This is a genomic window from Microbacterium sp. sgz311019 (assembly GCF_056135325.1).
The window spans coordinates 281,012-393,218 of the sequence record NZ_JBWAXO010000002.1 but is presented as its reverse complement, the minus strand read 5'-3'; the positions used below and the strand labels follow the sequence as shown (position 1 = coordinate 393,218).

At 69.6% G+C, this 112,207-nt stretch carries 103 protein-coding genes, 1 tRNA gene and 1 pseudogene; 55 read left to right on the top strand and 50 right to left on the bottom strand.

Features of this window, described 5'->3' with window-relative positions:
• Positions 1–75 precede the first annotated feature (75 nt).
• The 3 genes from AC0NZN_RS04695 to AC0NZN_RS04685 all read left to right on the top strand — a co-directional run bounded on the left by AC0NZN_RS04695 (position 76) and on the right by AC0NZN_RS04685 (position 3,281).
• Entirely contained in the window at positions 76–1,143 is a 1,068-nt protein-coding gene (locus AC0NZN_RS04695) for a sugar ABC transporter substrate-binding protein (RefSeq protein WP_474591103.1), read from the top strand.
• 84 nt (positions 1,144–1,227) lie between these two features.
• The gene (locus AC0NZN_RS04690; protein ID WP_474591102.1) at positions 1,228–2,016 is read left to right on the top strand and encodes an ATP-binding cassette domain-containing protein; all 789 of its coding nucleotides are present in this window, start codon (positions 1,228–1,230) and stop codon (positions 2,014–2,016) included.
• Positions 2,013–3,281 (top strand): sugar ABC transporter permease, encoded by a 1,269-nt coding sequence (locus tag AC0NZN_RS04685; RefSeq protein WP_474591101.1) that lies wholly within the window; start codon positions 2,013–2,015, stop codon positions 3,279–3,281. The genes AC0NZN_RS04690 and AC0NZN_RS04685 overlap by 4 nt, the downstream gene beginning before the upstream one ends.
• An 82-nt stretch (positions 3,282–3,363) precedes the next feature.
• On the opposite strand, the gene AC0NZN_RS04680 is transcribed toward AC0NZN_RS04685, so the two are convergent.
• The 3 genes from AC0NZN_RS04680 to AC0NZN_RS04670 are packed head-to-tail and all read right to left on the bottom strand — an operon-like array spanning position 3,364 to position 6,588.
• Positions 3,364–4,887 carry an ATP-dependent DNA ligase gene (locus tag AC0NZN_RS04680; RefSeq protein WP_474591100.1) on the bottom strand — a complete coding sequence of 508 codons (1,524 nt, stop codon included), beginning with the start codon at positions 4,885–4,887 and terminating at the stop codon, positions 3,364–3,366.
• 38 nt (positions 4,888–4,925) lie between these two features.
• Positions 4,926–5,783, bottom strand: a complete 858-nt coding sequence (locus AC0NZN_RS04675; protein ID WP_474591099.1) for an LLM class flavin-dependent oxidoreductase — start codon at positions 5,781–5,783, stop codon at positions 4,926–4,928.
• Positions 5,784–5,817: 34 nt separating this feature from the next.
• Positions 5,818–6,588, bottom strand: a complete 771-nt coding sequence (locus AC0NZN_RS04670; protein WP_474591098.1) for an LLM class flavin-dependent oxidoreductase — start codon at positions 6,586–6,588, stop codon at positions 5,818–5,820.
• A gap of 71 nt (positions 6,589–6,659) precedes the next feature.
• Between AC0NZN_RS04670 and AC0NZN_RS04665 the strand changes: the two genes are divergently transcribed.
• On the top strand, positions 6,660–7,382 hold the full coding sequence (locus tag AC0NZN_RS04665) for a DUF72 domain-containing protein (RefSeq protein ID WP_474591097.1): 723 nt from the start codon (positions 6,660–6,662) through the stop codon (positions 7,380–7,382).
• Between the two features lie 45 nt (positions 7,383–7,427).
• On the opposite strand, the gene AC0NZN_RS04660 is transcribed toward AC0NZN_RS04665, so the two are convergent.
• On the bottom strand, positions 7,428–9,956 hold the full coding sequence (locus AC0NZN_RS04660; protein ID WP_474591096.1) for an ATP-dependent Clp protease ATP-binding subunit: 2,529 nt from the start codon (positions 9,954–9,956) through the stop codon (positions 7,428–7,430).
• Positions 9,957–10,073: 117 nt separating this feature from the next.
• Here AC0NZN_RS04660 and AC0NZN_RS04655 point away from each other — a divergent pair, with 117 nt between their 5' ends.
• Both AC0NZN_RS04655 and AC0NZN_RS04650 read left to right on the top strand, forming a co-directional pair.
• On the top strand, positions 10,074–10,442 hold the full coding sequence (locus AC0NZN_RS04655) for a VOC family protein (protein ID WP_474591265.1): 369 nt from the start codon (positions 10,074–10,076) through the stop codon (positions 10,440–10,442).
• Positions 10,443–10,511: 69 nt separating this feature from the next.
• Complete coding sequence (locus AC0NZN_RS04650; RefSeq protein WP_474591095.1) at positions 10,512–10,709, top strand: hypothetical protein; 198 nt, start codon at positions 10,512–10,514, stop codon at positions 10,707–10,709.
• Positions 10,710–10,725: 16 nt separating this feature from the next.
• Here AC0NZN_RS04650 and nhaA read toward each other — a convergent pair whose 3' ends face one another.
• Positions 10,726–12,516, bottom strand: coding sequence for a Na+/H+ antiporter NhaA (gene nhaA, locus AC0NZN_RS04645; RefSeq protein WP_474591094.1), 1,791 nt, complete (start codon positions 12,514–12,516; stop codon positions 10,726–10,728).
• Between the two features lie 24 nt (positions 12,517–12,540).
• Between nhaA and AC0NZN_RS04640 the strand changes: the two genes are divergently transcribed.
• Positions 12,541–15,381, top strand: a complete 2,841-nt coding sequence (locus AC0NZN_RS04640) for an aminotransferase (RefSeq protein ID WP_474591093.1) — start codon at positions 12,541–12,543, stop codon at positions 15,379–15,381.
• On the opposite strand, the gene AC0NZN_RS04635 is transcribed toward AC0NZN_RS04640, so the two are convergent.
• Together AC0NZN_RS04635 and AC0NZN_RS04630 are read right to left on the bottom strand one after the other, a co-directional pair.
• Entirely contained in the window at positions 15,382–15,846 is a 465-nt protein-coding gene (locus AC0NZN_RS04635; protein ID WP_474591092.1) for a DUF3817 domain-containing protein, read from the bottom strand. It lies immediately after the preceding gene.
• A gap of 62 nt (positions 15,847–15,908) precedes the next feature.
• On the bottom strand, positions 15,909–16,325 hold the full coding sequence (locus AC0NZN_RS04630; RefSeq protein ID WP_474591091.1) for a MarR family winged helix-turn-helix transcriptional regulator: 417 nt from the start codon (positions 16,323–16,325) through the stop codon (positions 15,909–15,911).
• A 33-nt stretch (positions 16,326–16,358) separates the two neighbouring features.
• Here AC0NZN_RS04630 and AC0NZN_RS04625 point away from each other — a divergent pair, with 33 nt between their 5' ends.
• Together AC0NZN_RS04625 and AC0NZN_RS04620 are read left to right on the top strand one after the other, a co-directional pair.
• Positions 16,359–17,471, top strand: a complete 1,113-nt coding sequence (locus tag AC0NZN_RS04625) for a class I SAM-dependent methyltransferase (protein WP_474591090.1) — start codon at positions 16,359–16,361, stop codon at positions 17,469–17,471.
• A 122-nt stretch (positions 17,472–17,593) separates the two neighbouring features.
• Positions 17,594–18,970, top strand: coding sequence for an HNH endonuclease signature motif containing protein (locus AC0NZN_RS04620; RefSeq protein WP_474591089.1), 1,377 nt, complete (start codon positions 17,594–17,596; stop codon positions 18,968–18,970).
• An 8-nt stretch (positions 18,971–18,978) separates the two neighbouring features.
• Here AC0NZN_RS04620 and AC0NZN_RS04615 read toward each other — a convergent pair whose 3' ends face one another.
• On the bottom strand, positions 18,979–19,512 hold the full coding sequence (locus AC0NZN_RS04615) for a PKD domain-containing protein (protein WP_474591088.1): 534 nt from the start codon (positions 19,510–19,512) through the stop codon (positions 18,979–18,981).
• 230 nt (positions 19,513–19,742) lie between these two features.
• Positions 19,743–20,285 (bottom strand): hypothetical protein, encoded by a 543-nt coding sequence (locus AC0NZN_RS04610; RefSeq protein WP_474591087.1) that lies wholly within the window; start codon positions 20,283–20,285, stop codon positions 19,743–19,745.
• Between the two features lie 506 nt (positions 20,286–20,791).
• Between AC0NZN_RS04610 and AC0NZN_RS04605 the strand changes: the two genes are divergently transcribed.
• The 3 genes from AC0NZN_RS04605 (at position 20,792) to AC0NZN_RS04595 (ending at position 24,977) form a co-directional block, all read left to right on the top strand.
• Entirely contained in the window at positions 20,792–22,348 is a 1,557-nt protein-coding gene (locus AC0NZN_RS04605) for an outer membrane protein assembly factor BamB family protein (protein ID WP_474591086.1), read from the top strand.
• A 122-nt stretch (positions 22,349–22,470) separates the two neighbouring features.
• Positions 22,471–23,760: a cation:proton antiporter gene (locus AC0NZN_RS04600; protein ID WP_474591085.1), complete on the top strand. Its 1,290-nt coding sequence runs from the start codon at positions 22,471–22,473 to the stop codon at positions 23,758–23,760.
• Positions 23,761–23,897: 137 nt separating this feature from the next.
• A complete protein-coding gene (locus tag AC0NZN_RS04595; RefSeq protein WP_474591084.1) occupies positions 23,898–24,977 on the top strand; it encodes a DUF998 domain-containing protein in 1,080 nt (359 codons plus the stop codon).
• Positions 24,978–25,007: 30 nt separating this feature from the next.
• Here the strand turns inward: AC0NZN_RS04595 and AC0NZN_RS04590 are convergent, their stop codons facing one another.
• Both AC0NZN_RS04590 and AC0NZN_RS04585 read right to left on the bottom strand, forming a co-directional pair.
• Positions 25,008–26,066 (bottom strand): aldo/keto reductase, encoded by a 1,059-nt coding sequence (locus AC0NZN_RS04590; protein ID WP_474591083.1) that lies wholly within the window; start codon positions 26,064–26,066, stop codon positions 25,008–25,010.
• Positions 26,063–26,920: an aldo/keto reductase gene (locus AC0NZN_RS04585; protein ID WP_474591082.1), complete on the bottom strand. Its 858-nt coding sequence runs from the start codon at positions 26,918–26,920 to the stop codon at positions 26,063–26,065. Before AC0NZN_RS04585 ends, AC0NZN_RS04590 begins: the two co-directional genes overlap by 4 nt.
• Before the next feature lie 122 nt (positions 26,921–27,042).
• Between AC0NZN_RS04585 and AC0NZN_RS04580 the strand changes: the two genes are divergently transcribed.
• The 3 genes from AC0NZN_RS04580 to AC0NZN_RS04570 are packed head-to-tail and all read left to right on the top strand — an operon-like array spanning position 27,043 to position 31,386.
• Positions 27,043–27,945 carry a LysR family transcriptional regulator gene (locus tag AC0NZN_RS04580; protein ID WP_474591081.1) on the top strand — a complete coding sequence of 301 codons (903 nt, stop codon included), beginning with the start codon at positions 27,043–27,045 and terminating at the stop codon, positions 27,943–27,945.
• Between the two features lie 32 nt (positions 27,946–27,977).
• On the top strand, positions 27,978–29,330 hold the full coding sequence (locus tag AC0NZN_RS04575) for a cryptochrome/photolyase family protein (protein ID WP_474591080.1): 1,353 nt from the start codon (positions 27,978–27,980) through the stop codon (positions 29,328–29,330).
• A gap of 49 nt (positions 29,331–29,379) precedes the next feature.
• Positions 29,380–31,386, top strand: a complete 2,007-nt coding sequence (locus AC0NZN_RS04570) for an ATP-dependent helicase (RefSeq protein WP_474591079.1) — start codon at positions 29,380–29,382, stop codon at positions 31,384–31,386.
• Between the two features lie 117 nt (positions 31,387–31,503).
• Here AC0NZN_RS04570 and nrdF read toward each other — a convergent pair whose 3' ends face one another.
• From nrdF to nrdH, 4 genes are read right to left on the bottom strand one after another with little or no spacing between them, the layout of a single operon-like run.
• Positions 31,504–32,478 carry a class 1b ribonucleoside-diphosphate reductase subunit beta gene (gene nrdF, locus AC0NZN_RS04565; RefSeq protein WP_474591078.1) on the bottom strand — a complete coding sequence of 325 codons (975 nt, stop codon included), beginning with the start codon at positions 32,476–32,478 and terminating at the stop codon, positions 31,504–31,506.
• Between the two features lie 11 nt (positions 32,479–32,489).
• Positions 32,490–34,664 (bottom strand): class 1b ribonucleoside-diphosphate reductase subunit alpha, encoded by a 2,175-nt coding sequence (gene nrdE / locus AC0NZN_RS04560; RefSeq protein WP_474591077.1) that lies wholly within the window; start codon positions 34,662–34,664, stop codon positions 32,490–32,492.
• Positions 34,646–35,092 (bottom strand): class Ib ribonucleoside-diphosphate reductase assembly flavoprotein NrdI, encoded by a 447-nt coding sequence (gene nrdI, locus AC0NZN_RS04555; RefSeq protein WP_474591076.1) that lies wholly within the window; start codon positions 35,090–35,092, stop codon positions 34,646–34,648. The genes nrdE and nrdI overlap by 19 nt, the downstream gene beginning before the upstream one ends.
• Position 35,093: 1 nt before the next feature.
• Positions 35,094–35,327 (bottom strand): glutaredoxin-like protein NrdH, encoded by a 234-nt coding sequence (gene nrdH / locus AC0NZN_RS04550; protein WP_474591075.1) that lies wholly within the window; start codon positions 35,325–35,327, stop codon positions 35,094–35,096.
• Between the two features lie 390 nt (positions 35,328–35,717).
• Here nrdH and AC0NZN_RS04545 point away from each other — a divergent pair, with 390 nt between their 5' ends.
• Genes AC0NZN_RS04545 through AC0NZN_RS04535 form a run of 3 tightly spaced genes read left to right on the top strand, consistent with a single transcriptional unit; the run spans position 35,718 to position 38,851 of the window.
• A complete protein-coding gene (locus AC0NZN_RS04545; RefSeq protein WP_474591074.1) occupies positions 35,718–36,935 on the top strand; it encodes an MFS transporter in 1,218 nt (405 codons plus the stop codon).
• A 9-nt stretch (positions 36,936–36,944) separates the two neighbouring features.
• On the top strand, positions 36,945–37,700 hold the full coding sequence (locus AC0NZN_RS04540) for an alpha/beta fold hydrolase (RefSeq protein WP_474591073.1): 756 nt from the start codon (positions 36,945–36,947) through the stop codon (positions 37,698–37,700).
• Complete coding sequence (locus AC0NZN_RS04535) at positions 37,697–38,851, top strand: acyl-CoA dehydrogenase family protein (protein ID WP_474591072.1); 1,155 nt, start codon at positions 37,697–37,699, stop codon at positions 38,849–38,851. The genes AC0NZN_RS04540 and AC0NZN_RS04535 overlap by 4 nt, the downstream gene beginning before the upstream one ends.
• On the opposite strand, the gene AC0NZN_RS04530 is transcribed toward AC0NZN_RS04535, so the two are convergent.
• Positions 38,848–39,987, bottom strand: a complete 1,140-nt coding sequence (locus AC0NZN_RS04530; RefSeq protein ID WP_474591071.1) for an aminotransferase class V-fold PLP-dependent enzyme — start codon at positions 39,985–39,987, stop codon at positions 38,848–38,850. The genes AC0NZN_RS04535 and AC0NZN_RS04530 overlap by 4 nt on opposite strands.
• Positions 39,988–40,020: 33 nt before the next feature.
• On the opposite strand from AC0NZN_RS04530, the gene AC0NZN_RS04525 reads away from it, so the two are divergent.
• Complete coding sequence (locus AC0NZN_RS04525) at positions 40,021–42,096, top strand: S9 family peptidase (protein ID WP_474591070.1); 2,076 nt, start codon at positions 40,021–40,023, stop codon at positions 42,094–42,096.
• Positions 42,097–42,099: 3 nt separating this feature from the next.
• Here AC0NZN_RS04525 and AC0NZN_RS04520 read toward each other — a convergent pair whose 3' ends face one another.
• Positions 42,100–42,375: a metal-sensitive transcriptional regulator gene (locus AC0NZN_RS04520; RefSeq protein WP_474591069.1), complete on the bottom strand. Its 276-nt coding sequence runs from the start codon at positions 42,373–42,375 to the stop codon at positions 42,100–42,102.
• Between the two features lie 41 nt (positions 42,376–42,416).
• Here AC0NZN_RS04520 and AC0NZN_RS04515 point away from each other — a divergent pair, with 41 nt between their 5' ends.
• The 3 genes from AC0NZN_RS04515 to AC0NZN_RS04505 are packed head-to-tail and all read left to right on the top strand — an operon-like array spanning position 42,417 to position 44,547.
• On the top strand, positions 42,417–43,697 hold the full coding sequence (locus AC0NZN_RS04515; protein WP_474591068.1) for a DUF445 domain-containing protein: 1,281 nt from the start codon (positions 42,417–42,419) through the stop codon (positions 43,695–43,697).
• A gap of 20 nt (positions 43,698–43,717) precedes the next feature.
• Positions 43,718–44,065 carry a gamma-glutamylcyclotransferase family protein gene (locus AC0NZN_RS04510; RefSeq protein WP_474591067.1) on the top strand — a complete coding sequence of 116 codons (348 nt, stop codon included), beginning with the start codon at positions 43,718–43,720 and terminating at the stop codon, positions 44,063–44,065.
• Positions 44,062–44,547 (top strand): SixA phosphatase family protein, encoded by a 486-nt coding sequence (locus AC0NZN_RS04505; protein WP_474591066.1) that lies wholly within the window; start codon positions 44,062–44,064, stop codon positions 44,545–44,547. The genes AC0NZN_RS04510 and AC0NZN_RS04505 overlap by 4 nt, the downstream gene beginning before the upstream one ends.
• Here the strand turns inward: AC0NZN_RS04505 and hutI are convergent.
• From hutI to hutH, 5 genes are read right to left on the bottom strand one after another with little or no spacing between them, the layout of a single operon-like run.
• Complete coding sequence (gene hutI, locus AC0NZN_RS04500) at positions 44,544–45,719, bottom strand: imidazolonepropionase (protein WP_474591065.1); 1,176 nt, start codon at positions 45,717–45,719, stop codon at positions 44,544–44,546. The two genes, AC0NZN_RS04505 and hutI, sit on opposite strands and share 4 nt — an antisense overlap.
• Position 45,720: 1 nt before the next feature.
• Entirely contained in the window at positions 45,721–46,950 is a 1,230-nt protein-coding gene (locus tag AC0NZN_RS04495) for a formimidoylglutamate deiminase (RefSeq protein WP_474591064.1), read from the bottom strand.
• Positions 46,947–48,149 (bottom strand): allantoate amidohydrolase, encoded by a 1,203-nt coding sequence (locus tag AC0NZN_RS04490; RefSeq protein ID WP_474591063.1) that lies wholly within the window; start codon positions 48,147–48,149, stop codon positions 46,947–46,949. Before AC0NZN_RS04490 ends, AC0NZN_RS04495 begins: the two co-directional genes overlap by 4 nt.
• 1 nt (position 48,150) lies before the next feature.
• Positions 48,151–49,809 (bottom strand): urocanate hydratase, encoded by a 1,659-nt coding sequence (gene hutU, locus AC0NZN_RS04485; protein WP_474591062.1) that lies wholly within the window; start codon positions 49,807–49,809, stop codon positions 48,151–48,153.
• A 5-nt stretch (positions 49,810–49,814) separates the two neighbouring features.
• Positions 49,815–51,368: a histidine ammonia-lyase gene (gene hutH / locus AC0NZN_RS04480; RefSeq protein WP_474591061.1), complete on the bottom strand. Its 1,554-nt coding sequence runs from the start codon at positions 51,366–51,368 to the stop codon at positions 49,815–49,817.
• A gap of 61 nt (positions 51,369–51,429) precedes the next feature.
• Here hutH and AC0NZN_RS04475 point away from each other — a divergent pair, with 61 nt between their 5' ends.
• The 4 genes from AC0NZN_RS04475 (at position 51,430) to AC0NZN_RS04460 (ending at position 54,772) form a co-directional block, all read left to right on the top strand.
• Complete coding sequence (locus tag AC0NZN_RS04475) at positions 51,430–52,251, top strand: IclR family transcriptional regulator (protein WP_474591060.1); 822 nt, start codon at positions 51,430–51,432, stop codon at positions 52,249–52,251.
• Between the two features lie 103 nt (positions 52,252–52,354).
• Positions 52,355–52,780, top strand: a complete 426-nt coding sequence (locus tag AC0NZN_RS04470; RefSeq protein ID WP_474591059.1) for a MarR family winged helix-turn-helix transcriptional regulator — start codon at positions 52,355–52,357, stop codon at positions 52,778–52,780.
• A 94-nt stretch (positions 52,781–52,874) separates the two neighbouring features.
• Positions 52,875–53,477 (top strand): winged helix-turn-helix domain-containing protein, encoded by a 603-nt coding sequence (locus AC0NZN_RS04465; RefSeq protein ID WP_474591058.1) that lies wholly within the window; start codon positions 52,875–52,877, stop codon positions 53,475–53,477.
• Positions 53,474–54,772: an MFS transporter gene (locus AC0NZN_RS04460; RefSeq protein ID WP_474591057.1), complete on the top strand. Its 1,299-nt coding sequence runs from the start codon at positions 53,474–53,476 to the stop codon at positions 54,770–54,772. The genes AC0NZN_RS04465 and AC0NZN_RS04460 overlap by 4 nt, the downstream gene beginning before the upstream one ends.
• Here the strand turns inward: AC0NZN_RS04460 and AC0NZN_RS04455 are convergent.
• Positions 54,693–55,703 (bottom strand): LacI family DNA-binding transcriptional regulator, encoded by a 1,011-nt coding sequence (locus AC0NZN_RS04455; RefSeq protein WP_474591264.1) that lies wholly within the window; start codon positions 55,701–55,703, stop codon positions 54,693–54,695. The genes AC0NZN_RS04460 and AC0NZN_RS04455 overlap by 80 nt on opposite strands.
• Before the next feature lie 137 nt (positions 55,704–55,840).
• Between AC0NZN_RS04455 and AC0NZN_RS04450 the strand changes: the two genes are divergently transcribed.
• The 4 genes from AC0NZN_RS04450 to AC0NZN_RS04435 are packed head-to-tail and all read left to right on the top strand — an operon-like array spanning position 55,841 to position 60,983.
• Entirely contained in the window at positions 55,841–57,094 is a 1,254-nt protein-coding gene (locus AC0NZN_RS04450; protein WP_474591056.1) for a sugar ABC transporter substrate-binding protein, read from the top strand.
• Between the two features lie 4 nt (positions 57,095–57,098).
• Entirely contained in the window at positions 57,099–58,202 is a 1,104-nt protein-coding gene (locus AC0NZN_RS04445) for a carbohydrate ABC transporter permease (RefSeq protein ID WP_474591055.1), read from the top strand.
• Positions 58,195–59,121 carry a carbohydrate ABC transporter permease gene (locus AC0NZN_RS04440; protein ID WP_474591054.1) on the top strand — a complete coding sequence of 309 codons (927 nt, stop codon included), beginning with the start codon at positions 58,195–58,197 and terminating at the stop codon, positions 59,119–59,121. The genes AC0NZN_RS04445 and AC0NZN_RS04440 overlap by 8 nt, the downstream gene beginning before the upstream one ends.
• Positions 59,118–60,983: a glycogen debranching N-terminal domain-containing protein gene (locus AC0NZN_RS04435; RefSeq protein ID WP_474591053.1), complete on the top strand. Its 1,866-nt coding sequence runs from the start codon at positions 59,118–59,120 to the stop codon at positions 60,981–60,983. The genes AC0NZN_RS04440 and AC0NZN_RS04435 overlap by 4 nt, the downstream gene beginning before the upstream one ends.
• Positions 60,984–61,007: 24 nt before the next feature.
• Here the strand turns inward: AC0NZN_RS04435 and AC0NZN_RS04430 are convergent, their stop codons facing one another.
• Positions 61,008–62,117 (bottom strand): DUF8189 domain-containing protein, encoded by a 1,110-nt coding sequence (locus AC0NZN_RS04430; protein WP_474591052.1) that lies wholly within the window; start codon positions 62,115–62,117, stop codon positions 61,008–61,010.
• A 108-nt stretch (positions 62,118–62,225) separates the two neighbouring features.
• Entirely contained in the window at positions 62,226–63,089 is an 864-nt protein-coding gene (locus AC0NZN_RS04425; RefSeq protein WP_474591051.1) for an SDR family oxidoreductase, read from the bottom strand.
• A gap of 190 nt (positions 63,090–63,279) precedes the next feature.
• Between AC0NZN_RS04425 and AC0NZN_RS04420 the strand changes: the two genes are divergently transcribed.
• Entirely contained in the window at positions 63,280–63,885 is a 606-nt protein-coding gene (locus AC0NZN_RS04420) for an SOUL family heme-binding protein (protein ID WP_474591050.1), read from the top strand.
• A gap of 17 nt (positions 63,886–63,902) precedes the next feature.
• On the opposite strand, the gene AC0NZN_RS04415 is transcribed toward AC0NZN_RS04420, so the two are convergent.
• Complete coding sequence (locus AC0NZN_RS04415; RefSeq protein WP_474591049.1) at positions 63,903–64,379, bottom strand: YbaK/EbsC family protein; 477 nt, start codon at positions 64,377–64,379, stop codon at positions 63,903–63,905.
• A gap of 31 nt (positions 64,380–64,410) precedes the next feature.
• On the opposite strand from AC0NZN_RS04415, the gene AC0NZN_RS04410 reads away from it, so the two are divergent.
• Positions 64,411–66,300: a heavy metal translocating P-type ATPase gene (locus AC0NZN_RS04410; protein WP_474591048.1), complete on the top strand. Its 1,890-nt coding sequence runs from the start codon at positions 64,411–64,413 to the stop codon at positions 66,298–66,300.
• On the opposite strand, the gene AC0NZN_RS04405 is transcribed toward AC0NZN_RS04410, so the two are convergent.
• Positions 66,284–67,081 carry a methyltransferase domain-containing protein gene (locus AC0NZN_RS04405; protein WP_474591047.1) on the bottom strand — a complete coding sequence of 266 codons (798 nt, stop codon included), beginning with the start codon at positions 67,079–67,081 and terminating at the stop codon, positions 66,284–66,286. The two genes, AC0NZN_RS04410 and AC0NZN_RS04405, sit on opposite strands and share 17 nt — an antisense overlap.
• Before the next feature lie 113 nt (positions 67,082–67,194).
• Between AC0NZN_RS04405 and AC0NZN_RS04400 the strand changes: the two genes are divergently transcribed.
• Together AC0NZN_RS04400 and AC0NZN_RS04395 are read left to right on the top strand one after the other, a co-directional pair.
• Complete coding sequence (locus tag AC0NZN_RS04400; protein ID WP_474591046.1) at positions 67,195–68,787, top strand: AMP-binding protein; 1,593 nt, start codon at positions 67,195–67,197, stop codon at positions 68,785–68,787.
• A gap of 25 nt (positions 68,788–68,812) precedes the next feature.
• A complete protein-coding gene (locus tag AC0NZN_RS04395; RefSeq protein ID WP_474591045.1) occupies positions 68,813–69,679 on the top strand; it encodes an LLM class F420-dependent oxidoreductase in 867 nt (288 codons plus the stop codon).
• Positions 69,680–69,683: 4 nt separating this feature from the next.
• Here the strand turns inward: AC0NZN_RS04395 and AC0NZN_RS04390 are convergent, their stop codons facing one another.
• From AC0NZN_RS04390 to galU, 9 genes are all read right to left on the bottom strand, one after another.
• Positions 69,684–70,910, bottom strand: a complete 1,227-nt coding sequence (locus tag AC0NZN_RS04390) for an MFS transporter (protein WP_474591044.1) — start codon at positions 70,908–70,910, stop codon at positions 69,684–69,686.
• Positions 70,907–71,530, bottom strand: coding sequence for an ArsR/SmtB family transcription factor (locus tag AC0NZN_RS04385; protein WP_474591043.1), 624 nt, complete (start codon positions 71,528–71,530; stop codon positions 70,907–70,909). The genes AC0NZN_RS04390 and AC0NZN_RS04385 overlap by 4 nt, the downstream gene beginning before the upstream one ends.
• Before the next feature lie 43 nt (positions 71,531–71,573).
• Positions 71,574–72,725, bottom strand: coding sequence for a cation:proton antiporter (locus tag AC0NZN_RS04380; protein WP_474591042.1), 1,152 nt, complete (start codon positions 72,723–72,725; stop codon positions 71,574–71,576).
• 77 nt (positions 72,726–72,802) lie between these two features.
• Complete coding sequence (locus tag AC0NZN_RS04375; protein ID WP_474591041.1) at positions 72,803–74,269, bottom strand: APC family permease; 1,467 nt, start codon at positions 74,267–74,269, stop codon at positions 72,803–72,805.
• A gap of 156 nt (positions 74,270–74,425) precedes the next feature.
• Entirely contained in the window at positions 74,426–76,321 is a 1,896-nt protein-coding gene (locus AC0NZN_RS04370; RefSeq protein ID WP_474591263.1) for an APC family permease, read from the bottom strand.
• 220 nt (positions 76,322–76,541) lie between these two features.
• A tRNA-Ala gene (locus tag AC0NZN_RS04365) sits at positions 76,542–76,614 on the bottom strand.
• Positions 76,615–76,677: 63 nt separating this feature from the next.
• Positions 76,678–77,562 carry a large exoprotein gene (locus AC0NZN_RS04360; protein ID WP_474591040.1) on the bottom strand — a complete coding sequence of 295 codons (885 nt, stop codon included), beginning with the start codon at positions 77,560–77,562 and terminating at the stop codon, positions 76,678–76,680.
• A 78-nt stretch (positions 77,563–77,640) separates the two neighbouring features.
• Positions 77,641–78,285 carry a GNAT family N-acetyltransferase gene (locus AC0NZN_RS04355; RefSeq protein WP_474591039.1) on the bottom strand — a complete coding sequence of 215 codons (645 nt, stop codon included), beginning with the start codon at positions 78,283–78,285 and terminating at the stop codon, positions 77,641–77,643.
• Positions 78,286–78,289: 4 nt separating this feature from the next.
• Complete coding sequence (galU, locus tag AC0NZN_RS04350; protein ID WP_474591038.1) at positions 78,290–79,174, bottom strand: UTP--glucose-1-phosphate uridylyltransferase GalU; 885 nt, start codon at positions 79,172–79,174, stop codon at positions 78,290–78,292.
• A 60-nt stretch (positions 79,175–79,234) separates the two neighbouring features.
• Between galU and AC0NZN_RS04345 the strand changes: the two genes are divergently transcribed.
• From AC0NZN_RS04345 to mscL, 3 genes are read left to right on the top strand one after another with little or no spacing between them, the layout of a single operon-like run.
• On the top strand, positions 79,235–79,831 hold the full coding sequence (locus AC0NZN_RS04345) for a 5-formyltetrahydrofolate cyclo-ligase (protein ID WP_474591037.1): 597 nt from the start codon (positions 79,235–79,237) through the stop codon (positions 79,829–79,831).
• Between the two features lie 15 nt (positions 79,832–79,846).
• Complete coding sequence (locus AC0NZN_RS04340) at positions 79,847–80,104, top strand: FmdB family zinc ribbon protein (RefSeq protein WP_474591036.1); 258 nt, start codon at positions 79,847–79,849, stop codon at positions 80,102–80,104.
• A gap of 35 nt (positions 80,105–80,139) precedes the next feature.
• A complete protein-coding gene (gene mscL, locus AC0NZN_RS04335) occupies positions 80,140–80,571 on the top strand; it encodes a large conductance mechanosensitive channel protein MscL (RefSeq protein ID WP_474591035.1) in 432 nt (143 codons plus the stop codon).
• Here the strand turns inward: mscL and AC0NZN_RS04330 are convergent.
• On the bottom strand, positions 80,565–80,732 hold the full coding sequence (locus AC0NZN_RS04330; RefSeq protein WP_474591034.1) for a hypothetical protein: 168 nt from the start codon (positions 80,730–80,732) through the stop codon (positions 80,565–80,567). The two genes, mscL and AC0NZN_RS04330, sit on opposite strands and share 7 nt — an antisense overlap.
• Positions 80,733–80,757: 25 nt before the next feature.
• Positions 80,758–84,480: an AAA family ATPase gene (locus tag AC0NZN_RS04325; RefSeq protein WP_474591033.1), complete on the bottom strand. Its 3,723-nt coding sequence runs from the start codon at positions 84,478–84,480 to the stop codon at positions 80,758–80,760.
• A gap of 147 nt (positions 84,481–84,627) precedes the next feature.
• On the opposite strand from AC0NZN_RS04325, the gene AC0NZN_RS04320 reads away from it, so the two are divergent.
• The 4 genes from AC0NZN_RS04320 (at position 84,628) to AC0NZN_RS04305 (ending at position 87,176) form a co-directional block, all read left to right on the top strand.
• Positions 84,628–85,137 carry a methylated-DNA--[protein]-cysteine S-methyltransferase gene (locus tag AC0NZN_RS04320; protein WP_474591032.1) on the top strand — a complete coding sequence of 170 codons (510 nt, stop codon included), beginning with the start codon at positions 84,628–84,630 and terminating at the stop codon, positions 85,135–85,137.
• 139 nt (positions 85,138–85,276) lie between these two features.
• Entirely contained in the window at positions 85,277–86,128 is an 852-nt protein-coding gene (locus AC0NZN_RS04315) for a LuxR C-terminal-related transcriptional regulator (RefSeq protein WP_474591031.1), read from the top strand.
• A 76-nt stretch (positions 86,129–86,204) separates the two neighbouring features.
• Positions 86,205–86,558: a histone-like nucleoid-structuring protein Lsr2 gene (locus AC0NZN_RS04310; RefSeq protein ID WP_474591030.1), complete on the top strand. Its 354-nt coding sequence runs from the start codon at positions 86,205–86,207 to the stop codon at positions 86,556–86,558.
• An 84-nt stretch (positions 86,559–86,642) separates the two neighbouring features.
• Complete coding sequence (locus tag AC0NZN_RS04305) at positions 86,643–87,176, top strand: MarR family winged helix-turn-helix transcriptional regulator (RefSeq protein WP_474591029.1); 534 nt, start codon at positions 86,643–86,645, stop codon at positions 87,174–87,176.
• A gap of 20 nt (positions 87,177–87,196) precedes the next feature.
• On the opposite strand, the gene mmsB is transcribed toward AC0NZN_RS04305, so the two are convergent.
• The 3 genes from mmsB to AC0NZN_RS04290 are packed head-to-tail and all read right to left on the bottom strand — an operon-like array spanning position 87,197 to position 90,746.
• Positions 87,197–88,096 carry a 3-hydroxyisobutyrate dehydrogenase gene (gene mmsB / locus AC0NZN_RS04300; RefSeq protein ID WP_474591028.1) on the bottom strand — a complete coding sequence of 300 codons (900 nt, stop codon included), beginning with the start codon at positions 88,094–88,096 and terminating at the stop codon, positions 87,197–87,199.
• A complete protein-coding gene (locus AC0NZN_RS04295; RefSeq protein ID WP_474591027.1) occupies positions 88,093–89,250 on the bottom strand; it encodes an acyl-CoA dehydrogenase family protein in 1,158 nt (385 codons plus the stop codon). Before AC0NZN_RS04295 ends, mmsB begins: the two co-directional genes overlap by 4 nt.
• Positions 89,250–90,746 carry a CoA-acylating methylmalonate-semialdehyde dehydrogenase gene (locus AC0NZN_RS04290; protein ID WP_474591026.1) on the bottom strand — a complete coding sequence of 499 codons (1,497 nt, stop codon included), beginning with the start codon at positions 90,744–90,746 and terminating at the stop codon, positions 89,250–89,252. Before AC0NZN_RS04290 ends, AC0NZN_RS04295 begins: the two co-directional genes overlap by 1 nt.
• A gap of 198 nt (positions 90,747–90,944) precedes the next feature.
• On the opposite strand from AC0NZN_RS04290, the gene AC0NZN_RS04285 reads away from it, so the two are divergent.
• Entirely contained in the window at positions 90,945–91,880 is a 936-nt protein-coding gene (locus AC0NZN_RS04285) for a S1C family serine protease (protein WP_474591025.1), read from the top strand.
• Between the two features lie 4 nt (positions 91,881–91,884).
• On the opposite strand, the gene AC0NZN_RS04280 is transcribed toward AC0NZN_RS04285, so the two are convergent.
• The 3 genes from AC0NZN_RS04280 to AC0NZN_RS04270 form a co-directional block, all read right to left on the bottom strand.
• The gene (locus AC0NZN_RS04280; RefSeq protein WP_474591024.1) at positions 91,885–92,319 is read right to left on the bottom strand and encodes a cupin domain-containing protein; all 435 of its coding nucleotides are present in this window, start codon (positions 92,317–92,319) and stop codon (positions 91,885–91,887) included.
• A gap of 44 nt (positions 92,320–92,363) precedes the next feature.
• Complete coding sequence (locus AC0NZN_RS04275) at positions 92,364–93,350, bottom strand: aldo/keto reductase (protein WP_474591023.1); 987 nt, start codon at positions 93,348–93,350, stop codon at positions 92,364–92,366.
• A gap of 92 nt (positions 93,351–93,442) precedes the next feature.
• Positions 93,443–94,075 carry an NAD(P)H-hydrate epimerase gene (locus tag AC0NZN_RS04270; protein ID WP_474591022.1) on the bottom strand — a complete coding sequence of 211 codons (633 nt, stop codon included), beginning with the start codon at positions 94,073–94,075 and terminating at the stop codon, positions 93,443–93,445.
• Between the two features lie 135 nt (positions 94,076–94,210).
• Between AC0NZN_RS04270 and AC0NZN_RS04265 the strand changes: the two genes are divergently transcribed.
• From AC0NZN_RS04265 to AC0NZN_RS04240, 6 genes are all read left to right on the top strand, one after another.
• Entirely contained in the window at positions 94,211–94,984 is a 774-nt protein-coding gene (locus AC0NZN_RS04265) for a G1 family glutamic endopeptidase (protein ID WP_474591021.1), read from the top strand.
• Between the two features lie 123 nt (positions 94,985–95,107).
• The gene (locus tag AC0NZN_RS04260) at positions 95,108–95,812 is read left to right on the top strand and encodes a hypothetical protein (protein ID WP_474591020.1); all 705 of its coding nucleotides are present in this window, start codon (positions 95,108–95,110) and stop codon (positions 95,810–95,812) included.
• 231 nt (positions 95,813–96,043) lie between these two features.
• Positions 96,044–97,183, top strand: a complete 1,140-nt coding sequence (locus AC0NZN_RS04255; protein ID WP_474591019.1) for a glycosyltransferase — start codon at positions 96,044–96,046, stop codon at positions 97,181–97,183.
• 173 nt (positions 97,184–97,356) lie between these two features.
• Entirely contained in the window at positions 97,357–98,460 is a 1,104-nt protein-coding gene (locus tag AC0NZN_RS04250; protein ID WP_474591018.1) for a fatty acid desaturase family protein, read from the top strand.
• A gap of 79 nt (positions 98,461–98,539) precedes the next feature.
• Positions 98,540–99,187, top strand: coding sequence for a GAF and ANTAR domain-containing protein (locus AC0NZN_RS04245; RefSeq protein ID WP_474591017.1), 648 nt, complete (start codon positions 98,540–98,542; stop codon positions 99,185–99,187).
• 26 nt (positions 99,188–99,213) lie between these two features.
• A complete protein-coding gene (locus AC0NZN_RS04240; RefSeq protein ID WP_474591016.1) occupies positions 99,214–99,930 on the top strand; it encodes an ANTAR domain-containing protein in 717 nt (238 codons plus the stop codon).
• Between the two features lie 9 nt (positions 99,931–99,939).
• On the opposite strand, the gene AC0NZN_RS04235 is transcribed toward AC0NZN_RS04240, so the two are convergent.
• Positions 99,940–100,110 carry a hypothetical protein gene (locus AC0NZN_RS04235; RefSeq protein WP_474591015.1) on the bottom strand — a complete coding sequence of 57 codons (171 nt, stop codon included), beginning with the start codon at positions 100,108–100,110 and terminating at the stop codon, positions 99,940–99,942.
• A 467-nt stretch (positions 100,111–100,577) separates the two neighbouring features.
• Here AC0NZN_RS04235 and AC0NZN_RS04230 point away from each other — a divergent pair, with 467 nt between their 5' ends.
• From AC0NZN_RS04230 to AC0NZN_RS04215, 4 genes are all read left to right on the top strand, one after another.
• Entirely contained in the window at positions 100,578–101,348 is a 771-nt protein-coding gene (locus AC0NZN_RS04230; protein ID WP_474591014.1) for a DUF4386 family protein, read from the top strand.
• Between the two features lie 77 nt (positions 101,349–101,425).
• The gene (locus AC0NZN_RS04225; protein ID WP_474591013.1) at positions 101,426–102,148 is read left to right on the top strand and encodes a 2-oxo acid dehydrogenase subunit E2; all 723 of its coding nucleotides are present in this window, start codon (positions 101,426–101,428) and stop codon (positions 102,146–102,148) included.
• Positions 102,145–102,531: an amidase family protein gene (locus AC0NZN_RS04220; RefSeq protein WP_474591012.1), complete on the top strand. Its 387-nt coding sequence runs from the start codon at positions 102,145–102,147 to the stop codon at positions 102,529–102,531. The genes AC0NZN_RS04225 and AC0NZN_RS04220 overlap by 4 nt, the downstream gene beginning before the upstream one ends.
• An 85-nt stretch (positions 102,532–102,616) precedes the next feature.
• Entirely contained in the window at positions 102,617–103,804 is a 1,188-nt protein-coding gene (locus AC0NZN_RS04215) for an IS110 family RNA-guided transposase (protein ID WP_474591011.1), read from the top strand.
• 2 nt (positions 103,805–103,806) lie between these two features.
• Here the strand turns inward: AC0NZN_RS04215 and AC0NZN_RS04210 are convergent.
• The 5 genes and pseudogenes from AC0NZN_RS04210 to AC0NZN_RS04190 form a co-directional block, all read right to left on the bottom strand.
• Positions 103,807–103,968: pseudogene (locus AC0NZN_RS04210) on the bottom strand (transposase); the annotation flags it as partial.
• A gap of 803 nt (positions 103,969–104,771) precedes the next feature.
• A complete protein-coding gene (locus AC0NZN_RS04205) occupies positions 104,772–105,317 on the bottom strand; it encodes a hypothetical protein (RefSeq protein WP_474591010.1) in 546 nt (181 codons plus the stop codon).
• A gap of 118 nt (positions 105,318–105,435) precedes the next feature.
• A complete protein-coding gene (locus tag AC0NZN_RS04200) occupies positions 105,436–106,440 on the bottom strand; it encodes an ABC transporter permease (protein WP_474591009.1) in 1,005 nt (334 codons plus the stop codon).
• An 85-nt stretch (positions 106,441–106,525) separates the two neighbouring features.
• Complete coding sequence (locus AC0NZN_RS04195) at positions 106,526–107,164, bottom strand: ATP-binding cassette domain-containing protein (protein ID WP_474591008.1); 639 nt, start codon at positions 107,162–107,164, stop codon at positions 106,526–106,528.
• Positions 107,165–107,171: 7 nt separating this feature from the next.
• The gene (locus AC0NZN_RS04190; protein ID WP_474591007.1) at positions 107,172–108,167 is read right to left on the bottom strand and encodes a hypothetical protein; all 996 of its coding nucleotides are present in this window, start codon (positions 108,165–108,167) and stop codon (positions 107,172–107,174) included.
• 666 nt (positions 108,168–108,833) lie between these two features.
• On the opposite strand from AC0NZN_RS04190, the gene AC0NZN_RS04185 reads away from it, so the two are divergent.
• The 3 genes from AC0NZN_RS04185 (at position 108,834) to AC0NZN_RS04175 (ending at position 112,206) form a co-directional block, all read left to right on the top strand.
• Positions 108,834–110,054 (top strand): amidase family protein, encoded by a 1,221-nt coding sequence (locus AC0NZN_RS04185; protein ID WP_474591006.1) that lies wholly within the window; start codon positions 108,834–108,836, stop codon positions 110,052–110,054.
• A 108-nt stretch (positions 110,055–110,162) separates the two neighbouring features.
• Positions 110,163–111,344 carry an alkaline phosphatase family protein gene (locus AC0NZN_RS04180; protein ID WP_474591005.1) on the top strand — a complete coding sequence of 394 codons (1,182 nt, stop codon included), beginning with the start codon at positions 110,163–110,165 and terminating at the stop codon, positions 111,342–111,344.
• Between the two features lie 151 nt (positions 111,345–111,495).
• On the top strand, positions 111,496–112,206 hold the full coding sequence (locus AC0NZN_RS04175) for a TMEM175 family protein (protein WP_474591004.1): 711 nt from the start codon (positions 111,496–111,498) through the stop codon (positions 112,204–112,206).
• The last annotated feature ends 1 nt before the right edge of the window (position 112,207 follow it).

The following is a 112,207-nucleotide window of genomic DNA, read 5'->3' as shown; positions in this document are numbered from 1 at the left end:
CGCGAACGATGATCACTACCGAGCAATGTTGCGACTCCTTCCTGGGGAGAGCAGTTCAACGATGAAAGGCAAGAGATGAAGAAGCGTTCCATCCTCGCGGTGGCGGCCCTCACGGGTGCAGCCGCCGTCATGCTGGCCGGCTGTTCCGGCTCGGGCGGCTCGTCCGCGACCAGCACCGGTGCGGCCGGTGGCAAGCGCGCGTGCGTGATCCTGCCGGACGCGGCATCGTCGCCCCGCTGGGAGAACTTCGACCGCAAGTACCTGCAGGACGGCCTGACGTCTGCCGGCTTCCAGGCCGACATCCAGAACGCTCAGGGTGACACCAACAAGTACTCGACCATCGCCGACCAGCAGATGAGCAAGGGCTGCGGCGTCATGCTCCTCGTCGACTACAACGGCGCCGGTGCCGGCGTCGCGTCGAAGGCCAAGTCCCAGGGCATCCCGGTCATCGCCTACGACCGCCCCATCTCGGGTGCGGACTACTACGTGTCGTTCGACAACACCGAGGTCGGCCGTCTCGAGGGCCAGTCGATCGTCGACGGCCTGAAGGCCGCCGGCAAGGACCCGGCGACCGCGAAGGTCGTCTACATGGGCGGCGACCCGACCGACGGCAACGCCAAGATGTTCCACGACGGCGCCAACACGGCCATGTCGGCTGCGGGCATCAAGCCGGTGGCGGAGCCCCCGGGGGTCTGGGACCAGGCCAAGTCGCAGACCAACTTCGAGCAGGCGCTGACCTCGCTCGGCGGTCACGTCGACGCGGTGTGGGTCGCCAACGACACCAACGCGGCCGGCGTCATCAAGGTCCTGCAGAACAACAACCTGAAGGGCGTGCCGGTCTCCGGCCAGGACGCCTCCACGGCGGGTCTGCAGAACGTCCTGCTGGGGTGGCAGACGGCCACGGTGTACAAGCCCGTCAAGGCTGAGGCGACCGCGGCGACGACGCTCGCCGTCGCGCTGCTGAAGGGCCAGAAGCCCAGCGTCGACAAGAAGCTCGCCGACGGCACGCCGTACATCGCGGTCACGCCGAAGCTCGTGGGCCCGGACGGCGTAGAGTCCGTCGTGCAGGCGGGCGACGCCTCCGCGTCGGACATCTGCACCGCTGACGTGCAGGCTGCTTGCGCGAAGTACGGCGTCAAGTAAAGCTGGCACCCAGAGGCGCCGCGTCGGCGACGACGCGGCGCCTCTGGCCGCACTTCGGCACAACCCGAACGCAAGGAAGCGAGCATGGCAGAACCGATCATCCAACTGCGCGGCGTGAAGAAGTCGTTCGGACCGGTCAACGTCCTCAAGGGCGTCGACCTCGTGGTCCGTCCGGGCAAGGTCACGGCGCTCGTCGGCGACAACGGCGCCGGCAAGTCCACCCTCATCAAGGGTCTCGCGGGCGTCCAGCCCTATGACGAGGGCGAAGTCCTCATCGACGGAACCCACCAGCCGCTGCACACCCCGCGCGAGGCGCAGGGCATGGGCATCGAGGTCGTCTACCAGGACCTCGCGCTGTGCGACAACCTCGACATCGTCCAGAACATGTTCCTCGGGCGTGAGGAGACCTCGACGGGCACGTTCGACGAGGGCCGCATGGAGCGCGACGCGTCCGATGCGCTCCGATCACTCTCGGTGCGCACGGTCAAGTCGGTCCGCCAGAAGGTGTCGTCGCTCTCCGGCGGTCAGCGCCAGACGGTGGCGATCGCCCGCGCGGTCCTGAAGAAGGCCCGGGTCGTCATCCTCGACGAGCCGACGGCAGCCCTCGGCATCGCGCAGACCGCGCAGGTGCTCGATCTCGTCAAGCGCCTGGCAGGCCAGGGCGTGGCGGTCATCATCATCAGCCACAACCTCGCCGACGTCTTTGAAGTCGCGGACGACATCGCCGTCCTGTACCTCGGCCAGATGGTCGCGCAGGTCGACGCCGCAGCCACCACGCGCGACGACGTCGTGGGCTACATCACGGGCACGAAGACGCTGACCGGCGCCCCGATCATCGACACCAGTGTGATCGTCACGGGAGGAGCACAATGACCACCACGGAACGCACCGAGGCGGCGCCCGACCCGCTCTCGAGCGATCTCATCGGCAGCGGCGTCGAGGGCGGCCTCGGCGACCAGATGTCGGCATGGTTGCAGCGCGTGCGCGGGGGCGACATGGGTTCGCTCCCCGCCATCGGCGGCTTCATCGTGCTCAGCATCCTGTTCGCGATCCTGAGCCCGTACTTCCTCACCGCCGGCAATTTCGCGAACCTGATCAATCAGGCGGCGACGCTCGTCATGCTCGGCATGGCGCTCGTCTTCGTCCTGCTGCTCGGCGAGATCGACCTCTCGGCGGGTGTCACCGGCGGTGTGGGCATGGCGATCTTCGTCGTGCTCGTCGATGTCGCCCACTGGAACTGGATCCTCTCTCTCGTCCTCGCCTTCGCTTTCGGCGTCGCGACCGGTGCCCTGATCGGCTTCCTGGTGGCGCGAGTGGGCATCCCGTCGTTCGTCGTGACGCTGGGTCTGTTCCTCGGCTACCAGGGCGTCGCGCTCTCGGTGATCGGCTCGGGCGGTCTGTACCGCATCCAGGTGCCGGAGCTCATCGCGCTCCAGAACGGGAACCTCCCCGTCTGGGGGGGCTGGGTGATGCTCGCGATCATGCTGGCGATCTCGGCCGGGACGTCGTTCTGGGACCGCGCGCGGCGCACTCGGGCCGGCGTGCCGAACCGCGCGATCGCACTCGTGTGGATCAAGCTCGGCGTGATCCTCGTCCTCGGCGGCGTGGTCGTGTACATCCTGAACCTCGACCGCTCGCAGTCGGTGGTCCCGGTGCAGGGCGTGCCGATCGTCGTCCCGGTGGTGCTCGTGATCCTGTGGGTCGGCACCTTCGTGCTCGACCGCACGAAGTACGGCCGCTACATCTACGCGATCGGCGGCAACGCCGAGGCCGCTCGCCGCGCGGGCGTCAAGGTGCGCTGGATCAAGTGGTGGGCGTTCGTGTGCTGTTCTACGCTCGCCGTGTTCGCGGGGCTGCTGAGCGCCACGCGCGTCGGCTCGGTGGATGCCGCTGCCGGCCGTGACATCGTCCTGAGCGGTGTCGCCGCGGCGGTCGTCGGCGGTGTCAGCCTGTTCGGTGGCAAGGGGCGTCTCATGAACGCCGCGGTCGGCGCGCTCGTCATCGCGGTCATCACGAACGGCCTCGGCCTGCTGAACCTGCCGGCGGGTGTCAACTTCGTCGTGACCGGCGTCGTCCTGATCCTCGCCGCCACGGTGGACGCCCTGTCGCGTCTGCGATCCGGCGGAGCGAGAATCTAGCGGAGCTCACACGGGCTCACAGAGAACGACAGGCGCCGGGCGGATGCATCCGCCCGGCGCCTTCGTCTGTCTCCGGTCGGGATCAGCCGCGCAACAGCGCGCGCAGGCTCTGGATCGAGTCGGCCTCGTCGGCCCGCTTGTCCGGGCGATAGCCCTTCACGCGGGCGAAACGCAGCGCGACGCCGCCCGGGTAGCGGGACGACCGCTGCACGCCGTCGATCGCGATCTCGACCACGGTGACCGGGCGCACGTGCACCGCGTACGCGGAGCGGTGCGTCTCGATCGTCGGGAAGTGCTCGGTCTGCCAGCGGAGCGTCGCATCCGTCAGGCCCTTGAAGGTCTTGCCGACCATGACGAACCCGCCGGGCTCGCCGAACTCCCCGTCGGGATCTCGCGCGCCGAGGTGCAGGTTCGAGAGCAGGCCGGTGCGGCGCCCCGAGCCCCACTCCACGGCGAGCACGACGAGGTCGTAGGTCAGCACGGGCTTGACCTTGAGCCAGCTCTTGCCCCGGCGGCCCGCGGCGTAGGGCGCTCCGACCGCCTTGACCATCACGCCCTCGTGTCCTGCCGCCAGCGCCTCGCGGGAGAACCCCTCCGCGCGCGCGGGGTCGTCCGTGACGATGCCCGGCATGACCGACTCCCCGGCAACGCCGGCGAGCACCTCGCGGCGCACTGACAACGGCTCGTCGATGAGGTCGCGGCCGTCGAGGTGCAGGATGTCGAAGAACCAGGGTCGCAGCGCGATCGCGGCGGCGGTCTCCGAGCCGAACCGCGCCATCGTGTCCTGGAACGGCCGCGGACCGCCGTCCTCGTCGAGCGACAGCGTCTCGCCGTCGAGGATCACCTCCTCGGCCGGAAGGGCGAGGGCGGCCTCGACGATCTCCGGCACGCGGTGCGTGATGTCGGCGAGGCTGCGGGTGTAGACGTGCACGTCGGCTCCGTCGCGGTGCACCTGGATCCGGGCGCCGTCGAGCTTGTACTCGACCGAGCTCTCGCCCGCCTCGGCGATGGCTGCGGCGACGGATGACGCGGTCCCGGCCAGCATCGGGAGCACAGGTCGGCCGACCTCCAGCCCGACCGCCTCCAGCGCCTGCGCCGGTTGGGTCAGTGCGACGAGGGCCGTCTCGCCGAGATCGCCGGAGAGCATCGCCGCCCGGCGCACGGCATCCGCGGGTCGATCCGCGGCACGCGCGATCGCCTCGAGCAGCACGCCCTCGAGGGCCCCCGTGCGGAGCTCGCCGAGGATGACGCGGGAGAGGAAATCCCACTCGTCCGGCGTCGCCCGCTCCGCGAGCTCGCGCAGTGTCGCCGCCCGCTCTCCGGCCGAACCCGGTCCGCCATGGGCGGCCAGCGCGTCGAATGCGTCGTCGACGTCGGTGAGGGTCAGCGTCGGCGTCTCGGCGTGCTCGGCATCCAGCGAGAACACTCCGCGCCATCCCACGCCGATACGCCCCTGCCGAGGGTTCGCGGTGAGCAGTCCGATCGCGATCGGGACCTCGTCCGGCGCGAGCTCGCGCAGGAGCACCGCGAGCGCATCGAACTTGGCGAGTCTTGACCGCGTGGCGCCCACGACGGAGACGGTCGCGACGACCTCGGCGAGCAGCACCCTCGCAGTCTGCCACTCACATCCGACAGGCGGCCCCGTCAGCCCTCGACGAGTCGGGCGACCGCCCCGGCCGAACCGAAGAAGCCGGCGAGGTCGGCGTCGCGGGTCGGCAGCAGGATGACGGCGTCCACCCCCGCATCGAAGAAGGCCTGCGCGCCACGCGCCACGTCCTCGGGGTCGCCCGCGAGGAAGCGCTCGTCGACATCGGCGGGAGGGGCCTCACCGAAGACGGCTCGCGCGCGGGGCACCGCATCCGGTCCGAACGCCGTCTGCACATACGCGACGATGTCATGCGGACCCTCGCCGCCCGCGCGCACAGCCGCGACCGCCGTCGCGATCTCGGCGGGCCTGTGCCGGCTATCGAGCACGACCCCCTGCGCGATCTCGCCGGCGAGCGCGAGCGTCTTCGGCCCCTCGGCCGCCGCGTAGACGACGGGCGGCTCCGCGGGCGGCCAGCCGAGCGTCACGTTCTCGAGAGACACGTAACGCCCCGACGTCGTGACCGTCTCCCCCGACAGCAGGCTCCGCAGCGCAGGGAGGTACTCGCGCATGAGGCTCAGCGGCGAGGCGACGCGGGCGCCGATCTGCCCCATCCAGGACTGCACCCCGTGCCCGACGCCGGGCAGGAGCCGTCCGGGGAACAGACGCGCGACCGTCGCGATCTCCATCGCACTCGTCGCGACGTTGCGCATCGGCATGGGAGCGATCCCGACCCCGACCCGCAGCTTCTCGGTCGACGCGAGGGCGACGGATGCGGCGGCGTACGCCGAGTGGACGAAGCAGTCCTCCCACAGCCACAGCTCGCCGAGTCCCGCGGCCTCGGCGGCGCGTGCCGCCGCTGGGAGGTCCTCGGGCGGGTACCAGTGGGGGACGAAGATCGCGCCGATGCGGGTCATGCGCTCAGTCTTCCAGAGGCCTCCCCCCATGGCCCTATCTCGCGGTCAGGCGCGCGGCGGTCTCCACGAAGGACACGTAGTCCTCCGCGTCGCCCCCGGAAACGATCGCCCGCAGCACGACCTCGTCGACCGCCGCGCAGTATGCCGGGAGGCGGCCGGCGAAGCTGTCCGCGTCGAGCACCGTCTCCGCCGCTGCGATGCCGAGGCGATCGAAGTTCGCCCGGTAGCTCGGGTAGGACGCGTAGCGGTCGACCTCGGCCTGCAGAGCGGGGCCGGCCGCCGCATCCAGCGCCGTCCGCACGTAGAGTGCGACGTGGGCGTCGACGGAGGCGCCGTGCGCGTCCCGCGCCTGCGCTGCGGCGATGTCCGGCGTGAGCCAGCTCAGGAGCGGCCCCTGACCCGCCGTCACCGCCACCTCGCGCATCTTCGGGCCGAGCGCGCCGACGAGCACACGGGCCGAGGTCTGCTCTCGCAGCCGCAGCGCCGCATCGCGCACGAGAGCCAGAGCGCCGGCACGCGCCTGCCCCGAGCCGATGCCCAGGACGAGCCGTTCCTGGGGCAGAGCCGCGATCGCCCCGGTGAGCGATTCGACGGGTCGCCGGTCCACCGCGACCACGCCGGCCGCGAGCACGAGACGCTCGGTGACCGCCGCGGCCGCCGCGAGACCCGCGAGCGCATCTCCGCCGGGGGTGTCGTTCACCCAGAGCGCGTGAAAACCTGCGGCCTCGACCGCGGAGGCGATGCGGGCGATGACGGCCGGACCCAGGAGGCCTGCCACGCCGATGGAGACTCGTGCATCCGTCATGGTTCGAGCATGCCTCATCCCCCAGCGCAAGGGGCCTGACAGCTGCGCTCCGCGGGCGCAGAGTTGAGGACATGGCGCGCATCGGCACCTCCGGGTGGAGCTACGAGCACTGGGAGGACGCGCTCTACCACGGGGTCGCGACCGGCCGGCGCCTGGAGGTCTACGCGCAGGAGTTCGACACCGTCGAGCTGAACGCCAGCTTCTATCACTGGCCGCCCGACGCGCGCTTCGCGGCCTGGCGCGACCAGCTGCCGGAGGGGTTCGAGCTGGCGGTCAAGGCTCCGCGCGGCCTCTCGCACTCCCGGCGGCTGCGCGACCCGGCCGAGTGGATCTCGCGCATCGAGCGCGGTCTGCGCGCGCTCGACGGCAGACGCGGCCCGCTCATCGTGCAGCTGCCGCCGACGATGGAGCGCGACGACCAGCGGCTCGCCGACTTCCTCCAGGCGCTCCCGCATTGGACGCGACCCGCCGTGGAGTTCCGGCATGCGAGTTGGAACGACGAGGTGGTCTTCGCGATCCTCGAGCGTCACGACGCCGCGTACTGCATCATGGGCGGCGCCGCGCTCCCCACGGTTCTGCGCCTCACCAGTGCCCTGGTCTACGTGCGGCTACACGGCCCCGATCAGAAGCAGCTCTACCGCGGCTGCTACTCCGACGACGAGCTGCGCGAATGGGCACGGCGTGTCCGGGAGTGGGAGACCTCCGGGCACGATGTCTACGTCTACTTCGACAACGACGAACTCGGGCACGCCGTCCGCAACGCGCGAACCCTCATCGCGATGCTCGCCGGATAGCGCGAAGCCCCGGGCCGATCGCTCGACCCGGGGCTCCGATCCGTTTTACGCGGCGGCCGCGTAGATGCCGACCGTGACGCCGATGCCGCGGGGGGACGCATCCACCGTCACCGAGCCGCCGTCGGCGAGCGAGCCGTCGACGAACAGGTCCGCGATGCGGTCATCGACCTCGCGCTGGATCAGCCGGCGCAGCGGCCGGGCGCCGTACTCCGGCTCGTACCCGTGCTCGGCGAGCCAGTCGATCGCCGCGGGGGTCGCCTCGAACGCGACCTCGCGCGACGCGAGACGGGATGCCGTGGCCTGCAGCTGCAGGCCCACGATGTCGCGCAGCTGCTCCTTCTCGAGCTTGCGGAACAGCACGATCTCGTCGATGCGGTTCAGGAACTCCGGCCGCATCGCTTCGCGCAGGCGTCCCATGACGCGATTGCGAAGGTCCTCCTCCTCATACGAGGAGCCGCTCGTCGTGAACCCGATCGCGCCGGAGCGCGACGCCAGATACTCGGAGCCGAGGTTCGAGGTCATCACGACGATCGTGTTGCGGAAGTCGACCGTGCGACCCTGTCCGTCGGTGAGCCGGCCGTCGTCGAGCACCTGCAGCAGCACGTTGAAGACGTCCGGATGCGCCTTCTCGATCTCGTCGAACAGCACGACCGCGTACGGGTTGCGGCGCACGCGCTCGGTGAGCTGGCCGGCCTCGTCGTAGCCGACGTATCCGGGAGGGGCGCCGACCAGGCGCGACACGGTGTGGCGCTCCCCGAACTCGCTCATGTCGAAGCGGATCACGGCGTCCTCATCGGAGAAGACGGATGCCGCCAGGGCCTTCGCCAGCTCCGTCTTGCCGACGCCGGTGGGCCCGAGGAAGAGGAACGATCCGATCGGCCGACGGGCGTCGCCCATGCCGGTGCGGTTACGCCGCACGGCCTTCGCGACCGCCTCGACCGCGGTGTCCTGGCCGATGACGCGTCCGTGCAGCTCGTCGCCGAGGCTCGCGAGACGCGCGCGCTCGGTCGCCGTCAGGCGGGACACCGGGATGCCGGTGGCGCGGCTGATCACGGCCGCGATCTCGGGCTCGTCCACGACGGCCTCGACGTTCTGCCCGCGGGTGGTCGCGTCATCGATCTCGGTCTGCACCTCGGCGATGCGATCGCGGACGGCCGAGGCCTCCTCGTACCGCTCGGCAGCGACCGCGGAGTTCTTCTCCGCCTCGAGGTCTGCGAGCCGCTGCATGAGCTTCGACACGTCGACCTTGGCGCCCAGGCGCAGGCGCAGCCGCGCACCGGCCTGGTCGATGAGATCGATCGCCTTGTCCGGCAGCACCCGCTCGGTGACGTAGCGGTCGCTGAGTTCGACGGCGGCGCGCAGCGCCTCGTCGGTGTAGCTCACGCCGTGGTGCTCCTCGTACGCCGGGCGCAGCCCCTGCAGGATGAGAACGGCATCGGCGACCGACGGCTCGCCCACGCGCACCGGCTGGAACCTGCGCTCCAGCGCCGGGTCCTTCTCGATCGTCCGGTACTCCTTGAGCGTGGTCGCGCCCACGAGGTGCAGGTCACCGCGCGCGAGGCGCGGCTTCAGGATGTTGCCCGCATCCATCGAACCCTCACCTCCGGCGCCCGCGCCGACCACGGTGTGGACCTCGTCGACGAAGGCGATGATGTCGCCCTCGGCCGCGGCGATCTCGTCCATGGTCTTCGTGAGGCGCTCCTCGAAGTCGCCCCGGTACCGGGCGCCCGCGAGCATCGCGGGGAGGTCGAGCACGAGCACGCGCTTGTCGCGCAGCTGGTCGGGCACCTCGTCGGCCACGATCGCGCGGGCCAGGCCCTCCACGATCGCCGTCTTGCCGACGCCGGCCTCGCCGACGAGCACGGGGTTGTTCTTGGTGCGCCGGCTCAGGATCTCGATCGTCTGCTCGATCTCGTCGACGCGTCCGATCACCGGGTCGAGCCGACCCTCACGGGCGAGCGCGGTGAGGTCGGTCGCGTACCTGTCGAGCAGGGGCGTGACGGATGCGGGATCCCCCGCGTCCTCGCCCAGGGACTCAGGCGCGTCGGCCGGCACAGCCTCGCGCATTCCCTGGGTCAGCGCCTCGGCGGTGACGCCGGCGTGCGCCAGGATCTGGCCCGCGGGCGCATCCTGACCCAGCACGAGCGCGAAGAACACGTGCTCGGGGTCGATGTAGGTCGAGCCGCTGGAGCGCGCCACCTGGTAGGCGTGGAACAGCGCCCGCGAGGCGCTCGGCGTGATCGTCGCGCCGTCGACGTCGGCGGGGGCGCCGGCCGCGGGCAGGCGCGACTCGGTCGCGGCGACGAGCCGGATCGGGTCGACGCCGACGCGGCGGACCGCCTGGGCGACGTTGTCGTCCTGGACGAGCACGCGCAGGATGTGCAGTGCGTCGAGCTCGGTCTGGCCGCGCTCCAGCGCGAACCGGCCGGCGTTCTGCAGAATCGTCTGCGTGCGCGTCGTCAGGAAGCGGGTGAGATCGATGGATCTGCTCTGGCGCGCCTGCTCGCCCGCGAGATAGCGAGCGAGGAAGTCGTCGAACGAGCTGGCCCCCTCGGTGGGGAAGTCTTCGGGCACGTGTCCTCCTGAAACTTGAGTGTGCTTCACTCAAGTTGAACCAGTGCGCGTGCGAGGTATTCCCGATCGGGTGTCGGACCCCCTCCCTAGCCTGGATTCATGACACAAGAGACCGCGATGGACTGGCGCATCGAACTGATCTTCGTCCCCGTGACCGATGTCGACGTGGCGAAGGAGTTCTACACGCGGATCGGGTTCCACCCCGACCACGATCAGACCCCGTTCGACGGCCTGCGGTTCGTTCAGATGACCCCTCCCGGCTCGGCGTGCTCGATCGCGTTCGGCACGGGTCTCGGCGTCGACCTCGAGCCCGGCAAGCAGAACACGATCCAGGTGGTCGTCCCCGACGCCGATGAAGCGCTGGCGCACCTGCGCGCGGCCGGCGTCGACGCGGATGGCGTCGACGACCAGGCGTGGGGGCGTTTCGTCACGTTCCCCGATCCCGACGGCAACCGCTGGACGCTGCAGCAGATGCCGCCGCGCTGAGCGCTACTCGGGGCGCACGCGAGTGTCAAGCCCGGTGCGATCCCGCCCGGTCCGTTCCAGACTCGGGGCATGAGCGAATCGAACACCTGGCCCGAACCCGGCATCCCCGGGCAGCCGAGTGAGCCGGGCATCCCGGCGCCGGATGGTCCCGTGGAACCCGCTGTGCCGACACCGAGCGAACCGACTGTGCCGACACCGAGCGAGCCCACTGCACCGAACCCGAGCGAGCCGCTCGCACCGTACCCGGACGAGCCGCCGCTTCCCTGACGGGGAGCAGGCAGGGTCAGTCCCGCACGGTCTGGCGGGACGACTCGAGCACGCGGATCAGCGTCCCCGAGTCGTACGCACCGAGGTGCCGCTTCCCGCCGATGAAGAACGTCGGGGTGGAGTGCAGGTCCATGAGCTCGGCATCCATCCGGTCGTCGTCGACGCGGCGCGCGGCCTCCGGCGAGCGGAGGTCGGCGATGAACCGCTCGACGTCGAGTCCGAGCTCGTGCGCGTAACGGCAGAGATCGTCGGGCTCGAGATGGTCTTGTGAGGCGAACAGCACCGGCCCGTAGTCGAAGAAGCGATCCTGCATCGCGGCTGCCTCGGCGGCGATCGCGGCGGCCGTCGCGTGCGGGTGCACACGGTCGAGGGGCAGGTGCCGGTAGACCCAGCGCACCTCGTCGCCGAAATGCGCCAGCACGGCGTCCACCGAGCCGGTCGCGCGGCTGCAGAACGGGCACTCGAAGTCGGCGTACTCGACGATCGTCAGCGGCGCGTCCACCGGGCCCCGGATATGGTCGCGCGCCGGGTCGACGGGCCGGTTGAGCTTCGCGCCTACGGCTCGCGGCGGCCGCACCCGATCGCCGATGCGCAGGACGGCCCAGCCGATGAGGAACGCGAGGACGGAGGCGACGAGCACGCCGACGCGCGCGAGGTTCTGCGTATGCGGGTCGGAGATCGCGACCGGCACGAGGAACAGGGCGATCGTGAAGCCGATGCCACTGAGAGCCGCGCCGCCCGCGATGCGGGTCATGCCGAGGCCCGGCGCGAGCTCCCCGAGGCGGAGCCGGCGCAGGAGGGCCGTGATCCCGGTGACGCCGACGAACTTCCCGACGACGAGGGCGACGATGATCCCCCACGTGACCGGGGAGGTCGCGGCATCCGTCACCGTCTGAGGGTCGAGGTGCACGCCGGCGTTCGCCAACGCGAAGATCGGCAGCACGCCGAGTGCGATGTACGGCCGCCAGGCGGCATCGAGCCGCTCATTGATCGACAGCGAATCGCGGACGCTGCGGGCCACGGCCGTGGCGTAGTAGACGTTGGGCGACTCGCGGAACGCCTGGCTGAGCTCGGCCGCGCGCTCGACGTCGCGGCGCCGCGGAGGAAAGACGGGGATGAGCAGCGCCACGGCCACGCCGGCGAGGGTGGGGTGCACGCCGCCGAGCAGCACGAGCACCCACAGCGCCGCGCCGAGCACGGCGTACGAGAAGCCGCGGCCCTCGGGCAGGAACCGTACGAGGGCGATCGCGACCATGCACACGCCCGCGAGGATGAGCGGCAGCAGCTGAACCCCGCCGCTGTAGAACAGGGCGATCACCGCGAGCGCGCCGATGTCGTCGACGACGGCGAGGGCGAGGAGGAACGTGCGCAGGCGGGCCGGGAACACCGGGGCGATCAGCGCCAGCGCACCGATGAGGAACGCGGTGTCGGTCGAGATGACGATCCCCCAGGCATGCGCCTCGCCCGTTCCGGCGGTGATCGCGGCATACAGGAGAGCCGGCACGACCAGTCCCGCAGCGGCGGCCGCCGCAGGAAGCGCCGCCCGCCGCGGTGACCCGAGCTCGCCGATGGTCAGCTCGCGCTTGACCTCCAGGCCCACGAGGAAGAAGAAGAACGTCATCAGTCCTTCGTTGACGAGCCCGTGGACGGTGAACGTCCACATGGCCCCGCCGACGCCGAAGCGCAGCGGGGTCTCCCAGAAGTGGGCGTATCCGTCGCCGGGAAGGTTCGCCCAAATGATCGCGACGGCGACGGCGACGAGCATCAGGCCTGCGGACAGCCGTTCGCCCCGCCGCTTGTTCGACATGTGCGCAAGGTTACAGAATCAGATGTGCCCGAGACCGAATCGCTCGTCCAAGCTCCGCCGCCCGAGATCTCGCCGGACCAGGCGGCTGCTCTCGCCGCCGATCTGTTCGGCGTCACCGGCTCTGCGCGATCGCTCGGCAGCAACCAGGACCTGAACTTCGTGATCGACGACGGTGTCGTGGCGCGCCTTCTGAAGATCGCGAATCCGGCGACTCCCGCGGCTGAGCTCGAGGCGCAGTCGCGGGCCGCCGCGCGCATCGCGGAGCGCTCCGACGTCCGCGTCCCGATGCCGCACGTGTTTGCTGACGGCACGTCGGTGCGCGCGGTGGAGACCGCCGGCGGCACCGCTCACGCACGGCTGCTCGACTTCCTGCCCGGGCGAACGCTCTCGGGAAGCCGATACCTCTCCCCCGCGGCGATCCGCGCGATGGGCAGGCTCGCGGCATCCGTCGATCTCGCACTCGCCGACTTCGCCGACCCCGGAGCCGAGCGGACGAATCAATGGGACCTCCAACACGCGCCCACGGCGCTGGCGACGATGCTGCCGTCGGTCGCCGACCCGGAGCTGCGCGAGCGGCTGCGGTCGACGGCCGAGGCCGCATGGCGTGCGGTCGCCGCCCGCGCCGCATCGCTTCCGCAGCAGGTCATCCACGGCGACCTCACCGACGACAACGTCGTGACCACGGATGGGCGCATCCCGGACGGCGTCATCGATCTCGGCGACCTCGGCCGCACGTGGCGCGTCGGCGAGCTGGCGATCACGCTGTCGTCGCTGCTTCACCACGACGGCGTCGATGTGCCCTCCGCCCTCGATGCCGTGCGGGCGTATCACGAGGTGCTGCCCCTGACGGATGCCGAGCTCGACGTCGTGTGGCCGTTGCTCGCGCTGCGCGGCGCGGTGCTCGTCGCGAGCGCGCACCATGTGCTGCTGACCGACCCGGGCAACGAGTACGCGGCCGAGAACCTCGCGCACGAGGAACTGATCTTCGAGGCCGCGGTGTCTCTCCCGCTGCCGGTCGCGACGGAACTCGTCAGGCACGCGGCCGGGGTGGATGCGCCGCCCCTGCGCACCCCGTCGGGGCGCCTGATCCGGCCGCGATCCACGCCCGGACTCGTCGACCTCTCGGTGCTGAGCCCGCTCCTCGACGAGGGGCGCTGGCTGGATGCGGATGCCGAGGCGTCGCTGCTGCGGGCGGCGACGGCCGAGCACCCGGTCGCGACGAGATTCGGCGAGCCGCGTCTCACCCGATCCCGTCCGTACGCCCACGACGCACCGGTGAACGTCCCGCTCGGGCTCGACTTCGCGGTGCCCGAGCCGGTTGCGCTGCAGGCGCCGTGGGACGGCGTGGTCGAACCGTCCGGCGATCTCGTCGCGGACGGCCTGCGCCTTCGCCTTCGTGGTGCGAGCGACGTCGTGGCAGGCCCGGTGCGCGAGGGCGAGGTCTTCGCCGAGGTCGTGGAGGTGGTCACCGTCTCCCTCGTCGCCGACGGCGTCGACGTCCCCGACTTCACGACTGCGGCGCTCGCCCCGGCGTGGCGTCCGTTCGTCGCCGATCCGTCGCCTCTGCTCGGACTTCCTCCGGCCGCCATCGTCACCGGTGCCGCGGAGCGCCTCCTGCACCTGCGTGAGGAGCACGTCGCCGAGGTGCAGGAGCACTACTTCGACGAGCCGCCCATGATGCTCCGCGGCTGGCGCGAGCTGCTCGTCGACGAGGGCGGCCGCGTCTACGTGGATGCGCTGAACAACGTGACGTCGATCGGGCACGCCCACCCGCTGCTCGTCCACAACGTCGCCCGGCAGTGGAGCCTGCTGAACACGAACTCGCGGTTCCACTACCCGCAGATCGCGGAATTCGCGAAGCGGCTCGCAGACCTCCTCCCCGACAGCCTCGACCAGGTCTTCCTCGTCAACAGCGGCTCCGAGGCGGTCGATCTCGCGCTGCGCCTCGCGCAGGGTCATACGGGCAGGAAGGACGTCCTCGCGGTGCGCGAGGCGTATCACGGGTGGACGTATCAGACGGATGCCGTGTCCACCTCGGTCGCCGACAACCCGAACGCCCTCGAGACGCGGCCGGAGTGGGTGCACACGGTGGATGCGCCGGTGCCCTCGCGCGTCGACGACCCCTCGCGATACGCCGTGGACGCGGTCGCCGAGGTCGAGCGTCTCGCCGACGCCGGCACCCCGCCGGGGGCCTTCCTCGCCGAGACGCTGTACGGCAATGCCGGCGGCGTCGCGCTGCCGGACGGCTACCTCGAGGCGGTGTACGCGGCGGTGCGCGCGCATGGCGGGGTCGCCGTCGCGGACGAGGTGCAGGTCGGCTACGGACGGCTCGGGCACTGGTTCTGGGGATTCGAGCAGCAGGGGGTCGTGCCCGACATCGTCGCCGTCGCGAAGGCGATGGGGAACGGGCATCCCCTGGGCGCCGTCATCACGACGCCCGAGATCGCCGCATCGTACCGGTCGCAGGGGTACTTCTTCTCCTCGGCGGGCGGGTCGCCCGTCTCGTCGGTCGTGGGACTCACCGTGCTCGACGTCATTCAGTTCGAGGGGCTGCAGCAGAACGCCGCTGACACCGGCGGCTACCTGCAGGAGCGGCTGCAGGAGCTCGGGTCGCGCTATCCCCTCCTCGCCACGGTGCACGGTTTCGGGTTCTACCTGGGCCCGGAGTTCGTGCGCGAGGACGGGTCCCCCGCGACGGAGGAGACGGCGGCCATCTGCGACCGGATGCGGCGCCTCGGCGTCGTCATCCAGCCGACCGGAGACTTCCAGAACGTCCTCAAGGTGAAGCCGCCCATGGTGTTCACGCGCCGGAGCGCGGATGCGTTCGTCGCGGCGCTGGAGAGGGTGCTCTCCACAGGCTGGTGATCAGTGCGATCCGCCGGGAGGTCCCACGACGAGCAACACCGTGAAGAGCACGACGATCGCGAGGAGGATGAGGATGCCGAGCGCCCACGGGCGGCGGAGGAACCACCGCATCCACCGGTCGTACCAGACCTGATCGCGCGAGTCCGACGTCTCCTCGAGACGCCACGCGCCCTCCAGGCGATGCGTGCGGTGCAGCCACACTTCGCTCGGGATCGTCGCGAAGGGGATGACGGCGCTGGCGATCGCGACGACCGCCGGACGCACTCCCCACCGCTGGTTCATCGCGACGAGGATCGCGGTCGCGCCGTAGGACAGGAAGACGAAGCCGTGGATGCCGCCCGCGACGGTGACCACGAGGGCGTTGCCGGTCGCGGCTCTGACGATGAGCGCCGCGATCAGCAGCGTCCAGGTGATCGCCTCGGCGACCGAGAGGGCACGGAAGAGGTGGAGTGGGGTTCGAAACACATCCTTCAGTGTATCTGAAGGGATTCAGTGCTCCTGAAGGTTCGCTGAGTGCGGGCGGCCGCTCAGGCTCCGAACGGCTGCTCGTGCAGCCCTTCGAGAGCGCGCGTGAGGTCGGGAGCCCCGGTCGAGAAGGCCTCGTCGAGGGCCGCCAGCCGCTTCTCCGCCTCGGCGAGAACGCGCTCGCCCTTCTCGGTGACCCGGAGGTCGGACGCCGATCCGGCGTGCGCATTCGCATCGTGGACGAGGGCGTCGTCCTGCAGCGCCCGGACCGCGGTATGGGCGGTCTGCACCGTGATCTGCGACCGGCGGGCGAGGTCGCTGAACGAGATGCCGGGAGTCGCGTGGACGTGCGCGAGCAGACCGTACTTGCGTGTCGTGAGGCCGAGGTCCTTCAGCGCCGTGCCGAGCCGCGCATCCCACACGGACGAGACCGTCAGCAGGGCGATGACGGGACCGAAGGGGCGACGCTCGGGAGGCATGGGTTCATCGTATCCCCGGGCTACCGTGGAGCCATGTCCTTCCCCGCGGCGCGCTTCTCCCCCGAGGCTCTGCGGCGTTGGCCGGACCTCGAGGGACCCGACCTTCCGGCGATGGATGCCGCGGACCGTCTGATCCTCGACGAGTGGGCGACCCTGCACACCGGACTCGAGGACGTCGTCGTGATCGGCGACGGATACGGCGCGCTGACGCTGGCGGCGGCGGATGCGGGCGCCCGCGGCCTTCGGGTGCACCAGGATCCGCTCGCCGGCGAGCTGGCCCTGGCGGCCAACGCTGCGCGGTTCGGCATGGAGGACACCTATCGCTCGATGCCGCTCGACGCCTCCCTGGTCGTCGACGCCCGCGTGGTGCTGCTGCGGCTGCCGCGGTCGCTCGACGCGCTGCGAGACATCGCGGGGCTCGTCGCGGCGCACGCCGCGCCCGATGTCGTGGTCGTCGCCGGAGGGCGGCTGAAGCACATGAGCTTGGCGATGAACGATGTGCTGCGGCAGAGGTTCCGTTCGCTGGCTGTCTCGCTTGCTCGTCAGAAGTCGCGCGTGCTGATCGCGCAAGGCCCGCAGGACGGTGCGGATCCGGTGGCGCGGCGTGCGGTCGTCGACGGACTGGTCGTGTGCGCCTACGGCGGCGCGTTCGCCGGTCCGACGATCGATATCGGCACGCGGTTCCTGCTCGAGTCGCTTCCCGACAGCCTCCCCGACGAGGTCGTGGACTTCGCCTGCGGGACAGGGGTCGTGGCCGCGAGTGTGAGCCTGCGGCATCCGTCGGTCCGGGTGTATGCGTCCGATCAGTCTGCGGCCGCCGTCGCATCCGCCCGCGAGACCGTCGCCGCGAACGGCGTGGCGGATCGGGTGGAGGTGGCGCGGGACGATCTGCTGTCGTCGCGCGCGGCGGGCTCGGCGTCGTTCATCGCGTTGAATCCGCCGTTCCATGTGGGCGCAGCGGTGACCGAGGACATCGCGCCGCGGCTGTTCGCCGATGCCGCGCGTGTCCTGCGCAGCGGCGGCGAGCTGTGGTGCGTGTGGAACTCGGCCTTGCGGTACCGCTCCGTGCTCGACCGGATCGTCGGTCCCACCCGGCAGATCGCCCGCAACGCGAAGTTCACGGTGACGGCCTCGACCCGGCGCTGACGCGCCGGCGTCTCGCCGCTCTGACTGCACGCGTCGGCGGACTGGTCGCGCTTGTCGATCGAGGCACCCGCGAATGGCTGAGCGTGTTTGCATGATGCGAATCTATGTTCTATAGTAAAGGCATGTCAAGTGCCGCTCGCATCGATTCTTCTTCCTCCGGGGAATCACCGGATGCAACGCTGCTCGCGCATCTCTTCGACAGCATCCTCGAAGACCAGTTCGCCGTGAACCAGCGCTCTGCCGCGCGCGCCGAGACCGTGGCCGAGCTCCTCTCCTTCACGAGGTCTCATCCGCATGTGTACGCGTTCAGCGTGCACGCGGACGCCGTCGAGATCGCCGAACGGGCGGTGCTGCGTGATGCCGCGCTGCGCTTCGGCCTCTCGGAGACCACGATCCAGGGCATCGCCGCGACCGCGGAGACCGCGAAGACGAAGCTCCCTCGCCTGTGGCAGCGCGCACTCGACGGCTTCGCCGCCTTCACGCAGGTGGAGGCCGCGGTGGCGCTCCTCGCGGTGATCGGTGATGGGGCGGATGTGTCGGCGCAGTTCGACACCGAGGTCGCCGACGCTGTCGTCAGGCTCGGCTCGACCGGATTCCGGGCGCACATCCGACGCGTCGCGCGACGGCTGTCCCAGGTCCCCCCGGAGACGCGGCATCGGGATGCCGCGGCCCGCCGTCGCGTGGTCGTCGAACCCGTCGACGATGGCATGGCGTGGCTGTCCGCATATCTTCCGCTCGCGGAGGCAGTTGCAGCGAAGCGTCGCCTCACGTCGACGGCGAAGCATGTCGCGAAGGTCGATCGGCGCGGGCGGACGCGAGATCAGATCCGCGCCGATCTGCTGTCGGCATGGCTGCGCGGAGCGGGCACGGCGACGGCCGTCAAGACGAAGGTGCTCGTCACCGTTCCGGTGTCGACGCTCTCGGGCGCTGCCCGGGCGACGGTTCGACAGGGCGGACGCCGCGGCGCGGGTCCGGACCTCAATCGGGAACCGCTCGTCGATGCAACGACTCCGATCGATCAGTACACCGCGGTGGCCGCCCTCCTCCGTGAGGGCTCATTCACCCGCGTCTTCACAGACCCGGTCACCGGCGTCATCCTCGACATGGACCGCCGGTCGAGGAAGGCGACGCGAGCGCAGGTCGAGTGGCTGACGCTCGCCTATTCGACGTGCGCGGTGGATGGATGCGAGCATCCTGCCGCAGACGCAGACATCGACCATTGGCTGGAGTTTCATGGACCGCACCGTGGTCCGACCAATCTGACGAATCTGCATCCGCTGTGCGGCAACGATCACAAGCTCGCCGGTCGCTCGAAACTCGTGTACGAGCGGGCACCCGATGGTGTCGTTCGTGTGCACTCGCCGGCCGTGCCGACGCTTTCGGACCCGCTCGACAGCGAGAGGGGCGGCGCCACGGATGATCTGGCCGAGATACGGCGGATGACGTCGACCCTCGCGCGCCTGGAACGACCGGTCTACGGGGAGCATCCGCCGTTCTGAACCGTGGATCAGCAGCCGGGCGCGGTGGGAGCCTCGGCACACGTGTGCGCCACGAGCGCGGTGTGTGCTTCGTAGACCTGGACGCTCGCGCCCATCGGCGCGCTGCGCACCTGCCCGATCACCGCGACCCACCTGCCGCTCCCCCAGTCCACGGCAGCGTCGTAGACGACCCGGACCGTGACGGTGTAGGTCCCGCGCTCGCGGTACACGTGGCTCGTCGGAGTGGAGGTGAGCTGCGCCTGCTGCAGCGAACTCCAGGATGCGCCGCCTGCCGTCGTCGTCGAGCGCGATCCGTCGCCGTAGTCGTACTCGTACGCCGCGGGCGTGAATCGAACCGCGACCGGGTAGTCGAACAGCGTGCCGGTGAGCGTGTGCGTCGGAACCGTCCCGATGAGGTTCGTCGGCGCGCCGACGATGCCGACCCCGTCCGGCTCCACGGTGAGCGACGGCCGGTTCGGCGTGAAGGCGGCGAGATCCTCGGCGTGCGGAGTCGGGAGCATCACGACGCTGTACGTGTCTCGGCAGGCGATCGTGTCGGTCACGCAATCGATGGAGGGCGAGGGAGACGGAGCGGGGCGAGGTCTTGTCGGGGCGCTCTTCACGGTCGTGTCTCGGTTCCCACCGTCATGCGGGTCGCGCGAGACGCCCAACTCGACTCCGGAGTCCTTCGTGATCACGTCGCACTGAGTAGTCCAACGGTCACAGAGGGAGGCCATTGGAACGGCGGATATTGTCGCAGCCACCATTAGTGGTACGAGAGCCCCCGAGAGAGTCAGCACGACGGAGGCCCTTCTCGTCCTTCCACGCTCTCGACCAACACCCGCGTCGGCTCGGCGGCAGTCACGCTCAATCGGATCGTGATTGGCTGCATGTCGGGGCGGTCAGGCGAGACTAGAGACACTCCATTGGCGTCGCGCAGCGCGATCTGTGAGACATCCTCACACCCGGAGAGCGCAACCGTCGTCCGGTCCGAAGAGAGATTCCGAGGCTCGACACGGACGACGCGCGTGGCGCCCTCGAGAGTCGCGCCTTCGGCGTGATAGTTCGATAGTCGCTTTCGCTCTCCCGCGTTCGCATCCCCTGTGGTCAAGGCAAACACGGGCTCGAATGTCTTCGGATCCGCGAGGTCGACGTGGTTCAAGGCATCCACGTAGTCCCGATAGACCTTCTCGGCGGCCGCATAGGCGGCCGCATCGCTCGTGAAGGCCGGCGCCGGGGTGGACGGCTTCGCCGCCGGGGTTCCGATGCATCCCGTCAATCCGAACGCGAGCGCGCCGGCAACGACCACGGCGAGAGCACGGCGGCGGAAGATCATCCGTCCACCCTATGCAAGATGAATTGTCCGTCCCGTCCGTTGTCCACAGGCGGGATGACAGGGAGCGTTGACCCACCCGAGCCCGCGCTCGTGTGCTGGCCTGGCTGCTACGGGTCGGCAGCTATGCCGACGCTGGGAAGATACCTTCCATCACCTGGGCGTTCCGAGTATGGTTCTCGCAGATCCTTCAGTGACTGCATGCAGAAGGGGCACGACGCGGACGTCACGTTGGGAGGCCATCCTCCCCGGTCCCGGTCGGATCGCGGAGCTATCCGCTGAGCGCGTACACCCGAGTGCCGACACCTCCTCTTTAGTCAACTTTTCTGACGAATCGAAACCACGCCGGTCGCCTCGTACCCGAATGCGCTGCCGCGGACCGCCTGACGCCTCGTTCGACCGACCGACGTCGGTTCGTCGAGTCACGGCGTCGGGTGCCACGACGTCGGGTTGTGGGGGACCCGGCTCCGGCCCACGACGGCGTGGGTCGCGTACCAGAGGAGACAGAAATGAACAAAGGAAGGTATGCAGTCGCGGCCTCGGCCGCTCTGCTTCTTGCCTTGTCTGGCGCCATGTCGGCGTCGGCAGCGGCAGGTACCAACTGGACGAGCTGGGGCTCGGATCTGAGCAACACCCGCAGTAGCGCCGACACCGCCATCGGCGTCGGCAACGCGAGCAAGCTCGCCGTGAAGTGGAAGGTGTCGACGGCGGGCAACGTCAGCGCGACGCCGGCCGTCGAGAACGGTCGCGTATATGTGCCCGACGATGCAGGCAGACTGTACGCCTTGGATGCGAGCACCGGCGCGACGATCTGGCAGTCGACGATCCCCGGCTACACCGGCATCCCGGGCGACTACTCGCGTACGACGCCGACGATCGCAGGCAACCTCCTGATCCTCGGCGACCAGGCCGGCAAGTCCTTCAGCCCGGACGGCTACCTGCTGGCGGTCGACAAGACGACGGGAACGCTGGTCTGGAAGAAGAAGTTCCCCGGCGGGTATCCGATCCTCACCCAGTCGCCGACGATCGTGGGCAACACGATCTACGTGGGCACCGCCTCCTACGAGGAGGTGCTCGTGCGCTTCGGGGTGCCGCTCGATTTCCGCGGGTCGATGAGCGCCATCGACCTCACGACCGGAAGCACCCTGTGGCAGACCTATATGGCACCGGACGGTTACACCGGCGCGTCGGTGTGGGGCAGCAGCCCTGCCGTGGACACCAAGTCGAACACCGTCTACATCGGCACGGGCAACAACTACTCGGTGCCGGACTCGGTGAGCAGCTGCCTCGGTTCCGCGACGACGGATACTGAGCGGGCGGCGTGCGTCCCCGCCTCGGACATGTTCGACGCGATCGTGGCACTGAACGCCACGACCGGAGCGGTCAAGTGGGCGTTCCGCGCGCTGCCGTCCGACGCGTGGAACGTCGCCTGCGGCATCCCGTTCCCCGGATTCGAGGATCCCGTCGCCGGATGCCCGACAAACCAAGGCCCCGACTACGACTTCGGTCAAGCGCCGATGCTCTTCAAGGTCAACGGCCAGAGCTTCGTCGGGGCAGGCCAGAAGAGCGGCACCTTCTGGGCCCTCGACCCGGCGACCGGAGCCCTCAAGTGGTCGACACAAGTCGGTCCCGGTGGCATCGCCGGCGGCCTCCAGTGGGGGTCGGCGACAGATGGCGTCCGCGTCTACTCGGCGAACGCGAACAGCGGCCAGAAGCCCTGGGTGCTCGCGAACGGCACCTCGGTGAACTACGGCGGATGGGTCGGAATGGCCGCGGGCACGGGCAAGGTGCTCTGGCAGACGCTGAACCCGCAGCAGGCGGGCGCGCCGGGGCCCGTGACGGTCGCCAACGGCGTCGTGTACGCATGCTCGGCGGATGCCGCCGGCCACATGTACGCGATGAAGGCGGGCGACGGCAGCATCCTGTGGGACTACCCGTCCGGTGACATCTGCTACGGGGGCGCCGCGATCTCCAACGGCGTCGTGTACTGGGGAACCGGGTACTCCCTCGGCGGGCCCGACACCCCGGGACAGGCGCTCTATGCGTTCTCGCTGAACGGCAAGTAGGCGTCCACACCAAAGAGAACCGTGCCGGTTCGGGATGCGGCATCCGCCGCTCCCGGGCCGGCACGGTCCGTACGATGGCATTGTCATGAGGGCCGGATCAGCAGATCGAGAACGGAGTCCGCATGGTGGCGGCAACAGCGGTCTTGGCGATCATCATCGTGTGGAGCGTCTTCTCCCGCCCGCTTGACCGGCGTGGCATCACGTCAGCGCTGTTCCTCACAGGTGCCGGGTTCGTCGTCGGCACGTCGGCACTCGGATGGCTGGACATCCCTCTGGAGTCCCCCGTCGCCGAACAGGTGGCCGAGATCGCGCTCGTCCTCCTGCTGTTCAGCGACGCCGCACGACTGGACCTCCAATCCCTGCGCCGTCAGCTCTCGTGGCCGGCCCGCCTCCTGCTGATCGGCCTGCCGCTGACAATGCTCGCGGGCGTCGGAGCCGGTGTGCTCGTCTTCCCGGGCATGGCCCTCGCCTCCACCATCCTGCTCGCCACCATGCTCGCCTCCACCGATGCCGCGCTCGGACAGAGGGTCGTCAGCGACACCGCCGTCCCGACCCGAACGCGGCAGGCGCTCGATGTGGAGAGCGGGCTGAACGATGGACTCGCCGTCCCCTTCTTCCTCGTCGCACTCGACATCGCCAACGCCGAACTCGAGACTCTCCCCAGCTGGGCGGTGGTCGAGAACATGGTGGTACAGATCGGATGGGGACTGGCCGGCGGGCTCGTGGCCGGCATCCTGGGCGGACTGCTGTTCCGCGTCGCAGACCGTCGCAGCTGGATCAGCCGCGAATGGCGGCAGGTCATCCCGCTGGCGGTGGCGTTGATCGCGTATGCGCTCGCGCTGCTTCTCGGCGGAAGCGGCTTCATCGCCGCGTTCGTCGGCGGCCTCTCCTTCGGACGCGCCTCCCGCGCCCGCGGAACCGTGGTCACCCTGCTCACCGAAGAGGCAGGGGGGTTGTTCGCCGCCGTCACCTGGATCGGATTCGGGGCGCTTGCTCTCACACTGGCCGGTCCCCACATCACGTGGCAGGTGATCCTCTACGCGGTGCTGAGCCTCACGGTGGTGCGCATGATTCCGGTGGCGATCGCCTTCATCGGCCAGAGCGCACGACTTCCGACGAACGCATTCATCGGCTGGTTCGGTCCGCGCGGACTCGCATCCCTCGTCTTCGCGCTGCTCGCCTTCGAACACGGCGTCCCCGACGGCGAGGTCGTGTTCACGACGGTGATCGTCACCGTCGCGCTCAGCGTCATCCTCCACGGCCTCACATCAGTCCCGCTGATCGCCCTCTACCACCGCTGGTATCGAGCTCACACGGCCGACCACCCTGCCGCGGCAGAAGCCACGCCGACCACGATGTCCCGTCCGCGGCGCCATCTCAGCGCCCCCGATGCCGCTGACCGAGACGGATAACCTGCCTGAGACAGCGCGAGCCGCCGTCCAGGCGCCTTCGATATGGGCCCGTCGAACGCGGGACCAATGGCCTTTCTCGGACGGTCCGGGCCGCGGAGACTGTGCGCGCACACGCCCTTGACGGGAGGTTTCACACCGTGACCGAACGTGACTATTCCCTCCGCGCTGCAGCCCCGACCCCCGGTCGCCGGGCCGAGTCCGAGGCCGTCTATGTCGCCCTCCTCGCCGGCATCATCGGCGCGATCTACGGCCTGTTCGTCGGCCTGTTCGCACCGGACCTGAAGCTCGCGGGCGAAACCGACTCCTTCGGGATGTGGGCGTCCGCGGGCGCGGCGGTCGTGGCAGCCGTCGCATCCTCGATCGAATACTGGCGCGCTCGCAACCGCCCGGGGCAGGAGTGGCGCCGATCGCTCCCCTCCTGGAAGTACACCGTCAACACGATCTCGGTGGTCATCGTCCACGTGGCGCTCGCGTTCGTCTTCGTGTACGCGCTGTACCGCGTGCTGGCGGCGGGGTTCGTCGGGCTGCCGATCGTCACGTTCTGGGCAGTCGTGCTGATGGCGGTGACACTCGGCATGACCGCGTGGATGGTCTACCTCTCGGTCTCGGCGATGACGACGCAACGCATGGCGATGCTCCTTCTCGCGTTCATCACCGTCGGGGTGCTCACCGCCATGGTCACCACGCCTGACAAGGACTGGTGGACCGTCCATTTCAGCCAGCTCGGCAGCTTCGAGAACGACCCGTCGAGCTGGATCTTCAACGGCACCCTCATCGCCGCCGGTCTCCTCGTCACGACGTTCGCCGTCTATATCGCCAACGACATGCGGCAACTCGCCGCGACCGGCATCCTCGAGAACCCGCACGCCCCGCGAACGGTGCCCGTGCTGTTCGTCGTCATGGGCATCATGCTCGCGTTCGTGGGGATCGTCCCGGTCGACGTGAACCAGCTCGTGCACAGCCTCGCCGCGTCCGGCATGGCAATCATGTATCTCGCTCTCCTCATCGGCGGACCGAGGTTCTTCCGCGGGATGCCGCGCAGCTACTTCGTCGCCTCCTCCGCATTCCTCGTCGCGATGGTGGCCTCGATCATCCTGTTCATCCCGGCCATCGGGTATTTCTCCCTCACCGCCTTCGAGATCATCGTGTTCGCGTTGATCTTCGCGTGGATCGCCGTGTTCGTCCGCTTCCTGGGCGTCACGGGCCGCCGGGACTGACGCGCCCGCGAGATCCCGTCGTGGGCGCGTTCACCGTCCGCCCGCGATATTGCGGTGCCGCTGAGCGATGCCGGGCGCACCGTACGGGTAGTCGTCCGCCGGCGGTGCACTCACCGCTGTCAGGCGCTCGAGCTCGGAGGGATCGAGATCGAGCGTGAGAGCGCCCATGTTGTCGCGGAGCTGCTCGACCGACCTGGCACCGAGGATCACCGAGGTCACGGCCGGCTGCGCGGAAAGCCATGCGAGCGCGACCTGCGGCAGCGACACGCCGCGGGTCTCGGCGATCTCGGTGACCGCGTCGATGATCTGCCAGGTGCGGTCACTCGCATTCCGCGCTCTCCACGCCTCCATGCCGCGCTCGGGGTTCTCCCCCAGTCGCGTCGAGCCCGTCGGCGGAACATCGCGACGGTACTTGCCGCTCAGCCAGCCGCCCCCGAGCGGCGACCAGGGCAGCAGTCCGATCCCGGCATCCAGTGCCGCCGGAACGATCTCGTGCTCGATGCCCCTCACGAGCAGGCTGTACTGGGGCTGCAGGGTCATCGGCAGGTTCCAGCCATGCCGCTCGGCGAGCATGGTCGCCTTGGTGAGCTGCCAGCCGGTGAAGTTCGAGAACCCGTAGTATCCGATCTTGCCCTGACCGATGGCATCGTCGAGGAAGCGCAGCGTCTCCTCGAGCGGAGTGATCGCATCCCAGGCGTGCAGCTGGTAGAGGTCGATGTGGTCGACGTTCAAGCGACGGAGCGAGTCATCCAGTGCCGTCCGAAGGTGTCGTCGTGACGTCCCGAGGTCGTTCGGACCGGCCCCCATCGGGAATCGACCTTTCGTCGCGATGACGATCTGAGCCGCCTCTGCGGGGTGCGCGGTCAGCCACCGGCCGATGATCTCCTCGCTGACGCCGAGACTGTAGACATCCGCAGTGTCGATGAAATTGCCGCCGGCGGCGACGTATGCGTCGATGATCGCGTGCGAGGTCGTCTCGTCCGCCTCGGCGCCGAACGTCATCGTCCCGAGGGCCTGAGCAAGCACCACGGCACCGCTGCGCCCGAGCGTGCGGTACGGGGGTGTCGTCGATGCGGCCGCGCTGTTCATGCGGAGAGCTCCGTGATCTGATCGGGGGCGAGAACGAGGTCCGCGGCTCGCGCGGAGTCCTGGATGCTGGCGGGTCGGGACGCCCCGGGAATGGGGATGACGACGGGCGCGAGCGCGAGCTCCCACGCCAGGCAGACCTGCTGCGAGCTCACACCCAGCTCGGCACCGACCTGCTCGAACGCGGCGCCCTTGCCTGCGAGGGTGCTCGCGCGGGAGATGCCCCCCAGCGGGCTCCAGGGCAGGAACGCGATGCCGAGCTCCGCGCACAGCGCCAGCTCCGCCTCGCTCGAGCGGAAGGCGGGCGAGAACTGGTTCTGCACCGAGACGAGACGGCCGCCGAGGATCTCCTGGGCGAGACGGATCTGATCGACACTCGCGTTCGAGATCCCCGCCATCCGGATCACACCGTCATCCAGCAGGTCTCGCAGGGCGCCGACCGAGTCCGCGTAGTCGACCTGCGGGTCCGGCCGGTGGAACTGGTACAGACCGATCGCCTCGACGCCCAGGCGCTGGGCCGAGGCTCGCGCGGCCTGCTGCACATATTCGGGGCGCCCGTTGACCGTCCAGCTGCCGTCGCCGGGGCGCAGGTGGCCGCCCTTCGTGGCGACGAGGACGTCCGAGGTGTCGGCGCCGTATGTGGACAGGGCCTTCGCGATCAGCTGTTCGTTGTGACCGACTTCGTCGGCGTCGCGGTGATACGCATCCGCGGTGTCGATCAGGGTGACCCCGGCGTCGAGGGCGGCGTGGATGGTGGCGATCGAGCGAGCTTCGTCCGGTCGTCCTTCGATGGACATCGGCATCCCGCCCAGACCGATCGCACTGACCGCGACGTCTCCGATCACACGACTTTTCATGAAGGGCTCTCCTCTGTAGAACATGATTCAGCAGGTCGCGTTCAACGCTACGGAGCGCGTTGCTATCTGTCCAACAGAAGAATATTGTTGCTCCCACAATTCGCGCTTATGAATGGATGCCCATGGACCTGAGGCAGATGGAGTACTTCGTCGCACTCGCCGAGGAGAGCCAGTTCACGAGAGCCGCAGAGATCACGCGTGTCTCCCAATCCGGGCTGTCGGCTGCGATCAAGAGCCTGGAGGCAGATCTCAACGCCCAGCTGTTCACCCGCACCACCCGCCGCGTCGAACTCACGTCGGCGGGTCGGGCGCTGTTCCCCCACGCTCGCACACTCCTGGCGGAGGCGAAGGCCGGCCGGGATGCGGTGACGGCGACGATCGGCGAGTTCACGGGCACTCTGCGCGTGGGCGCCGAGCAGTGCCTCGGCTCGATCAACGTGCCCGAGCTCGTCGAGCGGTTCCATCGCAGACATCGCGAGGTGGAGATCGCATTCACGCAGGCCGGCACCGGCGACCTGCTCAGCCGGATGCGCGAGGGAGAGCTCGATCTCGCGTTCGTCGCAGGCACGCCGGAGACATCCGACCCCAAGCTGCGACTCACCGGGCTCGAGCACGTGCCCCTCGCCACCGAGCCGCTCGTCGTGCTGACGCCACCCGGCCATCCCCTCGCGTCGCAGAAGACGGTCACCTGGGAGGACCTCCGAGAGCTCACCTTCATCGACCTCGACGACGCATGGGCCATCCGCGTCGTCGCCGACGAGCTCTTCGCGCGGCGCAGGATTCCACGACGAGTGGCCTTCACCGTCGGCGACATCCATGCGCTCATCGACCTGATCAGCCGCGGCCTGGGCATCGCCGTGGTGCCCCAATCCGTATCGCGCAAGGAGATCGCCGCAGACCTCCATACGCTCAGCCTGGCCGAGCAGCGTGACGCGATCTGGACCGTGAGCGCCGCCCACGTTCATTCCGACGCGAGCTCCGGTCTCACGGCGGAGTTCCTCACGCTCGTCGAGCCGCCACGATAGCCCCAGGTTCAGGCCTGCGGAAGGATGGGTGAATGGTCAGCCCGTCGATCGTGTGGTTCCGCGATGATCTGCGTCTTGCTGACAACCCTGCTCTGCGAGCGGCGGTCGCGCGCGGTGAGCCGATCATCGGCCTCTACGTCCTGGACGAGGACTCGCCGGGCGTCCGCCCGCTCGGCGGAGCAGCGCACTGGTGGCTGCACCACTCGTTGGCCTCGCTCGCGGACCGGATCGGCGAACGCGGTTCGGTGCTGGTCCTTCGCCGAGGTGCGGCGGACGAGCTCGTGCCTGCGATTGTGCGCGAGACCTCGGCCGGTGCCGTCTTCTGGAATCGCCGGTACGGCGGACCGGAGCGGAAGGTCGACGGCGCGATCAAGGCCGCGCTGCGCAGCGACGGCGTCGAGGTCGCCTCGTTCGCCGGCTCGCTCCTGTTCGAGCCCTGGACGGTGACGACCGGATCGGGCACCCCGTACTCCGTCTTCACGCCGTATTGGCGCGCCTGCCTGGCGCTCCCCGCGCCACGGGCCCCGCATCCCGAACCGCGCGAGCTCGACGGCCCGCCATCCCGCATCGATACCGACGACCTCGCCGACTGGCATCTGCTGCCCGCAGAGCCAGACTGGGCAGGCGGTCTGCGAGAGACGTGGACGCCGGGCGAGCCGGACGCGCGGAGACGATTGCGCGAGTTCATCGCCGACGACCTCGAGGCCTACGACCGGGCGCGTGATGAGCCGGCGGCCGGCGTGACATCGCTGCTCTCGCCGCGGCTGCGGTGGGGCGAGCTGAGCCCATTCACCGTGTGGCATGAAGCCGTGGCAGCGGGCGGCGGCAGGTTCCTCTCCGAGCTGGGGTGGCGAGAGTTCGCGTGGCACACCCTGTTCCACCACCCCGACCTCGCGACGACGAACCTCCGGCGGGAGTTCGATGCGTTCCCCTGGCCGCGGCTGACGCCTGGCCAACTCGCGGCGTGGCAACGAGGGCGCACGGGCATCGCCCTCGTCGACGCAGGCATGCGCGAACTGTGGCGCACCGGGTTCATGCACAACCGTGTGCGGATGGTCGCCGCGTCTTTCCTCGTCAAGAACCTCCTCATCGACTGGCGAAGGGGCGAGGAGTGGTTCTGGGACACGCTGGTGGATGCGGATGCCGCCAACAACCCGTTCAACTGGCAGTGGGTCGCCGGCTCCGGCGCCGACGCCGCCCCCTACTTCCGGGTGTTCAACCCCGATCTGCAGGCGAAGAAGTTCGACCCCGACGAGGCATATGTGCGGCGATGGGCGCCGGAGCATCGGTCCGCGAATCCTCCCGAACGGACCGTCGACCTCGGGCAGAGCCGAAAGGCTGCCCTCGACGCATTCGACTCGATGAAGCGGACGCCGAAGGGATAGCAGCCGCCCTCGCGGGGGAATGTCCGGGGCTCTCGTTACCGTCAGATCCGTGGCAGTATCTGATGCGCTCGAGGGGCTGGATCCGGCTCAGCTTGCGGCCGTCGAGCACGGCGAAGGGCCGCTCGTGGTCGCGGCGGGGGCGGGCACCGGCAAGACGCGCGTCCTCACCGCGCGGGTCGCGCGCCTGCTGGAGGCGGGGGTCGCACCTGAACGGATCCTGCTGCTGACGTTCACCCGGCGCGCAGCATCCGCGATGCTCTCGCGCGCGGCGGCCATGTGCGGCGACGCGAAGGCTGCGCAGCGAATCGCCGGCGGCACGTTCCACGCCGTCGCGCACCGCATCGTCGCCGAGCACGCACAGCATCTGGGGCTGGAGGACGTGACGGTCATCGATCCCGACGACGTGATCGATCTCATCGACCTGCTGCGCGCGGAGCACGGGCTCGACGGCACCGCAGTACGGCTGCCCACGACACGCGCCATCGCCGACATCGCCTCCCGCGCGATCAACACCGCGACGCCTGCCCGTGCCGTCATCGAGGAGCAGTTTCCCTGGGCACTCGAGCAGGCGGACGCGATCGCCGGCCTGTTGCGCCACTACCGCGGGCGAAAGCGCGAGCGCGGCCTGCTCGACCTGGATGACCTGCTCATCGCCTGGCGGGCGCTGGTCGCTGATCCCGACGTCGGAGCACGGCTGCGGGCGCGCTGGGACTGGGTGCTCGTCGACGAGTATCAGGACGTCAACCAGCTTCAGGTCGACATCGTGCGCGGGCTCAGTCCCGACGGCCGCGGGCTCACGGTCGTCGGCGACGACGCACAGGCGATCTACGCGTTTCGAGGGGCGAGCGCCGGACACCTGCTCGAGCTCATCGAGACGTACGCGGATGCCACGCTCGTGCGCCTGGAACGCAACTTCCGGTCCACGCAGCCGATCCTCGACCTCGCGAACCAGGTGCGCCCGGGCGAACTGAGGCTGCGGCTCGTCGCCGACCGCCCGCAGCCCGGTGCCCGGCCGACGCTGGTCACCTGCCGCAATGCCGATGACGAGGCCCGCACGATCGCAGACCGCATCCTCACCGCGCACGTCGATGGCACGCCGCTGCGTTCGCAGGCGGTGCTGATGCGCACCGGATCCCACAGCGCGCAGCTGGAGGTCGAGCTCAAGGTGCGGGGGATCCCGTTCCACAAGTTCGGCGGCATCGGCTACCTGGAGACGTCGCACGTGCGCGACCTGCTGGCGAGCTTCCGAGTGGTGCTCAATCCGTCGGATGAGGTGTCCTGGTACCGCCTGCTCACCCGGCACCGCGCGATCGGCAAAGCGAGCGCGCGCGCACTCTCGAAGATCCTCGCGGACGGGGCCGTCGATCGCGCGGCCGACGCGGTCGCGGCGGCACCGGCGAAGGCGCGCACAGGGCTCGCGTCGACCCTGTCGCAGCTCGGCGCCGTCGACTCCACGACCGTGGTGCCGGAGCTGGTCGAGGCGTGCCGAGGCGCGGTGGATCCGCTGCTGCGCGCGCACTACCCGGATTGGCACCGTCGGGTGACTGAAGTCGACGGCATCGCGCAGGCGGCCGCTCAGCACAGCGACCTCCGGACGTTCGTCAGCGAGCAGGCGATCGACCCGGTGAACGTCGCCGGCGACTGGGCGAAGCAGCCGCACCTCGACGAGGACTGGTTGACTCTGTCCACGATCCACTCCGCGAAAGGCCTGGAGTGGGATGCGGTGCACCTGCTGCGCGCGAACGACGGCGCGATGCCCTCGGACATGGCTCTCACCTCGCCCGCCGGCCTCGCCGAGGAGGAGCGCCTCTTCTACGTCGCGCTCACCCGCGCACGCGACACCCTCGACGTGTACGTGCCCTCGCAGCTGCCCACGCATCCCACCGCATTCACGGCCAAGCACGTCGCCGCCAAGCCCAGCAGGTTCCTGACCGAGCCCGCACGCGCTCTCATGGACTCCGTCAGCACCGCTGCCGTCGCATCCGAGCCCGCGATCAGCCGGGCCGTCGCTGGTCCGCGGGTGCGCATGGACGAATTCGACCAGCTCTTCGCCTGATCCGCATCCGCCGGTACTGTCCCACGCGACAAGGCACGACAAGAGGCCCGGGCCCGCAGAATCCTGCGGGTCCGGGCCTTTCAGCCGCCCGTGCGGGCCGAGTGTGTTCTGGAACTCTTAGAAGTCCCAGTCCTCGTCTTCCGTCGCGACGGCCTTGCCGATCACGTACGACGATCCCGACCCACTGAAGAAGTCGTGGTTCTCGTCCGCGTTCGGCGACAGGGCAGAGAGGATCGCGGGGCTGACATCCGTGACGGTCGACGGGAACATCGCCTCGTAGCCGAGGTTCATGAGCGCCTTGTTCGCGTTGTAGTGCAGGAACTTCTTGACGTCCTCGGTGAGGCCGACGCCGTCGTACAGATCCTGCGTGTACTGAATCTCGTTGTCGTACAGCTCGTACAGCAGCGAGAAGGTGTAGTCCTTCAGGTCCTCGCGCTTCGCCTCGTCGACGAGCTCGAGGCCCTTCTGGAATTTGTACCCGATGTAGTACCCGTGGACGGCCTCGTCGCGGATGATGAGGCGGATCATGTCGGCGGTGTTCGTCAGCTTCGCGCGGCTCGACCAGTGCATCGGCAGGTAGAAACCCGAGTAGAACAGGAACGACTCGAGCAGAGTGGATGCCACCTTGCGCTTGAGCGGCTCGTCGCCCCGGTAGTACTCCATGACGATCTGAGCCTTCTTCTGAAGGTTCTCATTCTCGATCGACCAGCGGAACGCCTCGTCGATCTCCTTCGTCGAGCACAGCGTCGAGAAGATCGACGAGTAGCTCTTCGCATGGACGGACTCCATGAAGGCGATGTTCGTGTAGACCGCCTCCTCGTGCGGGGTCACCGCATCCGGAATCAGCGAGACGGCGCCCACGGTGCCCTGGATCGTGTCCAGCAGCGTCAGGCCCGTGAACACGCGCATCGTCAGCTGCTGCTCCTCGGGCGTCAGCGTATTCCACGACTGGATGTCGTTCGACAGCGGCACCTTCTCGGGCAGCCAGAAGTTGCCGGTCAGCCGGTTCCACACCTCGACGTCCTTCTCGTCCTCGATGCGGTTCCAGTTGATCGCCTGGACCTTGTCCAGCAGCTTGAGCTTCTCAGTCATGGTGTCTTCCCTTACAGCGTGCAGGACACGCAGCCTTCCACTTCCGTACCCTCCAACGCCATCTGGCGGAGGCGGATGTAGTAGATCGTCTTGATGCCCTTCTTCCAGGCATAGATCTGCGCCTTGTTGATATCGCGCGTCGTCGCCGTGTCCTTGAAGAACAGCGTCAGCGACAGGCCCTGGTCGACGTGCTGCGTCGCCGCGGCGTACGTGTCGATGACCTTCTCGTAGCCGATCTCGTACGCGTCCTCGTAGTACTCCAGGTTCTCGTTCGTCATGAACGGCGCCGGGTAGTAGACGCGACCGAGCTTGCCCTCCTTGCGGATCTCGATCCTCGAGGCGATCGGGTGGATCGAGCTCGTCGAGTTGTTGATGTAGGAGATCGACCCGGTCGGCGGGACCGCCTGCAGGTTCTGGTTGTAGATGCCGTGCTTCTGGACGGACGCCTTCAGCTCAGCCCAGTCCGCCTGCGTCGGGATCGCGTGGCCGGCGAACAGCTCGGCGACCTTCTCGGTCTGAGGTGCCCACTCGGCGTCGATGTACTTGTCGAAGAACTCACCGCTCGCGTACGTCGAATCCCAGAACCCGTCGAACACCTGCCCGCGCTCGATCGCGATACGGTTCGAGGCCGACAGCGCGTGGAAGAGCACCGTGTAGAAGTAGATGTTCGTGAAGTCCAGGCCCTCGTCCGAGCCGTAGTGAATGTGCTCGCGCGCGAGGAACCCGTGCAGGTTCATCTGGCCGAGGCCGATCGCGTGCGAACGGTCGTTGCCGTCCTCGATGGAGCGGACCGAGTGGATGTGGCTCTGGTCGCTGACGGCGGTGAGGGCGCGGATGGCGGTGTCCACCGTGCGGCCGAGGTCGCCGCCATCCATCGCCAGAGCGATGTTCAGCGAGCCCAGGTTGCAGGAGATGTCCTTGCCGATCTCCGCGTACGAGAGGTCCTCGTTGTACGTCGTCGGCGTGTTCACCTGCAGGATCTCGGAGCACAGGTTCGACATGTTGATCCGGCCCTTGATCGGGTTCGCCCGGTTCACCGTGTCCTCGAACATGATGTACGGGTAGCCCGACTCGAACTGGATCTCGGCGAGCGTCTGGAAGAACTGCCGCGCGTTGATCTTCGTCTTCTTGATGCGCGGGTCGTCGACCATCTCGCGGTACCGCTCGGAGACCGAGATGTCGCCGAACGGCACGCCGTAGACGCGCTCGACGTCGTACGGCGAGAAGAGGTACATGTCCTCGTCGTTCTTGGCGAGCTCGAACGTGATGTCGGGCACCACGACACCCAGCGAGAGCGTCTTGATACGGATCTTCTCGTCGGCGTTCTCACGCTTCGTGTCGAGGAACCGCATGATGTCGGGGTGGTGCGCACTGAGGTAGACCGCGCCCGCGCCCTGCCGCGCGCCGAGCTGGTTCGCGTAGCTGAAGCTGTCTTCGAGCAGCTTCATGACCGGGATGATGCCGCTCGACTGGTTCTCGATCTGCTTGATCGGGGCACCCGACTCGCGGATGTTCGAGAGCAGGAGCGCCACGCCGCCGCCGCGCTTGCTCAGCTGCAGCGACGAGTTGATGCCGCGCGAGATCGACTCCATGTTGTCCTCGATGCGCAGCAGGAAGCACGAGACGAGCTCGCCGCGCTGCGCCTTGCCGGTGTTGAGGAACGTCGGCGTCGCGGGCTGGAAGCGTCCGGCGATGACCTCGTCGACGAGCGCCTCGGCCAGCTTCTGGTCCCCCGCCGCGAGGCCGAGCGCCGTCATCACGACGCGGTCCTCGAAGCGCTCGAGGTAGCGCTTGCCGTCGAAGGTCTTCAGCGTGTAGCTCGTGTAGTACTTGAACGCCCCGAGGAACGTGTCGAAGCGGAACTTCTTGCCGTACGCGCGCTCGTTGAGCCGCTGGATGAACTCGAACGGGTACTGCTCGAGGACGGCCGGCTCGTAGTACTCCTTCTCGACGAGGTAGTCGAGACGCTCCTTGAGCGAGTGGAAGAACACCGTGTTCTGGTTGACGTGCTGCAGGAAGTACTCGCGCGCCGCGCGCTTGTCGGCGCCGAACTGGATCTTCCCGTCGGCGTCGTACAGGTTGAGCATCGCGTTGAGGGCGTGATAGTCCATGCCCTCGTAGCGCGCTTCCGTCTTGAAGTCGGCCCCAGTCTTCGCCTCAGGCACTGTCACTGCTGCTTCCACCATCGTTCCAATCCGTCGCTCACGCGATCGACATCATCCGGTGTGCCGAAGAGTTCGAGCCGGTACAAGTGGGGCACACGGCACTTGCGGCTGACGATGTCTCCGGCGAGACAGAAGTGCTCGCCGAAGTTCGTGTTGCCCGCGGAGATGACTCCGCGGATGAGACGTCGGTTCCGATCGTCATTGAGGAACCGGATGACCTGCTTGGGGACGGCACCCTTCTCCTCGCCTCGTCCCTGTCCTCCGCCGTACGTCGGCGTCACGAGGACGAAGGGCTCGTCGACGATGAGAGGCGGCTCGTCGCCTCTGATGGGGATGCGCACCGCGCGCATCCCCAGCTTCTCGATGAACCTCGCGGTGTTGCCCGACACGCTCGAGAAGAACACGAGCAGGGGCGCGTCTGTCGCGACGCGCTGCGTCACGACGGACATGTCACGCCAGTCGAGCCGCGAGCTCGTCGATCTTGTCGGGACGGAAGCCCGACCAGTGACCGTCGTCGGTGATCACGACGGGAGCCTGCAGGTAGCCGAGGGCCTTGACCTGCTCGAGGGCGTCGGCGTCCTGCGAGAGGTCGTGGACCTCGTACTCGATGCCCTTCGAATCCAGTGCGCGGTAGGTAGCCGTGCACTGCACGCATGCGGGCTTTGTGTAGACCGTGATCGCCATGTCGACGCGTTCTCCCCTCGTTCGGTCTGATCATTCCGGCATTTCCCCCGCCGGGAGCACCAATACTACATATGGGTACGGACACTGGGAAGCACCACAAGGGCTAGTAGTTACATCCGTGTAGTTTTCCACCGTCCTCCCCAGATACAACACAGGTTGTCCACCGTTTCATCCACAACCAGGGCATGAGTTCGGGACCGCGGGATTCCGCGGATCAGGGGCCGGGAACGCACCCCCAGAGGCGGTCATCCACAGGTGTGGACAGTACGCCGGGGGGCCGACATCCGATTTCGCGCTTCTCTGCACGCCCGGCGTGTCGCACCGCTCTCACCCCGCCGCAGCCGCCTCCGCGCCGTCGCGATTCAGCACGGCCCACGATAGCCTCGAGGGATGGCTGGGTACCGGGACCTCGTGCGCACTCCCGGCGTCCTCCGCATCATCGCCGCCCAGCTGACCGCCCGCTTCCCGAACGGCATGACGAGCCTCGTCATCCTGCTGCACATCGAAGGGATCACGGGCTCGTACGGCGCCGCGGGCACCGTACTGGCCGCGGCGTCGATCGGCCAGGCCCTCGCAGGACCGGTGACCAGCCGCCTCATGGGCCGGTTCGGGATGCGCCGTGTCATCACCATCACCACGCTGGTCTGCGCCGCGGCGCTGACCGCGATGGCCTTCTGGATCGCACCGCTGTACGTCTACGTCGTCCTCGGCTTCATCGCCGGCCTGACCACGCCCCCGATCGTCGCGGCCGCCCGCACGATCTACCCGAAGCTGGTGACCTCGAGACAGCTGACCGCCCTGTACTCCCTCGACGCGTCGCTCCAGGAGATCATCTGGATCATCGCGCCCGTCCTCATCACGGTCACCGCGACCCAGTTCGGCACGACGCAGGGACTCATGCTCGTCGTCGTCATCCTCATCGGCGGCTGCAGCTGGTTCGTCCTCTCCCCCGAGGTCGGGCGCGTCCGCATCCCGCCCAGCAAGCGCGCCTTCGGCAAGGTCCTGAGCCGTCCGCCCGTCCTGCTGGCCGCGATCATCGGTTTCCTCTTCATCGGATCCTTCGCGGCGGTCGAGGCGAGCGTCGTCGCGACCTTCAACCACCAGGGCCCCGACGCGGGCGTCGTGCTCGCCGTCTTCTCGATCGGCAGCCTCATCGGCGGCTTCGCCTTCGGCCACCTGCCCATGGGTCCCTGGGCGATGGCGCGCCGCCTGACGGTGGTGACGATCGGTCTCGTCCTCGCGAGCCTCTGGCTCAACGTGTGGTGGATCAGCATCACGCTCTTCGCCGCGGGCATCGGCATCGCACCGGCGCTGGCCGTGGGCTCGGCGATCACGACCGCCAGCGTCAAGTTCAGCGACACCGCCGAGGCATTCGGCTGGACGGGCACGGGCCAGCTCATCGGGGCGGCCGTCGGCTCGGCCGTCGCGGGCTTCCTCATCGACATCACGGGCGGCCCCACCGCCGGCTACTGGGCCGCCGCGGCCCTGTGCACGCTCGCCCTCGTGGTGGCGGTCGTCTTCGTGCGCTCGATGCCCGACCTCCGGGTCCGCGGCGCCGCACCCCTCCCCGACACGGACGTCATCCGGACCGTCGTGGCGGAGCCGTAGAGTCGGGCCATGCCCTTCCCCCTCGCCCTTCCCCGCATCTCGTGGGGCCATCCGGATGCGCAGCGCCGGGCGCTCCTCATCCACGGGCTCGGATCCGACGGTGCGCTCATGTGGCGCTACGGCGTCGCCCTCGCGGATGCCGGATGGCGGGCGGATGCCGTCGACCTGCGCGGCCATGGAGCGGCGCCGCGCGCGCTCGACTGCACACTCGAGGCCTACGCCGCCGACGTCGCCGAGGTGCACCCGGATGACGGCGCGCCCTGGGATCTCGTCATCGCGCACTCCCTCGGCGGTGCGGCCGCGGTGCTCACGAGCGCCGATCACCCGCAGTGGACGCGCCGCCTCGTGCTCGTCGACCCGGCGGTCCACCTCAGCGCCGAGGGCCGCGCCCAGGTGCGTCAGGGCCAGGAGGAGTCGTTCGCCGACCCGAGCGCCGACGCCGTGCGCGCCGCGCACCCGCACTGGCACGAGCTGGACATCGAGCTGAAGGCCGCGTCGACCCGCGCCGCGAGCCGCTGGATGGTCGAGGAGACGAGCGCCCAGAACGAGACGTGGGACGTGCGGGAGCCCGCATCCCGCCTCTCGGTCCCCACGCACGTGCTGGGAGCCGACCCGGCGGTCTTCAGCATCTTCACCGGCGCGACGGCCGCAGAGGTGCTGCAGAACCCGCTCGTGACGATGTCGGTCGTCGAGGGCGCGGGCCATTCGCTGCACCGCGACCGCCCTGAGGCCACGATCGATGCGCTGATGGAGGTTCTGCCATGACATTCGACCCGGACGCGATCCTGCCCGACGACCTGCTCGCGCGCTTCCGCGAGCGCGCCGCCGTCCACGACCGCGAGAACACGTTCCCCGACGAGGACCTCGCCGACCTGAAGGCCGCCGGCTACCTGTCGATCCTGGTCCCGACGGACCTGGGCGGCGCGGGACTCGGGCTCGCCGAGGCATCTCTCCTCCAGCTGCGGCTCGCCGGCGCGGCACCCGCGACGGCCCTCGCCGTCAACATGCACCTCGTCTGGACGGGCGTCGCGAAAGTCCTCGCGGACCGGGGCGTCGACTCCCTGCGCTTCGTGCAGGAGGGCGCCGTCGCCGGAGAGGTGTTCGCCTTCGGCATCAGCGAGGCGGGCAACGATCTCGTCCTCTTCGGCAGCGACACGGATGCGGTGCCCCTTCCCGACGGCGGCTATGTGTTCACGGGAACGAAGATCTTCACGTCGCTCGCGCCGGTGTGGACCCAGCTGGGCCTGCACGGCCTGGACACCACGTCGCCCGACGGGCCGAAGCTCGTCTATGCGTTCGTCCCGCGCACCGGTGCGGTGAGCACGCGCGACGACTGGGACACCCTCGGTATGCGCGGCACGCAGAGCCGCACGACGGAGCTGGGCGGCGTCGTCGCCCTCCCCGACAAGGTCGTGCGGCGCATCGATCCCGGGCCGTCCGCTGATCCGATCGTGTTCGGCATCTTCAGCGTGTTCGAGCTGCTGCTCGCCTCGGTCTACACGGGCATCGCGCGCCGCGCCCTGGAGCTGGCGGTGGATGCGGCGACCCGCCGCACCTCGAAGAAGACCGGGATGCCGCTCAGCCAGGACCCCGACATCCGCTGGCGCATCGCCGGGATGGGGATCGCCTACGACGCGCTGCCGCTGCAGCTCGCATCGCTGTGCGCGGATGTCGACGCGACGATCGATCACGGGATGCGGTGGTTCCCGCTGCTCTCCGGCGTCAAGCACCGCGCGGTCACCATGGCCAAGCACGTCGTGGACGAGGCGATGCTGGTCGCCGGCGGATCGTCGTACTTCTCGCGCAACGAGCTCAGCCGCCTCTACCGCGACGTGATGGCGGGGATGTTCCACCCCTCCGACCCCGAGTCGGCCCACTCCACGGCCGCCAACGCGCTGCTGGGGCCTCCCGCCTAGAGACCCATCCGGTCGAGCGCGGCGGCGAGGCGGGCGACCGTGCCGTCGACGTCGCCGAGCTTGTCGAGGCCGAACAGCCCGACGCGGAACGTCGAGAACGTCTCGGGCTCGCCGCAGTGCAGCGGCACGCCGGCGGCGACCTGCACGCCCTGCTCGGCGAACCGCGCGCCGGTGCGCAGGCCCGGATCATCGGCGTGCACGACGACGACGCTCGGGGCGTCGAATCCGGATGCCGCGACCGACGGCAGCCCGCGCGAGGCGAGCAGCTCCCGCACCTGGGTGCCGAGCGACACCTGCGCCCCGCGCAGCCGCGCGAGCTGCCCGGCGGTCTCCACCATCTGCCCGAGGTTGTGCAGGATCGAATCGGTCGGCATCGTGGCGTGGTACGCGGCCCGGCCGTCGCGGTACGCATCCGAGATCTTCAGCCACGTGCCGAGGTCGGCCGCGAAGCTCGTCGCCGCGCCCGCCTCGACAGCGGCGCGCCCCTCGGTGCTCAGCATCACGTAGCCGACCCCGGGGGTGCCGCTCCATCCCTTCTGCGGTGCGCTCAGCAGCGCGTCCACGCCGAGGGCCGCCATGTCGACCCACATGGCGCCGGAGGCGATGCAGTCGAGGACGAGCAGGCCGCCGTTCCCGTGGACCGCATCGGCCAGCGCGCGCACGTATTCGTCGGGAAGCAGCATCCCCGCTGCCGTCTCCACATGTGGCGCGAAGACCACCTCCGCGTGGTCCGCGCGGATGGCGGCCACGACCTCGTCGATCGGCGCCGGACGCCACGGCGCCTGATGCGCGTCGGAATCGGGCCGCGCCGCCCACACCGTGATCGAGGAGGGGATGCTTCCCACCTCGAGGATCTGCGACCAGCGGTAGGAGAACAGGCCGTTGCGCACGACGACGACACGTCGCCCGCTGGCGATCCGCCGGGCCACGGCCTCCATCGCGTACGTGCCGCCGCCGTTCACGAGCGCGACGCTGTCGGCGGCGTAGGTCGTCCGGAGGATGTCGAGCGTCTGCTGCATCGTGCGGATGAAGCGCGCCGACATGTGGTTCAGGGAGCGGTCGGTGAAGACGACCGAGTACTCCAGCAGTCCGTCGGGGTCGATGTCGGCCCGCGGAAGATCCTGGGGAAGGCTCATGCGCCCAGCATCCCACGGCGATAGCGTGGCGGAATGGCGACCCCCTTCGATTCCCTCGACGACTACATCGCACTTCCCCGGATCGAGGGCCTCGCCCTCTCCCCCGACGGCACGCGTGCCGTGCTCACGATCGCCACCCTGAAGAAGGACGGCACCGGCTACGAGCGCGCGCTGTGGGCGATCCCCGCCGACGGGAGTTCCGGAGCCGTCCGTCTCACCCGCTCCGCCAAGGGTGAATCCTCTCCCGCGTTCACCGCCGACGGCGACGTGCTGTTCGTGTCCGCGCGTCCCGACGGGGACGGTGAGGATGCCGGCGGGCAGGTGTGGCTGCTTCCCGCGAGCGGCGGCGAGGCGCGCCCCGTGACGGCGATCGCCGGAGGCGTCGAGGGCATCGCGGCCGTGGCGGAGGGCTCCGACCGGGTCCTCATCACGGCGGCGCTCCTTCCCGCGGCGGACGGTGTGCTCGAGGAGCACGCGAAGCTGCACGCCGAGCGCACCAAGCACAAGGTGTCGGCCATCCTGCATGAGGCGTATCCGGTGCGGTCCTGGGACCACGACCTCGGACCCGCCGAGCAGCACCTGCTCGCCCTCGACCTGGGTGCGCTGCAGGAGCAGGTCGGCGTGCGGCACGATGCGGCCGATGACGAGGACGGCGACAAGCCCGAGCCGTACCCGGCATCCCTCCCCCGCCCCCGCGATCTGACACCGCGGCCCGGACACCCGACCTCCGTCTCGTCCGCGGCCGTCACCCCCGACGGCACCCGCGCGATCGTGGCGCAGGTCGTCCGCGAGGGCTACGACGAGCGGATCAGGCTCGTGTCGATCGACACCGCCACGGGCGCGCTCACCGTCCTGCGCGACGAGCACGGCTTCGACATCGAGAACCCGGCCGTGAGCACCGACGGCGTCCGGATCGCGTTCGTGCGGACGGCCAAGCCGAACCCGTCCGCACCATCGCAGATGGAGCTCTGGGTCGCCGGCCTCGACGGCTCGTCGTCGCGGCGGATCGCCGAGGCGTGGGACCGGTGGCCGACCTCCGTCGCCTTCGATCATGACGATGCCGCGCTCATCGTCACCGCCGACGAGGACGGTCGCGGTCCGATCTTCCGCATCCCGCTCGACGGCTCGGATGTCGACCGGCTCACACATGACGACTTCACCTACACGGATGCGCACGTCGACCGCACGACCGGCGATGTCGTCGCCCTCCGCTCGAACTGGATGACGCCGCCGCATCCGGTCCGCATCGGCCGTGACGGCACGGTCACCGTGCTCGCCGCGCCCGTCGCGCTGCTCGAGGCACCCGCGACGATGGTCGAGGTCGAGACGACCGCGGCCGACGGAGCCCGCGTGCGCGGCTGGCTCATGCTGCCGCCGGAGGCGACGGAGGATGCGCCGGCCCCGCTGCTGCTGTGGATCCACGGCGGACCGCTCCACAGCTGGAATGCGTGGAGCTGGCGCTGGAATCCCCAGCTCGCCGTCGCACGCGGCTACGCGGTGCTGCTGCCCGATCCGGCGCTGTCGACGGGATACGGCCTCGACTTCATCGGCCGCGGGTGGAACGCCTGGGGTGCTGCTCCGTACACCGACCTCATGGCGATCACCGACGCGGTCGTCGCACGGCCGGACATCGACCAGACGCGCACGGCGGCCATGGGCGGATCGTTCGGCGGCTACATGGCCAACTGGGTCGCGGGGCACACGGACCGGTTCCGCGGCATCGTGACGCACGCGAGCCTGTGGTCGCTGGATCAGTTCGGCCCGACGACCGATTTCTCGCCGTACTGGCAGAGCATCTTCACCGCGGAGGCGATGGAGGAGAACTCGCCGCACCGGTTCGTGGACGAGATCGGCACGCCGATGCTCGTGGTGCACGGCGACCGCGACTACCGGGTGCCGATCGGCGAAGGCCTGCGGCTGTGGTCGGAACTCAACGAGCGCTACGCGGGCGCCGACGGGTCCAGCCCGCACCGCTTCCTGTACTTCCCGGACGAGAACCACTGGGTGCTGAAGCCCCAGCACGCGGTCGTCTGGTACGACACCGTGTTCGCGTTCCTCGCGCAGCACGTCCGCGGGGAGGAGTGGGCCCGCCCCGCCCGGATCGGCTGAGCCCTACGAGCGGGTCTCGAAGTCGAACGCCTTCAGCAGTTCGGCGACGGCCTGCTCGCGCTGCTCGCCGCCGTGCTCGAACATGTGCGACACATGGGTGCGGAGGTGGTTCTCCAGGAGGAGCTTGTTCAGGGAGTCCAGCGCCTTCTGGATCGCGCGGGACTGCCCGATCATGTCCATGCAGTACTCCTCGCTCTCGATCATCCGGGCGAGCCCGCGCACCTGGCCTTCGATGATCGCCGTGCGATGCAGGGCGCGCTTCTTGATGTCCTCGATCACGGGGACAGGGTACCGCCCGCCTCGCATGGCAGGATGACGGCATGGCGCGCACACCCACCGCCCTGCTGAGCCCCGCCGACCGCGAACGTCTGCGGGGACTGCGGGTCATGAAGGGCATCGCCCTCGGCGCCCTGATCGCGCTCTCGATCGTCTTCGTGTTCGCCTTCGCGCTGGAGGGCCGCTATCCGGGCCTCGCGTACGTCCGCGCGGCGGCGGAGGGCGGCATGGTCGGCGCTCTCGCCGACTGGTTCGCGGTCACGGCGCTCTTCCGCTACCCGCTGGGCATCCGCATCCCGCACACCGCGATCATCCCGACCCGCAAGGACGAGATCGGACGCACGCTCGGCGAATTCGTCGAGACGAACTTCCTCTCGGCGGAGGTCGTGCGCACGAAGATCGGGGGCACACCGGTCGCCCGCCGCCTCGGCGAATGGCTGCAGATGCCCGAGCACGCGGAACGGGTCGCCGCCGAGGCATCCGGAGCCGCCGCCGGCATCCTGCGCGCGCTCAGCGACGAGGACGTCCAGGAGGTGCTCGAGGGCCTCGCGCGCGAGCACCTGCTCGCGCCGGAATGGGGGCCGCCGGCGGGCGAATGGCTCGAGCGGGTGGTGGATGCGGGCGCCCACCGTGGCGCCGTGGACCTCGCTGTCGACTCCATCACGACGTGGCTCGACAACAACAAGGTGGCGTTCGACGGACTCGTCTCGCGCCGGCTGCCGAGCTGGGTGCCCTCCATCGCCCACCGTTTCGTGGACGAGACGGTGTACAAGGAGGCGCAGACCTTCGCCCGAGCGGTGCGCGCCGACCCGCAGCATCCCGCCCGGCACGCCATCGACGGGTATCTCGCCCGCCTGGCCGACAACCTGCAGCACGATCCTGCGATGATCGGCCGCGTCGAGGATGCCAAGCTGGCCGTCTTCGACTCCCCGCGCGTGCGCGCGCTCGCCGGAGAGGCGTGGAACGCGGCGAAGGCCGGACTGCTCATCTCGCTCGCCGACCCGCAGAGCGGCCTGCGCCGTCGCGCCGCCGAGGCGGTCGCCGAGATCGGCGAGCGACTGGCGACGGATGCCGCACTCCAGACCCGCGTCGACACGTGGGTCGCCGAGACCGCCGTGCTCCTCGTCGATCGCTACCGGCACGACATCGCCTCGATCATCACCGAGACCGTCGAGCGGTGGGACCCCGCGGAGACGACGGAGAAGATCGAGCTCATGGTCGGCCGCGACCTGCAGTACATCCGTCTCAACGGCACGATCGTCGGTGCCATCGCGGGCCTCGGGATCTACACGATCGCGCAAGCCCTCCTGGGCGTGTCGGGCTGAGCGGGCGGTACCCTGGCCACGTGACCGACGCCCCAGTCGACCAGCTGCTCTTCTCGTACGGGAACCTCCAGCAGCCGGACGTGCAGCTCGACCTCTTCGGCCGCCTCGTCCACGGCGAGCTGGATTGGCTGCCGGGATACACGGTCGACTACGTGGAGGTCGACGATCCGCGCGGGACCGATGTCTCCGGCCTCTCGATCCACCCGGTGGTGCGCGCGACCGGCAATCGCCTGGACCGCGTGCCGGGACGCGTGCTGCACCTCACGGAGGAAGAGGTCGAAGCCGCCGACGAGTACCAGGTCGAGCTCTACCGCCGCGACCGCGTGATGCTCTCCAGCGGCCACGCCGCGTGGGTGTACGTCACATGATCCGGCTCGCCCTCGTCCGCCACGCGAAGTCGGACTGGTCATCGCCGGGCCTCGCCGACCACGACCGGCCCCTCAACCACCGCGGTGCGCGGGATGCGCCGGTGATGGCCGCGCGTCTCGCCGAGGACGGGTTCGTGCCCGACGTCATCCTGTCGTCCACGGCCCTCCGGGCTCGCACGACCGCCCAGGCGTTCGCCGACGAGTTCGGGATGGCGGTCACTCTCGAGCGCCGTCTCTACGCGGCGTGGGGCTCGACGCTGCTGGCGGCCGTGTGCGACGCCGGAGCTGCCGGGGCGTCATCCGTGATTCTCGTCGCGCACAATCCCGGGATCACGGATCTGGCCTCCGACCTCTCCCAGGAGCGCATCCAGCACATGCCGACGTGCGCGATCGCGCGGTTCGCGTGGGATCTCGATGCATCCGAGTGGACCGCCATCGACGCGGTCGAGCCCGTCGAGTGGCAGGTGGACGTCCCCCGTTAGGCGACTCGCACGCCGTCCTTGTAGACGCTGTCGATGATCGGCACACCGGGCCGATAGGCCAGGTGCACGCGCGTCGGCGCGTCGAGCAGCACGAGGTCGGCGCGCATCCCGGGGGCGATCGCTCCGACGTCGTCGCGCCGCAGCGCCCGGGCGCCCCCGGCGGTGGCGGCCCAGACCGCCTCGGACGGCGTCATCCGCATCTCGCGCACAGCGAGGGCGACCATGAGCGGCATCGAACTCGTGAAGCACGACCCGGGATTGCAGTCGCTGGCGATCGCGACGGTCGCGCCGGCATCGATGAGACGGCGCGCGTCGGGGTACGGCGAGCGCGTGGAGAACTCGACGCCCGGCAAGAGCGTCGCCACGGTGTCCGATCCGGCGAGGGCCGCCACGTCGTCGTCGCTCAGGTAGGTGCAGTGGTCGACGGATGCCGCCCCCATCTGCACGGCCACCTGCACGCCCTCCCCCGGGCCGAGCTGGTTGCCGTGCATACGCGGCACGAGGCCGTGCTCGATGCCTGCGGCGAGGACCCGCCGGGCTTCCTCAGGAGTGAAGGCGCCGGTCTCGCAGAACACGTCGATGTACTTCGCGTGCGCCGCGACGGCACGCAGCATGGGCCCGGTGACGAGGTCGACGTAGTCCTCACGGGCGTCGGCATACTCTGCCGGCACCACATGCGCGCCGAGGAAGGTGACCTCCGGGGTGACTTCGGCGGCGAGCCGCGCGGCGCGGGCCTCGTCATGCACGGTCAGCCCGTAGCCGGTCTTGACCTCGATCGTCGTCGTGCCCTGGCGGGCGCACTCGTCGACGAGCCGGCGCAGGTTGCGGCGCAGCGCGTCGTCGGAGGCGGCACGCGTCGCGGCGACCGTGCGGCGTATGCCACCCGCGGCATAGGGCACTCCCGACATGCGCGCCTCGAACTCGTCCGCGCGGTCTCCCGCGAACACCAGGTGCGCGTGGCTGTCCACGAAGCCGGGGATGACAGCACGGCCCGCGGCGTCGACCACGTCGGTCTCCGTGCCCGTCGAGGAGCGGTGCGGTGCGTCGGCCGCGGGTCCCACCCACGCGATGCGCCCACCCTCGATCAGCACCGCGGCATCCGTCATGGTCCCGAGCCGGTCATCGCCCGACGGCACGTTCGTCGTCAGCTCGCCGATGTTCGTGATCAGCATGTCATCTCTCCTGGGGGCGCGTGACGCGGCCGGCCACGATCGTCGCGGTGAGGTCGCCCGCGCGGGCGACGAGGGGAAGCTGGTTCAGGTCCGCGCCGCTCACGCGCGGAGATCCGAGGTCGAGCTCGACCGCGTCGAAGGGAGCGCCGACGCGCAGACCCGCGGTCCCGGATCCCGCGTGCCACAGCTGCGCAGGAGAGAAGATGCCGCGGCGCCGCAGGCGCAGCCGCTGGTCGAGCTCGAGGCGGGCGACCTCCTCCCACGGGTCGATCACGGCGTTCTGGTCGGAGCCGACGGCCAGGCGCGCGCCCGCGGCCAGCAGCTCGGGCGCCGGGCCGATGCCGTCGCCGAGATCGGCCTCGGTCGTCGGGCACATGACGATCGTCGCGCCCGCGTCGCCGAGCAGCCGGATGTCCTCGCCGGTGAGGTGCGTCGCGTGCACGGCGGACAGCCGCCCGGTGACGAGCCCGTGGCGCGCGAGCAGCGCGGTCGGGGTGACGCCGTAGGCCGCCAGGCACTGCTCGTTCTCGGCGGTCTGCTCGGAGACGTGCACGTGCAGCGGCACCTCCTGCGGCAGGCCCGCGGCGACCGCGGACAGGTCGGCCGGCTCGACGGCGCGCACGGAGTGCACGGCCGCACCGAGGCTCACGAGCGGATACGCAGCGAGCGCATCGCGCAGGGAGTGCCAGCGACGGAGCCACGTCGAGACATCGGCGTCGCCGAACCGCAGCTGCTCGGGAGCGAGCGGCGCACCGATCCCGCCGCGCAGGTAGAGGGTGTCGAGCAGCAGCAGCCGGATGCCCACCGCGGTGGCGGCCTCCGCGAGCGCGATCTCCATGTCGTGCGCGGCATATGGCGTGCCGTCGATCCGGTGGTGCACGTAGTGGAATTCGCTGACCGCGGTGTACCCGGCATCCCGCATCTCGGTGAACACGGGCGTCGCGAGCTCGCCGTAGCCGCTCGGGGTGAGCGCCGCGGCCTCCGCGTACATGCGGCCGCGCCACTGCCAGAAATCGCCGCCGTCGTCGTGCGTGCGACCACGGAGGCTGCGGTGGAACGCATGCGAGTGCGCATTGACGAACCCGGGGACGACGGCGACGAGGCCGCGGTCGCCGGGCTGGGCGACCGTGTTGAGGTCGATGCCCGTGATGAGCCCGCCGTCGGTCTCGATGCGGACCCCCTGCTCGAAGCGGCCGTCGATCAGGGCCAGCCCGCAGTGGAAGGCGGTCACGATGCCAGCTCCCGCAGGACGTCGGCGAGCGCCGCCGCTCCGGCCTCGCAATCCTCGTCGCGGGCGCCCTCCCCGGGCGCGTGCGAGACACCGGTCGGGTTGCGCACGAAGATCATCGCGGTGGGCACGGAGGGGGCGAGGATGCCGGCATCATGACCGGCTCCGGTCGGGATGGCGGGCACGCCGCCCAGAATTCCGGCGACGCGGTCGGTGAGAGCCGCGTCGAACGCGACGATCGGCGAGAACGACTCCTCGACCACCGTCAGCGCGCAGCCCTCGGCTGCGACGAGCACCTCCGCGCGTGCGAGGGTATCGGCGAGGATGGTGCGCACATCGTCGTCCGCGGCCGCGCGGATGTCCAGCCAGGCCTCGGCGCGCGCCGCGATGACGTTCGTGCCGTTCGGTGTCACCGCGATGCGGCCGATCGTTGCCCGGGCGGCCGGCCCCGCCGCGACGGCGGTGTCGCGCACTGCGAGCACGACCTCCGCGAGCGCGACGACCGGGTCATGACGCCCGGCCATGGGCGTGGTGCCGGCGTGGTTGCCCTCGCCGTCGACGATCAGGCGCCAGCGGCCGTGCGGGATGATGGCGGACGCGGTGGCGAGCGGCATCCCGCGATCCTCCAGATCGACGCCCTGCTCGACGTGCAGCTCGAGGAAGGCGCCCATGCGCCCGAGGCGCTCGGGGTCGGGGCCGATGGTCGACGGGTCGAATCCCGCGGCGGTCCACGCCTCGTCCACCGTCACGCCGTCGCGATCCGCCCGGGCGCGCACGGCTGCCGGCTCCGACGCGCCCACCATGAGCCGTGATCCGAGGCAGGGCAGGCCGAAGCGGCTGCCCTCCTCCTCGGCGAACACGACCAGGGCGAGGGGGCGGGCCGGGCGGAAGTCCTCCGCCTGCAGCCGCGCCACGGCCTCGAGCGCGGACGCGACCCCCAGCGGCCCATCGTATGCGCCGCCGCCGGGCACCGAGTCGAGGTGGCTGCCGGTGGCCACGGCATCCATTCCGGGTTCGCCCCACCAGGCCCACAGGTTGGCGTTGCCGTCCTGCTCGACGGCCAGGCCCAGCGACTGCGCCGACCGGCGGAACCAGTCGCGCAGCGCGAGGTCGGCCTCATCCAGCAGATGCCGCGAGTAGCCGCCTCGCACCGGGTCGCGCCCGATGTGGGCGATCTCGTCGAGCCGAGCTCGAACGCTCACCTCAGGCGTCCAGCATCGGGATCTTCAGGCCGCGCTCGCGGGCGACGTCCTTCGCGTGCTCGTAGCCGGCGTCGACGTGGCGCATGACGCCCGTGCCGGGGTCGTTGATGAGCACGCGTTCGATCTTCTCGGCGGCGAGCGCGGAGCCGTCGGCGACGGTGACCTGTCCGGCGTGGATGGAGCGCCCGATGCCGACACCGCCGCCGTGGTGGATCGAGACCCAGGAAGCGCCCGAGGCCGTGTTGAGCAGTGCGTTCAGGAGGGGCCAGTCGGCGATCGCGTCGGAGCCGTCCTTCATCGCCTCGGTCTCGCGGTACGGGCTCGCGACCGACCCGGAGTCCAGGTGGTCCCGGCCGATCACGATCGGGCCGGCCAGCTCCCCGGAGGCGACCATCTCGTTGAACTTCAGGCCGGCGAGGTGCCGCTCCTTGTAGCCGAGCCAGCAGATGCGCGCGGGCAGCCCCTCGAAGTGCACGGCCTGGCCGGCCTTCTCGAGCCAGCGGTGCAGCGAGGCGTCCTCGGGGAAGAGCTCTGCGACCGCGCGGTCGGTCTTGCGGATGTCCTCGGGGTCGCCGGACAGCGCCACCCAGCGGAACGGGCCGCGGCCCGACTCGAACTGCGGGCGGATGTAGGCGGGCACGAAGCCGGGGAACGCGAACGCGCGGTCGTACCCGCCCAGCTGCGCCTCGGCGCGGATGGAGTTGCCGTAGTCGAAGACGGCGGCGCCCGCATCCATGAATCCGACCATCGCCTCGACATGTGCGGCCATGCTCGCGCGCGCCTTTTCGGTGAAGCCCTCGGGGTCGGCGGCCGCCGCATCCTTCCAGTCCTCGAACGCGATGCCGAGCGGCAGGTAGGCGAGCGGGTCGTGCGCGCTCGTCTGATCGGTGACGATGTCGATCGGAACCCCTCGGCGCAGGAGCTCGGGGAAGACCGCGGCGGCGTTTCCGACGAGACCGACGGAGCGGGCCTCGCCCGCGTCCTTGGCCGCGACGGCACGGGCGATGGCCGTGTCGAGGTCGGTCGTGTACTCGTCGAGGTAGCCGTGCTCCACACGGCGGGCGAGGCGCGACTCGTCGACGTCGACGATGAGCACCGCACCGTCGTTGAGCGTGACGGCGAGCGGCTGGGCGCCGCCCATGCCGCCGGCGCCCGCGGTGAGGCTCAGCGTGCCCTTCAGCGAGTCGCGACCGAGCGAACGCGCGACGGCCGCGAAGGTCTCGTAGGTGCCCTGCAGGATGCCCTGCGAGCCGATGTAGATCCACGAGCCGGCGGTCATCTGGCCGTACATCGTGAGGCCGAGGTCCTCGAGGCGGCGGAACTCGGGCCAGGTCGCCCAGTCGCCGACGAGGTTCGAGTTGGCGATGAGCACGCGCGGCGCCCACTCGTGCGTGCGGAACACGCCGACCGGCTTGCCGGACTGCACGAGCAGCGTCTCGTCGGGCTCGAGCTCGTCGAGCGTGCGGACGATGGCGTCGAACGCCTGCCAGCTGCGCGCGGCGCGGCCGGTGCCGCCGTAGACGACGAGGTCCTCGGGGTGCTCGGCGACCTCGGGGTCGAGGTTGTTCATGAGCATGCGCTTGGCGGCCTCGGCGCCCCAGCTCTTCGCGGTGCGCTCGGCGCCGCGCGGGGCGCGGACGGTGCGGGTGTCGGTGGTCATGGTGTTCACTCCTTCGTGGCAGAGCCGAGTGCGGTCGTGGCGATGGCGCCCGAGATGACGAGCGCCGTGACGGCCTCGATGTCGGGCGAGAGGAAGCGGTCGGGGCCGGGGCCGGCGACCTCGGTGCGGACGAGGTCGCGCACGGCGCTCGTCACCGGCCCGGGCTGCAGGGGTGCCCGCAGGTCGAGCGCGCGGCATCCCGTGATGACCTCGACCGCGAGCACACGCGAGAGCCCGTCGATCGCGCGACGGAGCTTGCGGGCCGCGGCCCAGCCCATCGACACGTGGTCCTCCTGCATCGCGGACGACGGGATCGAGTCGACGGATGCGGGGACCGCCAGGCGCTTGAGCTCCGAGACGATCCCGGCCGCGGCGTACTGGGCGATCATGAGACCCGAGTCGACGCCGACCTCGTGGGCGAGGAACGGCGGAAGGCCGTGGCTTCGGGCGGGGTCCAGCGCACGGTCGGTGCGGCGCTCGGAGACCGAGGCGACGTCGGCGACCGCGATGGCGAGGAAGTCGAGGACGTACGCGACCGGCGCGCCGTGGAAGTTCCCGTTCGACTCGACCCGGCCGTCGTCGGTCAGGACGGGGTTGTCGACGGCGGCGGCCAGCTCGCGCCCGGCGATGAGGGCGGCGTGGGCCATCGTGTCGCGTGCAGCGCCGTGCACCTGCGGCGAGCAGCGCAGCGAGTACGCGTCCTGCACGCGGCCGTCCTCGGGGCCGCGGTGGCTGGCGACCATCGGCGAGTCGGCGAGGAACGCGCGGAGGTTCGCGGCCGACTCGGCCTGCCCGACCTGGGGGCGCAGCGCCTGCAGATCGGCCGCGAAGACGGCGTCGGTGCCGAGCTGGCTCTCGACCGACAGGGCGGCGGAGAGGTCGGCGGTGTCGAGCAGCACGCCGAGGTCGTGCAGGGCGAGCAGCAGCATGCCGAGCATCCCGTCCGTGCCGTTGATGAGGGCGAGGCCCTCCTTCTCGCGCAGCTCGAGCGGGACGATGGATGCCGCGGCCAAGGCCTCGGCGGCATCCATCTCGACGCCCTCGGCGTCACGCACGCGGCCCTCCCCCATCGCCGCGAGCGCGACATGGGCGAGCGGCGCGAGGTCGCCGGAGCATCCGAGCGAGCCGTACTCGCGGACGATCGGCGTGATGCCGGCGTTCAGCATGGCGGCGTAGGTCTCGACGACGACCGGGCGCACGCCCGTGTGGCCGGTCGCGAGGGTCTGCAGGCGCAGAAGCTGCAGCGCACGGACGACCTCGCGCTCGACCTCGGCCCCGGTTCCGGAGGCGTGGGAGCGGATGAGGCTCGCCTGCAGCTGCATGCGGCGCTCGAGGGGGATGAACTTCGTGGCGAGCGCCCCGAAGCCGGTCGAGATCCCGTAGTGCGGGTGGGGGTCGTCGGCGAGGCGATCGACGAGGGCGCGGGATGCGGCGACCTTCTCCAGCGCGCTGCCGGCGATCTCGATCGCGGCGTCATGGCGCGCGACGGCGACGACGTCGGCAGGGCTGAGCGGTGCGGCACCCACGAGGACAGTGCGGAGAACGGGGGCGGAAGTCATAAGCCGATTCCACACCGCGCCACTACCGGGCGCGAGCGGTTCGTGGCATCCTGTGTCTGCCATGCCAGACAGCCCGCCTCAGGTGCCGGCGGCGGACCAGACCCTCCGCATCCTCGCCTATCTCGCCCGCCAGCCGGGCCCGGTCGCGGCCGCGACGATGTCGGCGGCGCTCGGGATCCCGCGCTCCAGCGTCTATCACCTGCTCGGCTCGATGCAGCAGCACGGCTTCGTCGTCCACCTTCCCGAGGACCGCCGCTGGGGTCTCGGCACCGCCGCGTTCGAGCTCGCCGGCGGGTACTCGCGGCAGCAGCCGATCGCCCGCCTGGGCCGGACTCTCATCGCCGCACTCGCGGACCGATCCGGCGAGAGCGCGCACCTCGCCGTGATGACCGGCCGCGACGTGCTGTACGTCGTCGAGGAGCGCGCGCCCCGGCGCCCTGCCCTCGTCACCGACGTCGGCGTGCGCCTTCCCGCGCACCTCACGGCCACGGGGCGGGCGATGCTCGCGCTGCTTCCCCGCGAGCAGGTGCGGGCCCTCTATCCGGATGCGTCGGCCTTCGCCGATCGCACGGGTCGCGGCCCCGCTCGTCCGGGCGATCTCCGCGAGGCGCTGCGTCAGGTGCGCGCCGACGGCTTCGCGACGGAGGACGGCGAGGTCACCCTCGGCCTGCGATCGGTCGGCGTGGCGGTGCGAGACCACAACGGCTGGCCGCTCGCGGCGGTCGCGGTCACGTGGCCCGAGGAAACGGCACAGGATGCGGCCGCGCCCCTGTCGCGGGGTGCGGCCGGCCCGCTTGTGCTGCGGGGAGGGGCGGTGGCGACCATCGCCCCGCTCGTCCAAGCCGCCGCCACCGAGCTCGAGCGAAGGCTGCACCGCCGGTGACGCGCACTCACCGATGTGGTGTCCGTCAGCCGCGGGCGTCACTATGTTCAGACGAGGACAACACGCAGGCCGGCCCGTGGCCGGTGTCCGCCCAGGAGGTTCGATGAACGCAGCACGTACCAGTCAGGATGCGGCGCGACTGGCGATCGCGATCGGCCGGATCAACCGGCGCATCCGCCCGTCCGAAGACGGCATGACGCACGGGCAGCTCTCGGTCCTCTCGACGATCGTTCGATACGGACCGTTGCGCCCCGGCGACATCGCCCGCCGCGAGCACCTCGCACCGCCGTCGGTGACCCGCCTCGTCGCCGATCTCGAGTCGCGGGGGCTCGTGCGGCGCGAGCCCGATCCGGTCGACCGCCGGTCGTTCTTCGTGCTCGGGACACCCCAGGGCGAGCAGGCGGTCATGCGGGCGCGCGCCGAGCGCGCCGCGCGGATCGGAGTGCTGCTGGAGGCGCTCGACGAGGATGAGCACGCCGCGGTGGTCGCCGCGCTCGACGCGCTGGAGCGCATCGCCGAACCGGGCTGAATCCCCCGAAGTCTGAAAAGGGCTTTCACTTCTCGCCTTGCCGGCGTACTCTGAAAGAGTCTTGCGAAATACTCTTTCAGACCCGAGGTGCGCCATGGTGGAACCGAAGCCCGAGATCCGTCGACGACTGGACGACTCCGAGGCCATCGAGGCCCTCGTCCATCCCGTGCGTCTGAACCTCCTCGGCTACCTGATGTCCGAGGGGCCGGCGACCGCATCCGCGTGCGCCCGCGCCGTCGGCGACTCGCCGTCGAACTGCAGCTACCACCTGCGCGTCCTGGCCAAGCACGGCCTCGTGGAGCCGGTGGACTCCGGCGACGGGCGCGAGCGCCCCTGGCGGGCGACCGTCACCGGGCTCGACACGCACCTCGACTCCGCCGATCCCGACCTCGCCGCGAGCGCCGAGGGCATGATCGCGGCCGCCCTGCAGCTCGAGTACCAGCTGGCGCGCGAGCATCTGCGCACCCGCGACCGCCTCGATCCCGAGTGGCGCGAGACGGATGCGCACATGACCTACGGCCTGCGGGTGACGCCGGCGGAGCTGCGCTCGCTCGTCGAGAGCATCGACGCGCTCCTGCGCCCCTACATCGCCGCCACCCGCGGCGAGGCGCCCGAGGGCTCGGCCGTCGCGGAGGTGTCGGTGCTCGCGTTCCCCCGCCCGTCTTTCGGCGCTGCCGAGCCGGGAGGGCGGTCATGAGCAGCGCGTTCGGCATCCCCGCCTTCCGTCGCCTCTGGGTCGCGGGCCTCGTGTCCGACACCGGCGACTGGTTCCTGTTCATCGCGCTGCCGCTCGTCGTGCTGCGCCTCAGCGGCTCGGCTGTCGGCGCGTCGCTCGCCTTCCTCCTCGAGCTCGCGCCGGCGGTCGTCCTCGCGCCCCTCGCGGCGCGGCTCGCGGGGCGGATGGACCGACGCATCCTGATGGTCGGCACCAACGTGGGCCAGGCGCTCGCGCTGATCCCGCTGCTGTTCGTGCGCTCGCCGGAGGACCTGCCGATCGCCTACGCGGTCATCGCCGTGCACGCATCGCTCGCCGCGCTCTTCGAGCCCGCGAAGAACTCGATGCTGCCCGACCTCGTCGAGGCCGACCGGCTGGTGAGCGCGAACGCGCTCATCGGCCTGAACCAGAACCTCGCGCGCCTGGTGGGCGGCCCGCTCGGCGGCATCGCACTCATGGTGGGCGGGCTCGGACTCGTCGTGGCGCTGGATGCGGCGAGCTATGTGATCTCCGCCATCCTCATCGCCACGCTCCCGCGAGCAGCGGGCCGTCCCGCGGGAGAGTCCGAGCGCGACACGGCTCGCGCGCCGATGGGCGTCGGCGCCGCGCTGCGGCTTCCCGCGCTGCGGGCGGTCTACGCGATCATGGGCCTCGCGAGCATCGCGCAGGGCATGTTCCTCGTGCTGTTCCTGCTCTTCGTCACCGATCCGCTGCACGGCAGCGACGGGGATGTCGGGCTCCTGCGCGGCATCCAGGCGATCGGCGCCATCGCCGCCGGACTCGCGCTGGGGTTCTTCACGCGCGGCGCGAGCCCGCGCGCACTCACCGTCGGCAGCCTCTTCGCCTTCGGGGTCATCTCGCTCGTGACCTGGAACCTGCCGAGCCTCACCACACAGCTCTGGCCGTACGTCGTGCTGTTCGCGATGGTCGGCGCACCGGGCGTCGTCATGATGACGGGCGTCATGAGCATCATGCAGACCGCCGCCGCACCCCGCGAGCGGGCCGCGGCGTTCGCGGCCGTCGGCCTGGTCGCCGCCGTGGGTCAGTCCGTCGGCATCCTCCTCGCGGGACTGGCCGGCGATCCGGCGCTCCTCGTCCCGCTCCTCGACCTGCAGGCGTGCCTGTACCTCGCGGCGGGCCTTGTGGGTCTGATCTGGATGCGGGCCCCCGCCGCCGCGCGCGCGGCCGAAGCGGCCGCTACGCCTCCGGACGGCGAACGACCAGTCGAGGCTCCACGAGCACGTGCGCGCGACCGGGAGTGGCCGAGCGGGGACTGATCGCGGTCCGCTCCCCCATCAGCAGCTCGAGCACGCCCTCGGCCACCTTCTCGGGCAGCTGCTCGACGCTGGAGATACCCAGCGCCTCGACGGCGGGCGTGTTGTCGAAGCCGATCACCGGGATGTCTGTGCGGGCCGCCGTCGCGGCCAGGTGAGCGCCGATGGCCAGCACGTCGCTCGCGCACACGATGGCGTCGAAGTCGCGCGACTCGAGGGCCGCCGTCGCGGCGGCACGACCCTCCGCGACGCTCTCCACCGCGGTGAGCCGGGGCGCAGCGGGCAGGCCGGCTCGGGCCTCCCGCCATCCCCGTTCACGGTCGTCGCCGGTGCCCGACCCGCCCGGCCAGCCGAGGAACGCCACCCGCGGGCCCACCTGCGACATCGCGTACTCGGTCGCGGCACGCGTGCCGGCGGCCCCGTCGACGTCGACCCAGAGGTGGGCCGGATCCTCGATGTCGTCGACACCCCAAGGACGCCCGAACGACACGAACGGCAGATCGCGCTCGGCGAGCCAGACCGTGCGCGGGTCGCCGTGGAAGGTCCCGGTGATGACGACGGCGTCGATGTCGCCGCCGTCGGCGAGCTCAGCCATCCGTGCGATCTCCTCCTCGGGAGACCGCGCCGCGTACACGAGCACCCGCTGCCCCCGCTCGCCGGCCCGCTCCGTGAGCGCGTGCACGAACCGATCGAGCACCACACCGGAGATGCCGCCGGCATACGGATCGAGATGGATGCCGATGGTCGAGCTGCGCTGCGTACGCAGCCGGCGCGCTGACGCGTGGGGCGCGTAGCCCAGGTCCGCGATCGCCGCACGGACCCGCGCCCGCGTCGCCTCGCGCACGATGTCGGGCGAGTTCAGCACATTGCTGACGGTCTGACGCGAGACTCCCGCGGCATGCGCGACGTCCTCGATCGTCGCGGCTCGACGCATCGTCATCCCGGTCACCACCCCTTGACACTTGTGATGGCAACACCATATCTTGTCTCTGCGCCCAAAATTTGAACGATCAAATTTCCCACGGTAAGTTCGATGTCCGGGCGCTCACCCATTGAATCGAAGGAGATCTGATGTCGCGACACACAGCACGCGCTGCGATCGCCGCGGGCGGCACCGTCATCGCCGCCCTCGCGCTCGCCGGCTGTGGCCAAGGGTTCAGCAGCGGCGGCTCGACGGGGGCCGCAGACGGCCTGACCTCGTCGAAGAAGCCGCTCACGCTCATGATCGGCTCCAGCGGCGACGCGGAGACGAAGGCGGTCCAGAACGCCGCGACAGCCTGGTCGAAGAAGTCGGGCGTCGATGTCACCGTCGTGCCCGCGACGAAGCTCTCGGAGCAGCTGTCGCAGGGCTTCGCAGCCGGATCGCCGCCGGACGTGTTCTACCTGTCGACGGACGCGATCGCCGGGCTCGCCCAGAACAAGTCGCTGAAGGCCTACGGCGACATGCTGGGCAACAAGGGCGACTTCTACCCCTCGCTCGTGAAGAACTTCAGCGTCGACGGCACCTCGTACTGCGCGCCGAAGGACTTCTCGACACTGCAGCTGATCATCAACACCGACCTGTGGACCAAGGCGGGCCTCACTGACGCCGACATCCCGAAGACGTGGGATCAGCTGGCCGAGGACGCCAAGAAGCTCACGAGCGGCACCACCAAGGGCCTGGTCTTCAGCGGCGAGTACGCGCGCATCGGCGCCTTCATGGCCCAGGCGGGCGGCCGCCTCGTGTCCGAGGACGGCAAGAAGGCCGAGGCCGACAGCGACGCCAACGTGAAGGCACTCGACTACGTCAAGCAGCACCTGAACGACGGCACCTTCGCCTATGCGAAGGATGTCGGAGCAGGATGGGGCGGCGAGGCGTTCGGCAAGCAGCTCGGCGCGATGACGATCGAGGGCAACTGGATCACCGGCGCCATGCAGAACGACTACCCGAACGTGAAGTACGAGGTCGTCGAGCTGCCTGCCGGGCCCGCGGGCAAGGGCACGCTGCAGTTCACCAACTGCTGGGGCATGTCCGCCGCAGGCAAGAACCAGAAGGCCGCACTCGACTTCATCGAATACCTGACCTCCGCCGACCAGCAGCTGACCTTCTCGAAGGCCTTCGGCCCGATGCCGTCCGTGAAGTCGGCGGCGGATCAGTGGAAGTCCGACAACGCCCCGCTCGTGCCGTTCCTCACCGGCGCGGACTACGCGCAGGGCGTGCCCACGAACGCCGGTGCCGCCGACGTCGTCGCGGACTTCAACTCGCAGCTCGAGACGCTCAAGACCGCGGATCCGAAGACGATCCTGCAGTCGGTCCAGACGAACCTCGAAGCGGTCGTCAAGTAACGCCATGACCGCTCCTGCCGTGCCGAAAACGGCCTCAGCCTCTCCCCGCGGCGCATCCTCCGGGATCCGCCGCGGGGAGGGGGTGGCGGGGTGGCTCTTCATCCTCCCCGTCGTCCTCATCCTCGGTGTCTTCCTGTTCATCCCGGTGCTCATGGCGCTGTGGGTCAGCTTCTCCGACTGGAACGGCAACGGCAGCCCGTTGTCGCCGAGCGTCAGCTTCGTCGGCTTGCAGAACTACGCCGACGTCACGACCAGCGGCGGTCTCGCCGAGCGCAACTTCGGCCTGTCGCTGCGCAACAACGCCTGGTACGTCGTGCTCGTGGTGCCGCTGCAGACGGCGCTGTCGCTCTTCCTCGCGGTGCTCGTGAGCCGTGCAGTGCTGCGCGGCCGCGGGTTCTTCCGCACGGCGTTCTACTTCCCCTCGGTCACGAGCTCGGTCGCCATCACGGTGCTGTGGCTCTTCCTCTTCTCGACGACCGGCGTCGTGAACCAGATCATCGCCATGCTGGGCGGTCACGGCCCGAACTGGTGGCAGGACCCGCGTGGCCTCTTCCACCTGCTATCGGGCGACACCCCGGGGCCGCAGATCCTCACGCAGGGGAAGTTCCTCGGCGTCACCTGGTGGGAGTGGACCGCGGGCCCGTCGGTGGCCATGTGCGCGCTCGTCCTCATGGCGGTGTTCACGACGAGTGGCACGTTCATGCTGCTCTTCCTCGCCGCGCTGCAGAACATCGGCCCCGAGCTGGCCGAGGCCGCCATGATGGACGGCGCCAATGGATGGCAGCGCTTCTGGCGCATCACGCTCCCGCAACTGCGCCCCACGCTGTTCACCGTCGTCACGCTCGGCCTCATCGGCTGCTGGCAGGTGTTCGACCAGATCTACACCGGAACCCAGGGCGGACCGGCCAAGACGACCCTCACGCCCGCCTTCCTGTCGTACCAGGCCTCGTTCCAGGACCAGAAATGGGGCAACGGCGCCGCGATCGCCTTCATGCTGTTCGTGATCATCATCCTGTTCACGCTCCTGCAGCGCTGGGTGCTGCGCGACCGTCCCGTCTCGCGGCGCCGCATCCGCGCCTACCAGCCGAAGGGAGCGCAGCATGACTGACTCCGCCGTTCGTGAGGCCACCGTCACGACTCCTCCGGCGAGCCCGCCGCCCTCGCCCTCTCGCCGCCGCCGCCGCAGCAGCAGCGGGCGTGGCGGCTCCCGCTGGAGCCAGATCGCCCTGTACGCGCTGCTCGTCGCGATCGCACTCGTGTACATCTACCCGTTCCTCGTACAGGTGTCGACGTCTTTCAAGACCGAGTCCGAGGCGGCCGCCGACCCGATCTCCCTCATCCCGCAGACCTGGTCGTTCGCGGCCTACGAGCGCCTGTTCGCACACAGCGACTTCCCGCTGTGGTTCGCGAACTCGGCGGTCGTGACGATCTGCGTGACGCTCGGCCGGGTGTTCTTCGTGTCGCTCGCCGGCTACGCGCTGGCGCGACTCCACTTCCGCGGGCGCGCCCTGATCTTCGCCCTCGTGGTCGGCGTGATGGCCGTGCCTGCGGTCGTGCTGCTGATCCCGAAGTTCCTGGTGCTGAACCAGCTCGGCCTGTACGACTCGTACTCGGGCATGATCCTGCCGCTGCTGGTGGATGCCGCGGGCGTGTTCATCATGAAGAACTTCTTCGAGTCCATCCCGGTCTCGGTGGAGGAGCAGGCGCGCATCGACGGCGCCGGCAGCTTCCGCATCTTCTGGTCGGTCGTGCTGCCGATGGCGCGGCCCGCACTGATCACGATCGTCATCCTGTCGTTCCAGGGCTCCTGGAACGAGCTCGCGCACTTCATCGTGTCGACGCAGTCGCCTCAGCTGACGACGCTGACCAAGGGCGTCGCGGGACTCGCATCCGGTCAGCTCAGCCAGGGCAGCCAGTACCCGCTGAAGCTCGCCGCCGCACTCCTCATGACCATCCCCGTCGCCGCGCTGTTCTTCGTCTTCCAGCGCCGCATCATGAACTCCAGTGAAGGAGCCGTCAAAGAATGACTTCGGGTCGACAGCCCTATCTCCACGACGCCGTCATCGCGCTCGCAGCCCCGACCCAGGCCTGGTCGCGCGACACCGGTGACATGCTCGCGCCGATCGACGGCGTCTACCACGGCGACCGGCGGTTCATCAGCGGGATGGCCCTGCAGTGCGCGGGAGCGGTGCCCGAGCCGATCGGAGCCGCGCAGTCCGACATCTCGAGCGTCGTGTTCGACGCCACGGTGCGCGAGGTCGACGACCCGTCACCCGATCCGCACGTGCGGCTCACGCGCCGTCGGTCGCTCACCCCCGGCGCCGTCACCGAGACGATCACGCTCGCGTCTGTCACCCCGGACGCGGTGGATGCCGTCGTCGCTCTGCGGATCAGCCCGGACTTCCGGCAGCTGCAGGAGGTGAAGGCCGGCCTCGGAGGCGCGCGTGCCTGGGATGCACGGCTCGAGGGCGAGACCGCGACCGTCACGGCCGAGCACGCCGAGCTCGTGCTGACCGCCGAGGGCGGCGTGTGGCACCGGAACGAGGGCGAGCTGGAGGCGACGTGGTCGGTCCAGGTCGCGCCGGGGGATGCCGCATCCCTCACCCTCTCCGCCGCCATGCGCGATGCGCAGCTCGTCGTGCAGGCTGCGTCGCCCGTATCGTGGCCGCTCCCCGATGTGGATGTCGACCCGCGTCTGGCCGCCTGGGTGCGCACGGCGCTCGGCGATCTCGCCGCGCTGCGACTCGCCCTCCCCGATCACCCCGACGACGCGTTCCTCGCCGCCGGTGCACCATGGTTCCTCACGCTCTTCGGGCGCGACAGCCTGTGGGCCGCGCGGCTCCTGCTGCCGGTCGACGCGGGGCTCGCGGCATCCACCCTCCGCGTCCTCGCCCGCCTGCAGGGCACGAAGGACGACCCGGACACCGAGGAGGAGCCGGGCAAGATCGCGCACGAGCTGCGCGCCAGCGAGTTCCGCATGCCGGGCGAGGGAATCGTGCTCCCCCCGCTCTACTACGGCACGGTGGATGCGACCGCGCTCTGGGTGAGCCTGCTCGTCGAGGCGGCGGAGCGCGGGATGCCGGAGCCCGAGGTGCGCGCGCTCCTGCCGAACCTGCGGGCCGCGCTCGACTGGATCGTGCGCAGCGCCGGCGACGGCTTCCTCTCCTACATCGACCGCTCCGGGCGGGGCCTCACGAACCAGGGCTGGAAGGACTCGGGCGACTCGATCCAGTGGCGCGACGGGTCTCTCGCCGAGGGGCCGATCGCCCTCTGCGAGGTGCAGGGCTACGCCTACGAGGCGGCCGTCGGAGCCGCCGGGCTCCTCGACCGGCTCGGCGAAGGCGGCGGTGACGACCTGCGCTCGTGGGCCGCAACGCTGCGCCGGCGGTTCGCGGAGAGGTTCTGGGTCGAGACGCCCGAAGGCCGCTATCCCGCCGTCGCGCTCGATCGCGACGGTCGCGCGGTGGACACGCTGACCTCGAACATCGGTCACCTGCTCGGCACCGGCATCCTCTCCCCCACCGAGGAGCGGGACGTCGCGCGCCTTCTCGTGGGCGCGTCCATGTCATCCGGGTTCGGCATCAGGACGCTGTCGACGGATGCCGGCGGCTACTGGCCGCTCGGCTACCACCGCGGCTCGGTGTGGGCGCACGACAGTGCGATCGTCGCGCACGGGATGCTCCGCGCCGGCCTCCGCGCCGAGGCGCTCGGGGTGGTCGACGGCCTGCTGCGTGCGGCGATGTCGTTCGGATTCCGCATGCCCGAGCTCCACAGCGGGGATGCCGCGTCCGACCGCGCTGTGCCGGCCCCGTATCCGGCGGCGTGCCGCCCGCAGGCGTGGTCTGCTGCCGCAGCGATCACCTGTCTGGAGATCGTCCGCGCCGGGTGACGGGCGCCGCAGCCCAGGCGCGCGTCAGAAGTCGTCCTCCTGGAACCAGACCCGGTGGTCGAAGCCGAGCGCCGCGAGGGCTCGCACGTTCTCGATGTCGGACGGATTCCGCACGACCGTCGCAGGAAGCGTCAGCAGGCCGGTGCCCAGAGACTCCCAGCCCGACCACTCGAAACCCCCGTTCGAACGGTTGCGCCACACGCCGCTGTCGGTGCCGAGTGTGAAGACGTACGGCAGACCGTCCGGTGGCGCGTCGGCGATGGGCGGTGTCATCAGGATGCCGCCGAGGTCCTGCCAGTCGCTCCAGCCGCTGCCGTCCCAGCGGCGGACGTTCAGCGCCCCGCTGCTGGCGGTGGCGAACACATGGAGGAATCGCCCCCACGCCACGGCGTAGGGAGGCGACGAGAACGTGCCGCCCAGAGAGTGCCACTCCGCACCCATGGTGTACCAGATCGCGGAGTCCACTCCGAGGGCGAACACCGCGAATGTCTCTTTCTGCACCACCGCCGCGCGCGGCGCCGACGCGAGAAGGTGACCCAGTGAGATCCAGGGCGTCCAGGAGACACCCTGCCGTGCCCGTGTCCAGAGCGCCTGGTCCGTGCCGCGCGCGAACACGAGGATCTCGTCGTCCAGCTCTCCGAAGAGCACCGCATCCGGTGCGGAGGTGAGGACACCGCCGAGCGATTCCCAGTATCGGGTCACGCGAATCGGCGGGATGACCCCGTCCTCCACGTGCGCCTCGGCCTTGACGACCGGCCCGTGGGTCACCCACGCTCCATCGAGGAACTGCCAGTGCAGGAGTTCGCTGTTCGCGCCCGTGGCGAAGACGTCGATCGACCCGTCACCCGAACGCACTGCCCGCGGTGCCGAGGTGACGACTCCTCCCAACGAGCGCCATGCACTCCATGTCGCGGGCGGCTCGTCGAAGAGGAAGCCGCTCAGCTCCGAACACCACAGCGCCTGATCGATGCCGACCGCGAACGCGAAGAGGTTCTGGTCGGATGGACCCCACGCCGCGAGCTCCGGCCCCAGCGTGAAGACCCCGTCGCCGATCGGCTGGAAGGGCGGGATGCCGGAGACCGGCTGGAACGCATACTCCGTGCCCGCACCCTGCAGGCGTTCCGAATCAGGCATCATCCGCACCAGCTCTCGTCCGCGACGCCGACAACCTTCCCCATGGAGGAGTGCGCAGGGGTCGCGCTGATACGACAGCAGAGTCGGGGGAAACCCTCCTCAGACAGGTCATCGGCGGCCGCCCAGCTCATGTGCACCCGAGTCCACGACACTGACCTGCAGGGGCATGCGGTTGGCGCGGCGGAGGCGTCCCGTGAGAATGCTGCGCACCCCGCGTGTGAGCGTCGTCGCAGGGGTCAGGTACCGGAACTGGGCCGCGTCCGATGTGACGAGTCTGAGGACAGGGCGCGCGGCAGCCTCGGGGGCCTGGCCCCACAGACCGACGACGACCTGCAATGCGCCGAGCCGCCCCTCGTAGCCCGACTGGGCGGTGACGTGCCCCAGAAGGTCGGTCGTCACCAGGCCGGGATTCATGCCGTGCACACGCACCCCGGTGTGCTTGCACTCCCGGCGCAGCGTCTCGGTGAATTGCCGCACCCACCGTTTGCTGGACGCGTATGCGTTCTGCTGTGCGACAGGCCCCTTGTCGCCCTGTCCATAGAGGTTCACGAGGTCGCCATTGCCTTGAGCCAAGAACACGGGCAACGCGACACGCGAACCGTGGAACGTTCCGAGGATGTTCGTGCGCACCACATGGGTGAAGTCGTCGACAGGCGTGGACGCCGTCGGCCCGTAGACGCCGGACGCACCGGCGTTGTTGACCCAGATCGACAGATTCCCGCGGCTGAGGGCCTCATCGCGCAGGGCTTCGACCTCCGCGATCTCGCCGACATCGCAGCGGCACCCCGAGACCGAGATCCCTTCCCGCTGCAACCGCGCGACCGCGGCTTCGACGTGGGCATCCGATCGGGACGCGAGCACGACGGTCGCGCCGTGCAGACCCAGCAGCCGGGCCATGGCCAGCCCGAGACCGCGCGTGGATCCCGTCACCACCGCGACGCGCCCGCGCAGATCCACCCGCCGTGCATCCATGCTTCTCCTCGCGAGCCTCGATGCAGAAGAAGACGGCCCAGCGCTCGACCCTTCACGCATCCGGCACAACGTCACGCGGCACGAGACTCGCGGTCAGGCTATCGCCGCGGCAGGACGTTCTCTCGGGGCTTTGGTCCCGCACGCCCGAGCCGGCCTCCGCCCCGATTCTCGGGCGTATCGTCAGAGGACGATGACGGAACAGCAGCCCTACGAGCTTCTGCGGCGATATGCGGACTTCGAGTTGCGACGGTACCCGGAGCACACCGTGGCAGAAGTGGACGTGAGCGCGTCGTTCGACCGCGCCGGCAACGCCGCCTTCGGTCGCCTGTTCGCCTACATCAACGGTGACAACACGGCCCGACAGTCGATCGCCATGACCGCGCCCGTCGTGCAGCGGGGAACGCCGCCGAGGACGTCCCAGAAGGTGCAGATGACCGCACCGGTCCTCCAGCGCGGTCCCGTGGATGTCGGGCCCGCCGGCGGGAGAGCCGGGACGGGGTACGTGGTCGCTTTTGTGCTCCCGGCGGGAATGACCGAGGAGATGGCGCCCGTTCCCACTGATCCTCGCGTGAGGATCCGGTCCGTTCCGGGCTCAGTGGCCGCAGCTCTCCGTTTCAGCGGCAGCGGATCCGAATCCGCTTTCCTGACGCACTATCAGGAACTGCGGGCCGCCATCGCAGCGGCCGGGATGACCGCCACCGGGGAGCCGCGCTTCGCCCGGTTCGACCCGCCGTTCACACCCTGGTTCCTGCGCCGCAACGAGGTCGTGCAGGATGTCCGGCCCGCCGAACCCTGAGGCGGGCGCGGCATCCGTCAGTCCACCTTGGCGACGGTGCCGCCCGTGAGGCGCACGAGCTCGTCGTAGGTGAGCGGGAACACCGTGTGCGGCGTGCCGCCCGCGGCCCAGATCTCCGGGTAGGCGGCGAGGTCCTCGTCGACGACGGTGGTGAGCGGCGCGGGGTGACCGGTCGGAGCCACACCGCCGATCGCCTGGCCCGTGGCCTCGCGCACCTGGTCGGGAGTCGCCCGCGCGATCCTGCCGCGCCCGAGCCGGGCGGCGAGCGCGGCGGTGTCCACGCGGTGGGCGCCGCTGGTCATGACGAGCAGCGGCTCGTCGTCCGACCAGAACACGAGCGAGTTGGCGATCGCGCCGACGTCGACTCCGAGCGCCTCGGCAGCGAGCACGGCCGTGGACGCGGCATCCGGCAGCACCACGATCTCTCCGGGGATGCCGGCGGCGCGAAGGGCGTCGTGGACGAGCATGCTGCGGGCGGGCAACGAGACGGACATGCAGACAGCGTATCCGTGGCACGCTGGCCCCATGAGGTTCCTGCGGTGGCTCGCTCGGTACCCGATCGTGTGGCTGACGGTGATCGTGCTCATCGTCGTGCTCGCGCTCGGAGCGGCCGGATTCGCACGCACCTCCGCCGGGATCGCCATCGGCTACGTCGCGCTCGTGATCGCATGGACCCTCGTCGGGATGGTCCGCGACGTCCTGCGCGGCCACGTCGGCCTCGACGTCCTGGCCGTCGTCGCGATGGTGGCGACGCTGGCGGTCGGCGAGTACGTCGCCTCGCTCGTCATCGTGCTGATGCTGGCGGGCGGTGAAGCCCTGGAGGACTACGCGGGCCGCCGCGCGAAACGCGAGCTCACCGCCTTGCTCGACCGCTCGCCGCAGATCGCGCACGTTCTCGTGCACCCCGGCTCCGACAGCGACGAGGTGCAGGATGCCGCGGCCGACGACGTCGAGGTGGGCGACGTCCTGCTCATCCGCCCGGCGGAGGTCGTGCCGGTCGACGGCGTTCTGCTGAGTCCGCGCGGATCGTTCGACGAGTCGTCCCTGACGGGCGAGAGCATGCCGGTGCATCGCGCTGCCGGCGACGAGGTGCTCTCCGGAGCGGTCAACGGCTCCCGGGCCGTGCGCATCCGCGCGGTGCGGCGCAGCGCCGACAGCCAGTATCAGCAGATCGTGGCCCTCGTGAAGCAGGCCCAGGAAGACCGGGCGCCGACGGTGCGGCTCGCCGACCGCTTCGCCATCCCGTTCACCGCGGTCTCGCTCGTCATCGCAGGCGCCGCGTGGGGGCTCTCCGGCGATCCCACGCGCTTCGCCGAAGTGCTGGTGCTCGCGACTCCCTGTCCTCTCCTCATCGCCGCGCCCGTCGCCTTCCTGGGCGGTCTCTCACGCGCGGCGAAGGCCGGCGTCATCATCAAGGGCGGGGGCGTGATCGAACAGCTCGCACGCATCCGCTCGGCGGCCTTCGACAAGACCGGCACGCTCACCGAGGGCCGCCCCGACCTCGTCGCCGTCGACCCGGCGCCGGGCTTCGACGCCGACGAGCTCCTGGCCCTCGCCGCATCCGCGGAGCAGTACTCGAGCCACGTGCTCGCCGAGGGCATCCGCCGGGCCGCCGCGGAGCGCGGCATCGCGCTGCGGCCGGCCGCGAAGGCGAGCGAGGCCGCGACCAACGGCGTGACCGCCGTGATCGAGGGACGCAGCGTCCTCGTGGGCAAACCGGCGTACGTGGCATCCATCGCCGCGGACACCGTTCGCCGCGACATCGCCTCCGGCCAGGCCGCGGCCTACGTCGCCGTCGACGGCCGGTTCGCGGGCGTGCTGGTCCTCGCCGACGATCCCCGGCGCGAGGCGGGCGCCGTCGTCTCGTGGCTGCGCACCCACGACGTGGAGCGCGTGACGATGCTGACCGGCGATGCCCGAGCCACAGCCGAGGCCATCGCCCGCACCGTCGGCATCGACGACATCCACGCCGAGCTCCTCCCGCCCGAGAAGGTGCACCTGGCCGGGCAGATACGCCCGCGTCCCGTCCTGATGGTCGGCGACGGCATCAACGACGCCCCCGTGCTCGCCGCCGCCGATGTCGGCATCGCGATGGGCGCGAAGGGCGCGACGGCGGCGGGCGATGCGGCGGATGCCGTCATCCTCACCGACTCGCTCACCAAGGTGGCCGACGCCGTCTCGATCGGGAAGCACACGCTGCGCGTCGCCTACGCCGCGATCTGGATCGGCATCGTGATCAGCATCGCGCTGATGCTGATCGCGACGAGCGGGGTGATCCCAGCCGTCGGCGGAGCGCTCATCCAGGAGGGGGTCGACCTCGCGACGATCCTCTATGCGCTGCGCGCACTCCGCGGACCCGCGACCGGGCTCGAGGTCCCGGCGGTGGAGGACGTGCCCCTCAGCTCCGCGCGATGATCTCGCCGTGCGGCATCAGCAGCCAGCCGTCCTCGCTCGCCGCCCACTCCCGCCAGCCGTCGGAGATGCGCTCCAGCGTCGCCTGGTCGGCCGCACCGAGATCGAGCGCTCGTCGGGCGAAGTCGGATGCGACGACCCGATCGGCCCACATGCCGCCCCACCACGCGCGGTCCGGGGCATCCTCGAACAGCCACGTCGTGGCGCTCGAGACGACGCTCGCGAAGCCCGCCTCCCGCGCCCACGCCTTGAGGCGGCGGCCCGCCGCGGGCTCCCCCGACGAGCCGCGATGCGTCGCGAGGTAGACCTCGAGCCACTCGTCGAGCGCCGGGATGAGCGGATACCAGATGACGCCCTCGTAGTCGACGTCGCGGGCAGCGACGATGCCGTCGGGCTTCATCACGCGTCGGAACTCCCGCAGCGCGTCCACCGGGCGCTCCAGATGCTGCAGCACCTGATGGGCGTGCACGATGTCGAATGAGTCGTCCCCGGCGTCGAGCGCGTAGGCATCGTCGACGACGAAGTCGACGTTGCGCACTCCGGTCTCGAGAACGAGGGCCGCCGCCTTCTCGACGATCGCCGGCGCCGCATCCACCCCGGTGACGTGCCCGGGAGCGACGCGCGCCGCGAGGTCGAGCGTGATCGTCCCCGGTCCCGAGCCCACGTCGAGCACGGAGAGCCCCGGCCGCAGATGCGGCAGGAGGTAGGCGGCGGAGTTCTCCGCCGTCCGCCACTCGTGCGACCGCAGAACGCTCTCGTGATGACCGTGCGTGTAGCTCGCCATGCCTTGACGGTACTGCAGAAGATCGTCGAGACTGGGTGCCACAATATGTGGCACTCAGTCGCAGGGTTCCCGTGGCATGATGGACGCACAACGGCGGTCAAAGGAGATGCCTCGTGTTCATCAGCCAGTATTCCGACGTCGAGATCCCCGACGTCAGCGTCTACGACTACCTCTTCGCCTCGCTGACCGACGACGAGCTGGGCTTGATCGCGCTCATCGACCCGGCGACGGGCGCAGAGACCACCTACGGCGCTCTCCGCGCCCAGATCGACTGGTTCGCCGGTGCGCTCGCGGCCCGCGGGGTCGGCACCGACACCGTCATCGGGCTGCTGTGCCCCAACATCCCCGCGTTCGCGACGGTGTTCCACGGTGCCTTGCGCGCGGGCGCGACGGTCACCACGATCAACTCCCTCTACACGCCCGGCGAGATCGAGAAGCAGCTGAAGGATGCCGGTGCCACCTGGCTCATCACCGTCAGCCCGCTGCTGCCCCAGGCACAGGTCGCCGCGCAGGCGCACGGCATCCCTCCCGAGAACCTGATCGTGCTCGACGGCGCCCCCGGCCACCCCAACCTCCGCGAGCTCCTCGGCGAGCAGCGTCCGGCGCCCGACGTGTCGTTCGACCCGGCGACCCACATCGCCGCACTGCCCTACTCGTCGGGCACGACCGGCATCCCCAAGGGCGTCATGCTCACACACCGCAATCTCGTCGCGAATGTCGCGCAGTGCCGCGCCAGCCTCGATCTCGCATCGACCGACCGGGTGCTCGCGGTGCTCCCGTTCTTCCACATCTACGGCATGACCGTGCTGCTGAACCTCGCGCTCCGCCAGCGCGCGAGCCTCGTCACGATGCCGAAGTTCGACCTCGTCGAGTTCCTCTCGAACATCCAGAAGTACGGCTGCACGTACCTCTACATCGCGCCGCCCATCGCGGTCGCGCTCGCCAAGCATCCGATCGTCGACCAGTACGACATCTCGACGGTTCACACGGTCTTCTCCGGAGCGGCTCCGCTCGACGCCGAGACCGCCGAGGCCGCGGGCCGCCGCATCCACGCCCACGTGCTGCAGGGCTACGGCATGAGCGAGTCGAGCCCCGTGTCGCACGCGATCCCCGTGGACCGACCCGACATCCCGGTCAGCTCGGTGGGCCTTCTCCTGCCGAACATGCACGCGAAGATCGTCGACCTCGACACGGGCGAGGAGATCGTGGAGTTCGACGAGAACGGACTCACCGCACGCGGCGAGCTGTGGATGCGGGGCCCCAACATCATGCTGGGCTACCTCAACCAGCCGCAGGCCACGGCGGAGACGGTGGACGAAGAGGGCTTCCTGCACACGGGCGACGTCGCCGTGTACCACCAGGACGGCTACTTCGCGATCGTGGACCGCGCCAAGGAGCTCATCAAGTACAAGGGCTACCAGATCGCTCCCGCGGAGCTCGAGGCCCTGCTGCTCAGCCACCCGAAGGTGATGGATGCCGCCGTCATCGGTGTCCTGGATGAGGACAGGCAGGAGATCCCGAAGGCGTTCGTCGTGGCGCGCCCCGACTCGGGCCTCGAGGCTGAGGAGGTGATGGTGTTCGTCGCCGAGAACGTCGCACCGCACAAGAAGGTGCGCGTCGTCGAGTTCATCGACATCATCCCCAAGTCGGCCTCGGGCAAGATCCTCCGCAAGGACCTGCGGGCTCGCGAAGCTCGAGACGCCTGAGCCCGCGCGGGCATAGCCTGGCGTCATGCGCGCAGGAATCCACCTCTGGAACTACACCACGCCCGAGGGCGAGTCGTCGATCGCCCGCACCGTCGCAGACACGGCGACCACCGCCGAAGCCGGCGGCTTCAGCCAGTTCACCGTCATGGATCACTGGTTCCAGATGGAGATCGCGGGCGACCCCGCGGAGCCCATGCTGGAGGCGTTCACGACGCTCGGCTACGTCGCCGCCGTGACGAACACGATGCGGCTCGGCCCGCTCGTCACCGGCGTGACATACCGGCATCCGGGGCTGCTGGCGAAGATCGCGACGACCCTCGATGTGCTGAGTGGGGGGCGGTCCGTTCTCGGGCTCGGCGCTGCCTGGTACGAGCGGGAGCACCACGCTCTGGGCGTGCCGTACCCGGCGCTCGGAGAGCGCTTCGAGCGCCTCGAGGAGGCGCTGAAGGTCGTGACGCAGATGTGGTCCGACGACAACGGGTCGTACGAGGGCGAGCATTACCGGCTGAACGAGACGCTCAACAGCCCGCGGGCGGTGAGCTCACCGCATCCCCCGATCATGATCGGCGGTCGCGGCGAGAAGAAGACGCTGCGGCTGGCCGCGCAGTACGCGCAGATCGTGAACCTCACGGCCTTCGATCCCGACGACGTGGCGCACCTGCTCGATGTGCTGCGCGGGCACTGCGACGCGCTCGGCACCGACTACGACGCGATCGAGAAGCAGATCATGGCGACGCGGCTGCAACCGGACTCCGAGCAGTTCTGGCCGACGATGGAGCGCCTCGCCGGTCTCGGCATCGACCTCGTCGTCTTCGGCGTGCGCCCGAACGACCAGGTCGCGACCGCGAGCCGGCTCGCAGAGGCGGTGGTGCCGCGGCTCGCCGAGCTCTGACGCGTCAGGGCCCGGCGGCCTCCGCCGACAGCTGACGTGCGGCGCCCGTGAAGGCGAGCACGGCTGCGGCGGCGACCGCGAACACCGTCGCGAAGATCAGGATGCGGTAGTCGACGAGGGCGATGATCGACGCGCCCAGGATGCTGAACATCGTCTGCGGCACGTTGATCGCGACGTTGCCTGCTGCCGCGGTCCGACCCTGCAGCTCCGCGGGCGTGCGGCGCTGGCGCAGCGTCGCGAAGCCGACGGCGACGAGCGGGATGCCGAAGCCGATGACCGGCAGGCCGATCGCGGCGAGGACCAGCGAGGTGCCGGCCGTGGGCAGTGCGCCGATCGCGACCATGAGGAGGCCCAGCGCCACGGTCCGCGATTCGCCGAGCCGGCGCACGAGCATCGCGGAGAGGACCCCGCCGACGACGGCGCCGACGCCCTGCAGAGGGACGAGCCACCCGAGAGCGGATGCCGGCAGGTGCAGCCCCTGGTCGAGCGTGGCGAACACCGTGACGTTGAGGAGGCCCACCGCGGCGAAGGCGATGACGAGTGCGAGGGTCAGCCGGTTCAGCGGCGTGGTCCGCGCCAGATGCGCGAACCCGGCGCCGAGCTCCGGGACGTAGCGACCGCGGGCGGCACGCGGTGCAGGAGCCGACTCCGTGACGCCCACGCGGGTCATCTGCACGGCCGCGAGGCCGAACGAGATCGCGGTCAGCAGCACCACGGCATCCGGTCCCGCCGCGACGTACAGGGCTGTCCCGATCAGCGGCGAGACGAGCCGGAACCCCTGATCGATGGTGGTCAGCGCGCCGTTGGCCGAGCCGAGGGCGTCGTCGTCGACGAGGTCGCGGATGAGGCCCGACTGCGCGGCCGCGAGGAGATAGCCCATCGCCCCGTAGAGGAAGACGACCAGGTAGACGATCCAGAACATGCCGGTCGGCGTCACGAGCAGCAGGCAGAGGACGATCGGCACCATCGCGGCCATCGACCAGGCCATGAGCCGTTTGCGCGAGACGCGATCGGCCACGGCGCCGAGGAACGGGGCGATGAGGGCGGGCAGCCCGAGGGCGATGAAGACGGTGGCCGCCGCGGCATCCGAGTGGGTGAGGTCCTTCACCCACACGGCGGCCATGAGGTACAGGGCGCTGTCGCCGAGATTCGCGAAGACCCACGTCAGTGTGAGCTGCCGGAAGCCGCGCACCTCCCAGGCCGGCAGCCGGCGCGCGAGGGCGGCGTTCATCGGTCCGCCTCGGGCGTCTGCGCCGCGTACGGCGACGACCAGGGCTCGGGGTTCGCCACCGCGACCATGCGCGAGAACCGGGCTCCGGGCGGCCGCAGCGACGGGTCGGCGCTGCGTCCCGCGAAGCGGTCGGTGATCTCCTGAAGGTCGCGGCTGAGCTGGGCGAGCTCGTCCGCCGTCGCCCAGAAAGTGCTGCGGGTGAACGTGGACGCCTGTACCCACTGGTCGGGCTCGGCATCCATCTCCGCGAAGAACGAGCGCACCCGCCCCCACTCCGCGTCGATGCCGAGCACCGCGATCTCTCGCATCGCTGCCATGGATCCGGGCTGCTCGGGGTCGGGTCGCATGTCCCACGATCGCGCGACCGGCCGCCACGGCTTCTCACGCCCGCGCGCCTGCGCCCGCTCGATGAAGCCGTACTTCTCGAGCATGCGCAGGTGGAAGGAGCAGCTCGCGGCCGACTCCCCCAGCGCCTCCGCGCACTGAGTGGCTGTCAGCTCCTCTCGCTCGGTGAGCAGGTCGAACAGCTCGAGGCGGATGGGATGCGCCAGCGCACGCAGCCGCGCAGGGTCGGTGACGCGCGCCTGACCAGGCCGCTCGGGCGGGAAGTTGTCGGCCACGGCACCGACGATAGATCCTAAAGGTTTCTTTCGCAAGACTTCTTTAGGATGTGCCGCCGTCCACCGCGCGACGCGCGCGACGCGAAGCGAAGGCCGTCGCGATCGCCGAGGTGGCGACGGTGAGCAGGCCTCCCAGCAGGATGGCCGCCCCCTCCCCCGGCTGCAGCGCACGGGTCTGGATGCCGAGCGCCACGGCCGCGATCGGCACCCCGAGCTGCCCGGCGGACGCGACCGCTTGCAGCCAGGGCAGCCCCACGGCACGGGCGGCGAGGTGCGCCACGACGGCGCCGAGTCCGAGCAGCACGCCCAGGATCACCATGTTCGGATGGTCGACGAAGGCGCGCAGGTCGATGGATGCGCCGAGCCACACGAAGAAGAGCGGTGCGAAGAAGCCCTCGGTGATGCCGAACAGCTGCCGCGCGAGCCGGCGCGGCTCGCCCACCGCGGCGAGCACCAGCCCCAGCGAGAAGCCCGCGACCATCACCGAGACGTAGGTGAACTGCGCGATGGCGGCCAGGACGAACAGGATCAGCAGGCTGATGCGAAGCTCGAGCGCGAAGTGCCGCCGCTCGGAGAAGTGGTGCACACGACGCCAGGTCCCCGTGCGCTGGAGCCGATGGAGGACGACGCCGAGGATCACCGCGATGGAAGTGATCGCCAGCGCGCCGAGCGCCGCGTCGAGGGCGCGTGCCGGATCCATGACGAGCGGCAGCGCCACGATCGCGGCGATGTCGGCGACAGCGATCTGCGCGATGAGCCGGGGGGCGGAGGTCGCGGCGATGCCCAGCGAGTGCAGCATGGGCAGCACCAGCGCCGCGGATGACGAGGCGAGCAGCACCGCGTACAGCAGGCCGTGCGGCGAGCGGACGGCCACGGCGATCAGCGGCCCCAGGATGACCGCCACGATGCCGACGACCACGGCGGCCAGTGCTCCCCAGCCCACGGCGGCACGCACGCCTGCGTCGCGCACCGGGATCTCCGACCCGATGACGAGCATCGTCAGCCCGAAGCCGATCGAGGCGAACATCGTCAGCGTCGGGTCGGCGGGATCCACCAGCCGGAAGCCCGAGATGCCGATGACGAGACCCGCCAGCAGCTCGCCGATGACGAGCGGGACGCGCCATCCCTCCCGCGCCGCCAGGAGCGGACCCGCCAGCCCCGCCAGCACGATCAGCGCGAGGGTCGAGTAGCTCACGCCGCCACGGTACCGCGCACAGAGACGCGGGGGCGGATGCCACGGCATCCGCCCCCGCGTGAGGGTGGTTCAGCGCGTCACGCCTCGAAGTCGGCAGGCACCTCGAGCGGGTTGCGCGTGAAGTACGTCTCCTTCGCCTTCCGGTAGAACAGCGCCAGCGGGATCAGGCCGATCACGATCAAGCCGAGGCCGAGGATGTTCACCACGAGGTCGTTGTTCGGGATCGCCGCGAAGAAGATGTACAGCATGAAGAGCGCACCCACGGCCGGCCAGAGGCCGATCAGGATGAAGTTCTTCACGGACTTGAACAGCACCTTGCGGAACCCGATCACGACCGCGAAGCCGGCGAGCGAGTAGTAGAACGCGATCTGCAGGCCGATCGACGAGATCGCCCAGCCGAGGATCTGCCCGACGCTGTCGCCGAACACGTTCGCGAGCACGAACAGCACGAGCGAGACCGCGACGACGACCAGCGTCGCGAACACCGGCGTCTTCCAGCGGCGGTTGATCTTGCCGAACGCGAACGGGATCGTGCGCGCGCGACCCATCGCGAACAGGGTGCGGCTCACCTGGACCAGGGTCGTCTCCAAGGTCGCGATCGTCGAGAGGGCGACGGCGATGATCATGATCTTGCCGCCGATGCCGGGCAGGATGGCGTTGCCGAGCACGTCAAGGATGTTCGCGGCGTTGTCCTCGATCGTCTTGCCGGGCAGCATCACGAGCGTCGTCGTCGTGTAGATCTCGAAGAGGATGAACACGATGATGATGCCGAGGATGCCGGCGAGGCCCGTCGTCTTGTGGGCGTTCTTCGTCTCCTCACCGAGGTTGGCTGTCACGTCCCAGCCCCAGTAGTAGAACGCGGCGATCAGCGCGGCGGACACGAAGACGCCGGCGCCCGAGAGGTGCTCGAAGCCGAACCAGCTCCACGAGAACGCCTGACCCGCGTGCGCGGAGCTGAACAGCTTCGGCAGCGCGAGTGCGGCGAACACCACGAGGATGCCGACCTCGATCACCGACATGACCCACTGGGCGCGCTCGGTGGTGTGCACTCCGAAGATCACCGCGGCGGCCATGACGAGGAACCACACGGATCCGACGGCGGTCACGAGGAGCGTGTTGTTGGCCTGATCCGGGGCGAACAGCGAGACGGTCATCGCGCCGGCGGGCAGGGCGCCCGCCACCATGAAGATCGTCGCCGAGATGACGACCGCCCATCCGGCGAGGAAGCCGAGCCACGGGGTGAGGCCGCGCGCGACCCAGGAGAAGGACGCGCCGGCGTGGGAGTCGACACGCGCGAGGTAGCTGAAGGCGAACGCGATGCCGAGCATCGGGATGCCGCACCACAGCAGCGCCGCCGGTGCGCCGACGCCGGCTGCGCCGATCAGCAGGGCCGTGCTCGCTGCGATCGAGTAGGCCGGCGCGCTGCCCGCGACGGCCATGAGGGTCGATCCGGCCTTGGACACGCCGCCTGCCTGCAGCGCGTGTTCCTCGTACTCGATCGCCCGCTGGTGAGACGTCGTCGTCTCGAGATTTTCGTGCGTCATTGCATCCCTGTCTTCGTCGGGTTTGGGGAAGGACGGAGTGACGCTAACACGACGATCGGCCCGGGCAACACACCCCGACGGCGAACTGGAAGGTACACCTTGTACGGGACGTACAGTGCTTCAGGACAGATTGCTGTCGAGGCCTGCATGTCGGGCTCACACGACGTGGACAGCAGGCCGCCGGCGCACATCATGCTCCGCCTCGCGCAGAACCTCGCGCGTGACGGGAGCGACTTCGCCGACGCCTGTGATCAGATAGCGCCACATGTTGGATACCGGGTTGCCCTCGGTCCATTCGAAATAGACGATCGGGGCGACGCCGGTGAGGTCGCGGGCGGCCAGGAGAACCGCCGCGATCGTATTGGGCACGTTCGCGCTCGTCACCTTGAGCACGCGGTACCCGTACTTCTTCACGCCGCGCACCACGAGATCCTCTTCGAAGTCGGACGAATCGCTCGGGTACACCTCGAGGAAGATGGTTCGCACCTCGCCCGGGATGTTGCTGTATTTGCGCTCGTCCTTGTCCTTCTGAGCGTACTCGCGGTTGACGTCGACGTGGGGTTCGTGCGCGATCACATGAAGGGCCCCCGACGCGGCGTCGTCGAGGAGGAACCGCTGGGCGGCCGCATCCAGGGTCACGGACGTCGCCCGCAGCTGGAACGATCGTCCGACCCTCGATACGAGGGAGATGACCAGGATGCCGATGATGAACAGGGTCGCGATGCGGATGCCGTCGGGCCGCTCGAAGACGTTGAGCACCGTGGTGTAGATGAAGATCACCGTCACCGCGCCGAAGCCGATCACGCGCCCCCGCTGCCGCTTGCGCCAGGCGGACGCCATGACGGCGAACGACGCGGATGTGATCAGCACGAGCACCCCGGTCGCATATGCCCCGCCCTGCGCGTCCACGCTGGCGTCGAACACGATCGTGATGAGGAACGCGATGGCGGTGAAGACGATGACGAGCGGGCGCACCGCGCGCGCCCATTGGGGAGCCATCCCGTAGCGCGGCAGGTACCGCGGCACGAGGTTCAGCAGTCCCGCCATCGCGGAGGCTCCCGCGAACCAGAGGATGAGGATCGTGCTGATGTCGTAGAACGTGCCGAAGACGGGACCGATGTACTCGTGCGCGATGTACGCCAGGGCACGGCCGTTCGCCGGCCCGCCCGGCTGGAAGTCCTTCTGCGGGATGAGGAACGTCGTCATGAAGCTCGATGTGGTGAGGAACACGCTCATGATGAGGGCGGCGGTCGTCAGCAGCCGTCCCGTGCCCCGGATCCGCGTCTTCGGGTAGTCGACGGAGTCCTTGTCGGACCCCTTGATCTGCGGCATGACCGCGACGCCGGTCTCGAATCCGGACAGACCCAGCGCGAGCTTGGGGAAGACGACGAGCGAGATGGCGACGACCGTCCACGGACTGCCGTGCATCTGCGTGAGCGCCGCCCACCAGTCCGTGACGACGATGGGATGCTGCACCACATGCCCGATCCCGACCACGACGACGACCGCGTTCAGAGCCAGGTACACGAAGACGAGGATGACCGCGACCCCGATCGCCTCCTGGAACCCGCGCAGGAACACGACGCCGAGGAGTGCGATCAGCGTCAGCGTGATCCACATGTTCCCGTTGTGGAACCACGACGGCGCCAAGGGGTTCTCGATCGCGTGGGCCGCGGCATCCGCCGCCGACAGCGTGATCGTGATCATGAAGTCCGTCGCGGCGAAGCCCAGCAGGATCAGGACGAAGATCTTGCCGGCCCACCACGGCAGCAGCCGCTCGAGCATGGCGATCGAGCCCGACCCGCGGAAGCTCTCCCGTGCGACCCGCCGGTACACGGGCAGTGCGCCCAGGAGGGTGAGCGCCACCAGCACGATGGTGGCGAACGGAGAGATGAAACCGGCGGCGAGCGCAGCGATCGCCGGCTGATAGCCCAGGGTCGAGAAGTAGTCGAGGCCGGTGAGGCACATGACGCGCCACCACGAGCTCTGCTTCTCGGCGTGCCTGGCGTGCGGCCCCTGGTGGCCCCCGCTCTCGTCGATCAGGCCCTTCATGAACCAGTCGCGGACCGGCCGGCGCCGCTCGCTGCGCCCGCCGCCGCCGAGCAGGGTCACAGACCCGTCGGGCGACGGCACAGGGGCGCCGGCGTGTGTGGTGTCGATGGCCATGGGCTCCTCGTTGCTTCAGCGACGTATGAGCGTACCGCTGTTTTCCTCGGCGGCTCCATGAGAAGACGAAACCCCCGGCAGCGACCGCTGCCGGGGGTTTCTTCGGTGGACCTGAGGGGATTCGAACCCCTGACCTTCTCATTGCGAACGAGACGCGCTACCAACTGCGCCACAGGCCCGTGAACCTCAGAAAGACTATCACGCCGCCGAGGATGCTCCTGCCTCGAGCGGGTCTCCGGGGACTACCCCGCGGCCCTCCGGCGCAGCAGTTCACGCACGTGCGCCTCGATCTCGGCGTCGCCTGCTGCGGGTCGCAGTTCGGGCGGACGACGGCGCTCCGCCTCAGCGCGCTGGGCCTCGTCGAGGGCCGCCTGCCGCAGCGCCTCGCGGGCATCGGCCACGTCCCGCTCGGCGGCCGCCCGCGAGCCGGCACGGCCCGTCAACGGGCGCGGCAGCTGTCGCGGGACCCATCCGGGCGCCTGATCCGCGAGCTCCTCCATCGTCTGCGGCGCGGCCGACGGCACGCGCTGCGGCTCGGGCGCGACATCCACAACCCGATCGCGCGCCGCGCGGGCCTCGACCCGCACCATGCGCGCGCGGACGACCATGCATGCGAGCGCCACCACGACCGACGACCACAGTACGAGCTGCGCCCCGGTCAACACGACCTCCCAGGCGCCCCACAGCGCGAGTCCCACGGCCGCGATGGCGGTGATCGTCACCGTCAGCCTCGCGCGCCGGCGCGCACGCGTTCGCCGGGCCTCCGGGGAGCGGCGCGCCGCGATGCGGGCCGCCCGCTCGGATTCGCTCGCACGCAGCTGCTCGATGCGCGCACGCTCCAACTCGACGCGCGCCTGCGCGAGCTCCGCCTCGTGCCGCGCCTCGCGCGCCTGCTTGGCAAGCTTCTGTTGCGCGAGCGCCGTGCGCGCGCTCAGCTCGAGGTGCACCTCCGCCGGCGTCTCGCTGGTCTCGGCGAGAACGCGGAGCGCCTGATTCAGCCGCACCGCGTTGCGCTCCGCGGCGTCGTAGCGGTAGCGGCTGTGCAAGGACGGCAGCAGGTACACGAGCCAGAGCAGCACGGCAACGAGCGCGATGACGCCCCCGCCCAGAACCTGCCCCCCACCCATGGCATCCACGGTAGGCGACAGGCGCCGTGGCCCGAGTCACCTTCCGGCGTGTCGCCCCAGCTCGCGTCGGGCCGGGTTTCAGGCCTGGGCGCGATCGCCCGGCGGCACGGTGGCGGCATCCCGCGGTGCGCGGCCCTCGATCCAGCGCGTGAGGACACCCTCCGGGACCTCCTCGCGCACCAGCGCGAAGCAGTAGTGGTCACGCCACTCGCCGTCGATGTGGATGTACCGCTTGCGCAGCCCCTCGTACCGGAAGCCGAGCTTCTCGACGACGCGCAGGCTGGCGTGGTTCTCGGGACGGATGCAGATCTCCATGCGGTGCAGGCGCAGCTCGCTGAAGCACACATCCGTGGCCAGTGCGACGGCGGTGGGGGTGATGCCGCGACCCGCATACCGCTCGGACACCCAGTAGCCGATCGTCGCCGACGCGAGAGAGCCTCGGGCGATGCCCCACACGTTCAGCTGGCCGGCGATCTCACCGTCGTACTCCATGACGAACGGCACGCCGCCGCCGTCGCGGTACTGCTGCAGCAGGCGCCGGATCCCCATCCGCATGTCGAACGACACCGGTCCGTCGGGGCTCGTCGCCTCCCACGGCCGAAGCCATGTCCGGTTCGACATGAGCTCGCTCTGCAGGACGCGCGCGTCGCGCGCGCGAACGAGCCTGATCGAGACGGGACCGTGCTGTCGCGGACCGCTCAGCTCCACGTGTGCCCATCCCATCCGTCTAGAGCGTCGCGGCGAAGTCCTTGAACCACGGCCGCAGAGCCGGGCCGATGTCCTCGCGCTCCGAGGCGAGCTGGACGATGGCCTTGATGTAATCCACCTTATCGCCGGTGTCGTAGCGACGACCGCGGAAGATCACGCCGTACACCCCCGCTCCCGGGTCGGCCGCGAGCTCCTGCAGCGCGTCCGTGAGCTGGATCTCGCCCCCCTTGCCGGGCAGGGTGTGCTCGAGCACCGGGAAGACCGCCGGATCGAGCACGTAGCGACCGATGATCGCCAGGTTCGACGGCGCATCCTCCGCCGAGGGCTTCTCTACGAGGCCCGTCACGCGAACGACCCCGTCGTCGTCCGTGGCCTCGACGGCCGCGACGCCGTACATGTGGATGTGCGCCGGGTCGACCTCCATGAGGGCGATGACGGATGCGCCCCGCTTGTCGTACTCGGCGATCATCTGCGGCAGCAGCGGGTCGCGCTCGTCGATGAGGTCGTCGCCGAGGAGGACGGCGAAGGGATGGTCGCCCACATGCGCCTTGCCGCGCAGCACGGCGTGGCCGAGGCCCTTCGGCTCGCCCTGGCGGACCAGGTGGATCTCCGCCAGGTCCGTCGAGTGCATGACCTTCGACAGCCGCTCCGCGTCGCCCTTGGCGCGGAGGTTCTCCTCGAGCTCCGGCATCGAGTCGAAGTGGTTCGCGATGTTGTTCTTGTTGCGCCCGATGATCAGCAGCACGTCCTCGATGCCGGCCGCGACCGCCTCCTCGACCACGTACTGGATGGCCGGCTTGTCGACGACCGGCAGCATCTCCTTCGGCATCGCCTTGGTCGCCGGCAGGAATCGGGTGCCCAGACCGGCGGCGGGGATGACGGCTTTGAATGCGCGATGGGACATGGGTCCCATGCTATCCGGGCACCCGCGACCTCCCGTCAGCCCCTCGCCTAGAATCGATGCATGGGAGACGGCACCGACAACGCGAAGCGCGCGCTGCGCGCCGACCTTCGCGAGCGCCGTCAGACGATGTCGCAGGCTACCCGGGAGACGGCGGCGAACGGCATCCATTCTCAGCTCGACGCGCTCGTCGACCGCTTCGGGGCCCGCACGATCTCGTGCTTCCTCTCGACGACGACTGAGCCGGGCACGCGCCGGTTCGTGACGGATGCGGTGGCCCGCGGCATCCGGGTCCTCCTGCCGGTCACGCGCACCGACGGCCTGCTCGACTGGGCGGTCGCCACCCCCGACGGCGAGATCGCCGAGGGCCTCTTCGGCCTCCCGGAGCCGGTCGGCGAGCTGCTCGGGCCCATCGCGCTCGACGAGGCCGACCTCCTCATCATCCCGGCGGCGGCGGTCGACGCGAGCGGGATGCGCCTCGGCTGGGGGCGCGGCTTCTACGACAAGACACTGGGCTCGATGAACCACTGCCCGCCCGTCTACGCCGTCGTCTACGACTCGGAGGTGCTCGACGACGTGCCCAAGGACGTCCACGACCAGGCCGTGACCGGCGTGGTCACCCCGACACGGACCATCGACTTCGCGCGCGTCGCGCGCTGAACCACCGGAAGAGACATGCCCACCTACTCCTACGCCTGCAAGCAGTGCGGCCACCGCTTCGACGCGGTGCAGTCGTTCGCCGACCCGACCCTGACGGAGTGCCCGGAATGCGGAGGTGCGCTGCGCAAGGAGTACGGCTCCATCGGGGTCACGTTCAACGGCTCGGGCTTCTATCGGACCGACTCCCGCACGTCGACTGGCACGAGCGAGGGATCCTCGTCATCATCGAAGTCGGAGGCGAAGGCCTCTCCGGCTCCGAGCAGCTCCTCCTGACGGATTCGAAGCCGGCGATCCTGAAGGGGAGATCCATGATCAAGGGCTTCAAAGAGTTCATCGCGCGAGGCAACGTCATCGACCTCGCCGTCGCCGTCGTCATCGGCGCGGCTTTCACCGCCATCGTCGGCGCCCTCGTCAATGGGTTCATCAACCCGCTGATCGGCTTCTTCTTCCAGCTCGGCGACCTGAGCAAGTGGGTGTGGCCGGTCAAGACGCTGTCGGGCGGAATCGCCACCTTCGCGATCGGCGCGGTCCTCGTCGCCGTCATCAACTTCGTCGCCGTCGCGGTCATCGTGTACTTCGTGTTCGTGTACCCGATGAACGTGTGGCGCAAGCGCCAGGAGGCGAAAGCGGCCGCCGGGCAGGCGGCGGAGCCCCAGGCTCTCACCGAGCAGGAGATCCTCCTGCAGATCCGCGATCTCCTGGAGAAGCAGCAGGGGCAGTCGGCCGGTCCCGCTCAGTAGTGCGGCGGGACGTCCCGCCGCATGCGGTCGTCGTTCGGACCGGATGCCGTGCCCCCCGCATCGGGGGCGGCATCCGGTTCGTCGTCTCCGGGCACCGGCTCGGCCGATGTTCCGGGCGCGGGCGTCAGACGCGCGCGTCGCTGCCCGGACACCCTCTCCACGCGCTGACGATCGCCGCGCCGGCCGTCATTCGATGACATCGAGGGGCTGCGTGTCGGGATCGACGGCGGCGGCGTCCGGCCCGACGCCGAGCATGGCCGCGATGCGCGCCGCGACATCGGCGGGGTCGCTGTACAGATCGAAGGCGTGCACGCGCACGTAGTGCCAGCCGAGCCGCCGCAGGATCTGCGGCCGCAGCCGGAGCGACTCGCGCAGGGACTCGCCGTGCGCTTCCGGATCGCTCTCCGCGACGACCGCCTTGCCGCGGTGCTGCGCGACCAGCGGCAGCAGGCCGCGGTAGTGCACGTCCACGGAGACGCCGAGCCGCCGCAGCTCGCGCGCGAGCGCGAGGGTGAGCGGATCGGCGAGGTCCTCCAGACGGGCTTCGCGCGCACGGGCGGCGATGCCGCCCAGGATGCCCATGAGCGTCGCCGCACCGTACTCGAGCCGGCCCTCGTCGAACGCGCTCGGGCGGATCGACGACACGATCACCATGGAGCGCCGGGCACGCGTCATCCCGACCGTCAGCAGCCGCTCGCCGTCCACCGTCGAGAGGTCGCCGAAGTCGCTGAGCACGCGCCCGTGCTTCGTGAGCCCGTAGCCGAGCGAGAAGATCACGCGGTCGCGGCTCTCGGCCACCGACTCCTCGAGCGTGAGCACCGCGAACGGCTCGGCGGTGTCGCGCGAGACGAAGTCCGCCACGTCGGAGCGCCCCGCGAAGGCCTCGCCCACCGCCGCCCGCACACGCTCCGCGTGACGACGGGATGCCGTGACCACCATGAGCGACTCGGAGCCGCGGTTCACGGCGTGCTCGACGACGAGCGTGACGACACGAGCGACCTCCGCATCCGGGCTCTCCACCGCGCCCGTGACCGGATCGGGCGCGCCGACGCCGCCCTCGACATAGTCGACGCCGAGACTGCCGCGGCCGAGGTACGAGCCCGCCCACGGCAAAGACACGATCTCGCCGCCGTAGAACGCGTCGTTGACGAGCTCGGCGAGGTCCTCGCCGCCCGCGCGGTAGCTGCGGGTCAGGGTCTCCACGGGCAGCAGCTCGGCGAGCCGCTCGAACACGCTGACGTCGTCGAACGGCGGCTTCTCGCCTTCGTCGGCCCGCAGCTGCGCTGCGACCTCGAACGGTGTCGGCTTCTGCGTGACGGGATCGCCGAAGACGACGACCTGGCGAGCCCGGCGCAGGGCCGGAGCGGCCTCCGCGAGCGAGAGGGCCGCCGCATCCGCGATCAGCACGGCGTCGAACAGAGGATCCGACGGGATCTCCGACACCTCGTACGGTGACGCGATCCACACCGGGGCGAGCGTGCGCATGAGCGCGGGGGCGGTAGAGGCGAGCTCCGCCGGCGATGACACGCCGGCCTTCAGTGCCTGTTTGAGGGCCGTCGCCTCCGCCGGCTCGTCGACGATGCCGATCCGCCACTGCGTCGCGAGCTTGGCGGCGAGCAGGGGCCCGGATGCGGCGGCATGCGCCTCATCCACGAGCCGGAAATCCCGCTCGAGGCGGTCGACGACGGCCGTGTTCGCGCCGAGGAGTGCCTTGTCCGTGCGCAGCAGGTGCTCGAGCGCGGACTGCCACCAGGCGAACTCGAGCTCGTCTCCGACGCGGTCCTCGGGAACGTGTCGCACCGACAGCTCAGACAGCAGAGGTTCGAGCCCCATGGCGGCGAGCTCCGAGCGCATCGTCGCCCGCTCGACGAGGTTGTCGAAGTAGGCCGAATCCGCGGCGAGACCCGCGAGCGCGCGCACGAGTCCGGCCACCGGCAGCGACGCCAGCCGATCCGCGCCGTGGCGGCCGAGCACCGTGTCGAGGTCGCCCAGCTCGGCGTGCACCCGCTGCCATGCGACGAGGACGTCCGCCAGCCCGACCGGCACCTCCGGAACGATGCCCGTGTCGACGAGCCGCTGCCACTCGGTGCGCTGCTTCTGGATGCGCACGAGCGCGTCGTACATGTCCGGGACGTGCACGCCTGGCCGCACGTATTCGCGCGCCAGGCGCTTCAGCCGCCGGCGCTGCGCGCCGCCCAGCTGCGCGGACTCTCCGCGCGGCGCGTGGGCCTGGATGAGCTCGCCCAGCGGGCGCTCGAAGGCCGTCATGCTGAAGCGGTCGAGCGAGTCGCGGATGCCCTGCAGCAGGCGCAGGTAGGCGCCCAGTTCGTCGATCGTCTGGAACGGTCGCATCCGGGTCTTGCCGATGAGCTCGTACCCGCGCTCGAGGAGCGACGGGACCTCCTGGTGGTGCAGCTTGCGGGCGCGGGTGTGCGCGCCGCGCGCGGCCTCCGTCGTCGAGAACGTCACTCCGTACCACGGCGAGTCGTTGGGCCCCCACCGGAACTCGCCCAGCCGCGCGGCGGCCGCGAGCTTCTCGGCGGCGGCGCGGCGATTGTCGGCGAGACGTGCGAGGGTCGCGGCATCCAGCCGAGCCGTCGTCGAGGGAGCAGGGCTCTGGGCCGCCAGCGCTGTGAGCCGTCGCACGATCTCGAGCGTCGAGACGCCGAACGCCTCGTGGCGCTGGGTCAGAGCGGCGCGGTAGTCACGCAGAACTGTGCGCAGCCGCACGAGCGCGTCGTCGATGTCGGCGACACGCGGCTGCTCCGCCTTCTCGTTGCGTCCGATCGCGCGGACGAGATCGCGACGGATGCTGCGCGGCGACACCGCGAGTCCGTCGAGGCCGATGCCGGCGAGCCGGTGCCGCACACCCTCGAGCGTCGAGCGGCGGGCGCTCACGACGAGCACGCGCTGCCCCGCTCCCACGAGGGCGCCCACGGCGTTGATGACGGTCTGCGTTCCGCCCGTTCCCGGCAGCGTGTGCACGGCGAGCGAATGCCCCGCCGCGATGCGCGCGAGGACGGCCTCCTGCTCGCCGTCCGCATCGAGGAGGAGGGTGTCGGATGCCGGCGGCCTGTAGTCCGCGTTGACCGCGGTCGGCGGATCCCGCCGCAGCTTGAGCGTCTCGCGCGCATCGATGTGCCCGGCCAGGGCGTCGAGCACGGGATGCTCGAGGTCGACGACATCGCGGGCCATGCCCGAGGCGACGTCGGCGAAGGTCGAGATGACGAGGCGAGGCTTCACCGTGAAGCTCGGGATCTCGGTGGTCAGCGCGCGCAGGTGGTCGATGACGGGCTGCGGCTTGAACACCCCGGCGTCGTACGCGAGCGCGGCGATGGTGCGGCCGTGGACGGTGACGCCGTACTGCTGCTCGAGGGCGCGGACGAGCTCGGGGTTCACGAACAGCGAGCCGTGCGGCTTCAGTTCGAAGTCGGAGTGGTGGCGACGGATCGCGAGCGGTCGGAGCAGCACCGGGCCGCAGAACTCCTCGTCATCGAAGCGCCAGTTCGCGATTCCCACCGCGAGGTACACGACCTCGAGGCCCCGAGCCGTGCGCAGCTCGACGTTCTTGGCCGTGATCCGCTCGGCGGCGAGGCGGGCGTTGCGGAGGGCGACCTCGTCGCGGAAGAGGTTCGAGAGCAGGGTGGACCGCCCCGTGAAGAACTGCGGGAGGCTCCCCGGGTGCGCCTTCGTGATCTCCAGGCCGGCGTCCGAGCCGTCGCGGAAGTGCAACAGGGTGGACCGGCCACCGAGGCCCGCGGCCTGTTCCCTCAACCGCTGTCGTTCAGGTTCTGCGATGTGCGTCACGGTCACCCCCGGTTCCCCGAGTCCGAGATTCGCCGGCGTCACGGCCGGATGGAGGACGCGGTCCTCCACTCCGATCGCCGCATGCTGCTCGCCTCGCCACACACGTGCCAGCGTATGCGCGCAGGGGCTGTCCCTCAGGCATTTCGGCCGGTTTTCACGGGATTCCTCCCCAGGAGGCGACGGATGCCGCGCCTGCCTCCCCCTGCCCGCCGCCCGCCAGGGTCGGTCGTCCCGGTTCAGGATGGACACATGACCACCGCCTCCTTCACCACTCACTCGACCCCGGTCGGTGAGGTGCTCCTCGTCTTCGCGGAGAATCGGCTCGTCGCGCTCGACGTGCTCGACGGACCCGTGGATGCTGCGCTCGAGCGCATCGCGCTCCGGCTGCGCACCGCGCCCGTGCCGGATCCCGGGCCCGCGGAGGCGCTCATCGCGCAGCTCGACGAGTACTTCGCGGGAGCGCGACGCGAGTTCGAGGTCGACCTGGACTGGGGCGATGTGGGCGGCTTCACGCGAGAGGCTCTGGAGGCGGTGCGCGGCATCCCGTACGGAGAGACCGCCAGCTACGGCGAGGTCGCGGTGCTCGCGGGGCGCCCGCGCGCCCATCGGGCCGTCGGAACGGCGTGCGCCCGCACTCCCTTCTCGCTCGTCGTGCCCGCCCATCGTGTGGTGCGCTCGGACGGCTCCATCGGGGAGTACGGCGGCCACCCCGAGGTGAAGCGGGCACTGCTGGACCTGGAGCGCGCCGCGGGCGTGTAGGCCGCCCGCGGCGCGCTCCGGCACGGGCCGCGCGAGGATGCGTTCGAAGGTCCGGTGGTATCGTCGGTGGCCACGGCCAGAGCGGGCTCGGATCATCGCCATGCGGGCGCGCAGGGCGGAAGCACAGACGGGAAAGCGGATGCCTGCAGCGACGATCGACGCGTCAGAGCACGCCGTCGTGGCGCAGGCGGTCAGCGCCCTCACCCGGCGCACGAGCTTCCCGGTCGCCTTCGGCGGACTCGAGCGAGACGGAGCCGTGCACGTCACCGCGATCGCGGGCGCGCACACCCATCACCTCGAGGGACTCGTCGTCCAGGCCTCGCGCGGGCTCGGCGGGAGGGCCTTCGTCGAGCGCCGTCCCCGTCTCGCCCTCGACTACCGCACCGCCAAGACGATCACGCACGACTACGACCGCGCGATCCTCGGCGAGGGGATCGCCACACTCTTCGCCGTGCCGATCCTCGTCGGCGGACGCACCCGAGGTGTCCTCTACTGCGGCTCATGGGCGCAGGCGCCGGTCGGCGACACGGTCGCTCGCCCGGCGTTCGGGATCGCCGACGAGGTGGCCGCCGAACTCCGGATCCGCGACGAGGTGCAGCGCAGGCTCGCGCACGTGCCCCAGCCTGCGGAGCCATCGGGCATCGCACCGGCCGCCCGGGAGGAGCTCCGCGAGAGCTATGCGGAGCTGCGGGCCATCTCGGCCGAGGTCGGCGACGCCGGCATCCGCGAGCGGCTCCAGCGACTCGAGCGGCGCCTCGCCGCCCTCTCGAGCGACCAGGCGGATCCCGGGCTCGATGTCCGGCTCTCGCCGCGCGAGATCGATGTCCTCGCGTGCGTCGCACTCGGGGCGACGAATGCCGGAGTCGCAGACGCACTGGGGCTGAAAGAGGTGACCATCAAGTCCTATCTGGCTTCGGCGATGGCGAAACTCGATGTGACGACAAGACACGCCGCAGTGGCCAAGGCGCGACGCGCGGGATTGATGCCCTGAATCCAATCTGTGGAGATACCCGATATATCGCATTCGAACGTGACATTCGTTCATATGCGCCCTTAGTCTTGACATCATGGCCAAGAAGATCATTCACCAGCTCGTCGACGATCTCGACGGGTCGCTGCTCGAAGTCGGCACGGGAGAGACAGTGCTCTTCTCGCTCGACGGAATACCCTACGAAATCGATCTCTCCGTCAAGAATGCCGCGGCCCTGCGCGAAGCATTCGAGCCGTATATCAGCGCTGGCCGTCGCGTCTCCGGCGGACGCCCCGCCTCCACCGGAACCGCTCGACGCCCGCGTTCCCGCCGCGGTGCGGCGAACGAGAACACCTCCATCCGCGAGTGGGCGCAGTCGAACGGCTACGCGGTGGCGACTCGCGGCCGCATCCCGGAGAACATCGTCGCCGCATACCACGCCGCGAACTGATCGCATTTCACCTGCAATGCGCACGGCCGACGACTCGCAGTCGTCGGCCGTGCCCATTGTGATCTGCTACGGAGCACGTCGTTCATGACACGTCACGATCCACTTCCCATAGACCCCATTGCCGAGGCCAAGAGGCAATGGATCGCGCACGGATGGGATGACGCGGCCGAGGGCATGACGGTCGTCACATCGATCATGCGCGCACAGCAGCTGCTGCTCGCGCGAATCGAATCGGCGCTGCGGCCCTTCCAGCTCACATTCGCACGATTCGAACTGCTGCGACTCATCGCATTCACGCACGACGGGCGGGTGCCGCTCACTCGCGCGGTCAAGCGACTCCAGGTGCATCCCGCCACCGTGACGGGCGCGCTGGACAGGCTCGTGAAGGACGGCCTCATCGAGCGCGAGCGCCACCCCGACGACGGCCGTGCGGCCGTGCTCACGATCACGGATGCGGGCCGCGACCTCGTCGATCGCGCGACGGCGGTGCTCAACGGTGACGTGTTCTCCGACATCGGAATGCCGCAGGAGGATGCCGTGGACCTCGTGCGCATCATCGCGCGGTTCCGCGAGCGTCAGGCGGACTTCGTCATCCGCCCGACGCCCGACCCGCTCTGACGGGCCGCGCCCCGCCGCGCTCAGCTCGCCGCGCGGATGACGTTGATGATTCCGGAGAAGTCCTGGCCCGCGCCGTCGCCCTCGGCGTAGGCCGCGTAGATCTGCTGGGCGTGCAGACCGAGCTGCGCGTCGGCGCCGGTGAGCGCGATCGCCTGGGCGGCAAGGCCCAGGTCCTTGGCCATCAGGGCGCCGGCGAAGCCCGGGCGGTAGTCGTTGTTGGCCGGGCTCGTGGGGACGGGTCCCGGCACCGGACAGTTCGTCGTCAGCGCCCAGCATTGCCCGGAGGCGTGGGAGGCGACGTCGAACAGCGCCTCATGCGACAGCCCCAGCCGCTCCCCCAGCACGAACGCCTCGGCCACCACGATCTGGCTGACGCCCAGAATCATGTTGTTGCAGACCTTGGCCGCCTGTCCGAGGCCCGGGCCGCCGCAGTGCACGATGCGCCCGCCCATGCGCTCGAGCAGCGGCAGCGCGGCGACGAAGTCCTCGTCGGATCCGCCGACCATGAACGCAAGCGTGCCCTTCTCCGCACCCACGACGCCGCCGGAGACGGGCGCGTCGAGCGAGCGATGCCCCGCCTCCTCAGCCAGCAGATGCGCCTCGCGCGCCTCGTCCACGGCGATGGTGGACGAGTCGATGAAGAGGGTTCCCGGGCGGGCCGCGGCGAGCAGGCTCGCCTGGGCATCGGTGCCGCGGTATGCGTCGAGCACGTGACGGCCGGCCGGGAACATCGTGATGACGACATCGGCGGATGCCACGGCATCCGCCCCCGACGGCGCCACCGGCAGCCCCGCCGCACGCGCCGCGTCGACCGCGGCGGGCACGACGTCGAACACCGTGACGTCGTGCCCGGCGGCGGAGAGGTTGCGCGCCATCGGCAGGCCCATGTGGCCCACGCCGAGGAAGGCGACAGCGGTCATGATGCGCTCCTTCCGGATGAGAGGAGGTCGCGGGCGACGATGCGCAGCATGATCTCGTTCGCGCCCTCGACGATCTGGTGCACGCGCAGGTCGCGCACGACCCGCTCGATGCCGAACTCGTGCAGATAGCCGTACCCGCCGTGCAGCTGCATGGCCTGGTTGGCGACGCGGAACCCGGCATCCGTCGCGAACCGCTTGGCGACCGCGCACGCGACCGTCGCATCGGGGGCACCCGCATCCAGCTTCTCCGCCGCCCGCTGCACGAGCGCGCGGCCCGCCTGCAGGTCGATCTCCATGTCGGCCAGGGCGAACTCGATGCTCTGGCGCGTCGCCAGCGGCGCCCCGAACGTCTCGCGCTCGTGGACGTAGCGGAGCGCCCGGTCGAGGGTCCACTGGGCGCCGCCGATGGAGCACGCCGCGATGTTCAGGCGGCCGCCGTCCAGCCCTTTCATGGCGATGCGGAAGCCGTCGCCCTCCTCGGCGAGGCGATTGCCGACCGGCACCCGCACGTCCTCGAAGATCACCTGGCGTGTCGGCTGGGCGTTCCACCCCATCTTCTTCTCGGCGGGACCGAACGAGAGGCCGGGGGTGCCGGCGGGGACGACGATGGCGCTCACGCCGCGCGCGCCCGGTCCTCCGGTGCGCGCCATCACGACGTAGACCGCCGAGGTTCCGGCGCCCGAGATGAACTGCTTGACCCCGTTGATCACGTACTCGTCGCCGTCGCGGACGGCGGAGGTCACGAGGGCTGCCGCGTCGGATCCGACACCCGGCTCGGTCAGGCAGTAGCTGCCGAGGTCTTCCATCGTGCACAGGCCCGGCAGCCAGCGCTGCCGCTGTTCCTCGGTGCCATGGGCGTCGATCATCCAGGTGACCATGTTGTGCACCGAGATGTAGGCGGCCACCGCGGTGTCGCCCTTGGCGAGCTCCTCGAAGATCGCGACCGCATCGCCGCGGGTGAGCTCCGAGCCGCCCGCGGACTCGCGCACCAGGATGCCGCCCAGGCCGAGCTCGCCGGCGGCGCGCAGGGCGTCCACGGGAAGGATCTTCTCGGCATCCCGCTCGTTCGCGAACGGTGCCAGGTGGGCGTCCGAGAAGTCTCGGACGGCGTCGATGAGCGCCGTGCGCTCCTCCGTCATGTCTGCGTACATCATCAGTGCATCGTCGGGATGACGAAGCTCGCCCCTTCCTTGATTCCGGACGGCCAGCGACTCGTCACGGTCTTCGTCTTCGTGTAGAACCGGAACGCATCCGGGCCGTGCTGGTTCAGGTCGCCGAACATCGACCGCTTCCACCCGCCGAATGTGTGGTACGCGATCGGCACCGGAATGGGCACGTTCACGCCGACCATGCCGACGTCCACTCGCGCGGTGAAGTCACGGGCGGTGTCGCCGTCGCGCGTGAAGATCGCGACGCCGTTGCCGTACTCGTGGTCGGTGGCCATGGCCAGTGCCTCCTCGTAGTCCTTCGCTCGGGCGATGACCAGCACGGGCCCGAAGATCTCCTCCCGGTAGATCGACATCTCCCGGGTGACGTGGTCGAACAGGGTGGGGCCGAGGAAGAATCCGCCCTCATGCCCCGGCACGCTGAAGCCGCGGCCGTCGGCGAGCAGGGTCGCACCCTCGGCCACTCCGGCCGCGATGTACCCCTCCACGCGCTGCTTCGCGGCGCCGTTCACGAGCGGGCCGTAGTCGATGCCCTCCTCCAGCGACGGCCCGATCTTCAGCTCCTTCACGCGCTCGGCCAGCCGCTCGGCCAGCGCGTCGGCGACCTCGTCGCCGACCGGGACGGCGACCGAGATGGCCATGCACCGCTCGCCCGCCGACCCGTAGCCCGACCCGATCAGCGCATCGACGGCCTGGTCGAGGTCGGCGTCGGGCATCACGATCATGTGGTTCTTCGCACCGCCGAAGCACTGCGCCCGCTTGCCGTGCGCGGCCGCGGTCGCATAGATGTACTGCGCGATCGGGGTCGAGCCGACGAACCCGACGGCGCGCACGCGATCGTCGGTCAGCAGCGCATCCACCGCCTCCTTGTCGCCGTTGACGACGTTCAGCACTCCGGCCGGCAGCCCCGCCTCCAGGAACAGCTCGGCGATCCGCAGCGGCACCGAGGGGTCCCGCTCGCTGGGCTTGAGGATGAACGCGTTGCCGGCCGCCAGTGCGGGGCCCATCTTCCACAGCGGGATCATCGCGGGGAAGTTGAACGGCGTGATCCCCGCCACGACCCCGAGAGGCTGGCGAAGCGAATACACGTCGATGCCCGCGCCAGCCCCGGTGGAGTACTCCCCCTTCAGCAGGTGCGGCGCTCCGATGCAGAATTCGATCACCTCGACTCCGCGCTGGATGTCGCCCTTGGCGTCCTCGACCGACTTCCCGTGCTCGCTCGCGAGAAGTCGCGCCAGCGACGGCATATCCTGCGCGATGAGCTCGAGGAAGCGCATGAGCACGCGGGCACGCTTCTGCGGGTTGGTATCGGCCCACCCGGGCTGCGCGGCGCACGCGTTCGCGACCGCCGCCGAGACCTCGTCCGCCGACGCGAGCGGCACGCGTGCCTGCACGTCTCCCGTATTCGGATCGAACACGTCGCCGAATCGACCGGATGCGCCGGTCCTGTGCTGGCCCCCGATGAAATGCGTGAGTTCCCGCATGTGCTCCGCCTCTGTGCGTTGTGCGCTGTCCGCGTCGATGAGCGCGATCGGATGGATCGCGATACTTGGCTATCAAAGTAATTGCTTGGGCCCCAAAATGGAAGAGCCGAGCAGGGAGTCTGGGCGGATTCCCCGGAGGCCCGTGCGCCCTGGGCGAACTCGGGCCGACCCCTGCGACGACGGTCCGAGACTGTGTGCGTGGACGATCAGGACAGGGATGCGGCGGCTCTCGACGCCTACTCGACCGCGGTGATCCGCGTCGCCGAGACGGTGCTGCCCTCCGTGGCATCCGTCGCCGTGCGCAGCCGGCAGGGCGGCGGCGCCGGAAGCGCGTCCGTCATCACCGACGACGGACACCTCCTCACGAGCGCGCACGTCGTCGCCGGCGCCCTCGAGGTGGAGCTCGCCTTCTCCGACGGGACGACGACGCCCGCCGACATCATCGGCGCCGATGTGCTGTCCGACCTCGCAGTCCTGCGGGCGCGGGGCGGCACGCCGCATCCGGTCACCCTCGGCGATGCGGCACGGCTGAAGGTCGGCCAGCTCGTCGTGGCTCTCGGGAACCCGCGCGGCCTCGCCGGGAGCGTCACGGCCGGGATCGTCTCCGCGCTCGGCCGGTCACTGCCGACGAGCTCGGGTCGCGTGATCGACGAGGTCATCCAGACCGATGCCGCCCTGAATCCCGGCAACAGCGGCGGCGTGCTCGCCGACAGCTCGGGCCGCATGATCGGCGTCAACACGGCCGTCGCAGGCGTCGGACTGGGGCTCGCGGTGCCCATCAACGACACGACCCGCGCCATCATCGACGCACTCCGCACGACCGGCCGCGTGCGGCGGGCCTGGCTGGGGGTGGCCGGCGCGAAGGCGGCGCTGAGCCCCGAGGCCGCGGTGAAGGTCGGCTCGCCGAACGGGCTGCAGATCGTTTCGGTCGTCACGGGAAGCCCCGCGGCGGAGGCCGGCGCCCGGCCGGGCGACATCGTGCTGTCCATCGACGGCACACCGGTCTTCGACCCGACGGGGCTTCAGCGGCGCATGATCGAGGACGCGATCGGGCGCCGCATGGAGATGACGGTGTGGCGCAACGGCGCCCTCGTCGACGTCGTGGTCGAGCCGCAAGAACTGCGGGTCGGCTGACCCGTCAGTCGGTCCAGGGCGAGGGGCGCTCCTCGTCGCGCGTCGAGTCGTCGGGCAGGTGCGGCAGCTCATAGCCACCCGCGCGGATGCACAGCCACCGCAGCTGCTCCGGCGTGTCGGGCATCGCCCGCCACGTGCGCCAGACACCGGCACCCACACGGACGACGGTTCCGGGCCCCACATCCACCACCACGTCGTCGAGTCCCATCTGGCCGTAGCCATCGAGGAAGACGTAGAGCTCCTCGACCCGCGTGTGCGTGTGCCAGTACCCGGCCTGCTCACCCGGCTCGAAGGAGTTGGCCGTCATGCCGATGTACGTCATCTCGAGGTCGTGGTCGACGACCCGTCGGCCCTCGCGCGAACTCTGCGGGCGGAATCCGCCGTAGTGGCTGCGCCACTGGTCGAGACCGCCCATCTGCAGCACCTGGTAGTCGCTCATGCGGCCAGCGTAAACCGTGCCCCTCGCCGGATCTCGGCCGCCCGTCAGAGGCCGACCATCCGCATCCCGGATTCGTCGTAGCGGTCGCCCGCGATGCCGAATCGCTCGACCAGCCGGTCGAGGTCGGCGATGTCGTCGGCCGACAGCGCGAGGTTCGTCGCTCCCGCGTTCTCGTCGATGCGCTCGCGGCGGCGCGTGCCGGGGATCGGGACGATGAGGGGATGCTGCGCCAGCAGCCACGCCAGAGCGACCTGAGCGGGCGTTCCGCCACGTGTCTCCGCGAGCGCCCGAACGTGGTCGATCAGGGCCTGGTTGGCGGCGAGGTTGTCGGCCTCGAAGCGCGGGACACGGGCGCGGATCTCGCCGGGTGCGAAGGCCGTGTCGGCCGACACCGTGCCGGTGAAGAAGCCCTTGCCGAGCGGGCTGAACGGTACGAATCCGATACCGAGCTCGGCGAGCGTGGGCAGGACCTCGGCCTCCGGGTCGCGCGTCCACAGCGAGTACTCGCTCTGCACGGCGGTCATCGGGAAGACGGCGTGGGCGCGGCGGATGGTGTCCGCCGCGGCCTCGGACAGGCCGAAGTGCGCGACCTTCCCCTCCGCCACGAGCTCCCCGACCGTGCCGGCGACGTCCTCGATCGGCACAGCCGGGTCGACGCGGTGCTGGTAAAAGAGGTCGATTCGATCGACCCCGAGCCTCGCAAGGGATGCGTCGGCGACGCGGCGGATCTGCTCGGGCCGCGAGTCGGTGCCCTGCATCCGTCCGTCGACGATGTTCCAGCCGAACTTGGTCGCGACCACCACCTGGTCGCGGATGGGAGCGATCGCCTCGCCGACCAGCCGCTCGTTCTCATACGGGCCGTAGACCTCCGCGGTGTCGATGAACGTGACCCCCTGGTCGACCGCGTAGCGCAGCACGCCGATCATGTCGCCGCGATCGCCGGGGTTCGGTCCGTAGCTCATGGACATCCCCATGGCGCCGAGGCCGATGGCCGACACCTCGAGTCCTTGACCCAGCCTTCTGGTGTGCATGTATGGCTCCTTCCGCCGCTGTGTCCCCACCATTCCACTGCGGCTTCAGCGGTTGTTCCAGGGGCGGCTGATACGGGTACCGCCAGTGCCCCTCACCGGATCTCTGCGACGTCGACCGACCCCACGGGGTCGCGCAGCTCGAGGCCGAGCTCCACGAGCACGATGCGCCCGGCGAGCTGCGGACCGCTCCCCCGGGCCAGACCGGACTTCGCGGCGCCGAAGGTCACGGTCGTCTCGGCCGGCAGCACGACCCCGTCGGAGCTCCCGTCGTCGGGGTCGAGGCCGCTCGGCAGATCCACCGCGATCACGCGGGGCGACGCGGGCAGGAGGGATGCGACGACCTCGCGGGCCCGTCCGCGGAGCCCGCCGCGGGCGCCGATGCCGAGGATGCCGTCGAGCACGAGGTCGTGCCCCGCATCCACTGTCTCGATCTCCCGTGCACCCGCCGCGAGCGCCGCTGCGAGCGCGGCCTCGTGCACGCGGTCCGACGTGCGCAGGACGTCGACCTGCACGCCGCGGGATGCCGCATCCGCCGCCGCGAAGAGGGCGTCGCCGCCGTTGTCGCCCGCGCCCGCGAGCACGAGCAGTCGCGCGGGGGCCACCTCGGCGACGATGGATGCGAGCGCCGCTGCCGCGCGCCGCATCAGCGGCACCCCGGCATCGAGCAGCGGTGCCTCGGCCGCGCGCACCTGCGCCGCCGTGTATGTCGGCACGACCTGGGACACACCCTCAGATTACGCCCGTGCGGCGCCATCCTATGGTTCTGCTGGATGCATCCCCAGGGGCCGCTGTGCCCACCCTAGACTTGCGTCCTCCATCGCCCGTATCGGCGCGGGCGACGCACTGAGATGAGGTGGGCTATGGTCTGGCGCAGGATGGTGGCGACGGTATCTTCGGTGGGATTGGTGGCGGCAGCGCTGCTCGGGCCCACCGCATCCGGTGCGGAGGCGATCTTCCATAAGCCACGGATACCCAACCACGGGGCGACGACGACATCGGCCGCCTGGTCGTCCTCCAACTGGTCGGGCTACGCCATCACCTCGGGTGCGCCGTACAACAGCATCACCGGCACGTGGACCGTGCCGGCCGCCGGGTCGACCAAGACCGCGACCTACTCGTCGAACTGGATCGGCATCGACGGGTTCAACAACTCGAGCCTCATCCAGACGGGCACCGAGTCGGACAACTCGCACGGGCGTGCCACCTACCGGGCGTGGTGGGAGATCCTCCCCACCGCCGAGACGGTCATCCCGTCGATGACCGTCCACCCGGGCGATGTCATGACCGCATCCATCACCAAGGGATCGGGCACGTCGTGGACCATCACGCTCACCGACACGACGACCGGCACGTCGTTCTCGACGGTCCAGAACTACACGGGGCCGCAGACGTCGGCCGAGTGGATCGAGGAAGCACCGCAGGTCGGCGGCAAGGTCGCACCGCTCGCCCACTACGGCACGTCGACGTTCGACCCGGGCACGGTCAACGGCAGGAACCCGGGCCTGACGACCGGGGACAGCGGCGTCATGGTGCAGAACCGCGTGCAGGTCTCGACGCCGTCGAACCCGGATGGCGACACCGACGGCTTCACCGTCGCCTACGGCTCCGCCGTCCCGGCACCTCCGGCCAGCTGAGTCCGGAGCACGCGCCCGAGGCCGCGCCGCTGCTGATGCACGGTGCGGCCTCTGCTGTGCGCCGGGGAGGCGTGCGGGACCTTCGACCCGTGATGCGCGGTGCTCGCGCAGGACGATCGGGGCATGTCGACCGAGGAACTCGCGCAGACGGGTGAGGATGCGGGGACCGCCGTCGCGACGGAGCACCCCGCCCCGCGATGGGACAGCCGCTGGCTCCTCCGGTGGATCGCCGTGGTGACGATCGCGGAGGCCGTCGGATTCGTCGCTCCCGCCACCGTCGGAGTCCTGGCCGGGGATTCGCCGGCTTTCGTCCCCCTTCTCCTCGCCGCCGGCGCGCTGGAAGGCGCCGTGCTGGGAGCGGGGCAGGCCGCCGTGCTCCGCCGACGACTCCCCCGGCTGAGGCGGACCGCCTGGATCCTCCTCACAGTCGCGGGAGCCCTCGTCGCGTACGGCGCGGGCTTCGTCCCCTCCACCCTGGAGCCGATGTGGATCGAGTGGGAGTCGTCCGCACAGGCGATGCTGCTCACGGGTGCGGTGGCCGTCATCCTGCTGTCGATCGGCACGGCGCAATGGTTCGAGCTGCGCCATCACGTGAGGCGCGCGGGCTGGTGGATCGCAGGTACCGCCGCCGCGTGGCTCGTCGCCCTCGGCCTGTTCCTCGCCATCGCGACCCCGCTGTGGCAGGAGGGGCAGGATGCGGCGACCGCGGTGCTCATCGGGGTGATGGCGGGCGCCGTCATGGCCGCGGCCATGGCCGCCACGACCGGCGTGGTGCTCGAGATGCTGCTGCGTCAGGCCGGACGGAGGGCTTCAGCGGAAGTGCGCTGATCTGCCCGAGGGCGGCGTCGATGTCTCGCTACTCGCAAGTCTCGCGTCGTTCGAGTAACCGCATCGACAATCGGCCCGAGGACGCAACTCGCGTAGCATGAGACCAACAGCGGTGACTGGATGCTCGATCCAGCGGCCGCTGACCGGATCGTGAGTCACGGTTCCGCGGGGGGTGCCATCCGGCAGACGTCTCGCCCTCGGCGCATGCGCCTGAGAGGAAGGGCGTGTCCGATGACACGGTATGGGTTCGTCAGCACGTTCCCCCCCACGAAGTGCGGAGTCGCAAGCTTCACCGCCGCCCTGGTCGGCGAGATCTCAACGCATCCGGGTGATGAGTCGGTCATCGTCCGCGTGGACGACGGCGCCCCGGCGGGGCCGTCGATGCCAGGCCTCCGCCAGCGGATCGCGGGCGTCCTGCGCCCCGACGAGCCGGAGAGACGGCACAGGGCCGCTGTCGAGCTCAACCAATGCGATGTGGTCATCGTGCAGCACGAGTTCGGGATGTACGGGGGCACCGACGGCGACGAGGTCATCGACCTGATCGACCGTATCGAGCCCCCCGTCATCGTGGTGATGCACACGATCCTTGCCGAGCCGACGCTGCAACAGCGTGCTGTCACGAAGGCGATCGCCCAGCGGGCCGACGTGGTCGTGGCGATGACGAGGCCCGGTGCGCGCCTGCTTCGCAACAAGTACGGTGTCGAGCTCTCGCGTCTCCGGGTGATCCCGCGCGGAGTGGATGACTGGGCACTCGCAGCATCCTCCGCACCTGTTCCGGATCACTCCCCGACCGTCCTGACGTGGGGCCTGCTCGGGCCGGGCAAGGGTGTCGAAGCCGGCATCCAGGCGATCGCGGAGCTGAAGCGGCGGGGCGCGGCGCCCGCCTATCGGGTCCTCGGTGCGATGTATCCGAAGATCGTCATGGAGAACGGTCAGCGGTACCGGCGATCCCTGCTCGCCCTCGCCGGGGAATCGGGCGTCGGCGATCTCGTCGAGGTCGACGGAAGCTACCGTGATGGGACTGAGCTCGCCGAGGCCGTCGCGGCGGCCGACGTCGTGCTGCTGGCCTACGACTCACCGGAGCAGACGACATCCGCGGTGCTCCTCGAGGCTCTCGCTGCGGGCCGCCCCGTGATCGCCACGCGATTCCCTCACGCGGTCGAACTGCTCGCCCGCGGGGGTGGAGTGCTTGTGGACGACGCGGACCCCGGCCGGATCGCGGATGCCATCGAGTCACTGTTGAGTGCCCCCGGGGTGCGAGCGGGACGTCCGGCGCGCGCGCCCGGTGCCGCGATCGGATGGCCCGCTGTCGCGGAGCAGTTCACGGCTCTGGCTGCCGATCTCGTTCAGCCGATCAAAGCCGTGAGCTGAGGGCGCGCCGGAGTCTGGACGACCCCGAACCCGACGGTCGATCTGAGGACGCCGGTGTTCTGGGTGAGACCGCCGCGCCGTGACGACGCGCGCGTAGACTGAGGGCGGATGCCCTGGACCCCGCCATTCGCGCGACGCACGAGGTGCGCGCTTGTCGATCGGCAGGGTTCGAAATGACGGGAATCATCCCGGCTCGCTCCAGCTCGTCACCCATTCGGGCGACCCGCGGGACGGCGACCAACGCGTACACCGAGCTGTCGCGCGTCGTCGTCGGCAGCGGTCTGATGCGGCGCCGGTACGGGTACTACTGGACGAAGCTCGTCGCAGTACCGGTCGTGGTCGCCGCGGCCCTGCTGCTGTTCATCGTGCTCGGCGATACCTGGTGGCAGCTGTTCACGGCGGCCGGTCTCGCGATCCTGTTCACCCAGGTCGCGATGCTCGGTCACGACGCGGCGCATCGCCAGATCTTCCGCTCGGGTCGGTGGAACGACTGGACGAGCCTCGTGATCGGCAACCTCATCGTGGGGATGAGCTACGGCTGGTGGCAGCACAAGCACACTCGACACCATGCGAACCCGAACAAGATCGGCGCAGACCCCGACATCGAGCTCCCGGTGATCTCCTTCACGGCCGATCAGGCCGACGCGCGGCGCGCGGCCCGCAAGGGCGTGCTCGGCTGGGCGATGGCTCATCAGGGAGTGTTCTTCTTCCCGATCCTGCTGCTCGAGGGTCTCTCGCTGCATGCGTCGAGCGTCCATCGTGTCCTGTCGCGGGAGCCGCTGCGGCGCCGCTGGGTGGAGATCGCATTCCTCGCGGTGCGGCTGATCGCCTTCCCCGTCCTGGTGTTCCTCGTGCTCTCGCCCGGGATCGCCTTCGCGTTCCTGGGTGTGCAACTCGGACTGTTCGGCGTCTACATGGGCATGGTGTTCGCACCCAATCACAAGGGCATGCCGATCGTCCCCGCCGACGTGAAGGTCGACTTCTTGCGGCGACAGGTGCTGATGAGTCGGAACGTCCGCGGTTCCCGCATCCTTGACACCGTGATGGGCGGGCTGAACTACCAGATCGAGCACCACCTGTTCCCCTCCATGCCGCGGCCTCACCTTCGCCGTGCATCGGCGATCATCGAGCGGTACTGCAGCGATCAGGGTCTCACGTACACGCGGACCGGGTTGTGGCAGTCGTACGGCATCGTCGTCCGCTACATCAATCGCGTCGGTCTCGGCGAACGCGACCCGTTCGAATGCCCGATGCTGCAGGTTCGACAGTCCGTCTAGCCCGGGGAGGACGAGACGCCGGGCGTAGGGTGAGGGCAAGGCGCGAATAGTCAGCGGGCCCTGTCCCTCGGTAAGGAGAATGATGCACTCGCTCGGCACACACGGCGCCGCGCAGCTGTGCGCGCAGTTCGTCTCCGCGCTCCCGGTGCAGCACGCTGCGATCTCGACACTCGGACCCCCGTTCGAGCTCGAGACCCTGTGCTGGAGCGATCCGCTGGCGGCCACGCTCGATCGGCTGCAGCTCGACTATGGCGAAGGGCCCTGCTGGCAGGCGAAGGCGTCCGGATCACCTGTGCTCATGCCGGATCTGCGGAAGCCCTTGACGGCGTCGTGGCCCGTCATCCATGAAGCCATCGCATCGCACGAGATCCTCAGCGCCTACGCCTTCCCCCTGTCGGTCGGGCGCTTGAGCATCGGCGCGGTGGATCTGTATTCCCCTCTGCCCGATGCCATGTCGGCCACCGACGTCGCCACGGCGACCACGATGGCGGACGAGACGGCCGTCGTCGTCCTGAGACACGCCATGGACCACCGGGGCGAGGACGTGGTGAACGACCCCTCATCGAGGAGGATCGTGCATCAGGCGACCGGGATGGTGATCGCCCAGCTGCGCATCCCCGCGGACGACGCACTGCTCGTGCTGCGCGCCCATGCCTTCGCCATGGAGACCTCGGTCGCGGACGTCGCTGCGGACGTCGTCGCTCGCCGCCTGGACTTCGCCGAATGATCGCTCGGCAGGCGTACATTGGCATCATGGCGGCGCGGGAGCGGGAACGGGAGCTCGTCGAGACCTTCGTGGAACTCGCCGATACCCTTGTCGCCGGTTATGACATCGTCGACCTGCTCTACCGGCTCGTCAATCGCTGCGTCAGCACCCTCGACGCCGTTGACGCCGGGATTCTGCTCCCCAACGAGAACGACCAGCTCGAGGTCGTGGCATCCACGAGTGAGCGCAGCCGGCTGATCAGCCTCATGCAGCTCACCTCGAATGAGGGACCGTGCGTCGACGCCTACCGCACCGGCCGCGTCGTCACCGTCGACGACATCGCGGCGACCTACGCCCGATGGCCGACCTTCGCGACGGACGCGGCCGAGTTCGGCTACCAGTCGATGCACGCCATCCCGCTCCGCCTCCGCCAGCAGGTCATCGGATCGCTCAATCTCTTCAGCGACAAGCCCGGCCCCCTCAACGCCGACGACGCGGTCGCGGCACAGGCGCTGGCCGACATCGCAACGATCGGGATCCTCCATGAACGTGTCCTCCGCGAGTCCGACGTCGCGCGCGCCCAGTTGCAACGCGCCCTGGACAGCCGCGTCATCATCGAGCAGGCGAAGGGCATCATCTCGTACCGCGACACCGTCGACATGGACGAGGCCTTCCGCCGGCTTCGCGAGCAGGCGCGCAGCTCGGGGCGGCTCCTCTCGGAGCACGCCCGAGAGATCGTCGAGGACGCCGGTCGTCGCGGCTGAGGCCCGCGGTTACGGCCGTGAGTCCCGGATGGCCTCGATGATCGCCCTGGCGGCGATGATCGTGGTCAACTGTCCGTTCAGCTCGTCCCGGCGCGCCACGTCGGTGGCCACCACCTGACCGAGTTCGGCGCGGATCTCCTCCTCGCGCTCGGTGAGCCTCTCGAACTGTGGTTCGCTCATCATTCGCCTCCCCGGCCCATCCTTCGACGTGAGAATGGCCCTGTGCTACAGAGTCTTTCGCCGGCCTGGCACATGATGCAACTTGCCTCGCATCGCGTCTCCGCCCCTCAGCGAGGCCGGGGGTCCGCAGATGCAGGGTCGCCTGCTCCCACCCAGACCGCGGGCTCGGCCTCGAAGCCCTCGAACAGCCTCACGGCCGCTCCCACGTCTCCGGCAGCCCGATATCCCGACGGCGCCTCATCGACGAGTTGTCCGTCGCGGGGTCCGCCGACCAGTACGAACGCGTCTCCGTGCATACCATCCGGCCTAACACGTCGCCCGGACGGGCGAGACGGGGTTGCATGACAGAGCAACCCGTTGTACAGGACGACCATTCAGGACCTTCGACCCTGGGGCAGACGGGGCGGGCCGACTTGAATCGGTGCTCGAAGGCGAAGGCCGGGCCATCGCTCAGATCGGGGGCATTCATGGATGCCGCAGCGCGGGAACGCGTCGAACCGTCCGCCGTCGTGGACGCGCACTGGCGGCCCCTGCTCAGAATCGGCGCCGTCGCGGCGGTGGTCGTCGTGATCATGATCCCGATCCAGGCGCTGGTGTTCATCCTCATCCCGCCCCCGCAGACGGTCCTGGAGTACTTCGACCTCTTCCAGCGCAATCCGCTGCTCGGTCTGCTCGACCTCGACCTTCTCCTGACGATCGACTACCTCGTGATGATCCCGTTCTACCTTGCGCTGTTCATTGTGCTCCGGCGAGTGTCCGCGACCTCAGCGCTCGTCGCACTGGTCCTCGGCCTGTTCAGCGTGGCGTTGTTCCTTTTCTCGCGCGAGGCGACGTTCTCGATGTGGCTGCTGAGCAACCAGCACGCATCCGCCGCCACGGCGACACAACGGGCCGCGCTGGTGGCCTCTGGCCAGATGCTGCTCACGCTCTACAACGGCGGTTCGTTCGGTCTGAGCTACCTCCTCGGCGCCGCCAGCACGCTGATCTTCTCCGTCGCCATGGTCCGATATCGCGTCTTCGGCGTGCTCCCCGGCGTCGTCGGAATCATCACCGGCATCTCGATGCTCGTCCCCGCCAACCTGGGCCAGATCGGCGTGCTGATCGCGATGCTCTCGCTGATTCCGACGGTGGTGTGGCTGATCCTGCTCAGTCGCGCGCTCTTCCGCACCGCACGCGCGATCCCCGTTGCCGCTGCACCCGCAGCGCCCTCCATGGGGAAGAGGGCGACTGTGCCGTGAAAACCGGAACCCGCGCAGCGAGATATCGGATCGTCCCGCTGCCCCGCAGCCGCCGCGTGATGTCAGCCTTGATGCGCGTGGCGAACAAGCGCCGGCTCATCCTGGCCTTCACTGAGGCGGACGTGACCGAGCCACGGCGGATGATCCGCGAGCATCGCCGCGACACCGGCGAATCGATCTCCCTCACCGCGTACACCGCGGCGTGTCTGGCGCGCGCGGTCGCGCAGCATCCAGCGCTGAACTCCGCACGGCACGGTCGCAAGCTGGTGCTTTTCGACGACATCAATGTGGTCTGCTATCTCGAACGGATGCAGGGCGGTGAACCGACGGTCGGATTCCTGACCCTGCACGGGGCCGACCGGACATCGGTGCGCGAGCTCAGCGCCCGGCTGCGCGCCGGGCAGGCTCAGGATGCCCCGGCTCCGCGAGGTCTGCGGCATCTGCCGGTGGCCGTGTACAGACCCGCCGTGCGGTATCTCGCGCGGAATCCCCGCTTCCTCGCCGAGGCGGGTGTCATCGCGATCTCGAATGTCGGGGCAGGCAGCGCCGGCGTGCCCGGGTGGGGGTTCGCCCCGAGCGCGACGAGTGTCGAGGTGACACTGGGCGGTATCGCGAGGCGGCTCGAGCTGGTCGACGGCGAGCTGCGAGATCGCGAGCACCTGTGTGTGACGGTCTCTCTCGACCACGACATCGTCGACGGAGCAGCCGCGGCACGCTTCGTGCGGACGTTCGTCGACATGATCGCATCCGGTGCGGCGCTCGCCGACGTTGCGTTCGCCACGACGAAGGGCGAACGATGACCGACTCGACGAGTCGGCTCTGGCGTCTGAGCGCAGCCGAGCTGGCGGCCGGCATCCGAACACGGGAGTTCTCGTCGCGCGACGTCATCGATGCCCATCTCGACCGCATCTCCGCCGTGAACGGGGACGTCAACGCCATCACGGTGGTCCTCGCCGATCACGCGAGGGATGCGGCCGGCAGGGCCGATCGTGCGGTCGCAGAAGGGGCCCCGCTGGGGCCGTTGCACGGCGTGCCGTTCCTTACTGTGAATGGCGTGGATCCGGGGCGCTCGTATGCTTCGGAACGCGCCAGGGGTTCCGGGCATGGTTTCGTGCCTTCCGCCAACCGATGGCATGCCGTGATTAGCCACCCGGGACCCCGCAACGGCAGGACCGCTCATTGAGAAACGCGAACAGTCGCCCCGTAAGGACATGCCGGCATGGTCGTTGATGGTGCACACCCCCACCCCCGAAGGAGAGGACGTCTGCGTGCCGCAGCTGTGGGCCGGGATCGATGCCGGCAAGACTCATCATCATTGCGTTGTGATCGACGCTGACGGGAACAAGCTCCTGTCCCGCAGGTTCGCGAACCGAGAACCCGAGATCCTCACCTTGCTCGGTGACATCGCGGGTCTTCCCGGCCGGATCGATGTCGCATGGGCGACCGATCTGAACCACGGCGGGTCGGGTCTGCTGCAGGCCGTGCTCGCGGAACACCGTCAGCCGCTGCATTACATCCCGGGTCGCGCCGCCTATCACGCCGCTCATACCTATCGGGGCGAGGCGAAGACGGATGCCAAGGACGCCGTGGTCATTGCTGATCAGGCGCGTATCCGTCGGGACGTGAACCTGATGCGCCCGGTTGATGAGATTTCCGCCGAGCTGCGGCTGTTGTCTGCGCGACGGGAGGATCTTGTTCATGACCGGACCCGCACGGTGAACCGTCTGCGCGCGCTCCTGTTGCATTACTTCCCGACGCTCGAGGACGCGTTCAACTATGCGACCACGAAGGGGCCGCTGCTTCTGCTGACCAAGTATCAGACTCCTGGGGCGATCCGCCGGATGGGCGAACGGCGTCTGGCTACGTGGTTGAAGAACCACTACTGCACGAAGTCCGCGGCCGTCGCGGCGACCGCTGTCCAGGCAGCTGCGCAGCAGCACACCACCGTGACCGGCGAGGCAGCCGCAGCACGCCTGGTCGCGCGGATCGCTCGTGACCTTCTCCGGATCCGGGGCGAGGTGTTAGAAGTCGAAGCTGAGATCGTCGAGGTTCTTCAGAAGAATCCCCTCGCCGGGCCGCTGATGACCATCCCAGGGTTCGGGACCCGCCTGGCCGCAGATTTCCTTGCCGCAACCGGGACGGACCTCACCTACTTTGGGACCCCGGACCGGCTCGCCAGCTTCGCGGGCCTTGCACCCGTCCCGCGCGACTCAGGCAAGGTCTCTGGCAACCATCACCGGCCGCGACGCTATGACCGGCGACTGCTGAACGCGTGCTACCTGTCGGCATTCATCGCCGCCAGGGCCTGCCCCGTGTCCCGGGAGTTCTACGACAGAAAACGACGCGAAGGCAAGTCTCACAAGCAAGCACTCATCGCTCTCGCACGACGTCGGATCAACGTCATCTGGGCGATCCTCCGCGACGGAACAACCTTCCAAACCCCAGCGATCACATGACCGCGGCGGTCTCCGCGCCGGTTCAGCCGATGTCGCACGGTGTTGCCGCTCGACACCGGCGTTGGGGGCAACTCCCGCCAACGCGGCGAAAGCTGCCTCGTCGCCGACGCGGCCCGGATGGGAGCAGACCGTGAGAACACCGCAGCGGTGGCGGGGCCGCCGCCTGGCGTGTCAATCAGCCCGGGTGCCAGCTCGGCGACCAATTGCTGAAGGGAAGCATGTTGCCCGCCGGTTGTTCGGTGTACATAACTTCTAAGATGTCCGGAATTGAAACCACAGCGAGACTCCGACTGGGGCTACTGCCGGGAATGGGATCAACTGGGTTTTCGGGATGGATATCAGACTCAATAGTTCGATCAAGTGACGGAGTCCACGCAACGGTGAGTCCGCAGTTCTGTCGCGACCAGTTTGAACGCGCCCCCCAAGAGGAGCGCGTTCAAACTGGACTAATCGAATCCGAGAACTACCCGAATGACTGGCACGAGGGGACCGAATTGATGCTCGTCCCACCCACGCTTCCGTTCCAGTATCCGCCACCCGTCTTGCCGACGCCATTCGAGTACGCCGCCTCGTCCTGGAAGGTGCCAGACGCGCCGTGGTGGAAGACCAGGACGCTTCCAGGTGGCTGGTTGTCGACGTACGTATTCCCGGTGGTGGTCAGGTATCCATATTGTGCCCCGCAGCCACGGGTACCGGATGCGGAGGTACTCGCCTCTGCTGCCATTGGAACAGCGACCGCCAGTGCGATTGCCGCCGCGCACGCGCCGAGAGTGGCGAGACCACTCCTCCGTGTAAATACCTTTCGCATTAACGTCCTTTCGTCAAGCTCGAGGAGATATTGTTGAGCACAACGTACAACGTGAATGAGGTCAGCCGCAAGCATTTTCGCAAGCTTTTGGGCTAACTGGCATTCCGAATATATGTTTGACGGGAGAGTATTGCGGCTTTGAACTGATCAGATGACTAGTCACCATGTCGACCCCGGGCGAGGACACACGCTGGAAGGGCTTACCGGGTGTCCTGCGCTGTCCGTCGTCGCGGCGGTCGCTGTTGGCTCCCACAGGGTCTGCTGCTCGCTGCGTTGGTATCCGTCGACGAAGACGTCGAAGCTTGGAGCAGTTCCGTGGACGAGGCCCTTCCGGATTAGGCAATTCCACTGCGTGATCCGGACGTTGTAGCGGGCCTTCAGCTCGGTGTCGGAGAGCGCAGTCATTTTCGGTGACCCGACCTTCTCCTCGCATTTCTGGAGGTTGTCCATCACCTCCTGCGACGTGTGTCCTGTGGAGTCGACAGCGAATCCGGTCTCGTCGGTGGGCGTCTCGACAGTCTTGAATCCCGCGTCCCGCATGCACGCGCGGACGAGGATGTTGTGTTCTGCTGGGGTTCCGTTGAATGGTGTCGAGGTGGCGCCCGCGGGGGATGCGTGAGCGGAAGGCGTTGCCGTTGCGGCACACCCGCAGAGGATGACCAGTGCAACAATGAGCAGGCTGGCGGCGTTAAGTGTTCGGTTCACTGTTCTCCCCGGGTGACTCGAAGTTCTCAGGATTCTTGCGGACGTGCCCGGCGCTTGTTGGACGCGGCAGCCGCCCTATGTGGCCTGGGACTGCGGTTGCCTGTCGGTACTGCCGCCATTAGGGAACCCGTAGGACGCGGACCGGATCTTGCCGGGCTGCGATCGCTGCGGGGGGAACGGCGGCAACGAGCCCCGCGATCACGATGAGCACCGCCGCCCCGGCGATGAACGACCACGGCGGCAGTGATCCGGCCAGCATGGCCACGAGCGGAATCCCCAAGACGCTTCCGAGAACGGCGCCGCCGATCACGGGCACCGATGCCTCGAGGACGGTGAGCGCGACGATTGCACTCCGGGACGCTCCCAGGGCTCGTCGGCGCCCGATGTCCCGGCGTCTCGCGTTGAGAGCAAGGATCATCGTCAGGGAAACGAGGACCATTCCCGCCCCGATCGCGCCCGCCGCAAGCTGACGACCGAGGCTTCCGACGGAGCCGCTGACGATCTTTCCGAGATTGATGAGGTCGTCCGACGTCTGAATCTGCAGATGGTCGGACTGAACACCGGCGACCGCCCTGATTTGTCGGGAGACCACGCCGACATCGGCCGTGGAGTCCGCGAGAACGTAGAGCAGCGTTGCGCGGACCTGAGTCTGATCGGTCGGCTCAATGAGCACGAGGCGATCGAGATCTCCGAGCACACCGGACGCGCTGTACCGGCCGACCACAGGCCTGACCGTGCCGCCATCGCGAATGGCCCCGGATGGCTGGCCGAATTGCAGAGCTGACTGCGCGCGTGCGCTGATGATCGCCTCCCCTGCCTGCGGTGTCCTTCCCGGGGAGACGCGCACCAGTGATGGGAGCGGGGTGAGCACTGCACGCGCGGCGACGTTGGCGCGCCCGCCATCGGAAGATGCATTGTGCACGTCTGTGGCCGGCCCGAGCGCGAGCACCCATTCCGCCTCGTGGATAGCCGTGACGCGGGCGATGGCATCGGCGGCGAGACCGGGATCGGGTTCGGTAATCGTCACCGTGAGCAGTCTTGGTCCGGCCTCGTCGATGCGGTTCAGTAGTTGCGCTTCCGCCGCTGCGCCTTGCCCGGCCGTTAGAAAGGTCGTGAACATCATCGCCGCGGCGATCAGCGCTATGACGATGGTTGTAGACCGACGGGCTCTCGCACTGCCGATCGCTTCGGTGATGGCTCTCGTGCGGCTAAGGGGCATGACTCACATCAATCGTCGCGTCGCACGTGTCCGCGCGGCCGCGGTCGTGTGTGGCTACGATGACCACGCCGCCCTCGTCTGCATGCCTGCGCAGCGCAGCCCAGACAACATCGGCTGATTCCGCATCGAGGTTCCCGGTGGGCTCGTCAGCAAAGACGATCTCCGGGTTGGTGATAAATGCACGGCACAGGGCCACCCGCTGCGCTTGACCTCCGGAGATCTGGCCGGGCCTTCTTTCGGGATCGACGGTCACCTGGAACTGATGCAGCAGCCGCTTAGCGTCGGCGGCTGATGGTTGCGCCACACCGAACAGGGCGCCCTCCAGGACGTTGTCGATGATGCTGCGTGCCGGATCAAGAAGGGCATCTTGGAACACGAAGCCCATGCGCTCCGCACGCACCTGCGCACACCGCCAGTCAGGTGCGCCCATCATCTCGACGCCGTCCACCATCAGTGATCCGCTCGTTCCGCGCAGCATCAGTCCAAGCAGGTACAGCAACGTCGACTTTCCCGAACCCGATCTACCCGTCAGCGCCGTCATCGAACTCCGTGGAAAAGACGCGGTCATACGGGAGACGACGGGCGCGTCACGCCCGTAGCCGAAACTTAGCTCGACGGTCTCGATCACGCGTGGCTCACTCGCTCGAGGTGAACAGAAGGATGCTCGTTCCCGCATCGATGCCAGTAACAAGGGCCAGCCCCTGTCCGCGAGCCGTGACCGTGACCGGCCACGTCCCACCCCTCGCGAGGCGCACATTCGCGTCGCCAGATGGGCCCGTGACAAGAGCGGAGTCGGGGACCACCAATCCCTTCGCGACGGGGATAACCTCAACCGATGCGGGGATGATGGTCGTCGTCGAAGCGGACAGCGTCGACGCACAGACCTCCGTACATGCCGACGCCCCCGACTCATCGACAACCGAGAAGACGGATTGCCCATCCGACGTGGTGGTTGGCCCCGATAGCACTCCGTGAATGGTCGAGCCGTCAGCGAGCGTCAGCAATACTTTCATCCCGGACGCGAATGTGGGGTTGGACGCAGCATTGATAGACACGTCCGGCCTCTCCGCGGCCATCGTTAGAAACGGCGTACCGGTCGTGATCGCGGATCCCACCGAAAGATCAGTCGCCACGGAGCCCTTCCCGGGCAATTGTGCGACGAAGAGGAGATCGCCCAGGTGGACGACGCCATCGACGGGCGCTCCCAGTCGGCTCTGCCACGAGCGGACCGCCCGCGTCACCGAGCGGTCGAAGACCTGACCGTCGCTCAGTCCGAGGAACGCGCGCAGCTGCGCGACGTCGGGACCCTTTGTGCCAGCCGACATGTCACGAAACGCAGGGATCGCCCCTTCAGCGACGACGACTGGTTGCAGATCGACCGTCGCGATCACGTCCCCAACGCCAATTTGCTTCTTCGGGTCGACCGATAGCTGCGTCAGTGTCCCCGACAGTCCAGACGTCAACCTCTGCCCGGCCCCGAACGTCACGCCCGCCTGCGCGGGATCAACCTGACCCACCTGCCCCGATACGATCGTGTATGTTGCCAGTCGCGAGCCGGACGTGGGCGGCTGTGGGGGTCGCATTACAGCGATAGCGCCCGCCACCGCGATCACAACAGCCGCGATCGCCACGATCGCCCAGAGGATATGGACCCTCGCCCGAGAAGTTGGGTTCACCGCGCAACCTCACGCGCAAATTCGGGCCCGGGAGGGAACCGCCAGTCACTCGGGCCGGTGTGGACCTGGCGGCCCACGTGTTCAAATCGACCAATTCGGCTATCGATGCGCACGAGCCCTTCACTCAGCGGACGGGCGACGTCCGACACGTCAGACCAAGCGGTCAGCGCCCGCGGCGGAGCGTAAATCGATCATTCACACTAATTGCCGTCATGTCAATGAATGCCATGCCGGTGCGCGCCCCGCGCGTCGTCTGCGGCGGACGCTGCGCTCCTCGAGCTCGGCATCGCCCGGGCGGTCGGGGTGCCGATTGCGCGCTACAACACACCCGAGTCGCCGCCGCCCTCCGGGAGGCACGGTCTGCGCGCTGCGCGCTTTCGTCTGGAAGCCCTCGGCGGCATACAGGCCGGCGTCGTTCGCGCAAGCGGCTGCGCTGCCGCCTCCGCCGAGATTCACGGCACGCGGTCGCAAGCTCCCCTATTTCGCGCCGAGATTCTCTCCTCCACCGCCCTCCGGGTTGCACTCCCGCCTCCGACCCTCCGCGGCACTACGCGCCTTCCAGGCGAAAGAACCACTGGGAGGAAGGGCCATGAACCTCACGAAACGGCTTGACAAACCTGATTGAGAATCACGGTCAAGGAGAACATCGACCTCGCCGGCTCGGCGACCACACAGGGCGTGCCCGCCCTCGCAGATGCCGTCCCGTCGGCCGATGCTCCCCACGTCGAACGGCTCCGCGCCGCGGGCGCGATTCCGATCGCGCGCACGAACTGTCCCGACTTCGGCATCGGATGGCACACCGTGAGCACCTTGCACGGTGCCACCCGCAACCCTTGGAGTCCCGAGGTGACACCGGGGGGATCCAGCGGAGGCGAGGCCGCCGCCATCGCGACGGGGATGAGCCCGCTCGGCGTCGGCGGTGACCTCAGCGGCTCGCTGCGGTGGCCCGCCTCGTGCTGCGCGATCGCAGCGTTGAAGCCGACGCTCGGGCGCATCCCCCGCGCAGCGATGCAGGTGCCGGCGGAACAGCCGATCAGTCTGCAGTTGATGCTGGCGGAAGGACCTCTCGCCCGCCGTGTGGCCGATCTGCGCGTCGCGCTCGAGGTCATGGCGGGCGCGGACTGGCGCGACCCATGGTCGGTGCCGGTGCCCGTGCATGCCGCCGCCGACGGCCGACCCGTGCGCATCGCCCTCGTCCCCGATCCCTCTCCCGGAGGGACAGCCTCCGAGATCCGGCAGGTTGTCGCCGCGATCGGCGAGGCGCTGGCGGATGCCGGCTACGTCGTCGAAGAAGTGGAGCCGCCGGGCATCGAGGAGGCGGCCGCTGTCTGGCTCGACATCCTGAAATCGGATATGACCACTGCCATGGAGACGCTGCAGCCGCCGTGGGGCATCGAGCAGGCGACGTTCGTCGAGCGGCTGTTCGCGCTGTCGGAACCACCCGCACCGGCCGTCACCTTGGAGGCATACGTCGCACGACAACGCCTGCAGCGCGCGTGGGGCGAATTCTTGGATGGCGGACGCGTCGTCGTCGCTCCGGTGTACGGAGGCCTTCCCTTCGCGGCTCGCGACAGTCTCGCCGATGTCGCCGCGACGTTCGCCCTGATGTCGATCACCAGCGCGTGCAATGCACTCGGCCTTCCCGCCGTCGCCGTTCCCGGCGGCATCGCCGCAGGCTTGCCGATCGGGGTGCAGGTGATCGGTGCGGGATTCTGCGAGCAGAGCTGCCTCGACGTCGCCGCAGCGATCGAATCGTATGCCGGAGCGCCGACCCCGATCGATCCGCGACGGCCCTCGTCGGAACCATTCAGACCTCGTGATCAGGCCGTGAGGGTCACGTGAGCGTCGTCGAGTCCCCCGCGCGCCCGTGCGTGCGCAGTCCCCTTCTGCTGTGGCGGTCGCCGTGATTGCATGGGGGGCAGTGACGTCGACACGACCGGGGGTGCGGGGATGGCTGCGACGCGGCGGGTGATCGTGTTCCTCCAGGAGAACAAGACGCCGGACTTCTACTTCCCGACGATGTCGGCGTGGGGAGCGGCTGTCGCGAACTCGGGCAACCTGCTGACCACGCCGCCGAATTTCGACCAGCCCCATGACCGCAACGCGTGGGTGCACTACGCGATGGGCGACTACCCGGCCGAGCGGCTGCAGCTCGACAACGACACCGTCATCCCCTTCTACAGCTGGCTGGCGAAGCAGTTCGTGTTCAGCGACCACCACTTCGGCTCGGGATCCAACTCCACGCCCGGGCACATGCTCGCGATCGGCGGCCAGATGCCGACGTTGAAGAACCCGCCGTTCGTCGGCCCGCATCCGGTGTGGAACCTGCCGTCGATCTTCAGCCTCGCCGACTCCGCGAAGGTCTCGTGGGCGGCCTTCCCCGACCAGTCGGGCTACCCAACGAAGTTCTACACCTCGCTGACCTCAGCCCCCGGGAACAGCCACGTGCTGCGCCCGGCGGAATTCATCCCGATGGCCAAGGGCGGCACCCTCCCCGAGATCTGTTACGTCTGGTCGCCGGCGGGGTACGACGAGCATCCGCCGCTGGTGAGCACGCCGGACTACATCAGCAAGGGTCACGGACTGGTCTGGGATCGGGTGCAGGCCGTGATCGACGGCGGCGGCTGGGAGGAGACGGTCTTCATCCTCACCTGGGACGACTGGGGCGGCTACGCCGACTCCGTCCCGACGCCCGATATCGAAACTGCTCCGGATGCTCTGCACCCGGACGGATTCCAGATCATCGGCGGTTCCCGCATCCCGCTCATCATGTTCGGCGGCAACGTCGTGCAGCGGATAGACCCGGAATGGCATTCACACGCGTCGATCCCGAAGACGATCATGGATCTGTTCGGGCTGCCCCCGATGGGCGTCCCACGCGTGGATGACGCTCCCTCTCTCGCCCACCTCGTCGACGCCTCACTGACCCGCCCGGTGCCGCCCGCTCCGGGATCGACCGTGATCCAGCCCGCGCCGCCGACACCCACGCCGACGCCCGACGCCCCGCAGCCCTGGCCCGGGCCACTCCACACCCCGCTGCCCGAGCTCATCACCCTCGACGGAACACCGCTCCCCGCCCCGACCGACGGCAAAGTCAACAAGAACCCGCCGAAGCCACCCAAGACGGCGTAGCGATCACTCCTCGGGGATGTCGCGTCCGAACGTTTCGAGCGTGATCGCCTCGGGCTGCGGTCCGCCTCGCCCGCTCCGGCGGCCGAACTCGGCGCCGGCCGATCCGGGCTTTCACCCCAGGAAGGGCTCGACGCCGCTCCATAATGAGGGCATGGGCGAGGACGACAAGCTCGATGTCGCGGGGACACCGGAACCCGCTCGGCGACATCGTTCGCATCGCGGTGAGGGCAAGGGGCGGCTCGAGGCGTTCAGCGACGGCGTGATCGCCATCGCGATCACTCTGCTCGTGCTCGAGCTCGCGATCCCCGATTCCGCTGCGTCGCGACATGACCTGTGGCGTGCGGTTCTCGAGGAGTGGCCGGGATACCTCGGCTACCTGGTGAGCTTCTCGACGATCGGCGCGCTGTGGCTGGCCCACAACGCGATCACGGGGTACATCGATCGCGTCGATCAGAACTTCCTTCGCCTGAACCTCGTGTTCCTGTTCTTCGTCTGCCTGATGCCGTTCGTGACCCGGCTGCTGTCAGAGTTCATCGAGGTGAGCGGCGCGGAGCGCGTGGCATCCACCGTCTACGGAGTGACGCTTCTCGTGTGCGCCACGCTCATCTGGACGCTCTGGCGCTACGCGGTGGCGGCGGGCCTCGTGACGAGCGAAGCGGACGACGTCGAGATCGCGCTGCTCACCGATCGCCTCACGCCGGGCCTCGGCGGCTACATCGCGCTGATCCTCGTCGGCTTCTGGTTCCCGGTCGCCGCGGTGATCGGCTACCTGGTCGTGGCGGTCTTCCTCATCCTGCCGTTCCGGGTTCCTCGGCGACTGCGCACCCGCCCGCAACGGACCACGCAGCGAAAGGCGTCGTAAG

What these genes read in the sequence shown, in the direction of transcription:
- AC0NZN_RS04450 (WP_474591056.1), top strand. Translation starts at nt 55,841, where the DNA reads ATGTCGCGACACACAGCACGCGCTGCGATCGCCGCGGGCGGCACCGTC.
- galU (WP_474591038.1), bottom strand. Translation starts at nt 79,174, where the DNA reads ATGTCCCATCGCGCATTCAAAGCCGTCATCCCCGCCGCCGGTCTGGGC.
- AC0NZN_RS04470 (WP_474591059.1), top strand. Translation starts at nt 52,355, where the DNA reads ATGAACGCAGCACGTACCAGTCAGGATGCGGCGCGACTGGCGATCGCG.
- AC0NZN_RS04440 (WP_474591054.1), top strand. Translation starts at nt 58,195, where the DNA reads ATGACTGACTCCGCCGTTCGTGAGGCCACCGTCACGACTCCTCCGGCG.
- AC0NZN_RS04175 (WP_474591004.1), top strand. Translation starts at nt 111,496, where the DNA reads ATGGGCGAGGACGACAAGCTCGATGTCGCGGGGACACCGGAACCCGCT.
- AC0NZN_RS04280 (WP_474591024.1), bottom strand. Translation starts at nt 92,319, where the DNA reads ATGAGCGACTACCAGGTGCTGCAGATGGGCGGTCTCGACCAGTGGCGC.
- AC0NZN_RS04235 (WP_474591015.1), bottom strand. Translation starts at nt 100,110, where the DNA reads ATGAGCGAACCACAGTTCGAGAGGCTCACCGAGCGCGAGGAGGAGATC.
- AC0NZN_RS04200 (WP_474591009.1), bottom strand. Translation starts at nt 106,440, where the DNA reads ATGATGTTCACGACCTTTCTAACGGCCGGGCAAGGCGCAGCGGCGGAA.
- AC0NZN_RS04535 (WP_474591072.1), top strand. Translation starts at nt 37,697, where the DNA reads ATGACATTCGACCCGGACGCGATCCTGCCCGACGACCTGCTCGCGCGC.
- AC0NZN_RS04515 (WP_474591068.1), top strand. Translation starts at nt 42,417, where the DNA reads ATGGCGCGCACACCCACCGCCCTGCTGAGCCCCGCCGACCGCGAACGT.
- AC0NZN_RS04575 (WP_474591080.1), top strand. Translation starts at nt 27,978, where the DNA reads ATGGTCAGCCCGTCGATCGTGTGGTTCCGCGATGATCTGCGTCTTGCT.
- AC0NZN_RS04245 (WP_474591017.1), top strand. Translation starts at nt 98,540, where the DNA reads ATGATGCACTCGCTCGGCACACACGGCGCCGCGCAGCTGTGCGCGCAG.
- AC0NZN_RS04600 (WP_474591085.1), top strand. Translation starts at nt 22,471, where the DNA reads ATGGTGGCGGCAACAGCGGTCTTGGCGATCATCATCGTGTGGAGCGTC.
- AC0NZN_RS04460 (WP_474591057.1), top strand. Translation starts at nt 53,474, where the DNA reads ATGAGCAGCGCGTTCGGCATCCCCGCCTTCCGTCGCCTCTGGGTCGCG.
- AC0NZN_RS04610 (WP_474591087.1), bottom strand. Translation starts at nt 20,285, where the DNA reads ATGATCTTCCGCCGCCGTGCTCTCGCCGTGGTCGTTGCCGGCGCGCTC.
- AC0NZN_RS04250 (WP_474591018.1), top strand. Translation starts at nt 97,357, where the DNA reads ATGACGGGAATCATCCCGGCTCGCTCCAGCTCGTCACCCATTCGGGCG.
- AC0NZN_RS04630 (WP_474591091.1), bottom strand. Translation starts at nt 16,325, where the DNA reads ATGCCTCCCGAGCGTCGCCCCTTCGGTCCCGTCATCGCCCTGCTGACG.
- AC0NZN_RS04435 (WP_474591053.1), top strand. Translation starts at nt 59,118, where the DNA reads ATGACTTCGGGTCGACAGCCCTATCTCCACGACGCCGTCATCGCGCTC.
- AC0NZN_RS04410 (WP_474591048.1), top strand. Translation starts at nt 64,411, where the DNA reads ATGAGGTTCCTGCGGTGGCTCGCTCGGTACCCGATCGTGTGGCTGACG.
- AC0NZN_RS04320 (WP_474591032.1), top strand. Translation starts at nt 84,628, where the DNA reads ATGACCACCGCCTCCTTCACCACTCACTCGACCCCGGTCGGTGAGGTG.
- AC0NZN_RS04590 (WP_474591083.1), bottom strand. Translation starts at nt 26,066, where the DNA reads ATGAACAGCGCGGCCGCATCGACGACACCCCCGTACCGCACGCTCGGG.
- AC0NZN_RS04360 (WP_474591040.1), bottom strand. Translation starts at nt 77,562, where the DNA reads ATGGGTGGGGGGCAGGTTCTGGGCGGGGGCGTCATCGCGCTCGTTGCC.
- AC0NZN_RS04395 (WP_474591045.1), top strand. Translation starts at nt 68,813, where the DNA reads ATGCGCGCAGGAATCCACCTCTGGAACTACACCACGCCCGAGGGCGAG.
- AC0NZN_RS04370 (WP_474591263.1), bottom strand. Translation starts at nt 76,321, where the DNA reads ATGAAGGGCCTGATCGACGAGAGCGGGGGCCACCAGGGGCCGCACGCC.
- AC0NZN_RS04275 (WP_474591023.1), bottom strand. Translation starts at nt 93,350, where the DNA reads ATGCACACCAGAAGGCTGGGTCAAGGACTCGAGGTGTCGGCCATCGGC.
- AC0NZN_RS04545 (WP_474591074.1), top strand. Translation starts at nt 35,718, where the DNA reads ATGGCTGGGTACCGGGACCTCGTGCGCACTCCCGGCGTCCTCCGCATC.
- nrdI (WP_474591076.1), bottom strand. Translation starts at nt 35,092, where the DNA reads ATGTCCGTCGTGACGCAGCGCGTCGCGACAGACGCGCCCCTGCTCGTG.
- AC0NZN_RS04345 (WP_474591037.1), top strand. Translation starts at nt 79,235, where the DNA reads ATGGGAGACGGCACCGACAACGCGAAGCGCGCGCTGCGCGCCGACCTT.
- AC0NZN_RS04665 (WP_474591097.1), top strand. Translation starts at nt 6,660, where the DNA reads ATGGCGCGCATCGGCACCTCCGGGTGGAGCTACGAGCACTGGGAGGAC.
- AC0NZN_RS04260 (WP_474591020.1), top strand. Translation starts at nt 95,108, where the DNA reads ATGTCGACCGAGGAACTCGCGCAGACGGGTGAGGATGCGGGGACCGCC.
- AC0NZN_RS04305 (WP_474591029.1), top strand. Translation starts at nt 86,643, where the DNA reads ATGACACGTCACGATCCACTTCCCATAGACCCCATTGCCGAGGCCAAG.
- AC0NZN_RS04475 (WP_474591060.1), top strand. Translation starts at nt 51,430, where the DNA reads ATGCCAGACAGCCCGCCTCAGGTGCCGGCGGCGGACCAGACCCTCCGC.
- AC0NZN_RS04180 (WP_474591005.1), top strand. Translation starts at nt 110,163, where the DNA reads ATGGCTGCGACGCGGCGGGTGATCGTGTTCCTCCAGGAGAACAAGACG.
- mmsB (WP_474591028.1), bottom strand. Translation starts at nt 88,096, where the DNA reads ATGACCGCTGTCGCCTTCCTCGGCGTGGGCCACATGGGCCTGCCGATG.
- nrdH (WP_474591075.1), bottom strand. Translation starts at nt 35,327, where the DNA reads ATGGCGATCACGGTCTACACAAAGCCCGCATGCGTGCAGTGCACGGCT.
- AC0NZN_RS04430 (WP_474591052.1), bottom strand. Translation starts at nt 62,117, where the DNA reads ATGCCTGATTCGGAACGCCTGCAGGGTGCGGGCACGGAGTATGCGTTC.
- AC0NZN_RS04670 (WP_474591098.1), bottom strand. Translation starts at nt 6,588, where the DNA reads ATGACGGATGCACGAGTCTCCATCGGCGTGGCAGGCCTCCTGGGTCCG.
- AC0NZN_RS04655 (WP_474591265.1), top strand. Translation starts at nt 10,074, where the DNA reads ATGGACTGGCGCATCGAACTGATCTTCGTCCCCGTGACCGATGTCGAC.
- AC0NZN_RS04585 (WP_474591082.1), bottom strand. Translation starts at nt 26,920, where the DNA reads ATGAAAAGTCGTGTGATCGGAGACGTCGCGGTCAGTGCGATCGGTCTG.
- AC0NZN_RS04530 (WP_474591071.1), bottom strand. Translation starts at nt 39,987, where the DNA reads ATGAGCCTTCCCCAGGATCTTCCGCGGGCCGACATCGACCCCGACGGA.
- hutH (WP_474591061.1), bottom strand. Translation starts at nt 51,368, where the DNA reads ATGACTTCCGCCCCCGTTCTCCGCACTGTCCTCGTGGGTGCCGCACCG.
- AC0NZN_RS04415 (WP_474591049.1), bottom strand. Translation starts at nt 64,379, where the DNA reads ATGTCCGTCTCGTTGCCCGCCCGCAGCATGCTCGTCCACGACGCCCTT.
- AC0NZN_RS04675 (WP_474591099.1), bottom strand. Translation starts at nt 5,783, where the DNA reads ATGACCCGCATCGGCGCGATCTTCGTCCCCCACTGGTACCCGCCCGAG.
- AC0NZN_RS04465 (WP_474591058.1), top strand. Translation starts at nt 52,875, where the DNA reads ATGGTGGAACCGAAGCCCGAGATCCGTCGACGACTGGACGACTCCGAG.
- AC0NZN_RS04355 (WP_474591039.1), bottom strand. Translation starts at nt 78,285, where the DNA reads ATGGGATGGGCACACGTGGAGCTGAGCGGTCCGCGACAGCACGGTCCC.
- AC0NZN_RS04290 (WP_474591026.1), bottom strand. Translation starts at nt 90,746, where the DNA reads ATGCGGGAACTCACGCATTTCATCGGGGGCCAGCACAGGACCGGCGCA.
- nrdE (WP_474591077.1), bottom strand. Translation starts at nt 34,664, where the DNA reads ATGGTGGAAGCAGCAGTGACAGTGCCTGAGGCGAAGACTGGGGCCGAC.
- AC0NZN_RS04375 (WP_474591041.1), bottom strand. Translation starts at nt 74,269, where the DNA reads ATGACGCACGAAAATCTCGAGACGACGACGTCTCACCAGCGGGCGATC.
- AC0NZN_RS04220 (WP_474591012.1), top strand. Translation starts at nt 102,145, where the DNA reads ATGACCGACTCGACGAGTCGGCTCTGGCGTCTGAGCGCAGCCGAGCTG.
- AC0NZN_RS04445 (WP_474591055.1), top strand. Translation starts at nt 57,099, where the DNA reads ATGACCGCTCCTGCCGTGCCGAAAACGGCCTCAGCCTCTCCCCGCGGC.
- AC0NZN_RS04580 (WP_474591081.1), top strand. Translation starts at nt 27,043, where the DNA reads ATGGACCTGAGGCAGATGGAGTACTTCGTCGCACTCGCCGAGGAGAGC.
- AC0NZN_RS04505 (WP_474591066.1), top strand. Translation starts at nt 44,062, where the DNA reads ATGATCCGGCTCGCCCTCGTCCGCCACGCGAAGTCGGACTGGTCATCG.
- AC0NZN_RS04315 (WP_474591031.1), top strand. Translation starts at nt 85,277, where the DNA reads ATGCCTGCAGCGACGATCGACGCGTCAGAGCACGCCGTCGTGGCGCAG.
- AC0NZN_RS04230 (WP_474591014.1), top strand. Translation starts at nt 100,578, where the DNA reads ATGGATGCCGCAGCGCGGGAACGCGTCGAACCGTCCGCCGTCGTGGAC.
- AC0NZN_RS04455 (WP_474591264.1), bottom strand. Translation starts at nt 55,703, where the DNA reads ATGCGTCGAGCCGCGACGATCGAGGACGTCGCGCATGCCGCGGGAGTC.
- AC0NZN_RS04425 (WP_474591051.1), bottom strand. Translation starts at nt 63,089, where the DNA reads ATGGATGCACGGCGGGTGGATCTGCGCGGGCGCGTCGCGGTGGTGACG.
- hutU (WP_474591062.1), bottom strand. Translation starts at nt 49,809, where the DNA reads ATGACCACCGACACCCGCACCGTCCGCGCCCCGCGCGGCGCCGAGCGC.
- AC0NZN_RS04605 (WP_474591086.1), top strand. Translation starts at nt 20,792, where the DNA reads ATGAACAAAGGAAGGTATGCAGTCGCGGCCTCGGCCGCTCTGCTTCTT.
- AC0NZN_RS04310 (WP_474591030.1), top strand. Translation starts at nt 86,205, where the DNA reads ATGGCCAAGAAGATCATTCACCAGCTCGTCGACGATCTCGACGGGTCG.
- AC0NZN_RS04265 (WP_474591021.1), top strand. Translation starts at nt 94,211, where the DNA reads ATGGTCTGGCGCAGGATGGTGGCGACGGTATCTTCGGTGGGATTGGTG.
- AC0NZN_RS04340 (WP_474591036.1), top strand. Translation starts at nt 79,847, where the DNA reads ATGCCCACCTACTCCTACGCCTGCAAGCAGTGCGGCCACCGCTTCGAC.
- AC0NZN_RS04525 (WP_474591070.1), top strand. Translation starts at nt 40,021, where the DNA reads ATGGCGACCCCCTTCGATTCCCTCGACGACTACATCGCACTTCCCCGG.
- hutI (WP_474591065.1), bottom strand. Translation starts at nt 45,719, where the DNA reads ATGCTGATCACGAACATCGGCGAGCTGACGACGAACGTGCCGTCGGGC.
- nhaA (WP_474591094.1), bottom strand. Translation starts at nt 12,516, where the DNA reads ATGTCGAACAAGCGGCGGGGCGAACGGCTGTCCGCAGGCCTGATGCTC.
- AC0NZN_RS04690 (WP_474591102.1), top strand. Translation starts at nt 1,228, where the DNA reads ATGGCAGAACCGATCATCCAACTGCGCGGCGTGAAGAAGTCGTTCGGA.
- AC0NZN_RS04695 (WP_474591103.1), top strand. Translation starts at nt 76, where the DNA reads ATGAAGAAGCGTTCCATCCTCGCGGTGGCGGCCCTCACGGGTGCAGCC.
- AC0NZN_RS04685 (WP_474591101.1), top strand. Translation starts at nt 2,013, where the DNA reads ATGACCACCACGGAACGCACCGAGGCGGCGCCCGACCCGCTCTCGAGC.
- AC0NZN_RS04420 (WP_474591050.1), top strand. Translation starts at nt 63,280, where the DNA reads ATGACGGAACAGCAGCCCTACGAGCTTCTGCGGCGATATGCGGACTTC.
- AC0NZN_RS04295 (WP_474591027.1), bottom strand. Translation starts at nt 89,250, where the DNA reads ATGATGTACGCAGACATGACGGAGGAGCGCACGGCGCTCATCGACGCC.
- AC0NZN_RS04620 (WP_474591089.1), top strand. Translation starts at nt 17,594, where the DNA reads ATGTCAAGTGCCGCTCGCATCGATTCTTCTTCCTCCGGGGAATCACCG.
- nrdF (WP_474591078.1), bottom strand. Translation starts at nt 32,478, where the DNA reads ATGACTGAGAAGCTCAAGCTGCTGGACAAGGTCCAGGCGATCAACTGG.
- AC0NZN_RS04255 (WP_474591019.1), top strand. Translation starts at nt 96,044, where the DNA reads ATGACACGGTATGGGTTCGTCAGCACGTTCCCCCCCACGAAGTGCGGA.
- AC0NZN_RS04405 (WP_474591047.1), bottom strand. Translation starts at nt 67,081, where the DNA reads ATGGCGAGCTACACGCACGGTCATCACGAGAGCGTTCTGCGGTCGCAC.
- AC0NZN_RS04390 (WP_474591044.1), bottom strand. Translation starts at nt 70,910, where the DNA reads ATGAACGCCGCCCTCGCGCGCCGGCTGCCGGCCTGGGAGGTGCGCGGC.
- AC0NZN_RS04540 (WP_474591073.1), top strand. Translation starts at nt 36,945, where the DNA reads ATGCCCTTCCCCCTCGCCCTTCCCCGCATCTCGTGGGGCCATCCGGAT.
- mscL (WP_474591035.1), top strand. Translation starts at nt 80,140, where the DNA reads ATGATCAAGGGCTTCAAAGAGTTCATCGCGCGAGGCAACGTCATCGAC.
- AC0NZN_RS04240 (WP_474591016.1), top strand. Translation starts at nt 99,214, where the DNA reads ATGGCGGCGCGGGAGCGGGAACGGGAGCTCGTCGAGACCTTCGTGGAA.
- AC0NZN_RS04650 (WP_474591095.1), top strand. Translation starts at nt 10,512, where the DNA reads ATGAGCGAATCGAACACCTGGCCCGAACCCGGCATCCCCGGGCAGCCG.
- AC0NZN_RS04625 (WP_474591090.1), top strand. Translation starts at nt 16,359, where the DNA reads ATGTCCTTCCCCGCGGCGCGCTTCTCCCCCGAGGCTCTGCGGCGTTGG.